The sequence below is a fragment of the Lysinibacillus halotolerans genome (assembly GCF_003711845.1).
GTDB lineage: Bacteria > Bacillota > Bacilli > Bacillales_A > Planococcaceae > Ureibacillus > Ureibacillus halotolerans.
Genome location: NZ_RHLQ01000006.1, coordinates 1 through 92,074, shown reverse-complemented (window position 1 = coordinate 92,074; position 92,074 = coordinate 1). Strand labels below are relative to the sequence as shown.

At 34.6% G+C, this 92,074-nt stretch carries 83 protein-coding genes and 1 other annotated feature; of the genes, 69 read left to right on the top strand and 14 right to left on the bottom strand.

Going from position 1 to position 92,074, the window contains the following annotated elements; all coding sequences use genetic code 11:
* The first annotated feature begins 523 nt into the window (after positions 1-523).
* The 29 genes from EC501_RS04355 (at position 524) to hpf (ending at position 27,732) form a co-directional block, all read left to right on the top strand.
* Entirely contained in the window at positions 524-1,645 is a 1,122-nt protein-coding gene (locus EC501_RS04355) for an ATP-dependent helicase ComFA (RefSeq protein ID WP_338322885.1), read from the top strand.
* Complete coding sequence (locus tag EC501_RS04350; RefSeq protein WP_122971072.1) at positions 1,642-2,247, top strand: ComF family protein; 606 nt, start codon at positions 1,642-1,644, stop codon at positions 2,245-2,247. Before EC501_RS04355 ends, EC501_RS04350 begins: the two co-directional genes overlap by 4 nt.
* 97 nt (positions 2,248-2,344) lie before the next feature.
* A complete protein-coding gene (locus EC501_RS04345; RefSeq protein ID WP_122971071.1) occupies positions 2,345-2,758 on the top strand; it encodes a TIGR03826 family flagellar region protein in 414 nt (137 codons plus the stop codon).
* Between the two features lie 126 nt (positions 2,759-2,884).
* Positions 2,885-3,145, top strand: a complete 261-nt coding sequence (flgM, locus tag EC501_RS04340) for a flagellar biosynthesis anti-sigma factor FlgM (RefSeq protein WP_122971070.1) — start codon at positions 2,885-2,887, stop codon at positions 3,143-3,145.
* A gap of 20 nt (positions 3,146-3,165) precedes the next feature.
* Positions 3,166-3,666 carry a flagellar protein FlgN gene (locus tag EC501_RS04335; protein WP_122971069.1) on the top strand — a complete coding sequence of 167 codons (501 nt, stop codon included), beginning with the start codon at positions 3,166-3,168 and terminating at the stop codon, positions 3,664-3,666.
* A gap of 70 nt (positions 3,667-3,736) precedes the next feature.
* Positions 3,737-5,422 (top strand): flagellar hook-associated protein FlgK, encoded by a 1,686-nt coding sequence (gene flgK / locus EC501_RS04330; protein ID WP_122971068.1) that lies wholly within the window; start codon positions 3,737-3,739, stop codon positions 5,420-5,422.
* Between the two features lie 39 nt (positions 5,423-5,461).
* Positions 5,462-6,388 (top strand): flagellar hook-associated protein FlgL, encoded by a 927-nt coding sequence (gene flgL, locus EC501_RS04325; RefSeq protein ID WP_122971067.1) that lies wholly within the window; start codon positions 5,462-5,464, stop codon positions 6,386-6,388.
* Between the two features lie 60 nt (positions 6,389-6,448).
* Positions 6,449-7,012, top strand: a complete 564-nt coding sequence (locus EC501_RS04320) for a DUF6470 family protein (RefSeq protein WP_122971066.1) — start codon at positions 6,449-6,451, stop codon at positions 7,010-7,012.
* A gap of 14 nt (positions 7,013-7,026) precedes the next feature.
* The gene (gene fliW, locus EC501_RS04315; protein WP_122971065.1) at positions 7,027-7,470 is read left to right on the top strand and encodes a flagellar assembly protein FliW; all 444 of its coding nucleotides are present in this window, start codon (positions 7,027-7,029) and stop codon (positions 7,468-7,470) included.
* Positions 7,470-7,688 carry a carbon storage regulator CsrA gene (csrA, locus tag EC501_RS04310; protein WP_122971064.1) on the top strand — a complete coding sequence of 73 codons (219 nt, stop codon included), beginning with the start codon at positions 7,470-7,472 and terminating at the stop codon, positions 7,686-7,688. The genes fliW and csrA overlap by 1 nt, the downstream gene beginning before the upstream one ends.
* A gap of 194 nt (positions 7,689-7,882) precedes the next feature.
* Entirely contained in the window at positions 7,883-8,782 is a 900-nt protein-coding gene (hag, locus tag EC501_RS04305) for a flagellin Hag (protein ID WP_122971063.1), read from the top strand.
* A 95-nt stretch (positions 8,783-8,877) separates the two neighbouring features.
* Positions 8,878-10,587 (top strand): motility associated factor glycosyltransferase family protein, encoded by a 1,710-nt coding sequence (locus tag EC501_RS04300; protein WP_158599665.1) that lies wholly within the window; start codon positions 8,878-8,880, stop codon positions 10,585-10,587.
* A gap of 11 nt (positions 10,588-10,598) precedes the next feature.
* Complete coding sequence (locus tag EC501_RS04295) at positions 10,599-10,943, top strand: DUF8042 domain-containing protein (protein ID WP_122971061.1); 345 nt, start codon at positions 10,599-10,601, stop codon at positions 10,941-10,943.
* Entirely contained in the window at positions 10,943-12,160 is a 1,218-nt protein-coding gene (locus EC501_RS04290) for a motility associated factor glycosyltransferase family protein (protein WP_206613371.1), read from the top strand. Before EC501_RS04295 ends, EC501_RS04290 begins: the two co-directional genes overlap by 1 nt.
* Before the next feature lie 205 nt (positions 12,161-12,365).
* Positions 12,366-13,508: a polysaccharide pyruvyl transferase family protein gene (locus EC501_RS04285; protein WP_122971059.1), complete on the top strand. Its 1,143-nt coding sequence runs from the start codon at positions 12,366-12,368 to the stop codon at positions 13,506-13,508.
* Between the two features lie 3 nt (positions 13,509-13,511).
* Positions 13,512-15,155, top strand: coding sequence for a Coenzyme F420 hydrogenase/dehydrogenase, beta subunit C-terminal domain (locus EC501_RS04280; protein WP_122971058.1), 1,644 nt, complete (start codon positions 13,512-13,514; stop codon positions 15,153-15,155).
* Positions 15,156-15,369: 214 nt separating this feature from the next.
* Positions 15,370-16,347 carry a UDP-N-acetylglucosamine 4,6-dehydratase (inverting) gene (pseB, locus tag EC501_RS04275; RefSeq protein WP_174232645.1) on the top strand — a complete coding sequence of 326 codons (978 nt, stop codon included), beginning with the start codon at positions 15,370-15,372 and terminating at the stop codon, positions 16,345-16,347.
* 38 nt (positions 16,348-16,385) lie between these two features.
* On the top strand, positions 16,386-17,522 hold the full coding sequence (locus tag EC501_RS04270; protein ID WP_122971057.1) for a glycosyltransferase family 2 protein: 1,137 nt from the start codon (positions 16,386-16,388) through the stop codon (positions 17,520-17,522).
* 92 nt (positions 17,523-17,614) lie between these two features.
* On the top strand, positions 17,615-18,538 hold the full coding sequence (locus EC501_RS04265; protein WP_122971056.1) for an ATP-grasp domain-containing protein: 924 nt from the start codon (positions 17,615-17,617) through the stop codon (positions 18,536-18,538).
* Positions 18,535-19,221: an HAD family hydrolase gene (locus EC501_RS04260; protein ID WP_122971055.1), complete on the top strand. Its 687-nt coding sequence runs from the start codon at positions 18,535-18,537 to the stop codon at positions 19,219-19,221. Before EC501_RS04265 ends, EC501_RS04260 begins: the two co-directional genes overlap by 4 nt.
* A 3-nt stretch (positions 19,222-19,224) precedes the next feature.
* Positions 19,225-19,947, top strand: a complete 723-nt coding sequence (locus EC501_RS04255) for a cytidylyltransferase domain-containing protein (RefSeq protein ID WP_122971054.1) — start codon at positions 19,225-19,227, stop codon at positions 19,945-19,947.
* Positions 19,948-19,957: 10 nt separating this feature from the next.
* Positions 19,958-20,932, top strand: a complete 975-nt coding sequence (gene pseG / locus EC501_RS04250; RefSeq protein ID WP_241559271.1) for a UDP-2,4-diacetamido-2,4,6-trideoxy-beta-L-altropyranose hydrolase — start codon at positions 19,958-19,960, stop codon at positions 20,930-20,932.
* Positions 20,929-21,975 carry a pseudaminic acid synthase gene (pseI, locus tag EC501_RS04245; protein ID WP_122971052.1) on the top strand — a complete coding sequence of 349 codons (1,047 nt, stop codon included), beginning with the start codon at positions 20,929-20,931 and terminating at the stop codon, positions 21,973-21,975. The genes pseG and pseI overlap by 4 nt, the downstream gene beginning before the upstream one ends.
* Positions 21,976-22,100: 125 nt before the next feature.
* A complete protein-coding gene (gene pseC, locus EC501_RS04240) occupies positions 22,101-23,228 on the top strand; it encodes a UDP-4-amino-4,6-dideoxy-N-acetyl-beta-L-altrosamine transaminase (protein ID WP_122971051.1) in 1,128 nt (375 codons plus the stop codon).
* A gap of 209 nt (positions 23,229-23,437) precedes the next feature.
* Positions 23,438-23,812, top strand: a complete 375-nt coding sequence (locus EC501_RS04235) for a flagellar protein FlaG (RefSeq protein WP_122971050.1) — start codon at positions 23,438-23,440, stop codon at positions 23,810-23,812.
* A 19-nt stretch (positions 23,813-23,831) separates the two neighbouring features.
* Positions 23,832-26,060 carry a flagellar filament capping protein FliD gene (gene fliD / locus EC501_RS04230; protein WP_122971049.1) on the top strand — a complete coding sequence of 743 codons (2,229 nt, stop codon included), beginning with the start codon at positions 23,832-23,834 and terminating at the stop codon, positions 26,058-26,060.
* 28 nt (positions 26,061-26,088) lie between these two features.
* Positions 26,089-26,448: a flagellar protein FliT gene (fliT, locus tag EC501_RS04225; RefSeq protein WP_122971048.1), complete on the top strand. Its 360-nt coding sequence runs from the start codon at positions 26,089-26,091 to the stop codon at positions 26,446-26,448.
* A 91-nt stretch (positions 26,449-26,539) separates the two neighbouring features.
* Positions 26,540-26,944 (top strand): flagellar export chaperone FliS, encoded by a 405-nt coding sequence (gene fliS, locus EC501_RS04220; RefSeq protein WP_122971047.1) that lies wholly within the window; start codon positions 26,540-26,542, stop codon positions 26,942-26,944.
* Positions 26,945-27,174: 230 nt separating this feature from the next.
* Positions 27,175-27,732 carry a ribosome hibernation-promoting factor, HPF/YfiA family gene (hpf, locus tag EC501_RS04215; protein ID WP_122971046.1) on the top strand — a complete coding sequence of 186 codons (558 nt, stop codon included), beginning with the start codon at positions 27,175-27,177 and terminating at the stop codon, positions 27,730-27,732.
* Between the two features lie 122 nt (positions 27,733-27,854).
* On the opposite strand, the gene EC501_RS04210 is transcribed toward hpf, so the two are convergent.
* On the bottom strand, positions 27,855-28,742 hold the full coding sequence (locus EC501_RS04210; protein ID WP_122971045.1) for a DMT family transporter: 888 nt from the start codon (positions 28,740-28,742) through the stop codon (positions 27,855-27,857).
* A 178-nt stretch (positions 28,743-28,920) separates the two neighbouring features.
* A complete protein-coding gene (locus EC501_RS04205) occupies positions 28,921-29,349 on the bottom strand; it encodes a VOC family protein (protein ID WP_421930384.1) in 429 nt (142 codons plus the stop codon).
* Positions 29,350-29,558: 209 nt separating this feature from the next.
* On the opposite strand from EC501_RS04205, the gene secA reads away from it, so the two are divergent.
* From secA to EC501_RS04190, 3 genes are all read left to right on the top strand, one after another.
* Positions 29,559-32,063, top strand: a complete 2,505-nt coding sequence (secA, locus tag EC501_RS04200) for a preprotein translocase subunit SecA (protein WP_122971043.1) — start codon at positions 29,559-29,561, stop codon at positions 32,061-32,063.
* Positions 32,064-32,157: 94 nt separating this feature from the next.
* Positions 32,158-33,262, top strand: a protein-coding gene (prfB, locus tag EC501_RS04195) for a peptide chain release factor 2 (protein ID WP_122971076.1) whose coding sequence is annotated in 2 segments (ribosomal slippage) — positions 32,158-32,229 and positions 32,231-33,262 — 1,104 coding nt in all. Because the reading frame shifts where the segments join, the coding sequence is not laid out codon by codon here.
* Positions 33,263-33,572: 310 nt separating this feature from the next.
* Positions 33,573-33,956 (top strand): YhjD family protein, encoded by a 384-nt coding sequence (locus tag EC501_RS04190; RefSeq protein ID WP_122971042.1) that lies wholly within the window; start codon positions 33,573-33,575, stop codon positions 33,954-33,956.
* Here EC501_RS04190 and EC501_RS04185 read toward each other — a convergent pair.
* Positions 33,935-34,441: a competence protein ComK gene (locus EC501_RS04185; RefSeq protein ID WP_122971041.1), complete on the bottom strand. Its 507-nt coding sequence runs from the start codon at positions 34,439-34,441 to the stop codon at positions 33,935-33,937. The two genes, EC501_RS04190 and EC501_RS04185, sit on opposite strands and share 22 nt — an antisense overlap.
* A gap of 336 nt (positions 34,442-34,777) precedes the next feature.
* Between EC501_RS04185 and EC501_RS04180 the strand changes: the two genes are divergently transcribed.
* The 10 genes from EC501_RS04180 to EC501_RS04135 all read left to right on the top strand — a co-directional run bounded on the left by EC501_RS04180 (position 34,778) and on the right by EC501_RS04135 (position 48,469).
* Positions 34,778-35,044: an IDEAL domain-containing protein gene (locus tag EC501_RS04180; protein WP_122971040.1), complete on the top strand. Its 267-nt coding sequence runs from the start codon at positions 34,778-34,780 to the stop codon at positions 35,042-35,044.
* 370 nt (positions 35,045-35,414) lie between these two features.
* Entirely contained in the window at positions 35,415-37,397 is a 1,983-nt protein-coding gene (gene uvrB / locus EC501_RS04175; protein WP_122971039.1) for an excinuclease ABC subunit UvrB, read from the top strand.
* A 6-nt stretch (positions 37,398-37,403) separates the two neighbouring features.
* Entirely contained in the window at positions 37,404-40,271 is a 2,868-nt protein-coding gene (gene uvrA / locus EC501_RS04170) for an excinuclease ABC subunit UvrA (protein ID WP_122971038.1), read from the top strand.
* 92 nt (positions 40,272-40,363) lie between these two features.
* On the top strand, positions 40,364-41,569 hold the full coding sequence (locus EC501_RS04165; RefSeq protein ID WP_122971037.1) for an SHOCT-like domain-containing protein: 1,206 nt from the start codon (positions 40,364-40,366) through the stop codon (positions 41,567-41,569).
* Positions 41,570-41,892: 323 nt separating this feature from the next.
* Positions 41,893-42,579 carry a cell division ATP-binding protein FtsE gene (gene ftsE / locus EC501_RS04160; protein WP_122971036.1) on the top strand — a complete coding sequence of 229 codons (687 nt, stop codon included), beginning with the start codon at positions 41,893-41,895 and terminating at the stop codon, positions 42,577-42,579.
* Positions 42,569-43,465, top strand: coding sequence for a permease-like cell division protein FtsX (gene ftsX / locus EC501_RS04155; protein WP_122971035.1), 897 nt, complete (start codon positions 42,569-42,571; stop codon positions 43,463-43,465). The genes ftsE and ftsX overlap by 11 nt, the downstream gene beginning before the upstream one ends.
* 70 nt (positions 43,466-43,535) lie before the next feature.
* A complete protein-coding gene (locus tag EC501_RS04150; protein WP_122971075.1) occupies positions 43,536-44,867 on the top strand; it encodes a murein hydrolase activator EnvC family protein in 1,332 nt (443 codons plus the stop codon).
* A 183-nt stretch (positions 44,868-45,050) separates the two neighbouring features.
* On the top strand, positions 45,051-45,620 hold the full coding sequence (locus tag EC501_RS04145; protein ID WP_122971034.1) for a peroxiredoxin family protein: 570 nt from the start codon (positions 45,051-45,053) through the stop codon (positions 45,618-45,620).
* A gap of 104 nt (positions 45,621-45,724) precedes the next feature.
* Entirely contained in the window at positions 45,725-47,164 is a 1,440-nt protein-coding gene (locus tag EC501_RS04140; protein ID WP_122971033.1) for a S41 family peptidase, read from the top strand.
* A 135-nt stretch (positions 47,165-47,299) separates the two neighbouring features.
* Entirely contained in the window at positions 47,300-48,469 is a 1,170-nt protein-coding gene (locus EC501_RS04135) for a PDZ domain-containing protein (protein ID WP_122971032.1), read from the top strand.
* An 85-nt stretch (positions 48,470-48,554) separates the two neighbouring features.
* Here the strand turns inward: EC501_RS04135 and EC501_RS04130 are convergent, their stop codons facing one another.
* Complete coding sequence (locus EC501_RS04130) at positions 48,555-48,878, bottom strand: AzlD domain-containing protein (RefSeq protein ID WP_122971031.1); 324 nt, start codon at positions 48,876-48,878, stop codon at positions 48,555-48,557.
* Entirely contained in the window at positions 48,875-49,585 is a 711-nt protein-coding gene (locus EC501_RS04125; protein ID WP_122971074.1) for an AzlC family ABC transporter permease, read from the bottom strand. Before EC501_RS04125 ends, EC501_RS04130 begins: the two co-directional genes overlap by 4 nt.
* A gap of 496 nt (positions 49,586-50,081) precedes the next feature.
* Between EC501_RS04125 and EC501_RS04120 the strand changes: the two genes are divergently transcribed.
* The 12 genes from EC501_RS04120 to EC501_RS04065 all read left to right on the top strand — a co-directional run bounded on the left by EC501_RS04120 (position 50,082) and on the right by EC501_RS04065 (position 68,817).
* Positions 50,082-50,735 (top strand): TVP38/TMEM64 family protein, encoded by a 654-nt coding sequence (locus EC501_RS04120; RefSeq protein ID WP_122971073.1) that lies wholly within the window; start codon positions 50,082-50,084, stop codon positions 50,733-50,735.
* 167 nt (positions 50,736-50,902) lie between these two features.
* Positions 50,903-54,424 (top strand): helicase-exonuclease AddAB subunit AddB, encoded by a 3,522-nt coding sequence (addB, locus tag EC501_RS04115; RefSeq protein ID WP_122971030.1) that lies wholly within the window; start codon positions 50,903-50,905, stop codon positions 54,422-54,424.
* Positions 54,405-58,124, top strand: coding sequence for a helicase-exonuclease AddAB subunit AddA (gene addA / locus EC501_RS04110; protein ID WP_122971029.1), 3,720 nt, complete (start codon positions 54,405-54,407; stop codon positions 58,122-58,124). Before addB ends, addA begins: the two co-directional genes overlap by 20 nt.
* A 127-nt stretch (positions 58,125-58,251) precedes the next feature.
* Entirely contained in the window at positions 58,252-59,424 is a 1,173-nt protein-coding gene (locus EC501_RS04105; RefSeq protein ID WP_122971028.1) for a DUF418 domain-containing protein, read from the top strand.
* A 118-nt stretch (positions 59,425-59,542) separates the two neighbouring features.
* Positions 59,543-60,445 carry a fumarylacetoacetate hydrolase family protein gene (locus tag EC501_RS04100; RefSeq protein ID WP_122971027.1) on the top strand — a complete coding sequence of 301 codons (903 nt, stop codon included), beginning with the start codon at positions 59,543-59,545 and terminating at the stop codon, positions 60,443-60,445.
* Between the two features lie 152 nt (positions 60,446-60,597).
* Positions 60,598-60,963: a YisL family protein gene (locus tag EC501_RS04095; RefSeq protein WP_122971026.1), complete on the top strand. Its 366-nt coding sequence runs from the start codon at positions 60,598-60,600 to the stop codon at positions 60,961-60,963.
* 255 nt (positions 60,964-61,218) lie between these two features.
* The gene (locus EC501_RS04090; protein WP_122971025.1) at positions 61,219-62,679 is read left to right on the top strand and encodes an alpha-amylase family glycosyl hydrolase; all 1,461 of its coding nucleotides are present in this window, start codon (positions 61,219-61,221) and stop codon (positions 62,677-62,679) included.
* A 306-nt stretch (positions 62,680-62,985) separates the two neighbouring features.
* Positions 62,986-64,014, top strand: a complete 1,029-nt coding sequence (locus tag EC501_RS04085) for an ABC transporter ATP-binding protein (protein ID WP_122971024.1) — start codon at positions 62,986-62,988, stop codon at positions 64,012-64,014.
* Positions 63,992-64,939: an ATP-binding cassette domain-containing protein gene (locus EC501_RS04080; protein ID WP_122971023.1), complete on the top strand. Its 948-nt coding sequence runs from the start codon at positions 63,992-63,994 to the stop codon at positions 64,937-64,939. Before EC501_RS04085 ends, EC501_RS04080 begins: the two co-directional genes overlap by 23 nt.
* A gap of 2 nt (positions 64,940-64,941) precedes the next feature.
* Positions 64,942-65,904, top strand: a complete 963-nt coding sequence (gene opp4B, locus EC501_RS04075; protein ID WP_122971022.1) for an oligopeptide ABC transporter permease — start codon at positions 64,942-64,944, stop codon at positions 65,902-65,904.
* A gap of 30 nt (positions 65,905-65,934) precedes the next feature.
* A complete protein-coding gene (locus tag EC501_RS04070) occupies positions 65,935-66,840 on the top strand; it encodes an ABC transporter permease (RefSeq protein ID WP_122971021.1) in 906 nt (301 codons plus the stop codon).
* A 153-nt stretch (positions 66,841-66,993) separates the two neighbouring features.
* Complete coding sequence (locus EC501_RS04065) at positions 66,994-68,817, top strand: oligopeptide ABC transporter substrate-binding protein (protein WP_122971020.1); 1,824 nt, start codon at positions 66,994-66,996, stop codon at positions 68,815-68,817.
* A gap of 97 nt (positions 68,818-68,914) precedes the next feature.
* On the opposite strand, the gene EC501_RS04060 is transcribed toward EC501_RS04065, so the two are convergent.
* Both EC501_RS04060 and EC501_RS04055 read right to left on the bottom strand, forming a co-directional pair.
* On the bottom strand, positions 68,915-69,769 hold the full coding sequence (locus tag EC501_RS04060; RefSeq protein WP_122971019.1) for a DegV family protein: 855 nt from the start codon (positions 69,767-69,769) through the stop codon (positions 68,915-68,917).
* A gap of 94 nt (positions 69,770-69,863) precedes the next feature.
* On the bottom strand, positions 69,864-70,670 hold the full coding sequence (locus tag EC501_RS04055; RefSeq protein ID WP_122971018.1) for a Cof-type HAD-IIB family hydrolase: 807 nt from the start codon (positions 70,668-70,670) through the stop codon (positions 69,864-69,866).
* A 211-nt stretch (positions 70,671-70,881) separates the two neighbouring features.
* Here EC501_RS04055 and EC501_RS04050 point away from each other — a divergent pair, with 211 nt between their 5' ends.
* The 3 genes from EC501_RS04050 to EC501_RS04040 all read left to right on the top strand — a co-directional run bounded on the left by EC501_RS04050 (position 70,882) and on the right by EC501_RS04040 (position 74,365).
* Positions 70,882-71,646 (top strand): prolyl oligopeptidase family serine peptidase, encoded by a 765-nt coding sequence (locus EC501_RS04050; RefSeq protein WP_122971017.1) that lies wholly within the window; start codon positions 70,882-70,884, stop codon positions 71,644-71,646.
* 54 nt (positions 71,647-71,700) lie between these two features.
* Positions 71,701-72,015 carry a metal-sulfur cluster assembly factor gene (locus tag EC501_RS04045; RefSeq protein WP_122971016.1) on the top strand — a complete coding sequence of 105 codons (315 nt, stop codon included), beginning with the start codon at positions 71,701-71,703 and terminating at the stop codon, positions 72,013-72,015.
* A 217-nt stretch (positions 72,016-72,232) separates the two neighbouring features.
* Complete coding sequence (locus EC501_RS04040) at positions 72,233-74,365, top strand: ATP-dependent Clp protease ATP-binding subunit (RefSeq protein ID WP_122971015.1); 2,133 nt, start codon at positions 72,233-72,235, stop codon at positions 74,363-74,365.
* Between the two features lie 111 nt (positions 74,366-74,476).
* On the opposite strand, the gene EC501_RS04035 is transcribed toward EC501_RS04040, so the two are convergent.
* Positions 74,477-74,668: a YjzD family protein gene (locus tag EC501_RS04035; protein ID WP_122971014.1), complete on the bottom strand. Its 192-nt coding sequence runs from the start codon at positions 74,666-74,668 to the stop codon at positions 74,477-74,479.
* A 190-nt stretch (positions 74,669-74,858) separates the two neighbouring features.
* On the opposite strand from EC501_RS04035, the gene EC501_RS04030 reads away from it, so the two are divergent.
* A complete protein-coding gene (locus EC501_RS04030; RefSeq protein WP_122971013.1) occupies positions 74,859-75,797 on the top strand; it encodes a beta-ketoacyl-ACP synthase III in 939 nt (312 codons plus the stop codon).
* 68 nt (positions 75,798-75,865) lie between these two features.
* Positions 75,866-77,101: a beta-ketoacyl-ACP synthase II gene (gene fabF / locus EC501_RS04025; protein ID WP_122971012.1), complete on the top strand. Its 1,236-nt coding sequence runs from the start codon at positions 75,866-75,868 to the stop codon at positions 77,099-77,101.
* Between the two features lie 275 nt (positions 77,102-77,376).
* On the opposite strand, the gene trpS is transcribed toward fabF, so the two are convergent.
* On the bottom strand, positions 77,377-78,366 hold the full coding sequence (gene trpS, locus EC501_RS04015; RefSeq protein ID WP_122971010.1) for a tryptophan--tRNA ligase: 990 nt from the start codon (positions 78,364-78,366) through the stop codon (positions 77,377-77,379).
* Between the two features lie 84 nt (positions 78,367-78,450).
* Positions 78,451-78,668 (bottom strand) — a binding site (T-box leader).
* Between the two features lie 474 nt (positions 78,669-79,142).
* Here trpS and spxA point away from each other — a divergent pair.
* The 4 genes from spxA (at position 79,143) to pepF (ending at position 83,753) form a co-directional block, all read left to right on the top strand.
* On the top strand, positions 79,143-79,538 hold the full coding sequence (gene spxA / locus EC501_RS04010) for a transcriptional regulator SpxA (RefSeq protein WP_174232646.1): 396 nt from the start codon (positions 79,143-79,145) through the stop codon (positions 79,536-79,538).
* A gap of 414 nt (positions 79,539-79,952) precedes the next feature.
* Positions 79,953-80,606 carry an adaptor protein MecA gene (mecA, locus tag EC501_RS04005; protein ID WP_122971008.1) on the top strand — a complete coding sequence of 218 codons (654 nt, stop codon included), beginning with the start codon at positions 79,953-79,955 and terminating at the stop codon, positions 80,604-80,606.
* Positions 80,607-80,757: 151 nt separating this feature from the next.
* A complete protein-coding gene (locus EC501_RS04000; protein WP_122971007.1) occupies positions 80,758-81,891 on the top strand; it encodes a competence protein CoiA in 1,134 nt (377 codons plus the stop codon).
* 53 nt (positions 81,892-81,944) lie between these two features.
* Positions 81,945-83,753: an oligoendopeptidase F gene (gene pepF, locus EC501_RS03995; protein ID WP_122971006.1), complete on the top strand. Its 1,809-nt coding sequence runs from the start codon at positions 81,945-81,947 to the stop codon at positions 83,751-83,753.
* Between the two features lie 415 nt (positions 83,754-84,168).
* On the opposite strand, the gene EC501_RS03990 is transcribed toward pepF, so the two are convergent.
* From EC501_RS03990 to EC501_RS03975, 4 genes are all read right to left on the bottom strand, one after another.
* Positions 84,169-84,981, bottom strand: a complete 813-nt coding sequence (locus tag EC501_RS03990) for a DsbA family protein (RefSeq protein ID WP_122971005.1) — start codon at positions 84,979-84,981, stop codon at positions 84,169-84,171.
* On the bottom strand, positions 84,978-85,379 hold the full coding sequence (locus EC501_RS03985) for a globin domain-containing protein (RefSeq protein WP_122971004.1): 402 nt from the start codon (positions 85,377-85,379) through the stop codon (positions 84,978-84,980). Before EC501_RS03985 ends, EC501_RS03990 begins: the two co-directional genes overlap by 4 nt.
* A gap of 219 nt (positions 85,380-85,598) precedes the next feature.
* The gene (locus EC501_RS03980) at positions 85,599-86,348 is read right to left on the bottom strand and encodes a lytic transglycosylase domain-containing protein (protein ID WP_277749708.1); all 750 of its coding nucleotides are present in this window, start codon (positions 86,346-86,348) and stop codon (positions 85,599-85,601) included.
* 6 nt (positions 86,349-86,354) lie between these two features.
* Positions 86,355-86,945, bottom strand: a complete 591-nt coding sequence (locus tag EC501_RS03975) for a CYTH domain-containing protein (RefSeq protein ID WP_338322884.1) — start codon at positions 86,943-86,945, stop codon at positions 86,355-86,357.
* Between the two features lie 100 nt (positions 86,946-87,045).
* Here EC501_RS03975 and EC501_RS03970 point away from each other — a divergent pair, with 100 nt between their 5' ends.
* From EC501_RS03970 to EC501_RS03945, 6 genes are all read left to right on the top strand, one after another.
* Positions 87,046-87,432, top strand: coding sequence for a UPF0738 family protein (locus EC501_RS03970; protein ID WP_122971001.1), 387 nt, complete (start codon positions 87,046-87,048; stop codon positions 87,430-87,432).
* Positions 87,433-87,516: 84 nt separating this feature from the next.
* Positions 87,517-88,191 carry a GTP diphosphokinase gene (gene yjbM / locus EC501_RS03965; RefSeq protein WP_122971000.1) on the top strand — a complete coding sequence of 225 codons (675 nt, stop codon included), beginning with the start codon at positions 87,517-87,519 and terminating at the stop codon, positions 88,189-88,191.
* A 1-nt stretch (position 88,192) separates the two neighbouring features.
* Positions 88,193-88,987 (top strand): NAD kinase, encoded by a 795-nt coding sequence (locus EC501_RS03960; RefSeq protein ID WP_241559269.1) that lies wholly within the window; start codon positions 88,193-88,195, stop codon positions 88,985-88,987.
* Positions 88,988-88,999: 12 nt separating this feature from the next.
* Entirely contained in the window at positions 89,000-89,908 is a 909-nt protein-coding gene (locus tag EC501_RS03955; RefSeq protein WP_122970998.1) for an RluA family pseudouridine synthase, read from the top strand.
* A gap of 128 nt (positions 89,909-90,036) precedes the next feature.
* Positions 90,037-91,413, top strand: coding sequence for a magnesium transporter (gene mgtE / locus EC501_RS03950; RefSeq protein ID WP_122970997.1), 1,377 nt, complete (start codon positions 90,037-90,039; stop codon positions 91,411-91,413).
* Between the two features lie 74 nt (positions 91,414-91,487).
* The gene (locus EC501_RS03945; RefSeq protein ID WP_122970996.1) at positions 91,488-91,820 is read left to right on the top strand and encodes a 4-diphosphocytidyl-2C-methyl-D-erythritol kinase; all 333 of its coding nucleotides are present in this window, start codon (positions 91,488-91,490) and stop codon (positions 91,818-91,820) included.
* Between the two features lie 102 nt (positions 91,821-91,922).
* On the opposite strand, the gene EC501_RS03940 is transcribed toward EC501_RS03945, so the two are convergent.
* A partial coding sequence (locus EC501_RS03940; protein ID WP_148037794.1) for a transposase occupies positions 91,923-92,074 on the bottom strand: 152 nt, incomplete at its 5' end.

Sequence of the window (92,074 nt, the reverse complement as noted above, 5' to 3'; positions counted from 1 at the left end):
ATTTTATCAGAAGTGGTCCTTATTTTTTATTTAAAATAATCAAAGCCGGTGAAATTTTACTTATCGTAAAATTTCACCGGCTTTTCATTTCAGAGGTGGGTTTTGTCCCAGCCTCTTTTATTTACTTGAAATTTTACGAAAGATATTTTCAATACAATACAAAAATAATTTTCATAATAACCTTTAACGAAACGAAGGAGTGATTCTATTGAAATATCAATTGTGTAAAGTAAATAAAAGATTCATTTATAGAGGAATCGTAGTTGAATCAAAGATCCGAGATTTTTTCATAGGACGAATATGGACAAGGAATTATACCCCTTTTCCACAAGACAAAATCGAAAAATATATAGAACAAGAATTTTTCAATATAAAACCTGGTATTTCTTTTATTCGCAAAGGTTTATTCCAACGACCATATTATATTTGTCATCGATGTCAAAATACAAATCAGTATGAATTTGTTCACTATAATTGTGCAAGATGTGAAAAGGTATGTGTATACTGCCGGCACTGTATAAATATGGGGAGAGTAACCAGTTGCACGGATTTACTGACATGGAATGGACCAGAACCACATCATCGTCTATCTCATGAACTTCAGTGGGAAGGGACGTATACAGAACTACAATTGGAAGCATCCCAACAATTAAAAGAAAGTATAAAAACAGGTAGGAATCATTTAATCTTTGCAGTTTGTGGAGCGGGAAAAACAGAAATTCTTTTTCCTGCCGTTCAATTTGCCCTGAAACAAGGAAAACGGGTTTGTATTGCAACCCCTCGAACGGATGTCGTTTTAGAATTGTATCCCCGTTTTCAAAAGGTTTTTCCGAAAACAAACTTACATGCATTGTACGGAAATGCACCTATACAACAAGGTTTTTCCCAACTTGTCATAGCTACAACCCATCAACTTTATCGTTTTGAAAATGCGTTTGATGTCGTTATTGTGGATGAAGCGGATGCCTTTCCTTATACGTATGACCGTGCTCTTCAACAAGCGGTGATAAAAGTGAAAAGGAAAGATGCTCCGATAGTGTTAGTTACAGCAACCCCTTCTGCCCAAATTGTATCTCAAGCGAAGCGGGAAAAATGGGGAGTATCTTTTATTCCAAGAAGATATCATGGCTACCCGTTACCAGTACCTAGGTTTGAGTCATTATGGTCTTACGATAAAAAAATGCAAAAGGGGAAAATTCCATCAAAATTGGAGGAATGGACGAAAGCAAGGCTACGAAATAAAGAACCTTTTTTAATTTTCTTTCCTACTATTCAATTAATGCAAAAGGCAACCCCCCTCTTTCAACTTTTAGATAATCGAATCGAAAGTGTCCATGCAGAAGATGTAGAAAGAAAATCAAAAGTGTTACAACTTCGACAGGAAGAGGTACCTGGTTTGCTAACAACTACTATTTTAGAGAGAGGAATTACAATTAAAAATATTCAAGTTGCCGTAGTTGGTGCTGAGTCCAAAATTTTTACATCCAGCGCTCTCATTCAAATAAGTGGTCGTGTTGGACGGAATGCTCAATTTCCAAAAGGAGATATTGTATTTTTTCATCACGGAATTACGGCGGAAATGGATGAAGCGCGAAATGAAATTATACGTCTAAATAAAGAAGGGTTCGGAGAGGAATCAAAATGAAACGTTTTGAAGTGAGAAATTGTCTTTTATGTAACACACCGCTAAACGAACCTGTTACTTGGAAGTTACTATTAACAAATCATTTTCCGAAAACAATTTGCTTTGATTGTGAAAAAAAGTTTGAGCCTTATGAAAACAAAGATAAAACAGTTATCTCTCTCTTCCGATATAATAATCCAATGAAAGACTACCTCCATCGTTATAAGTTTTTGCATGATGTGATTTTAGCTAAAATTTTTAGAGAACAAATTCACATGTATTTATCAAAACAAAAAGCCGTCATCGTTCCTATACCAATGCATCCCCTGAAACTAAAGGAAAGAACCTTTTCCCATGTCGATGAATTGTTAAAGGAAGCGAATGTCCCTTTTACTCATTATCTTGAAAAAATTACGACGGAAACCCAAGGGGGAAAATCTCGGCAACAAAGATTGAAAGCACCCCCTATTTTCCGATTAAAGAACGGTATGGATGTTAAAGGGAAGGATTTTATTTTAGTTGATGATATTTATACAACTGGAACTACGATTCAACATGGTAAAAAAGTTTTATTAGACAACGGGGCAAATTGCGTAACGGCATTTACATTAATTCGAGGATGAAATATAAAAAAATACGAATTGAGTTTAATAAAAATGAAATATAGACGATGATTTATATGGAATAGTATATAAATTATTAGTAACGGAGGAAACGATGATGGCTGAAATTAAAAATTGTCCTAATTGCGGTGAATTTTTCAACTATACGGGTATTCGAGATGTTTGTCATAAATGTGCACAAAAAGAAGAGGAGATGTACGAAATCGTTTACCGCTTTTTACGTAAACGAGAAAACCGTGCAGCAACAGTAGAACGAATTGTGGAAGCAACGGGTGTTGAGCAAGAATTATTATATAGATGGGTTCGGAAAAATCGTCTTCATCCTGCCCTTTTCCCCAATTTAGGTTATCCTTGTGATAATTGTGGTCACCTGACGACAAAAGGGAAATTGTGCGAGTCGTGTCAAAATGAACTGAAATCTGATTTACGTACATTTGAAGCAGCTAAAGAATTTAGAGAAAATGTGGCAAACAATGAAAAGGGAACATACTTCGTAAATAAAGGTAAATAATTGGCACGTTAATCGTTCTAGATTTTAGTTGTGTTAAAGTATAAGCTTTTTCTATGAGAAACGTTAACATTTTGTTAATTTAACCGAAATATAAAATATACAAGAATGATGAGAGGAGGGGTAGTTGTGAAAATTACATCATTGGGTGTAAATGGAATTAATCCTTACAACAAACAACCAGTAAATGTTAAACCAAAAGAAGCAAAAACGAGCGTTACTGATAAAATTGAAATTTCAACTACCGCAAAAGCATTGTCAACTTCTTTAAATTACAGTACAGATCGTGCTCAAAAAGTTCAAAAGCTAAAAGAAGAAATTCAATCGGGTGAATATAAAGTTGATGCTCATAAAGTAGCTGAAGATTTATTGAATTATTATCGTAAATAGTTGAAAAGGAGTTTTTCACCATGTCGCTTCAATCAATCATATCGGTTTTAGAAAAACTTGAAAAAATGCATAAAAGTTTGTTTGAGCTAGCAATTCAGAAGACAGAAATTGTGAAAAAAGGCGATATGGACGAACTAGATACGATGTTAAAAAATGAGCAATCCCATATAGCGGCTATTGAACAGCTCGAGCAACAGCGTCAGCAACTAGTAATGGATTACTTGGACGCAAAAGGAATTGTATATGCTGACACTCCAACTGTTCTCGATGTGATCGAAGCGGCTGATTTAGAACAAGAGCGAGAGCAATTAAAATCGGTACGGCAGCGGTTAATGGCAGTTATCGATGATTTACGAAAGCAAAATGATTTAAATCAAAAACTCGTATTCCAATCTTTACAATTCGTCCATATGACTTTAGATATGATGCGCCCTAACCAAGAGCAAATGAACTATTCGGGAAAGGCATCGAACACGAATAATCCTTTGTCTAAAAAATCATTATTTGATTCACAAGCATAATTAAATCAATATGCACGGTATCGAGAGCCGTGCTCCATATACATAAAACAATTTAAAGGAGGAGTTAGTTTTGCGCTCCACATTCATGGGATTAGAAGCAAGTAAGAGAGGACTTTTTACACAACAAAGTGCACTCTACACGACTGGTCATAATATTTCCAATGCCAATACAATAGGCTACACGCGTCAACGGGTGAATATGGCTTCCACATTAGGTTATCCAGGCGCAGGTTTGAACTCTCCAATGACAGCAGGACATATTGGGACAGGCGTGGAAGCGACATCGGTCCAACGTATTCGAGATGAATTTATCGATCGCCAATATCGTCAAGAAACAAATAAATTAGGATATTGGGAATCGAAAGCAAATGCAATTTCACAAATGGAAGATGTTATGTCTGAACCGTCGGAATATGGTTTAAACGAAGCCTTCAATTTATTCTGGAGTTCCTTACAAGATGTTAGTACTAACCCGGAAGATTCAGCTGCACGGAAAGTTGCCATTCAAAGGGCAGAACATTTGGCTGATACGTTTAACTACCTTGATACACAATTAAAACAAATTCAAGGAAATATCGGAAATGAAATTGATGTATCCACTACTCAAATCAATTCAATTTTGAAACAAATTGCTGAAATTAATAAACAAATTCAAGCTGTAGAGCCAAATGGTTATATGCCGAATGATTTATACGATGCACGAGATACTTTGCTTGATGAGTTAAACGAATACATACCAGTTTCAGTTGAACGAGTAAAATCTGGTGGGAACGCTTTAGAAATTGCAGAAGGTAGTTATAAAATTACTTATAAAACTGCTGATGGTACAACGATGACTTTAGTTGATGGAAAAGACTATGCAGAACTGAAGGCATTAGATACTGCAGGAAATAAAGTAGATGGAAATGTGGATGACGCAGCAACGAAAGGGTATAATCCATTTGCCCAAATTGTTGTTTCTAATATTGGAAATCCACCCGATAGTACAACGACTCAAGGGAGTTTTGAAGAAGCAGATTTTGAGAATTCTAAAGGTAAACTGCTATCATTAATTAATTCGTACGGTTTCAAAAATACAGATAGTCCGACAACTGAAGGGTACTATCCTGAAATGTTAGCGAATTTAGATAAATTAGCCCAAGTATTTGTGGAAGCATTTAATACAGTACATCAAGCAGGTTATACATTGAATTCTACAAATGATTCGACAGCTCCAGACGGGGGACTATTCTTCGTAGGAGAAGGTGCAACAGCAACTTCTGCTGGAACTATAACGGCAGGTACAATTAAAGTAAGCGCTGAAATTAAAAATGATCCTAAAAAAATTGCTGCATCTTCCGCTCCAGGTGAAGAAGGAAATGGGAAATGGGCAACTGAATTAGCGAACTTACAAAGTAAGGCAGTAGGAGCTAATGGATTTACAATTGATTTAGATCGTACGAACCCTAACGATGCAAATGTTACTTACACGCCGACAACGGATCTAGATGGTGCTACTTTCCAATCCTTCTATGAAAGTTTAATCGGACAATTGGGAGTAGATGGACAAGAAGCAGCCCGTCTACAATATAATTCAGAAACGATTCGTTTAACTGTTGCAAATAACCGTGCTTCCATGAGTTCTGTCTCATTAGATGAAGAAATGACGAATATGATTACATTCCAGCAAGCGTATAATGCCAATGCGCGAATGATTACAGTCATTGATGAAACACTAGATAAAATTATTAACGGCATGGGCCGTGTTGGATTATAAAATAGAATTCCAATTTAGATGTAAAGAAAGGAGATTGTTATGCGCGTAACCCAATCTATGTTATCTAATAACATGCTAAGAAATTTAAGTACTAGCTATTCGAAAATGTCTGAGTTACAAAATCAAATTAATACAGGCTCTAAAATTACTCGCCCTTCCGATGACCCGGTCATTGCTATTAAAGGTATGAGTTATCGAACAGATTTAAATAAAGTTAGCCAATTTGAACGAAATATGAACGAAGTTAATTCCTGGTTAGATTCATCCGATGATGCATTAGGACAAGTAGGGGACGCTTTAAACCGAGTAAAGGAATTGGTTGTCCAAGCTGCTAATGATACGAATACTGCAGATGATCGTCAAAAAATTAAACTTGAAATCGATCAAATTCGAAGTCAAATTCAAGATGTCGCCAATACAAAAATTGCTGATAAATATATTTTTAATGGAACGAAAACCCAATCTCCATTGTTCGTCAATGGTGAATTAAATCCAGAAACCTATGACAGCTCGACAGGTGAATTTATTTCTGCAACATCAGGAGAAGTAAATATGGAAGTATTTGATGGAATTCAAATACAGGTAAATACGTCTAATGGTGCAGAACTATTTAAAAATGTAGATGATTTAATGGCGAATATTTCTTCGGCACTGGATGCATCTGACGGTGAGGAAATTGGAAATCTATTAGGCGGTCTTGCTGACGGAACAGACGATACTTTATCTGAACTTCAAAATAAAGTGTTAGAGGCTCGCGCAGATGTTGGAGCTCGACAAAACCGAGTGGAAATGATGACGAATCGCCTCTCTTTACAGGAAATTAATGTGACAAAACAAATGTCGCAAAACGAAGATGTTGATTATGCTGAAGCAATCACACAAATGATTACATATGAATCGATTCATCAAGCATCCCTTTCTGTAGGAGCAAAAATCATTCAACAAACTTTAGTCAATTTTTTATAATTTTCACATGGCGTTTGGACATACTTGTTCAAACGCTTTTATTAAAAGAAGGTGAATAAGTTGAATTTCCCTAAGCTTCATATAACGAAAACTGAGATAAAACTGAATATGCATATTCAAGATCCTGTTCAAATCATTCGACAACCAAAGGCCAATCAAACGATAAAGCAGCCTAATGGAAAATTAAATATTGAAACAACAAAAGGAAAGCTTGAAATTGATCAGTCGCAAGCTTGGCAAGATTTAGGACTGTTAACACCGAAAGAATCGGTCCAAAAATATGTGGCTGATGGCAGACAGGCAGTATTAAAGGGGATAGCGAAGGCAGTACAAGAAGGGCGACAAATTTTGGAGAATAGTGGAAAGGGCCAGGGGAGAGCGATTATAGCTAATGTTGCTAAGCAAAATCATGGTCCCCATCGAGTACCAATGAACATTAAATTCATTCCATCCGTCGGTTCTGTTAAAATTGATTATACGCCAGGTAAGGTAGAAACAAATTATACACCGCAGAAACCTGAAATAGACGTTCAAATTAATCGACCTATATATGATTATAAACAAGGAAAAGTAACCCACGAAGTAGTACAACGTCCATCAATAGATATTGATTTCATTGGATAAAAGGAGCAATTAATATGAATATAAAAACAAAATTTTTAGGAGAAGTAGAAATAAACGATGGAGATATTATTACGTTTGAATACGGACTTCCAGGTTTTCCTGATTTAAAAAAGTTTGTCCTTCTTCCTATAGATGGTGACCTTCCGTTGGCGGTACTTCAATCAACGGAAATAGCAGAAATTGGGTTTGTCGTTGCTTATCCTTTCGCTTTTAAAAAGGACTATGAATTTGATATAAGTGATGAAGATAAAGAAGATTTGAAAATTGAGAAGGAAGAAGATGTGATCGTCTATTCCATAGTGACGTTAAAAGAATCTTTCATAGAATCAACTTTAAATCTATTAGCACCTATTGTCATTAATGTGAATAAAAAACTTGGAAAACAAATTGTATTACAAGATAGTGCTGCTTACCCATTAAGATTTCCAATTAGTACATTGGAAGGAAGTGCAAAATAATGCTTGTCCTATCCCGTAAAAAGAATGAATCAATTATGATTGGTGACCATATCGAAGTGAAAATTTTATCTGTTGATGGTGATCAAGTAAAACTAGGAATCGTTGCACCGAGAAATGTAAAAGTCCATCGTTCTGAAGTTTTTCAAGCGATTCAAGAACAAAATAAAGAAGCACTAAATACGAATGTAAATATACTTGAACAATTGAAAAAAAAGTAGATTTCATCCACTCGGTTATGCTGGGTGGATTTTTTTATGTAGCTTGAAAAAAAATAGAAAAAATTTTTTTAAAATCTATTAAACTAATTTCAAATGGGACGATATTAGTAATGTAAGGCGATGGTACTATTCCAAAGCCAAGCAATTCCACACGGATGTGGATTATCTAATAAAAATTCAAGGAGGAATTCTAAATGAGAATTCAACACAACATTTCAGCTTTAAACACTCACCGTAACCTAGCTTTCAACAACACTCAAGCTTCTAAAAACCTTGAGAAATTATCTTCAGGTTACAAAATTAACCGTGCTGGCGACGACGCTGCTGGTCTTGCAATTTCTGAAAAAATGCGCGGACAAATCCGTGGTCTTGACATGGCGTCTAAAAACGCTCAAGACTCAATCTCTTTAATCCAAACTGCTGAGGGTGCTCTTAACGAAACTCACTCTATTCTACAACGTATGCGTGAATTAGCAGTACAATCTGCTAACGACACAAACGTTACAGCTGACCGTGAAGCATTACAATTAGAAATCCAATCATTATCTGATGAGATTACACGTATTGCTGAAAACACTGAGTTCAACACTCAAAAATTATTAGACGGTACTTTCAAAGGTTCTCGTACAACTGCAGTTTCTGGTGGGAATGCTACTGATGATGGTGGTAAACAATTCCATATCGGTGCAAACTCTGGTCAAAGCATTAACTTATCAATTGGTACTATGACTGCAGGTGCTTTAGGTGTAGCGGTTACTAGTGCAGCTGGTGTAACTGAGGGTGGTACTGCTGGTATTAACATCACAACTCAAACTGCTGCTGATAATACAATTACAATCGTTGACACAGCTATTAACACAGTATCTAAAACTCGTGCATCTTTAGGTGCGGTTCAAAACCGTTTAGAACACACAATCAACAACTTAGGTACAACTTCTGAAAACTTAACAGCTGCAGAATCACGTATCCGTGATACTGACATGGCTGCTGAAATGATGAGCTTCACGAAAAACAACATCTTAATGCAAGCAGCTCAATCTATGTTAGCTCAAGCTAACCAACAACCACAAGGTGTACTTCAATTATTAGGTTAATTTTAACCGTAAGAAACAGAAGAGGGTTTCCTCTTCTGTTTTTTTTATCTTCATTTATATATGAAATGGACGATAATGAATATGAGGTGGAGATTTTGACTGAATACATTTTAAACATAGAAGTTGCCAAATCAGGCGATGAAACGTTAAAAATAAATGAATATCATGTACATAGCAAATATAATCCGATCATAGAATCCGAGCGAATTGCAGAAAAAGAATATAGTATGAACTGTACCCATATTATTTTTGGATATGGGAAAGGGTATGTCGTTGATAGTTTACTTAGAAAAATGAAAAATGAGTCAATCATCATTGTTGACCCTTTAATTGAAATGGGGAAAATTCAAATTGATGAACGCCATAAAAACAGTGAAAAAGTGTTCTATTGGGGAGAAAGTACAGTAAATACTTTAGGTTATTTGATTTCAACTATTTCAGAGGGGAAAGCATTAAAGATAAAGGTTATTTTAACCCCAAATTATGATAAGTTATTTGTAAAAAACTATCGGGATCTGTTAGTTTACTTGCGGGATTTTCAAAATAAAACACAAATTAATTATAATACGGAAGTGTTTTTTGCAAACCAATGGCAACGGAACTTTTCCATTAATGTCCCGATGATTGCTAAAGATGAATCTTTATCTGTTTTACATAATCAGTTTGATTTACCGGTAGTGTTAGCAGCGGGAGGACCATCTTTAACGAAACAACTCCCTTTGCTCAAAAAAATTCAAGAACATGTGATTATTATTGCTTCCGGTTCTACTGTCAATTCCCTATTAGCGGTAGACTTGGAACCAGATTTTGTCCTTTCAATTGACGGAGGGGAACCAAATTATAAACATTTTAAAGATCTCCAATTTGATAAAGCAAGATTAATATATTCGCCTTATAATCATTCCGGTGTTCGAAAATCCTTCCGAAAAAGAGGCTACGTATTTACACAAGTGAATCAAGAGGAAATAGGTAAGTACTTATTAGATAATATAGGAATTAATTTACCTGTTTTAGCTGGCGGAGGAACTGTTGCCCATTATGGTGTAACGGTTGCAAGGTTGTTAAATTCCGGTCCTATTGCAATGATCGGGCAAGATTTAGCCTATACAAATAATCAAACCCATGCAAAAGGAAACAAATTTGCAAAAGAAGTTGAAGATATTACGAAATTAAATAAAGAACTAATACCAGTTGAAGGATACTATGGAGAAGAAGTTATCACATCTCGTGATTTTTTATCTATGAAAATGGTATTTGAAGAAATTATTCGTTTTTATAAACCACTTGTACCTATATTCAACTGTACAGAGGGTGGAGTGAAACTAAAAGGGTATGAACAACTTCCATTCCAAGATTTTGTTGACACTTATGTTGATACAAATAAAGTGAAAAATTTAGATCATCTAGATAACAATAATGCAATTTATAAAACAGACAAAGAAGTTGTAGACATTTATAAAAAGGAGTTGAAATTAATAGGGGATCTAGAAAATCTGTTAATTAAAGGAATCCATGTTTTACATAAAGTAAAAAACAATACATTCTTTGATCAACATACACTTAATTTGTTCGATAAAATTGAAAAGGAAATAAATCAAAAGTCGAAAAAAATCCAAGTTCATTTTCTTATTGGTCCAATTACAATTGAAGTTTCGAATTGTTATTTGGAGAAACCGAATGAAACGCAAAAGGAAGCTTTTGATCGAGTATGGAATCAGACTTATACTTTATACAAACGTTTATTAGAAGCTTTCGATAAGGTAAAAGTCAATTTAAGGGATGTTATTACTGAAATTGAAAATTAGGAGTGGGAAAGTTGCAAAACGTCGTACTAGAAGTAATTGAAAGTTATAATGAATATTTAAATAAATTACCGAGCGGTTGTATAGCAATTGCAAATAAATTACGAGACGACCAAATTCAATCAGCATTATCAAGTGTAAAGGATTTTTCAGAAGGGGTAATTTGGCTGACGGAAGCAGCTGAATTATTAAAGAAAAATGAAGTAAATGTTACATCGAATATAGATAAAATCCATGAGTTTTTGACGGAAATAAACAATGCATTAGAAATTCAAGATTTTCATTTAGTTGCTGATTTATTTGAATATGAGATTGCCGAATTTTTCGAGCAATATAGTAGAATCGTGATTGAACAATGATGTTTGAAATTGGTTTAGCTAGAGATGGTCATCAAACACTTACTGTTGACGGTATTCACATTTATAGCAAATATAAGCCAATAGACCATGCAGAGGCATTTATAGAAAAAGAACTGGATTTAAATGCTGAAGGCTATTTTTTATTAGGCCTAGGATTGGGGTATCATTTAAAAGCGATTATAAATAAAGTGAAATGTAAAAAAATCTTTGTTTTATGTGTAGATGAACAAGAACATAAAATATTTTCGAATTCTACTATTTCTAGGCAGATTTTAAATCTTTCAAATGTTCATATTGTCTACAATCCAAAAGATATTAAACTGAATAATAACTATCAAATGATTATTCCAAATGCATGGATACAAGTATTAAATAAATCGAATCCTCTATACAACTTTTTAGCGGATATAAAAATTAAACAAGAAAGCTACAGCAATCAAAAAAAACTTTTGGACGAAAATTTTTCGAATAATATAAGATTAAATGATAAAAACTTAAAACATTATCTATCTGAAACGAAACGGGATAATAAAATAGCTTGTTTAGTTTCGAGTGGTCCATCACTCAATGAAACAAAAACCTGGATAAAAAATGTAAGAGAACAACTCTATATTTTATGTGTAGGTTCGGCATTAAAAGTTTTGTTGAAGGAAGGTATTAAACCAGACGCTGTAATCATCTCTGATCCTAAGAAAAATATTATACAGCAGTTAGAAGGTATTAATTTTGATGGGGTACTATTTTACTTAAGTACAGCGAATTATGAAGCAACTTCAAATTATTCATATACGAGATATATATTATTTCAATCTGGTTATAAGAAAGCGGAAGAAATTGCAAAACAAAATAATATTCCTTTAGTGGAAACAGGTGGTTCTGTTGCAACAACTGGGTTTAGTACTCTAAAATTTTTAGGCTTCGATACAATTGTTCTTTTCGGACAAGATTTAGGCTTCAAAGAAAATAAAACCCATGCAACTTTTTCGACATCTGGAAGAACGGTTTCTAAAATGGAAAACTTAATTAAAGTTATTTCGAACAAAGGGGAAGAAATATATACAACCCCCAATTTGCATTCTTATCTTATGTGGTTTAATTCGATAATGAAATATTCAACCGGTATGAGGGTTTATAATACGGCATTAGATGGAGCGGAAATTCATAATGTAGAAGTCATCAATGAAAAACAGTTTTATAAATTAGTTCATTCAAAATAGTAACTAATAATGTATAATGATGGGAATAATTTAAACCTATGGAAACATAGGTTTTTTCTTTATTTTTAACGAAAATAACCGATAGTAGTAATAGAAATTTCGATACAATTCTACATAAAGAAGTTGACGATATATGAAATTAAAAGTTTATCTTCATTAAATGCTAGATTAAAAGCCAAAAAAATGATACGTATTGGAGAAAATTATGAAGCAAATTGGAATTATAACATTAAGTGGCTATGATAATTACGGTAACCGACTACAAAATTTCGCAATGGAAAATTTATTTAAAGAATATGGACAAGTTGAAACACTTTTTCAAAGAAGTGGTTCAAACTATTCTCCTTTAAATAAAAATTCATTTTTCTATAATTATAATTTGTATAAAGAAGATTATTCGGATGAAGAGTTAATCAACAAAATTGTTGATAGTACCCCTGATCTAAATTATAAAAATTTAAGGATTAAAAGGTTTATAAAATTCAAGAAATTTAGTGAAACAAATTTAAATGAAATTGATAATGGAATACTAGGTAATGAATATATCTCAGAGGAGATTTGTAATCAATTTGATTTATTAGTTGTAGGTAGTGATCAAGTATGGAACCCTCAATGGCTCGAACATAATATTAATTGTTTAATTCCAGTAGAAACTAAAGCGGTAAAAGTGTCTTATGCAGCTAGTTTCGGAATCTCACCAGAGAGTGAAATGGATTTGTCAGAAATAAAATTACATCTAAAAGACTTTAAAGAAATAAGTGTCAGAGAATTTGCAGGATTAGATATACTCTCAAATATAGGTGTAGAAAAGGGACAATTAGTATTAGATCCTACGATGTTGTTAGCTAGACATGAATGGGAAAGTTATTTATATCCTCATAGAGAAAAACCAACTGCCCCTTATATTTTTGTATATATTTTAGGTGAAACTACTGAGGAAATGAAAAACTTCATTGAAACTGTTAAAAGGGAGTCAAAATTAGAAGTTGTTACAGTCAATTCATATGAGGAAGAAAAATATTATGATGCAGATCCATTTGAATTTTTAGATTATATTAGTAGTGCTCAATTAGTGATTACGGACTCATTCCACGGAATCGTTTTTTCTAATATTTTCAACACCCCTTATGTCATTTTTGAAAGAAAGAGTAATTTACCAAGTATGAATTCTAGAATAGAAACTTTAGATAAGTTGTTTAAAGTTCAAGCTAGAAATGCAACTTTAATAAATAATAAAAAGATTGATGAAATTTTAGAACAAGATTTCAGTTACTATAATTCCAACATTCAAAAATACAAAGATAGATCTTTTAATTTTATAAAGAAAATTTTTGAAGGGATTAACTAAGATATGCTTAAAGAACTTAAAAATATTTTAGATGGAGATTATTGTATCGGTTGTGGTTCTTGTACTCTGTTTAATGAGAATTTACAGATCAAATTAACTTCCGATGGAAAATATAAATTAAATGTAACAAATCCCATTGAAAAAGAAGTAGAAAATGAAATATTGTCAGTTTGTCCTTTTTCAAATGCTTCTAAAAACGAAACAGAAATAGGGGAATTGTTATTTTCTAAAAACAATCATTACAATGAACTTACTGGCTATTATTTAAATCTTTATGCAGGTAGTGTTTTAAAAGGAGATTTTCGGAAAAATGGCAGTTCGGGTGGAATGGTTTCTTGGATTATTTCAAAATTACTTGAAGAAAATGAAATTGATAGAGTTATACATGTAAAAGAAAGTAACGATAATGGAAATGTAATGTTTGAATATAATATTTCTAGTACCATTGATGAAATTAAGCGTGGGGCAAAATCAAAATATTATCCAATAGAAATGTCAAAAGTTCTATCCTTTGTTGAAAATAATCCAGGTAGATATGCAATCGTTGGAGTACCTTGTTTCATTAAATCTTTAAGGAATTTATCCTTAAAGAAAACAAATATACAAAAAAGATTAAAATATATGATTGGGTTAGTTTGTGGACATTTAAAAAGTACTTATTATACTGAAATGATTAAACTGCAAACTCCGATAGAAGAATTAGAAAAGATCAATTTTCGATATAAATTACCAAATAAAAATGCTAATGATTATGCAGTAAAATTAGAAGGTAAAACGAATTCCGAAAGTATAGAGTCTGTCATTCCAGTAAATGAATTATACGGTACAAACTGGGGAACGGGTTTTTTTAAATATAATGCATGTGACTTCTGCGATGATGTCTTTGGTGAAACAGCTGATATTGTAGTTGGAGATGCATGGCTACCTGAATTTATAAATGATGATAAAGGTACAAATATAGTCATTGTTCGCAATGAATTAATAAATAACATGATAAAAAAAGGGATAAACGATCAAAGTTTAGATTTAAAAGTGATGTCTCCTAATGAAATAATCAAATCACAAACTGGTGGAATAAGACATAAGAGAGAAGGATTATCTCAAAGATTATATAATAAAATTTCAAATCGGCAATGGGTCCCTAAAAAAAGAGTAGAACCAAAAGAAACAAGTAGGGCTGAGGTATATAATTTAAGGGAAAAAATTAATAATGAGTGTACCCCTGTTTTAAAAGATGCGATTGAAAAAAATGATTTTTCCATCTTTACCGAAACCTTTAAAAGTCTAGAATATCAGTTAAACTTAATATCTTCCCCGGTAAATCAAATGTTTAATGCTAGTAAAGTAATAGAATTTGTCCAAGACAATCAAAATATTTTTATATGGGGATCGGGGATTTCGGGACAAGTTATTTTATACAATTTACATAAAGCAGGATTAAAAGTATCAGGTTTTATTGACAGCAATGCGAAACTTGTAGGAAAAAAAGTTAATGGATTAAATGTTTACTCGATTGAGGAGGCTTTAACAATGAATAATTTGAAAGTGTTGATTTCTCCGATAGATTACTACAAGCAAATTTCGATGACATTAAATGAAAATGGTTATAAAGAGGATATTGACTATATTGATCCATATTTTCGATAAATAGAATTGATAAAAGCTTTTTCCTTTAAAATACTAACTAGTTTATTTGGCGAAGTGCAACATAAATTATGGATATTAAAAATTGTAAGTATCTGAGAAATTTTTCAAACCTATGATTTCATAGGTTTTTCTTTATTTCTAGTAAAAATATCCGATAATAATAATATAATTTTCGATAAAATTTGACAAAGTGAAATTGATTGGAGTAGTTTTGATGAATATTTTAGATGATAAAACAGTATTAGTAACTGGTGGGACAGGATCTTTCGGTAAAAAGTTTGTCCGAAAAGCATTAGATTCAAATGTGAAAAAAATTATTATTTTTAGTCGTGACGAATTAAAGCAATATGAAATGAAACAAGAATTTGACGATAGCCGACTACGTTTTTTCATAGGGGATGTTCGCGATAAAGAAAGATTATATCGTGCATTTGATGGAGTCGATATTGTAATCCATGCCGCTGCGATGAAACATGTGGATGCTTGTGAGTATAATCCTTTTGAAGCAATTAAAACAAATATTCATGGTGCACAAAATATAGTGGAAGCAGCAATCGATCGTGGTGTCGAAAAGGTGATTGCCCTTTCAACGGATAAAGCGTGTAGTCCAGTTAATTTATATGGTGCTACTAAATTAGCATCAGATAAATTATTTGTTGCTGCCAATGCTTACGTTGGTGATAAAAAAACACGCTTTTCTGTAGTACGTTATGGAAATGTTGTTGGTAGTAGGGGAAGTGTTGTACCTTTCTTTAAAAAAATTCGCCACACAGGTGTACTTCCAGTAACAGATGAACGGATGACCCGTTTTTGGATTACTTTAGATCAAGGGGTTCAATTTGTTCTCGATAATTTAGAACGTATGCATGGTGGCGAGATTTTTGTACCAAAAATTCCGAGTATGAAAGTTGTCGATTTAGCTAAAGCAATCGCGCCAGAATGCGAAATTAAAATTATCGGTATACGTCCAGGTGAAAAGCTACATGAAGCGATGATAATGGAAGATGATGCGCGTCATACCATCGAATTTGAAGATTATTATGTTATTCAACCAGAGTTTCCATGGTGGTCAAAATCAAATACAAACAATGGAAAAGAATTACCTGACGGATTTGCTTATACAAGTGATTCAAATAATGAATGGTTAACTGTAGAAGAATTAGAGAATTTAGCAAATAATCTTAATGATTAAATAAAGCTATCTTTCCTAAAAACAGGGGAGGTAATTTGTTGAGAAAAGTCAGTGTAATCATGCCTGTTTATAACGGAGAAAAGTATATAAAACTAGCGATAAATAGTGTATTAAATCAATCATATAAAGATATAGAGTTAATTGTTGTAGACGATGGTTCAACAGATTCAACAGCGGTTATTGTAAAAAAAATAATAGAAGACAATAAACTTTTTGATTTAAAGTATCTTTATCAAGAAAATAAAGGACCTTCAGTCGCTAGAAATGTTGGAATAGAGAATGCTAAAGGAGAGTACATCGCTTTATTAGATTCTGATGATTACTATCACCGTGATAAAATTTATGAACACATCAATTATTTACTTAAAAATCCTAATATTGATATTGCTTATGGCGATTTGACAATTGTTAACAGTGAAAGTGAAATTCAAAATACATTAAAAGCAGAGATGCCATCAGAAAATCAAAATTTATTTTTAGCGTCGATGTTGTTTAGACAATTTATTCCTGGACCTGCAACTTTAGTTGGGAAAAGAGAATGCTTTATAAATAATCCATACAATCCTGACATTATCTACGCCGAAGATTATGATTTGACGATTAGATTAGCAATGAAATACAAATTTGCTTATGTACCTGAGGGAATCTATTATTGTCGTAGACATGATAGGAATCTTTCTAATAATCATGAGGCTCAATTACAATCTGAAATTAGAATTGTAAGAAAGATTGGTAAAGCGTTTATTTGGAAGATTATTGAAGACACTCCACTTGAAGAAGCTAATAAAAAATTATTATTTGCTAAAATTATGATTAAAATAGGGAATTATCAAGAAGCTTTTGAGAGATTAATTCATTTAAAAAGTAAAAATGATATTATCAATTTTTATTTAGGTAATTTATTATATTATGAATGTAAATATAAGGACGCAATTGATTTTTATAAATTAGCAATTGCACAAAATAATACAATGGCAGAAGCTTTTAATAACATGGGAGTTTGTTATGCAACGTATGATGTTACGAAAGCGAAGAAATCTTTTTCAACTGCATTAAATTTAAGGCCCAATTATTTAGATGCTCAATATAATTTGAAGGCTATAGAAAGTAAATTAGATAATTTTAGATTTACAAAAAGAGAATTGAGGAAAGAGCTAATAAGCTATACTTTGTAAATAATAGGCACTAATTTACAACGTAAATTTTTAAATAAAAGCGATAACCAATTAAAGGTTATCGCTTTATTTAAAGAAGGGGGGTTTTCAGTTTGAAGATTTTAGTTACAAGTATTGGTAATAAGATTCCTCTTATTGAATGTATAAAAAAAACGTCAGGCTTATTTGTCATTGGAGCGGATATCAATGCTAATGTTATGAGTAAATATTTCGTCGATGAATTTTGGCAAATGCCTCGATTAAATGAACTACATATTTCAGATTTTATTAAAAAAATGCAACAAATCGAATGTTTTTATGTCCTACCAACAAGGGAAGAAGACTTAAAATACTTTTCAAAGTATCAGGAAGAATTAAAAAATGTAGGAATTAACGTACTCGTTTCATCTTTAGATGCTATTAATATAGTTACAGATAAATATTTATTCAGTACATATTTAAACAAATTACAACTAAATGCCATTCCTACTACCCTTTGTTTAAAAGATATCAACTCAAATGATTTATATGTCATAAAAGAAAGATACGGTGCTGGGTCAAAAAATTTATACTTAAATTTAACGAAAGATGAGTTGCAAAGTGTTTTGCCAAATTTATATTCACCTATAATCCAGCCGATGATTGATGGTACTGAGTATAGTATTGATTTATATATAACGAAAACGAAGAAAGTGAAGGCAGTTATTGTTAGAAAGCGGACATTAGTAATAGACGGTGAGTCACAAATTACAGAAATTATAGATCATCCTAAACTAGAAAAATTAATCTGTAGAGCTGCAATAGCTTTAAATTTAGAAGGACATGTGATGTTCCAAGCAATTGAAGATAAAAATGGTGAACTATGGATTATCGAATGTAATGCTAGAATCGGTGGTGCATCGACATTAAGCATTTATGCAGGTCTTGATACATTTAACTGGTGGATTGCAGAATGTAACGGAGAAACTATTGATGATTGGTCAGTTCAACTTAAAAAATTGAAGCAAATTCGATATAAAAAGGATTTAATAATATGAAGAAAATAATTGTTTTTGATATGGATGATACATTGTATGATGAGTATGATTTTGTGAAAAGTGGATTTCGGGCAGTTAGTGAGTTTTTAGAAGAAGAGTTTCATGTCAAAAAAAATGAGGTTTATGATTGGATGTGGAACCGACTGCAACAACAAGGGCGTGGCGCTATTTTCGACGACGTACTTAAAGAATATGGTTTTTATAAGAAAAAACTAGCTCAAAAATGTGTATCTATTTATCGATTACATAAACCAAATATACAATTACCCCAAAACACTATAAATACATTAGAAAATTTAAGAAGTTTCCCTCTGTATCTAGTTACCGATGGGCATAAATTAGTTCAATATAATAAGGTTTTAGCGCTTAAATTAGAAAATTACATGGAGAAATGTTACATCACATACAGATATGGGAGGAAACATAGTAAGCCGTCTCCTTATTGTTTTCAATTAATTGCGAAACGGGAGAAAGTTGAACCGGAAAATATTGTTTATATTGGTGATAACCCGTCTAAAGACTTTGTAGGTATCAAAAATTTAGGATTTCGAACGATAAGAATAATGACAGGGCAACACGCACATAAACAATTGACTTCTGAATATGAGGCAGAGTTACAAATTCAAAATATTACAGAACTCCCTATTGCTCTGAAAAAAATATGGCCAGAAGTAGAGGTTTAAACTATGAAAACAATCGTAATAATTCAAGCTCGAATGGGATCGTCACGTTTGCCAGGAAAGGTGTTAAAGCCTCTTGGAAATGTAGATGTTCTAACTTATGATATTGAACGATGTCGAGCAATACAAGGTGTTGATGAAGTGATAATTGCTACGTCACATTTACAGCAAGATGATGCAATCGCTAAATGGTGTGAAGAGCATCGTGTTCCATACTTCCGAGGTTCTGAAGACGATGTGTTGGATCGCTATGTTCAATGTGCAAGGGCATATGAACCTGATTATATCATGCGTGTAACATCCGATTGTCCGTTTGTAGACTATGAAATGGCAAGTGATATTGTTGCACTAATGGAAAAAGAACGAAAAGACATCGTGATTGTTGAAGGCGAGCTACCTCGTGGATTAGTTGTCGAATTAATTTCTTACGATGCATTACTTCATATCCACAAAGTTGGAAATGAAGGACGCCATCGTGAACATGTGACGTACTACGCATATGAGTTCCCAGAGCAATTTGAGGCAGTTCGTTATCAAGCTCCTTCTAATCGTACCGCACCTGAACTACGCATTACCCTTGATACGGAGGAAGATTATGAACTTATAAAAGCTGTTGCTGAACATTTTCAACATCCATTAGTATCGAGCGCAGATGTCATCCAATATTTAAATGCAAATCCTGAAGTGGCAAAATTAAATGCCCATATTGAGCAAAAGCCGGTGATTTGATTTGAAAAAAGTGATTATTCGTACCGATGCTTCCATACAAATAGGCAGTGGTCATGTCATGAGATGCCTTACTATTGCAGAAAATTTAAAAAGGCAAGGTTGCTTAGTTAGTTTTTGGATGGAACCACTACAAGGAAATTTAATCGATTATGTAAAAGAACAAGGATTTGAGCATATTCTTGAAGCTGAACATGCTGACTTATACATAGTAGACCACTATGGTATTGATGAGAAATGGGAAAACATCCATAGGAAATATACAAATAAAATAATGGTCATCGATGACTTAGCTAATCGCAGCCACGATTGTGACCTATTACTAGATCAAAATGTTGTACCAAACTTTGAAAAACGTTATAAAACATTGATTCCTCAAAATTGTAAAACTTTACTTGGACCAAAATATTTAATCTTAAGAGATGAATTTATTAAAGCTCGTCAACTTTTCAATGGTGAAAAAAGAAATGTGGAACGTTTACTCATCTTTATGGGAGGAACAGATCCGACCAACGAAACGATGAAAGTGTTACAAGCATTAACTGAAACATCTCCTATTTTTCACCATGTAGATGTTGTCGTTGGAAACGGTAATATCCAAAAAGATAAAATTAAAAAGATTTGCCAAGAAAGAGGTTATTATTATCACTGTCAAATCCCATATATTGCGAGTCTTATGCAACAAGCGGATTTTTCAATTGGTGCTGGTGGCTCGACAACTTGGGAACGTTGTTATGTAGGGCTTCCTTCATCAAGTACAATTGTTGCAGAGAATCAAAGGGAAGCAACGAAATATGCTGCTGAATTAGGGGCGGTATTAAATTTAGGATGGCATAACGAAGTAACTGTAGAGATGTATAGCAATCTACTAAATACTTTAAAAATTGAAAAGCAACCATTGGATAAAATAAGAAAAATGGGCTTATCTTTAACAGAAAATGAAGTTCCAAATCCTTGGATAAATGAAATAATGGAGTTGTTAGCATGATTAAAATAGGGAACAAAGAAATTGGCCGTCATACAAAGCCGTTTATCATTGCAGAAATGTCTGGTAATCATAATCATTCTTTAGAACGAGCATTACATCTAGTTGATTTAGCTGCAGAGGCAGGTGTAGATGCATTAAAACTCCAGACTTATACACCTGACACGATAACGCTGGATGTACATACTGGAGAATTTTTTATTTCTCATGACTCGAACCTTTGGAAAGGTCAATCTCTTTATAACTTATATAAAGAAGCATATACGCCGTGGGAGTGGCATGAAGCGATTTTTAATCGTGCAAAGGAACACGGCCTCCTTGCATTTAGCTCACCATTTGATGAAACGGCGGTTGATTTTTTAGAGACGTTGAACGTACCTGCTTATAAAATTGCGTCATTCGAAAACGTATCAATACCACTTATTCGAAAAGTAGCTCGAACTGGTAAACCACTCATTATTTCAACTGGGATGGCAACAGCTGCAGAATTAGATGAAGCAGTTCGTGCTGCACGTGATGAAGGAAATGAGCAAATTATTTTACTAAAATGTACAAGTACTTACCCAGCGACTCCTGCTAATTCAAACTTAGCAACAATACCCCATATGCGTGAGTTATTCGGAACCGAAATGGGATTATCAGATCATACAATGGGTGTTGGCGTAGCAGTTGCAGCTGTTACATTAGGTGCTACAGTAATTGAAAAGCACTTTACAACATCCCGTGAAGAAGGTGGGGTTGACTCAGCGTTTTCCATGGAACCCCATGAGTTAAAAATGTTAGTCGAAGAGACAGAACGAGCATGGCAAAGTATCGGAAGGATAAAATATGGACCGACCGAAGCGGAAATAGCATCTTTAGAACATCGTCGTTCGTTATATATCGCTCAAGATTTAAAAGAGGGAGATATTTTAACAAAAGAAAATGTTCGAGATGTTCGCCCAGGTTTAGGATTACCGACGAAATATTACGATTTAGTTATTGGAAAAGCAATAAAAAAAGATGCACAAAAAGGTACACCATTAAGTTGGGATTTATTGCTATAAATTTATTTTGTAGAAGACTAAAAATAAACAATATACATTTTTGAAAATTGATTAAAAGAATTAATAGATTTAAAGTTTTCTTAAATTTTCATTAAATGTTAACTCAATTAGAGGGGAATTTGGCAATGAAAGTATCCGAATTTATTTCATATGGCCGACAATCCATAGATGAAGACGATATTAATGCTGTGATTGACACGTTACGTTCATCATTTTTAACACAAGGTCCTAAAATAGAAGAATTTGAAAGGGCTGTAGCTGAATATGTTGGTGTTAAATATGCGGTTTCCTTTAGCAATGGTACTGCTGCATTACATGGAGCTTGTTACGCAGCAGGTATTGGAGAGGGAGATGAAGTAATTACAACACCCATTACGTTTGCGGCAAGTGCAAATTGTGTTCGCTATGTTGGAGGAACCGTTGTATTTGCCGATATCGATTCAAAAACATATAACATCGATCCAATAGATATTGAAAAGAAAATTACGGCAAAAACAAAAGCAATTATCCCTGTTGATTTTACAGGGCAACCTGCAGATATTGATGCTATCAATCACATTGCTAAAAAACATAATTTAATTGTAATAGAAGATGGTGCCCATTCTTTAGGGGCAAACTATAAAGGTAGTAAAGTTGGAGCGAGAGCAGATATGACAATGTTTAGCTTTCATCCAGTAAAGCCTATTACTACAGGTGAAGGTGGCATCATTGTTACAAGCAATGAAACCTATTATAAAAAATTGATAAAGTTCAGAAGTCATGGGATTGAGCGTACAACTTATGGCGATTCACAAGGCGGCTGGTATTATGAGATGACTGATTTAGGTTATAATTACCGTATGACGGATATACAGGCAGCATTAGGACTGTCACAAATAAAAAAATTAAATTCACTTTTAGATAGACGTCGGGAAATTGCATCTATTTATACAGAAGCATTAAAAAAAATACCGGGTATTATAATACCTGAACAGCTTCCAGATACTGAGTCGGGTTGGCATTTATATATGATTCAACTAAAGGATGCAAACCGTAAACTAGTGTTTGAAAAGATGCGTGATGCGAATATTGGTGTACATGTACATTATATTCCTGTTTATTGGCACCCATATTATCAAAATTTAGGTTATAAAAGAGGAATATGTCCAGTTGCTGAAGAATGGTATGAGAGGGCTCTAACATTACCAATTCATCCATCTTTAACAAATGATCAAATTGCTTATATTATCGATACGCTTAAAAATTTAATATAAATAGGAAAGCTTGGGAACTTTGTAGTTTAAACTGTTCTCCAAGCTTTTTCTTATTGTTTCATACAGTACAAACAGTAGAAACGTATTCTTAATTTCAAATTTTCTCGAATTTTTTATGGAAATATAACTTTGAAAGCCGATATTAACTATACGAAACAATATAGATTGAACCATATACGTGCACTCAATTAATCAAGGAGGATGATAGTATGCGTATTTCGTCACAACATGCTGTAGAAAGTGCAACGGTAATGAAGACGGTTCAAAGTGCATCGATAGAACAAGTAGAGAAGCAAGGAAGCTCAAATACGACAACTATGACAAATCAACAAAATGCCACTTTGGAAAATAGTGAAGTAACGGAAGGAAAATTAAAACAAGCGGTTGATTCATTAAATGAATTTCTAGAAATTAACCATAATTCGGCAAAGTTTGTTTACCATGAAGGTTTAGAACGTTACTTCGTTCAAGTTGTAAATAAAGATACAGAAGAAGTAGTAAAAGAAATTCCACCCAAAAAACTGCTAGATGCATTTTATGAAATGCAAAAGCTAGTCGGAATGATCGTAGACGAAAAAATATAATTCATTGGAGGGTATATAAATGGTAACACGTGTAGGTGGGTTAGCATCTGGTATGGACATTGACTCGATTGTTGAAAAGTTAATGTCTGCTGAAAAAGCGCCTTTAAACAAGCTTTATCAACAACAACAAAAATACGAATGGCAACGGGATGCCTATCGAGAAATTAATACAGCTTTAAGTTCTTTTGATGATTTTTTATTCGATAATTATCGTCTATCAAGTAACTTTTATAAAAAAACAGTAACATCTTCCAATTCATCCTATGTAACTGCAACGGCTAGTTCCTCTGCTACAGGTACTATTTCGATTGATGGTGTAAGTCAATTAGCGAAATCAGCACAAGGAGTAGGGTCAACGATTGTAGCTACAGGTTCAAGTAAAATTACCGATTTAACCGGTTTAGCAAGTGGTTCCAAATTTACTTTAAGTGCGATTAATAGTAGTGGTACATTAAGTTCAAAAGAATTTACAATTGATGCAAATGAAACAGTTGATTCATTAGTTAAAAAAATTAATAGTAGCGATATTGGCGTTACTGCCCTTTTCGAGAACGGCAAACTTTCCATTACTGCAAAAAATATGGGGGATATCGAAAATGGAGCCGAGGTAACTGTATCGGCTGGAACGGGTGCTACTTTATTTAATAAGCTTGGTTTTGGTGATCAAACTGGCAACTTTGATAGTAGTACTTCTCTTGATTTAGCTTCTGGTGGTCAAAATGCGATCTTTTCTATAAATGGAATTGCGACTGAAAGAAGTTCCAATACATTTACTATAAATGGTTATACAGTAACCCTTAGCTCGACTTTTAATAATCAGTCTATAACAGCAGATTACACAAAAAATATGTACAATAATTACATTATTGCTTCTTCTGAGTATAATGATGCAATGAATAATTTGGATGCTGCTCAAAATGATGTATCGGCAAAAAAATCAGCTTTAAGTTCGAACATTCGTTCAGCGATTGACTCAGTTGAAACAGATGATGCATTAAATGCTTATTTAATGAATTTAGGAGAAAACGGAGCAGAAAAATTAAAGAAACTTTCTTCTTTGAATTTTGAGGATCCGGCTGTGTTAAAAACAGAACTGGAAGGCTTATATTCTGCCGATAGTGAAACAAATTTATTTACTGAATCTGAAGTGGAACAGTTAAAAAAGATGTTCATTTCTGAGACAGAAGCAACAGGAGATGCAGAAGCTTCTATTTCATTCACTTCATCAGCTTCGATTTTCAAAGGTTTGGCAGATAATTTAAATGGTGAAACAGATCAAACTTTTACAGATGTTAAAGCTTATTTCGATGCAAACAAACAATTAGAAACAAGTATCGTTAATGCTGAAACAGCTACAAATAATTTGAATTCAGCAAAGTCTACTTTAAGTGATGCTTTAACGAAAAACTATGGAATTACATACGATTTTAATACGAATAAAGCTTACGATTCTTCTAATAATGAAGTTGATTTAAATTCGTTCTTAAATAATGAAATAAGTAATGCAACAACTATTAACCCTGTTACACTTACTTCATCAACAGACGTTGATGATATGGTGGACAAAATTAAAAAGTTTGTTGAAACTTATAATGGGCTTGTAACGACAATTAATAGCAAATTAAAAGAGAGCTATGATCGTAATTATCCACCGTTAACAGACGAGCAAAAAGAAGAAATGTCTGAAGACGAAATTGAAAAATGGGAAGCAAAAGCTAAATCAGGTTTGCTAAGAAATGATTCCATTTTAACGAACGGTTTATATGGTATGCGTAGCTCATTTATGAATTCTGTAGCAGGTTTAGGTGATGCTACAATGGATTCTTTAGCAGAAATAGGAATTACGACATCTTCCACTTACTCGGATGGTGGTAAACTAGTTATTGATGAAGATAAATTGCGTAGTGCTATCGAAAAAAATCCAGACCAAGTGGCATCTATGTTTACACAAACAGGTTCTGTTACAAAGGATGAAAATGGAAAAACTGTTGACTCGCGCGGAATAGCCCAACGATTACGTGACGAACTAAAAGAGTTTACAACAGACATTGAGAAAAAAGCAGGGAAATCAACTTCAACAAATGATACGTTTACTTTAGGAAAACGTTTGAATGAAGTAGATAGCAGTATCAAGAGATGGTTAGATAAGTTAGAAAACATTGAAGAGCGTTACTGGAGACAGTTCACGGCAATGGAATCGGCCATTAACAAAGCAAATAGCCAAGCAAGTCTTTTCCAAACAGCATAAATTAATTCCTTTTGATTGGAGTAGACCAATGGATAATACACAGCAACTTTTACAAATATCCGCGAAACTATTGAAACATTTAACGAACATTCCTAAAGGGGAAGAGCGTTCCGAATTTATTGATGAAATCAACGACATGTTGGATGAGCGCGGTACGATTGTTGAAAAGCTTCGACAAGAAGGCTTTCAAATGGATCCAACAAATAAACTTCATACCACTTTAGTAGAGTTGGATAGTGGGATTCGAGCACGCCTAGACGATACGATGAAACTTGTGAAGCAAGATATGAAAGATTTGCAACAATCAAAGAAACATGAAAAACAATATATGAATCCGTATGCATCCGTTCAAGTAATGGACGGCATGTATTACGATAAGAAAAAATAAAGTATTTGTTAGCCAATTCAATAAAAATGAATAGGTAGATAATTACTTGGTATGAAAACTATAATGTATCTCTCTAAAGGAGTGTCCCATATTGGCAGTACAAAATTCCGCACTTAATGCTTACAAACAAAACAGTGTGACAACTGCTTCGCCTGGAGAACTGACGTTAATGTTATATAACGGCTGTTTGAAGTTTTTAACGAAGGCAAAAAAAGCAATAGAAGAACAAAACATCCAAGAAAAAAATACAAACCTTCAAAAGGCTCAAGCTATTATTCAAGAGTTGATGTCCACTTTAAATATGGACTATGACATTTCGAAACAAATGCTTCCGTTATATGAATATATGAATCGCCGTCTAATGGAGGCAAATGTGAAAAATGATACTGTGATTATCGATGAAGTCATTGGGTTAACAACTGAGTTTCGTGATACTTGGAAACAAGTAATTCAAATTACTCGTCAACAACAATATAGTAATACACAACAAGTTTAATCGTTGTGCAGGAAACAAGTCTTACATTTGTAAGGCTTTTTCTTTTACTTTAGTTTTGTTACTTAGAAATTTTAACGTTACATTTACATGTTATATAAGTATTTTCTCGGTATGTTAATTTTTTGTGAATAAAAATGTCGAAAGATGAAAAATATTCTTTTAAACTGGTAGGATTTTTTGAACCGATGGCGAATATATATTTACATAGGTGTAACAAAGGAGGAGTTTACATGATTAACTTTAACATTCGTGGTGAAAACATTGAGGTAACTCCAGCGATTCGCGACTACGTTGAAAATAAAATCGAGAAAATCGAACGTTATTTCAGCGAAGGTGTTAATGCAAACGCTAATGTCAATTTAAAAGTGTACAATGACAAGCAAACAAAGGTCGAAGTAACAATTCCTATGAAAAATGTCACACTTCGTGCAGAAGAACGTCATGATGATATGTATGCAGCAATCGATTTAATCGTTGACAAACTTGAGCGCCAAATTCGTAAACATAAAACAAAGGTTAACCGTAAATTCCGTGAACGTGAAGGGGCAGGTGTTTACTTTGCCCATGAAGTAGGGAACGGCATCGCAGCAACAACGACAGATGATGAGGAATTTACAGTAGTTCGAACAAAGCAATTTGACTTAAAACCGATGGATCAGGAAGAAGCTATTCTTCAAATGAATTTACTTGGTCATGATTTCTTCGTATATACAGACGCAGAATCGAACCATACGAACATCGTTTATAAACGCCGTGATGGAAAATATGGATTAATCGAAACAAACTAAAATAAATAGATAAGGACAAGAGTTCATTGTCTGCATTAAGAACCCTTATTATAATAAGGGTTCTTTTGTCTTTATGAAGAGGAAATACTCCTAAAGAATGACCCTTCCGGAGTATTTTCATTTTAAGCTGAAAGTTTTTTTCGTTGATAATTCACTAAATAAATACTCGTTCCTACGAGAATCATGCCAAAAAATAAGTTGATCGTAATCGTTTCATCTAAAAAAATGGCACTAATAATGACTGAAATAATCGGGACGATAAAAGTAAAAGCTCCTACTTTGCTCGCTTCTCCTTCATTTATTAATTTATAATAAAGGAATTGTGCAATGGCCATTCCTGCTGTTGATCCCCAAATAATGCTTGAAATAAGCTCACCGTTCCAACTAATGAGTTGCACATCTTCTACAATAAATCCAGCCGTTAATAAAAAGGCCCCACCGATAACTAGTTGCATAACGACCATCCAGTAAGGATCTACCTTCTCTTTATTTTTCTTTACATAAACAACGCCACTTGCCCATACTAGAGCGGTTGCAAGGGCTAGGGATACTCCTATAATGGAAAGGTGGATGGTCAGTCCTTCAATGCTCACAAGTAATATCCCAATAAATCCAATGATTAAGCCGATTATTTTCGTAATCGTCATCCCCTCTCCTAAAAACAACCATGCGAGGATGCCTAACAGTACAGGTTGAAAATAGACAAGAACGGAGAACAATCCACCCGGTAAATAAATAAGCCCAACTGTTTGGATTCCTAAATAAAGGACAATGTTCAATGTGGCAGAAATAGCATAGTAATGCCAGTTCTTCCGAAATTGGAGGATATAACGACTTTTCCATGCAATGAAAAATAAAAGAATGCCTCCAATAAAAGCTCTTATTCCTGCAAAAAGAAGGGGTGGCATAAAACTTACCCCATTTTTATAAATTGGCCAACTAACTCCCCAAATAACGATTAATAAAATTAACAATACATACGAAGTAAGCTTGGAACTCTCCTTCCCCACCCTTAAACCCTCTTTCTAGTTTGTTCATTCGGTAGTAACTTCTCTCTAATATATGTTAAGAATTTGAATTGGGTAGAATGGAAGAAACAATGGGAGCAAACAGTCGTACGAATATGTAGTTAGGAAAAATAAAAGACTTTATTCCAATGATATGCGGGAATAAAGTCCGTTTTTTGATTTATTGTTCTTTACTTTCTAGACTTAGTTGCCATTCGATGCCAAATTTGTCCACTACTTGGCCATAACATTTGCTCCAGAAAGTTTCTTGTAGTTCCATGTTCACTTTCCCACCTTCTTTTAAACCATCAAAGGCAGAACGAATCAACTCTTCATCTTCACTTACAACGGCTATTGTAATATTGTTTCCTACAGTAAAAGGAGAGCCAGGCCATGTATCTGAAAACATCACTTTGCTGCCAGCAATTTCCAAGTTTGCATGCATGACTAAATGTTTCGCTTCCTCTGGAATCGTATGATTTGGATCCGGTGGAGCATCACCGAAAGACATAATGTTCGGTTCCTCTGTTTTAAAAACTTTTGCATAAAATTCTACTGCTTCTCGACAATTTCCATTGAAAACGAAATATAATTGAATTGCCACTTCCATCTCTCCTTACAATATAATTATGGTTCTAATTGTATTTCTATAAGATTCATCTTTTATCCTTCTTCACGAAATGTTTAATTTTTATACTTCTTTCAAAGAAAACTTTCTGGAGGTTAGTTACATTCGTCGAAAATAGGAAGGGTATTTGCACCTACTATATAGGTAGTGATAAAATATGTATTAAGACTATATGGGAAGTGAAAAATTTCATGGCTAACATTTTAAATAAAATATTTGATCTTAACAAAAAAGAAATTAAAAAATTAAACAAAATTGCTGATCAAGTCGAAGCTCTAGCTTCTCAGATGGAACAGTTAAGTGACGAAGACTTAAAAGAAAAAACGACTGAATTCAAAGAGCGTTATCAAAATGGGGAGACATTGGAGCAGTTACTTCCAGAAGCCTTCGCCGTATGTCGGGAAGCATCTCGTCGTGTACTAGGGATGTATCCATTCCGCGTTCAAATTATGGGTGCTGCTACATTAAATGAAGGTAATATTGCCGAGATGAAAACCGGGGAAGGGAAAACATTAACTTCTACAATGGCGGTCTATTTAAACGCTATAACTGGGAAAGGTGTACATGTTGTAACAGTCAATGAATATCTTGCTAGCCGTGACGCTAATGAAATGGGTCAATTATATAATTTCCTAGGTTTAACGGTAGGGTTAAATTTAAATAGCCTATCGAAAGAAGAAAAACGTGAAGCCTATGCTGCTGATATTACATATAGTACGAACAATGAACTTGGTTTTGACTATTTACGTGATAACATGGTGCTTTATAAAGAAGAGCGAGTACAACGACCTCTTTATTACGCTGTAATTGACGAAGTTGACTCCATCTTAATTGATGAAGCACGTACGCCTTTAATTATTTCAGGTCAAGCAGGGAAAACTGCCCAGCTTTATGTTCAATCGAATATGTTTGTTCGCTTGTTAAAAGCAGAAGAAGATTACACTTATGATGAAACAACAAAAGGGGTTACATTAACGGAAACTGGTATTGCTAAAGCAGAAAAGGCTTTTAATATTGATAACCTATTTGATTTATCCCATGTAAGATTACTCCATGCTATCAACCAATCATTAAAAGCCCATGTTTCTATGCATCGCGATGTTGATTATGTCGTTCAAGATGGAGAAATTGTCATTGTCGATGGATTTACAGGACGTTTAATGAAAGGACGCCGTTATTCTGACGGTCTACACCAAGCAATTGAAGCAAAAGAAGGTGTAGATATTCAAAATGAATCAATGACGATGGCAACGATTACGTTCCAAAACTACTTCCGTATGTATGAGAAACTGGCTGGTATGACCGGAACAGCAAAAACGGAAGAAGAAGAGTTCCGTAATATTTACAATATGCAAGTAGTTGTCATTCCTACAAACAAACCAATTGCCCGTGAAGATAGACCGGATTTAATTTTTGCTACGATGAATGGGAAATTTAATGCGGTTGCCGCTGAAATTGCGGAACGTCATAAAAAAGGGCAACCAGTTTTAGTTGGGACAGTGGCGATTGAAACGTCTGAAATCATTTCGAAATTACTAGATAAACATAAAATTCCTCACAATGTTTTGAACGCGAAAAATCATGAGCGGGAAGCTGAAATTATTGCTAATGCGGGGAATAAAGGTGCTGTAACGATTGCAACGAACATGGCTGGTCGTGGTACTGACATTAAATTAGGAGATGGCGTTTTAGAGCTTGGAGGCTTGGCTGTCATTGGTACGGAACGTCACGAATCCCGTCGTATTGATAATCAGCTGCGCGGTCGTTCTGGACGTCAAGGGGATCCTGGTGTTACCCAATTCTACTTATCTTTAGAAGATGATTTAATGCGTCGCTTCGGCTCAGATAAAATGAAAGCGATGATGACGAGACTTGGTATGGATGATACTCAACCTATCCAATCAGGAATGGTATCAAAAGCGGTTGAATCTGCACAAAAACGAGTTGAAGGTAATAACTTCGATGCTCGTAAACGTTTATTACAATATGATGATGTACTTCGTCAACAACGGGAAGTTATTTACAAAGAGCGCCGTGATGTTCTTGAAACGGAAAATATGCGTTCTTTAGTTGAGGCGATGATTCAAGAGTCTATTGAAAACATCGTCGCTGTTCATACACAAGGCGAACAAAAAGATTGGAATTTAAAAGCCCTCGAAGATTACATTCAAGCAAATTTATTAGAAGAGGGAGCTATTAAAGCGAGCGATCTTGAAGGAAAATCACCTGAAGAGATGATTCAATATATTTATGCAGAAGTTCAAAAACGTTATGATGAAAAAGAACAACAGTTATCTCCTGAACGTATGCGTGAATTTGAAAAGGTTATTTTACTTCGTTCAATTGATACGAAATGGATTGATCATATTGATGCGATGGATCAATTACGTCAAGGTATCCATTTACGTGCTTATGGTCAAAATGATCCGTTACGCGAATATGAACAAGAAGGATTTGCAATGTTTGAAGATATGATTGCTTCTATTCGTGAAGATGTAACGAAATATGCACTGAAAGCCCAAATTCGCAACAATTTAGAACGGGAAGAGGTTGCAAAAGGACAGGCAGTTAATCCGAAAGAAGAAGCTGCACCGAAGAAAAAACAACCGATTCGTAAATCCGATACAATTGGCCGTAACGATCCATGCCCATGCGGTAGCGGCAAAAAATACAAAAACTGCCATGGTGTAGAGTAAATCGAAGACCCTTTATTTATGAACTTGAACCGTAGTCATCTTATGATGGTACGGTTCTCTCAATTTAATTATATAGTACGGAGGATTTTTAATGATTGAATTATCAGATGTAAGAAACACGTTGGAAACTACAGCCTCAAAATTGGCGGACTTCAGGGGGTCTCTTTGACTTAGAAAACAAAGAGGCGCGTATTCAAGAATTGGATGAAATGATGCTGATGCCGGATTTTTGGAATGACCAAAACGCGGCACAAACAGTCATCAATGAAGCAAACGGTTTAAAAGCAATCGTTAATGAATTTAATGACTTGATTATGACCCATGAAAATTTAGAAATGACGTTAGAACTTTTAAAAGAAGAGCCGGATGAAGATTTACAATCCGAACTAGGTAATGAATTAGAAGAGTTTCAACGGAAAATGGATCAGTTTGAGCTTCAAATGCTTTTAAGTGAACCATACGATAAAAATAATGCAATTTTAGAACTTCACCCAGGTGCTGGTGGAACCGAATCTCAAGATTGGGGTTCGATGTTATTACGTATGTACACTCGTTGGGCTGAAAAACGTGGCTTTAAAGTAGAAACAATGGATTACTTGCCAGGTGATGAAGCCGGTATAAAATCTGTTACTTTATTAATTCAGGGACATAACGCATATGGCTATTTAAAGGCGGAAAAGGGCGTACATCGTTTAGTACGTATTTCACCCTTTGACTCAGCTGGACGTCGTCATACTTCCTTTGTTTCCTGTGATGTAATGCCAGAGTTTAATAATGAAATTGAAATCGAAGTTCGAACGGAAGATTTAAAAATTGATACGTATCGTGCAACTGGTGCTGGTGGTCAGCACATTAATACGACGGACTCAGCTGTTCGTATTACGCACATTCCTACAGGCGTAGTTGTTTCTTGCCAAGCAGAGCGGTCTCAAATTAAAAACCGTGAAAAAGCGATGAGTATGTTAAAAGCAAAGTTATACCAACTTGAAATTGAGAAACAACAAGCTGAATTGGCTGCTATTCGTGGAGAACAGAAAGAAATTGGTTGGGGTTCTCAAATTCGTTCTTATGTATTCCACCCTTATTCAATGGTAAAAGACCACCGTACAAATTTTGAAACAGGTAATGTTCAAGGGGTAATGGACGGAGATTTAGATGATTTCATCAACGCCTTCTTACGTTCACGTATTGGACAGTAATAATTACTTCAAAACCTTTTCGATAAGGATGAAATTCCTTGATCGAAAAGGTTTTTATTATTTTATATTTATTTGTCTAATAATAAGAGATAGATCGTATTTTCTGAATGACTCTTAGATGTATTTTATTCATCGGTTATTAGCAAATAGAGTTAATTCATATTTTTAACTATAAAGTATTGCTTTTCTCTCGAAAGATCATCCTCTTTAGACATACTATTATTTTCCTGTATTCAGTAATTGCATTTTTTAAAATTTGTTGTAATATAATAATAAGAACAAGTGTTCTACTGTTTAGGAGGGTTTTTTAATGGCACATATTCCCATTGAAACTGTCCCATATCTAGAAGCGGCCATCTATTTACCAATGTTATTAATCGTTTTAGAAAAAGACCATGCACAAATAGAAAATGGACAGTTTAAGTTAAAGCGTCCCTATATTTATTTAATTGATGAAGCAAGAAGATACGCAGAAGATGATTTAAAAAAAACAAAGGATTATTTGAAAAATCATCAGCTTAGAGTTGTTCAAGGAAACCGCGATGAATTATTTACTGAGTACCACTTCCATTATATGAAAATAATGGAAGTTAGAAGGTATTCAAATATACGACTTCGAAATCAAGTTGAAGATTTGCTTAAATTATATTTAAATAAAGCTTCAACAATTACTCAAAAGGGTAATTCATTTTGAATGATCAGTCGCTGGTTAGCAGCATATTTTTGCAGCATTGTTGCGCATACGTATTGGGAACAGAAGGATGAGTAATTAATTTGTAGAACGAGTTCTTTTCCATTTTTTAAAGTAATTTCGGTAAAGTCTTTTAAACGGCGTATATTAATAATCGCATGAAGTCCAATCCAAACATTACTAGGCGACGCAGGAGATAGAAGCGGGAAGAAGACACAAGGTATCCCATAATCATGAGAAATAATGATAGGCAATTTATGTTTCTCTTTACCAAAGAAACGTTTCGCAACCATACGTGCTGCATTATAATTACTGCCCATTGCATAACAGGATTTTCTTACTATGTAAAGAGGTTTTCTTTCGACAATAATTTCTCCGTTTTTATCGTAAACGCGAGAGTATAGTTTTTCTCCATGTTCCATAGGTTCGATTAAATAAGTATTAAATGAGATATGATAAGAATTAACAACATTTACATCTTCCAACATAAACATCCTCCTTTTCAATATCTAATTAATGCTATATAACCGATTTAAGAAAATCATAATATGATATTAGAACTATTTCAATGGGAAATTTTGAAAAATTCTTAAATTTAAATTTCTCCGTTTTTAATTAAATTAAAATAAAATTTTAAATAATAAATGGAAGGAATAATTTATTCAAAAGTCCTCAATCTATTAATTCTGTTGGCTAATATGTAAGGAAATCATATAAATTGTTACTAACACCAATTTAAGAAAAAATCACATATTTTTCAGAATATATTGCAAATTGATAACCGATTTTTTATAATAGAAAAAAGGGAATCGGGGTGATTATCGATGGATAAATATTATTCATACACAGATTTTCTTAAGGCAGTTGGACACTATCAACATGCAAACGAATCTGAAAAATTATTGAATGACATTTATTTGGACTTGTTTTTAAACCGCATGCAAAGATTGCAAAGAATTGAACAGTTGAAAGATCTCATCGATAGTGCATTAGATGAAAGAAATGAAGACGCGTTTTATACTTATACAAAAGAGCTTAATGAGTTACAAGAATCTCAAGAGTTGGACGAATCGCAAGAGACATTAATGTAACATAATGCCAAGTTTTATAAGCCACCTAAAGAGTTGTTGTCTAAATCCGAATGTAACATTTGGGTAGACAATTAACTTAAAGGTGGTTTATTTGTTTTCCTATATATTTTTATATAAAAAGCAGTCTTCGTTGATGAAATAGTAGAAAAATTTATAAGCAGATTATAGCGTCGATCCTTGCAGTAAATGTTTACATGGATCGTCGTTTTTCTTTTATAAGTTTTAATAATCCAATCTATGGTAAAAATTAGTATTAGATATATGATCAATAATCTTTTTAAGAATGTACGTTCGCTTATTAATCGTATTTTTCGATTGGTTATGCTAAAATTTATTCATAGAACATTTGGGTGGAAAGGACGAACGATAAATGACCGAAACTTTTGAATTGCATTCTGCCTATAAACCGAGTGGGGATCAGCCTAATGCTATTGTAGAACTTGTTAAAGGAATAAAAGAGGGCAAAAGACATCAGACATTACTCGGGGCTACTGGTACAGGGAAAACATTTACAATTTCTAACGTTATTAAAGAAGTGAAGAAGCCAACCCTCGTCATTGCCCATAATAAAACATTGGCAGGTCAGCTTTATAGTGAATTTAAACAATTTTTCCCAAATAATGCGGTAGAATATTTTGTTAGTTACTACGATTATTATCAACCAGAAGCGTATGTACCACAAACCGATACATACATTGAAAAAGATTCAAGCATTAATGATGAAATTGACAAATTAAGACACTCGGCAACATCCTCATTATTTGAGAGAGAGGATGTTATCATTATTGCTTCTGTTTCCTGTATTTATGGTTTAGGGAATCCAGAGGAATATCGTGAAATGGTTGTTTCACTGCGAACTGGAATGGAAATAGAACGTAATCAATTACTACGAAAATTAGTAGATATTCAATATGAAAGAAACGATGTGAACTTTACCCGTGGGACGTTCCGTGTTCGTGGGGACGTGGTCGAAATATTCCCAGCATCACGGGATGAGAAATGTATTCGAGTTGAATTGTTCGGTGATGAGATTGAGCGAATCCGAGAAGTGGATGCTTTAACAGGAGAAATTATAGGCGACCGGGAACATGTAGCGATTTTCCCAGCTTCCCACTTCGTTACCCGGGAAGAAAAGATGCGGAAGGCGATTGAAAATATTGAAAAGGAACTTGAACAACAGTTAGCCAAATTCCGAGCAGAAGATAAATTGCTTGAAGCGCAACGTCTTGAACAACGAACAAATTACGATTTAGAAATGATGCGGGAAATGGGTTTTTGTTCGGGAGTTGAAAATTACTCCCGTCACTTAACGTTGAGAGAAGCAGGGGCAACACCATATACGTTGCTTGATTACTTCCCAAAAGATTTTTTATTAGTAGTTGATGAAAGTCATGTTACATTGCCACAAATACGAGGAATGTATAATGGAGACCAAGCTCGTAAAAACGTATTAGTAGAGCATGGATTCCGTTTACCTTCTGCATTGGATAATAGACCGTTAAAATTTGAAGAATTTGAACAACATATTCATCAAGCAATCTATGTATCCGCCACACCTGGACCATATGAGATAGAGCATACACCAGAAATGGTAGAACAAATTATACGACCAACTGGATTATTAGATCCAACAATCGATGTACGTCCAATAGAAGGACAAATCGATGACTTAATCGATGAAATTAACGAACGAACAAAAAGACAAGAACGAGTACTTGTTACGACATTAACAAAGAAAATGGCCGAAGATTTGACAGATTACTTTAAAGAAATGGGGATTAAAGTAGAATATCTTCATTCAGAAGTAAAAACGCTAGACCGAATCGAAATAATAAGAGAACTTCGAAAAGGAACATATGACGTATTAGTTGGAATCAACCTATTGCGGGAAGGACTAGATATTCCTGAAGTATCCCTTGTAGCTATATTGGATGCAGATAAGGAAGGTTTTTTACGTTCTGAACGATCATTAATTCAAACAATTGGTCGTGCAGCTCGAAATGCTAACGGTCATGTCATTATGTATGCAGATCATATAACAGATTCGATGAAAAAAGCGATTGATGAAACAAAACGCCGTCGAACTATTCAAGAAGCATATAACAAAGAGCATGGCATTACACCAAAAACAATTCAGAAGAAAATACCAGAATTAATTCGAGCTACACAAGCGGCAGAAGAGGAAGAAACTTACGTTACTAAAGTAACGAAAGGTAAGAAAATGACGAAATCTGAAATCGAAAAACTGATTGCATCTTTAGAATTAGAAATGAAGGAAGCTGCGAAAGCCCTTGATTTTGAACGTGCAGCAGAATTGAGAGATACGATATTTGAGTTGAAGGTGGAAGGGTGATCAATAGTGAAAAATACTGAAATTGTTGTACAAGGTGCACGTTCAAATAATTTGAAAAATGTTAATGTAACGATACCACGAGATAAGCTAGTTGTAATAACTGGGTTATCTGGTTCTGGTAAATCGTCCCTTGCATTCGATACGATTTATGCTGAAGGGCAACGCCGGTACGTAGAATCCCTTTCGGCCTATGCCCGTCAATTTTTAGGTCAAATGGACAAGCCGGACGTTGACTTAATTGAAGGGTTATCACCTGCTATTTCCATCGACCAAAAGACAACTAGTCGAAATCCACGTTCAACAGTAGGGACGGTTACGGAAATTTACGATTATTTACGATTACTATTTGCTCGAATTGGAAAACCAATTTGTCCAAATCACGGAACTGAAATTGCTTCCCAAACAATCGAACAAATGGTAGATCGCTTATTGGAATATCCAGAACGTACGAAAATGCAGCTATTCGCACCAATCGTATCGGGTCGAAAGGGAACCCATGTTAAACTAATTGAAGATTTGAAAAAACAAGGGTTTGTTCGTGTTCGAATAGATGGAGAAATGCGGGATTTAGACGACTCGATTGAACTAGATAAAAATAAAAAACATAATATTGAAGTAGTAGTCGATCGAATCGTTATTAAAGAAGGGATTTCGTCCCGTTTAAGTGACTCTTTAGAAACAGCATGTAAACTAGCTGATGGAAAAGTGATAGTGGATGTGATGGAACATGAAGAGTTATTATTTAGTGAACATCATGCTTGTCCGTTGTGTGGTTTTTCCATCGGTGAACTAGAGCCTCGTATGTTTTCATTTAACAGTCCCTTTGGCGCTTGCCCATCTTGTGACGGATTAGGAACAAAACAAGAGGTAGATCTTGATTTATTAATTCCTGATTGGGAAAAGACTTTGGAAGAACATGCGATTGCTGCTTGGGAGCCAACAAGTTCCCAATATTACCCACAACTTTTAAAAGCCGTTTGTGATCACTATGGTATCCCAATGGATGTACCGGTGTCACAAATACCGAAAAGCCAAATGGATAAAATTTTATATGGTTCTGGGAAGGAAAAAATCCATTTCCATTATGAAAGTGAATACGGCAGTGTCCATGATAAGGAAATAGAATTTGAAGGAGTTATTCGTAATATTGAACGACGTTACCGTGATTCTACTTCCGATTACGTAAAGGAACAAATGGAAAAATATATGACCCAACAACCATGTCCAACGTGTAAAGGGTATCGATTAAAGCCGGAAACATTAGCTGTAAAAGTAGAAGGGTTACACATTGCTGAAGCAACCGAGCATTCGATTGGGGATATGTATGAATTTTTCTCTACATTAAACCTTTCGGAAAAGGAAATGCAAATTGCCCGATTAATCATCCGTGAAATTACTGAGCGATTGAGCTTCCTTATAAATGTTGGGTTAGATTATTTAACGCTATCAAGGGCAGCTGGCACACTATCTGGTGGAGAAGCGCAACGAATTCGACTTGCTACACAAATCGGTTCACGTTTAACAGGGGTATTATACATTTTGGACGAACCTTCAATCGGACTCCATCAACGAGATAATGACCGACTTATCGCAACAATGAAAGAAATGAGGGATTTAGGTAATACATTAATTGTCGTTGAACATGATGAGGATACGATGTTAGCCGCTGATTACCTAATCGATGTTGGTCCTGGTGCTGGTGTTCACGGCGGAGAAATTGTAGCTTCTGGAACACCTTTGGAAGTGATGAAAAACGCTTCATCGATTACAGGACAATATTTAAGCGGAAGCAAATTTATTCCCCTTCCGATTGAACGAAGAAAATTGGATGGACGTAAACTAACGATTAAAGGGGCAACAGAAAATAATTTAAAAAATGTAAGTGTTGATATTCCTCTAGGACAATTCATTGCCGTTACGGGTGTATCAGGTTCTGGAAAATCTACATTAATTAATGAAATTTTATATAAAGCCCTTGCTCAAAAATTGAATCGTGCCCGCTCAAAACCAGGTGCCCATAAAGACATATCAGGAATCGAACATTTAGACAAAGTAATAGATATTGACCAATCGCCAATCGGTCGTACGCCTCGTTCTAATCCCGCAACGTATACAGGTGTATTTGATGATATTCGCGATTTATTCGCTTCAACGAATGAAGCTAAGGTTCGCGGTTATAAAAAGGGACGTTTCAGTTTTAATGTAAAAGGTGGCCGCTGTGAAGCATGTCGTGGTGATGGCATTATTAAAATTGAAATGCATTTTTTACCTGACGTCTATGTTCCATGTGAAGTTTGTCATGGGAAACGATATAATCGTGAAACTTTAGAAGTTCGTTATAAAGAAAAAAATATTGCTGAACTACTAGATATGACAATTGAAGATGCGGTTGTATTTTTCGAAAATGTCCCTAAAATTCAAAGAAAACTACAAACGATCGTTGATGTAGGATTAGGTTATATGAAACTCGGACAACCTGCCACTACATTATCAGGCGGGGAGGCACAACGGGTTAAATTGGCATCAGAATTACATCGACGATCCACTGGAAAATCGTTTTATATTTTAGATGAACCAACAACGGGTTTACATGCCCATGATATAGCCCGTCTTTTAAAAGTATTACAAAGACTTGTAGATAATGGTGATACCGTTCTTGTCATTGAACATAATTTAGATGTTATTAAAACAGCAGATTATATTATCGACCTTGGACCAGAAGGGGGAGAAAATGGCGGTACGATTATCGCTACAGGCACTCCAGAGGAAATAGCGAATCATGAAAAATCCTATACTGGTCAATATTTAAAACCTATATTAGAGAGAGACAGAAAACGGATGGAAACTCTTTTAGCCGAAGCTTCTAACAAATAATCGTCGACAATTGTCTATCATAAAAGAGAAATGAAACTTTTTAGCCACCCTCTTCGTATATTAAGTATACAAAGTAGAGGGAGGCTTTTTTTATGGAAAATGAACGTAAACGCATTTTAAAATTAGTTGAAAATGGAACAATCTCCGCTGAAGAAGCGATTGTTTTACTTGAGGCGTTAACAAAAGAAAAGGATTCCACACAAGTAACGAATGTACCTCTAACGACAAATACGGAAAAGACAAATGATTCAGAGCAAAAGGAAACTTCCCAACATACAGAAGAAGAATCGAAAAAAACAGGATTTGAAGATATATTTGGCAAAGCATTTCACAATAAAGAAACAAATAAGAAAATGGATGAATTTATGAATGATTTAAAACAAGATTTATCCCAATTTAGTAATCGGGTAGTTGGGCTGATGAATTCTACGTTTTCGAAAATAAAAGACTTTGATTTCGAATTTCCTTTTGGAGAAAAGGTACAATTCATGAAAACCTATGCTTATGAATCCGATGAAATAAAAGGTGTTGAAATAGACATACCGAATGGGAAAGTCGATATCATCAAATCGGAAGATAATCAATTTTTAGTAGAAGCCCAAGTAAAAACATCTGTGAATGATCATAATGAAGAAAAAACAAAAGAACAATTTGAACAACAATTAGTTCAACTAGTAAACGGGAAATTAACGATCTCAGTTTCGACAAAAATGTCTCAAGTTTCTCTACGTTTAGTTGTACCTGAGAAACTATATGACGTAGTTTTAGTACGTTTATTAAATGGTTCTGTTACAGTTCAAAGCCTCGATGCAAAATTAATAAAGTTAAAAACGTATAATGGGACAATTAAAGTAAATCATACATCCTTTGAACATGCGTCAATTGAGACAGGGAATGGATCCATTGAACTCCGTGATGTCATAGGAGAAGATTTAGAAACGGAAACAGTAAACGGACGTATTTATATCGATGGAGAACTTAAAGAAGTTGAAGCAGAGTCGGTTAACGGTACACTAGTTATAACGACAAATGCAAAAGATGCACGTAAAGTAAAAGCACAAACAGTAGCTGGAGCTGTTGAGCTATATGTACCAAAAACAATATCTGTTGATGGGCAAGTAACAACTAACTTTGGAAAAGCAGATGTTGGCCTTTCTGATGTAGTCATTCGATCAGAAGAAGATCAATTTTTACTTAAAACATTGTATTTTGAGAAATTAATCGAAGATGCCAATATTTTAAAACTATCTGGCGAATCTCGTACAGGAAGCATAATCGTTCGATATATTGCTGAGTAAATCTATATTAATAAAAATTTCCATTTCAACCTAAAAGTGTTAGACAATAATCTAACATTTTTAGGTTTTTTTACTCTACTAAAGAACTATAAAAATTTTGTCAATTTTTAAGATGATAGGTTAGAAAATAATATGAAGAAATTGTAAAAGATAGAAAAAGTAATTCGGAAATACTAAAAAAATGTAATATATTGACTAAAATAGGTAGATGGACTCTAAATATGAAACGAAAATGTAATAAAAATAAAGAAAAGGAATGCTATAATAGATAATGTGTGAATGAATAGATAATGAATTTAATATGAATATAGGTGGTTTAATTAATGATACAGATGAATAACGTCGTGAAGAAATATCCGAATGGTGTTGTCGCAGCTAACGGAATTTCAGTTGATATAAAACAAGGTGAATTTGTCTATGTGGTTGGACCAAGCGGTGCGGGAAAATCTACTTTCATTAAATTGATGTATCGTGAAGAAAAACCAACATCCGGTGAAGTAATTATCGCTGGTACAAATTTAACAACTTTAAAAAATCGACAAGTACCATATTTAAGACGGCAGCTTGGTGTTGTATTCCAAGACTTTAAATTGTTACCAAGATTAAATGTTTATGAGAATGTGGCGTTTGCCCTTGAAGTAATCGAAGAACATCCAAAGACCATTCGTAAACAAGTAATGGATGTATTAGATTTAGTTGGTCTAAAACATAAAGTTCGCATGTTCCCAAACGAACTTTCCGGCGGTGAACAACAACGTGTCTCAATTGCACGATCTATTGTAAACATGCCGAAAGTTGTTATTGCGGACGAGCCTACAGGAAACTTAGACCCTGAAACTTCATGGGAAATTATGAACATTTTTGAAGAAATTAATGCCCGTGGAACAACAGTTGTGATGGCTACTCACAACAGAGAAATTGTAAATGCAATTCGTAAACGAGTAATTGCAATAGAAGGCGGCTTAATCGTCCGTGACGTAGACGGAGGTGATTACGGTTATGAAGGGTAGAACGATTAAACGGCACTTCCGAGAAAGTTTTAAAACACTTAGTCGTAATGGTTGGATGACATTTGCTTCCATTAGTGCTGTAACCGTAACATTACTTTTAGTTGGTGTTTTTACAATCATCATGATGAACTTAAACAAAGTAGCGGATGATATTGAAAACGATGTAGAAATAAAAGTATTAATTGACATAATTGATGATCCAAATCAAGCAAAACAAGCTGAAGATAAATTAATTAGTGAAATAAAAAATTTACCAGATGTGAAAGAAGTGCAGTATTCCTCAAAAGAAAATGAATTGAATCTATTAATAGAGGACTTCGGTGATGATTTAAGCTTATTCGAACAAAGTAATCCATTACGAAACGTTCTATATGTAAAAGCTACAGATCCACAACAAACTGCCAAAGTTGCAAAGAAAATTGATGATTTGGAAAATACATATGAAGTTGTGTATGGTGAGGGCAAAGTAGAGAAACTATTTAGCTTCTTAAATACAAGTAGAAATGTTGGCCTAGTATTAATTGTAGGCTTACTATTTACAGCTATTTTCTTAATTTCAAATACAATTCGTATTACGATTATTGCCCGCAAGGACGAAATTGAAATTATGAAACTAGTAGGTGCGACAAATTCATTTGTAAGAATTCCATTTGTTTTAGAAGGAATGTGGCTTGGAGTATTAGGTTCAATACTTCCAATCGCTGTTGTATCAATTGTTTATTATAACGTATTTAACGTATTACAACCTAGATTGCACGGTGAGTTAGTACAACTGTTAGATGTAACACCGTTACTATATCAAGTAAATGCATTAATTTTAGTGCTTGGTATTTTCATAGGAATTTGGGGAAGTTTCATGTCCGTTAGAAAGTTCTTAAAGATCTAACGGTCAATTACATAGGCGAAAAAAGTTGAATAATGTGCATTTAAGTTGAAAGGAGTCATCTTTTGTGAAAATGAGAAAAAAGACGTTTCCAGTATTTGCTTCAGCAGTGGCATTAGTATTTGCTATTCAAATGCCAGCTACATATGCTGAAAGTTTATCAGAGTTAAAAAATGAAAAATCAGAAATTGAAAGCCAAAAAAATGAGTTAAAAAGCCAAATTAATGAAAAATCTTCTGAAATTAATGTTTTAGAGGACAAGCAAAATCAATTGATTGCTCAAATTTCCAATTTAAACAATGAAATCTCAAAAACGGATAATGAAATTGCTGCTGTTGAAACTGAAATTACAGAAGCAACAGAGAAAATTGAAACGTTAAAAAAGGAAATAAAAGCCCTTGAAGAAAAAATCGAACAACGGGACAAGCTACTTGAAGAACGTGCACGCGCACTTCAAGCAAATGGTTCTGTTAGTTACATCGATGTTTTATTAGGTGCTAATAGTTTCGTAGATTTCATTGACCGTTTCTCTGCAGTTAATACGTTAATGGATGCAGACCGTCAAATTATTAAAGAGCAAAAAGAAGATCAGGAAAAGCTAGATCAACAAAAGGTAACCGTTGAAAAAACGAAAGATGAATTAGAATCAAATAAATCAAGGCTAGAAAGTTTAAAGTCTTCCCTTGATTCTCAAAAAGCTGAGAAAGATAGACTAGTAAAAGAACTTGAGCAAGAACAAACGCAAATTTCCAGTGAGAAGCAACAATTAGAAGAGCATTATGAAGAAGCGGTTGAAATTAGTGATGAGATCAATGCTCAAATCGCTGCTGAACAAAAAAGACTACTAGAGATTGCTCGTCAACAAGAGCTACAAAAGAAAAAAGAAGCTGAAAATGCTAAAAAGAATAATAGTAGCAACGGCGGAAGCAGTAATAGCGGAAGTAGCAACAGTGGAAGTAGTAACAGTGGTTCAGCACCAGCTGTATCATCCGGAAATTGGACAAAACCTGCAAATGGTCGATACAGTAGCCCATATGGCGTTCGAATTCACCCAATTACAGGGGAACGTAAAATGCATTACGGAATCGATTTATCCAATAGTACAGGGACTCCAATCGTAGCAGCAGCAGATGGTGTTGTAAGTTATGCAGCACCTTTATCCACTTATGGTAATGTTGTTATGATTACGCATTCCATTGATGGACAAATTTTCACTTCTCTTTATGCACATTTAAGTTCAATTCATGTAAGTGTTGGTACTCAAGTATCAAAAGGTCAACATATCGCTGCCATGGGTAGTACTGGGGCATCAACAGGTCCACACTTACACTTTGAAATTCATATTGGAACTTGGGTAAGACAAAGTGTTGGCAGTGTAAACCCATTAAACTACATTCCTTTATAAAAAGTTAAACAAGCAGACGATGTTGTGTGTTCACAACAAGTCTGCTTTTCTTTTCGGTCGATACTTCAAATTTTTGGTCTTTTTCAGTTCTGTGTTATTCTAATGAAGGATAAATGAAGAATGAATCGTAAACTTCTACATCATTTACAAACATATCGTTAATAATATTTTGGAGAGTAGATTATGAAGAAAATAATTGGTCTAATCATCATTATGACACTCGTTGTTATCATGCTTAGTACGTATATAAAAAATCAAGTTGATAAAAGTAAAGCAATTGATGAAAATGCCATCGGTTATGAAATAGACTTAGAAGAAGAAGGGTTAGAAAAGGGACAATTGGCACCTGATTTCACATTAAAGACTTTATCTGGTGATACGTTTAAATTGTCTGATTTAAAAGGGAAAAAGGTTGTCTTAAATTTTTGGGCGACATGGTGTCCACCTTGTAAAATTGAAATGCCCCATTTACAAGAGTATTATGACCAATATGCAAAACAAGAAAACGTTGAAATCGTCGGCATCAATATAACGTATAATAAGGATTCTGTAAAAAGAGTCCAACAATTCGTTAACAGTTATGAACTAACATTTCCCATTCTATTAATGGAAGAGAAGGGGGTAGATGACCTATATCAAATTTTAACAATCCCTTCCACCTTTATGATTGATACAGAAGGGCGAATTCAGCACCATATTGTTGGTCCCCTTGATCAAAAAAAATTAGAGGAATATGTCACAAATTTAAATTAAAACGATGTTGGAACAACGATATAAATATTAAAATAGAAAATTCGGCTTTTCCGATGTGTTATCTCCTTTTGTTTTTTCATAGATTGAACGAGAGGAGGTAAATAATGCGGAAAAGTCGAATTTTTTTAATACTTGCTTTACTTTGTATCATTGTCACTGGGGGTGTAACTTGGAACAATTTAAATAGTGGGAATGATAAATCGAAGGTCAGCGATGTATCTGTTATTGACCAAGCCTACTCCCTTATTACTCAAAAATCTGTATACGGTACAAAGGAAGAAGAGCTGATAGAAGGAGCAATAAGGGGGATGGCAAATGCCATACAAGACCCTTATAGTACGTACTATACAGAAAAGGAGGCTGCTTTACACAAACAATCATTGGCTGGACAAAGGGTAGGAATTGGAATTGAAATAACAGAAAAAAATGGGAAATTTATTGTTGTAGCACCTGTAAAATCTTCTCCTGCTGAAAAAGCCGGTATCCGACCATTCGATGAAATCGTCCAAGTGGATGATCAACGTTTGGAAGGGAAAACAATTGGCGAACTAATGCAAATGATACAAGGAAAAGCTGGGGAAAAAGTTACTCTCGTTTTATATCGTCCTAGTACGGAACGTCATATTAAAGTGAGCGTCGAAAGGGCAGAGATGAATAATGAAACCGTCACATCAAAAGTACTAGAATTAGATGAAGCGAATATTGGATACATCTCGATTTCAATGTTTGGTGAACGAACAGCCGAAGAGTGGGTGAATGCGACTCAAAAACTAGTGAGTGAAGATGTGGAAGGATTGATAGTTGATTTACGTGATAATCCAGGTGGATATTTACATAGCGTAGCTGCTGTCGTAAGTAGTATTGAAAAGGCAAATACAACATTTGCCTACATGCAAAACGGTGCCGGTGAGATGGAACCATTAAAAACATCAAACATTGAAGCGGAAGAATTTTATTTGAATACAATGAAAAAACTCCCAATTGTCGTTCTTCAAAATGAAGGAAGTGCTTCTGCAAGTGAAGTAATGGCAGGAGCCGTTCAAAGTTGGGAACGGGCAATTATTGTAGGATCAAAAAGTTTCGGTAAAGGAACCGTGCAAGAAACTTGGGGACTCGAAAATGGTGGCGAATTGAAACTTTCCACGAATAAATGGCTAACACCAGAAAGAGAGTGGATTCATGGGAAAGGTATTCAGGCCGATGTAGAAGTAGAGCAGCATCCACTATTTTTATTAGAACTAATTCCTTTAAGTGGAGAGTTTGGTAAAGGTGACTTTAGTGAAGAAATTGCCTACACTCAAAAAGTATTAAGTGGTCTTGGTTATAGTATTACTAGGACGGATGGTTTCTTCGATGAAGATACAGCAGAGTCAGTCGTACAATATCGAAAGAAAAATAAATTAAAAAACGGTCGTCAAATGGATGATGAATTTTTTGCTAGTATTAGAGAGCAAGTTACATCATATAAACAAAATATGGAAAATGATGTACAGTTAAATATGGGGATTAGTGTTATGATGAATCGATTAAAAGGAGATATTTAATCAAAAAAAAGAAGTTAAATCTTATATAATAGACTTCATAAACTATTTTTTCACCGCGAAATAGTTAGTTTATATCTACGCATTTGGTAATTCCTTTGATACAATGACAATAGTTAGTAATTAGGCGGTGGAAAAATGGTTACAGAAATATTATTAGAAATTGCTATAGCAATTGGACGTATGTTTATCAACCCACTATTTTATTTAGCAATTTTAATGGCAGTTTATTTAGGCTATCGTCGTGTAAAAAGGGAAAGGAAGTTTTTCCATACCCGTATTTTATGGGGATGGTCTGAAACAAAAGGCTTGTTAAGTGAAGGTCTACTAGTTTCATTATGCATCTCCATACTTTCAATCGCTTTTGGGTTAACTGTATCAGCTGAGCTTTTATATTTTGTGACAATTGCTAGTATGATAGCACTTATCCTTTATGTTTTCCATTTCCTTTCTCCTATCTTAATCTTTACTTTAAGTTTAGTAGCATTAATGGTCATGGATTATTTCGACTGGACCTTCTCATTATTAGGATTTAAGTTTAATGGTGTGAACTTAACAGAAGGTACAGCCGTTACGACAACATTACTTGTCGGATTGTTACTTGTTGCAGAAGGGCTGTTAATACGAAAAAATGGTGCATCTTATGCATCGCCCATTGTTGAAAATACAAAACGGGGATTGAAATCAGTAGCCTTTTTAAGTAAAAAAATTTGGATACTACCAATATTTTTTGTTATTCCTGGCAATGCAATTGATGCCTATATGCCTTGGTGGCCACAATTCTCGTTAGGTGCGACCCAATTTTCATTAGTCTTATTTCCAATTGTTTTAGGATTTCAGCAAATGGCCCGCCGTTCCTTACCGGTACAGTTGTATCCTAAAATGGGACGTAAAATTGTTTTACTAGGAGTGCTAGTTGTAATGGGAGGGCTTGTTGCTTACTTTGAGCCAATCGTTGGAATCATTTGTTTAGTTGTTGGTGCAGTTGCTCGAATCGTTCTAGCGATTGCTTACAAAGTCAGTGAGAAAAGGGACATTTATGCGGTATCTCCACAATCAATGGGTGTTATGATTGCGGGAGTATTACCCAATTCACCGGCCGACAAAATGGGGTTAGATGTAGGTGAAGTGATTCGAAAGGTAAATGGGGTTGAAGTTCATACAGAGCGTCAATTATATGAAGCGTTACAAATTAATGCTGCCCATTGCCGCTTAGAAGTGTTGAATCATCAAAAGGAAGTACGCTTAACGCAACATGTTGTATATAGTGATGATCACCATCGTATTGGACTTTTAATAGCCGAATAATCAATATAATGATCCGGTAAAATAATATTTTATAAAGTATGAATTGAAAAAAGTGCGAGAGTCTCAAAAAGACTTTCGCACTTTTTTATAGGAAAAATTTTAAAATAGCCATCGTTAAAACTCCTACAATTACCGTTTTAAATAGACTTTTTGTAAAAATAGCAACAATTAATGTAGGTATAAATGCTATAACATTTAACCAATTTAAAGTAACAATAGTTCCTTCGGAGTTAAATAATGACTCTAACACTAGGGCACTTAAAATACAAATAGGGATATAGGATAACCATCTAAGAACTACATCCGGTAATTTTACATTACGTACTAACATAAAGGGGATTACCCTTGGGAGCCAAGTGACAATGGCACAACCAATCATTAATAATATCATGGATAAGGAAGTCGTCATTTTTCCGTCACCACCCCAATTGTAGCAACGATAATTGTCGTAATCAGCACCGCAATATGTCCAGGAAGAAAATATAAAAGAACATACATAATAAGGGCCATTAGGGCAATTAATTTTAAGTAATGCATTAACTTCGTTTTTCCTACATCGACTAAGTTGATAATAAGCAAAGCAGCAAACATTGCTACTAAGGCAAAATCTAATCCCCAACTTTCAGCATTAGGAAGCCATTTGCCTACTACACCACCAAGGGTACAGGAGGCAATCCATGTGAAATAAGCAGTTAGATTTAGCCCGTCCATCCAATTACCACCAATGGTTTTCTCCTTCGCAAGTTTTGTAACAGCTACTCCAAAGGTTTCATCTGTTAATAATGTCCCAAACCCTATATTTCGCAATGCAGAGTATTGGGTTAGATGGGGGGCAACGGTTAAAGACATTAAAAAATGTCGGAGGTTTACAATAAATGTAGTAATAATTATGACTGAAAAGGGAGCACCAGCTAAATACAATCCACAGAAAATAAACTGGGCAGACCCGGCGTATACAAGCACCGATAATAGAAATATTTCTAGAACTGATAAATTGGATGTAATCCCAATAACACCAAATGCTATTCCAATACTAATATACCCGAGTAGAGTCGGGATACAGTCTTTAACACCTTGTGAAAATGTATCAAGGGGAAGTGCTTCATTTACATTCATTTGTGTATTCAATTTTTTACAATCCTTTCGTTTCATCAAAAAGTATTGATTGCTATAATTCTAGTAATATATAACTTTAATGGATAGATTCTAGTAAAGCAATGTTCAATTATAAAAATAATATGAAACAAAATAACCTTATTTTTCGTTAATTACTAAAAGGAAATTATGTATAAGGTCATAAAAAGTATGGATATCGGGCAATAGTATTTCATAGATTTGTCATACAAAAGATGTCTAATGAATAATAATTTCTACTATAATGATATCAAGAAAAAATTAGAAAATTCCTTAAAAAATTATTTTTATAAGTGGTTAAATATTGTCGATGTTGCAAATGCTATCATTATGAAAAATGCATACAATTAGGTGGCAGTAACAATTACATCTACATAGACAGCTTAGTTTCTAATTTAGACAAAGGTTAAATTTATTAAGGTTATTAGAAGGAGATCTTATCTCTATTTTATATTTGATTTATATTGGGGTGGAACATGTGAACGATTGGTTTACAGTAGAAAATATTGAAAATTTAGCAGGACATTATCGGACACTTGGACCGCTAATCGGAATTTTACTTCCGTTTATTGAAGCCTTTTTACCTTTCCTCCCACTAGTTGTAATCGTAGTTGCAAATGCAAGTTCTTATGGCTTATGGATTGGCTTCTTATTATCTTGGGTTGGAACGGTACTTGGATCGTATGTTGTATTTCTAATCGTTCGAAAGTTTGGAAAACATCCTCGATTACAAGTTTTTATAGGGAAAGAAAAGGTGCAAAAACTTATAAGATGGGTGGATATGAGGGGAATAAGTCCACTTTTAATTTTACTTTGTTTTCCGTTTACCCCATCTGTATTAGTTAATATTGTTGCCGGGCTTTCAAACATAAAGAAAAAATATTATTTATTTGTCATTATGGCGGGGAAATTTATTATGATTGCAAGTATGAGTGTTCTCGGCTATGACTTAAAAGCACTATTAACAGATCCGATAAAATTAATTATCGCAGGGGTTGCGATTTTCTTGCTTTGGTTCATTGGGAAAGCAATAGAAAAACATTTGAATAAAAAAGTTGATCGAGATTTAAGTGAACAATCCGATAAGAAAAAAAAAGTGAAAATGTCTGTAAAAAAAGAGCGGTTGTTATAAACTGCTCTTTTTAATTCGATATTTTTTCTATCATGATAAAAAAATATTATAATAGAGAAATATCAATGAAAGTTATCTGGTTAATATGTATTAAAATATAAAAAATTTAAAGAATCGAACATATATTCTTATATAATAGAAGTTAGTAATCAAAGAGGGGGAGCATTATGTCGTTAAGAGTTATTAGTGGACGAGCCGGTACAGGAAAGACTACTTTCATTCATGAAGAAATCGTACAAGAATTGAAAGAAAAACCACTCGGTTCACCTATTTATTTAATTGTACCAGACCAAATGTCCTATCAAGCGGAGCATATGCTTACCAATTTATATGATATTAAAGGAATTATACGAGCTCAAGTTGTAACGTTTAAACGTTTAGCATGGTATATCTTACAAGAAACCGGTGGGATTGCAAAAGAACAAATCGATAAAATTGGTTATCGAATGTTAATCCGTCGATTGCTTACAGAAAACAAAGATCAATTTTCATTATTCCGCCAAGCTGCAGATAAACGTGGTTTTACCCAGGAAGTAGAAATGTTAATTAAGGAGTTTAACCAATATAATATCGACAGTTTGGCTTTAAAAGGGGTCATTGAAAAATTAGAGGATACAGGTGCTCCTAATACATTAATAGCAAAATCAAAGGATTTACAGTTAATTTTAACGAAATTGGAAGAAGTATTAGGGGATAGTTATGTAGACGGTGACAGTTATTATCCCGTTTTATTAGAACAACTGCAAAACTCTGAAAAAATAAAAGACGCCCATATATACATTGATGGTTTTACAGCCTTTACTGTTCGTGAGTTTGAAATTGTAAAACAATTGCTCACATTAGCTAAAAGAGTCACGATCGTATTACCTTTTGAAGATGAAAAGGATAAATATAATGACCAAGCTGTTTTTTATCGACCAGCAGTGATGTACGATAAATTACTTCAAGAAGCTTATAAAATTCAATTGGAAATTGAACCAAGAATTCATTTGGATAATTGCTATCGTTTCCATAATCATGATTTACAACACGTAGAAGAACAATTTCACGAACCAGTAGTGGAACCAATCCAATCCGACGGTTATGTTCAAATTTTAGAAGGGGCAAATCGCAGAGCGGAAGTTCACGGAATTGCCCGGGAAATATGTCGAATTGTCCAAGAAGAAGGCATGCGTTATAAAGATATTGGGATTATGTATCGGCAAGCAGATATATATGATCCATTAATTGAAACGATATTTGCCCAATATGATATACCTGTTTTTACAAATGAAAAGAAATCAATGCTTCACCATCCTTTAATTGAATTTAGTCGTTCTATTCTTGAAGTCATCGTATCCAACTGGCAATATGAACCGATATTTAGAAGTGTGAAAACGGATTTGTTTTTCCCGTTGAAAAGCAATTTAAAAGAAATGAGGGAAAAAGGAGATCTATTTGAAAACTTTATTATTGCACAAGGGATTTACGGTCACCGTTGGTTTGAAGATTCCCGCTGGTTTTATAAAAAGTACCGTGGACTAGAATTTTACTCGAAAAGACAAACGGATGAAGAGTTGGAAATGCAATCCTTGATTGATGAAATGAAGGAAATCATTCGGACGCCCCTAAAAAAATTACAAGATGACTTGAAAACGGCAAGGACGGGGCGAGAAATTGCAATGGCCCTTTATCGTTGCATTGATGAACTGCAAATATACGATAAACTTCAAGCGTTAAAAGATGCTGAATTAGAGGAACATCAACTTGATGGAGCAAGTGAACATGACCAAGCATGGAATAGATGGATTAATGTATTAGACCAATTTGTGAATATGTTCGGCGATCAACCACTATCTATTGAAGAAGCAGCACAAATTTTGGATGAAGGGTACGATACTCTCCAATTTTCTAAAATTCCTCCTTCCGTTGATGAGGTAACGGTTGCGACCGTTGAATTCTCCCGTTTTGACAATAAAAAAGTTGTATTTGTTATTGGGGTTAATGATGGTGTATATCCGATGCGGATGGATTACGAAGGACTAATAACGGATGTGGAACGTGGATGGTTTGCTGAAATAGATACGGAACTTTCACCTACATCAAAACACAGATTACTACAAGAAGCGTTTTTAATATATCGTGCTTTTTCTTCACCTACTGATCGACTTTATGTAACGTTCGCAAGTAGCGATGAAGAAAGCAAAGCATTACTCCCATCCCTTTATGTGAATCGTTTACATAAATTGTTTGAAGTAAATGGTGTAAAAACTTTACCCCATCATCGCGTATTCATTGATCCAAGCGAAGAATTGGAAAACAGTAATGTTCTTCGATATTTACGTCATCCTAGAACGTCTCTTGCCTTTTTAATGATGCAATTACGCCAAGTAGAACATACTGCACAACTTGCAACTGAATGGCAAGCATTAAAAACGTTTTATGAACAAGACCCATATTGGAAAGGTGTATTACATGGAGTAATGCGTCCTATTGAAAAGAAAAATGTAGCGGAAAGATTAACACCTGAAATAACGGAAGCTCTATACGGAACAGAATTAACATCAAGTGTTTCCCGTATTGAAAAATATTACCGCTGTCCATTTTCCCACTTTACAACTTATGGATTGCGTTTAGAAGAGCGAGCCGTTTATCGATTGGAAAATTTTGCAATGGGTGACCTATTCCATGAAGCATTAAAATGGATTACATTAGAAACAGAGCGTCAAAACCTGCAGTGGAATCGATTAACACGGGCTCAATGTAGTCAATTAGCGCGACAAGCTGTGGAGCAAATCGTTCCTGTGTTTTCTCATCAAATATTATTGAGTAGTGCCCGATATCGATATATACAACGTAAATTAATACGAATTGTAGAAAGAACGATGATGGCCCTTTCCCAACATGCGAAGGTATCTTTCTTTAAACCCGTTGCGATAGAAGCAGCCTTTGGACCAAATGAACAACTTCCACCTTTAGAAATTGATTTAAAGGGTGGACGCAAAATGCATATTCGCGGTCGAATCGATCGTATTGACAGTGCTAAAGTTGGAGGCAAATCTTATTTACGAGTAATCGACTATAAATCTTCAAGTCGCGACTTAGATTTGAATGAAGTGTATCATGGAATTTCTTTACAGTTATTAACGTATTTAGACGTTGCAGTTGAAAATGCGAATATTTGGTTAGATGATGATGTAGAGGCAGCTGGAGTTTTATATGTTCACGTTCATAATCCAATTTTAAAAGTAGAAGAAGAGCTAGATGACTCTACATTAGAAATGGAAAGAATGAAGAAATACAAAATGAAAGGCCTTCTTACTGAAAATGCGGAATCATTAATTGCGATGGATGAAGATTTGGAACTTGGTGGTAGTTCGAAAATTGTACCAGTTTATTTAAAGAAGGATGGAACAGCGTCCCCATCATTATCACGGGTCGTACATCCTGCTGATATGAATCAAATTAAACAATATGTTAGAAAAAAACATAAAGCTGCTGGTGATGGAATATTGAGCGGTGAAACAGGCATTTATCCATACCGATTAAAGGGAAAAACAGCCTGTGATTTTTGTAGTTTTAAATCGGTCTGTCAATTTGATCCAACTGATCATGAGCAATTATATCATTCCCTTCAAGCAGATAAACCGAACAATGTTGTCAATAAAATACGGGAGGAGTTGAACAATAATGGGTCTATCGATTCCTGAAAAACAACCAGATGTAACTTGGACAGATGAACAATGGAAGGCGATTTGGGCCACAGGTCAAGATACATTAGTTTCAGCAGCTGCCGGTTCAGGTAAAACAGCTGTACTAATTAATCGAATGATAGAAAAAGTAATTTCGAAAGAAAATCCAATTGATGTGGATGAACTATTAGTTGTTACTTTTACTAATGCCTCCGCTGCTGAAATGCGCCACCGAATGGCAGAAGCCCTTGAAAAGGAAATTGCGAAAGATCCTCGTAATCAGCATTTACGACGTCAATTAAGCTTAGTGAATAAAGCACAAATTTCTACGCTTCACTCCTTTTGTTTAGCGATTGTGCGCCAATATGCGTACTTAATAGACATTGACCCTGGTTTTCGTATAGCAAATGAAGGGGAGTCAGCCTTACTTCGTGATGATGTTTTAGCGGAAGTGTTGGAAGAGGCTTACGATAGTGAAGACGAAGAAAAAGTAAATGCAGTCTATCGATTAGTTGATAGTTTTACATCGGACCGTGATGATCAAGCAATCGAAACGTTAATCGATAAATTATATGAAACATCCCGTGTACATCCTGAACCGACAAAATGGTTACGCTCTTTACCGAAACAATATGATTTACCTGAGCATGTAACAATCGATGAACTTGATTTTATAGAGCCATTAAAAAAATCGATTAAATTTAGTTTAGAAGAAGCGCGGGAGCATATTGAAGAAGTTCGACAACTTGCCTTAAAGCCAGATGGACCTTATGCCTATGGAGAAACGGCAGAACTAGATTTTGCTTTAATAGAAGAAGCTATTCGTATTATGGAACACAGTACTTGGCAAGTAGCCTATGAATTTTTCAATCGTTTAAAATGGTCGACATTAGCAAGAATGAAAAAGGATAGTTGTGATCCAGTTCTTCAGGAAAGGGCAAAGAAAAAGCGGGATCAAGCAAAAAAAATCCTATCTCAAATAAAGGAATCTTTCTTTCTACGAAAGCCGGAACGCCTTTTACAAGAAATTCGTTTAATGGCACCAATCATTAAAACATTGGTGGAATTAACAGAAGCTTATAGTTATAAGTTCAAAGAAGCTAAACTACAACGAGGATTAGTCGATTTTTCCGATTTAGAGCATTACGCTCTAGATATTTTAACGGTAAAGGAAGATGGTAAACTGCAACCATCACCTGTTGCATTAGATTTTAAACAAAAATTTAAAGAAGTATTAGTAGATGAATATCAAGATACGAATATGTTACAGGAAACGATTTTGCAGCTCGTTAAAAGTGGTAGTGAAATGGATGGGAATTTATTTATGGTAGGAGACGTTAAACAATCCATTTACCGTTTCCGTTTAGCAGAACCAATGCTCTTTTTAAATAAATATTTACACTTTGAAGAAGAACCTGTTTCCAATGGATTAAAAATTGACTTAAATGCGAACTTCCGAAGCAGGCAAGAAGTATTACATGGAACGAATTTTGTCTTTGAACAAATTATGGGAGAGACGGTCGGTGAAATCATATATGATGAAAAGGCTGGCCTAAAGCCTGGAGCCCCTTATGATTCTGTTGAAATGCCAATTGAACTTGCCATCATATATGAAGAGCAGGAAGATGATGGAGAAGAAATCGATGAAGACGCTGAAATGGATTTCATCATCGAAGAAGAGATAAAAAAATCTCAACAAGAGGCCCGTTTTATTATTAAACGAATTCGTGAATTAATGGACGGTGGGACAACGGTCTATGATACGAAGCAGAAAGATCCTGCTAAACGTATTCGACCAATGAAATATAGCGATATCGTGATTTTAATGCGTTCCATGACTTGGTCGAATGATTTAGTTGAAGAATTTAAAGCAGCTGGTATTCCGTTATTTGCGGAATCTTCAAAAGGGTATTTTGAAGCACTGGAAGTGATGGTGATGTTGAACGTATTGAAAGTCGTTGATAATCCATATCAAGATATCCCGTTAGCTTCCGTCCTAAGAGCTCCATTTATTGGCTGTACAGAAAATGAATTAGCTAAAATTCGTCTTGCTAATCGAAAAGCACCTTTCTATGAAGCAGTAAAACAATTTGTAGAAGAAGAACAATCTGGTATTCATTCTGAGACTAGCGAAAAGCTTCAAAGGTTTTTACAACAGCTTGACACATGGAGAAATTTAGCTCGCCGTGGTTCCCTATCCGATTTAATTTGGCGCATTTATTTAGATACAAATTATTACGAAATGGTCGGTGCTATGGCGAATGGCAAACAACGTCAAGCGAATTTAAGAACTCTCCATGATCGGGCATTGATGTATGAAAAGACATCCTTTAGAGGACTGTTCCGATTTTTACGATTTATTGATCGAATGCGTTCAAGGGGCGATGATTTAGGTGTCGCCAAATCAATCGGAGAAAAGGACGACGTTGTTAGACTTGTAACGATTCACTCTTCAAAGGGATTAGAATACCCAGTCGTATTTGTTGCAGGATTAGGTCGGAGTTTTAACCAAATGGATTTTAGTAATGCTTATTTATTTGACCAACAGTTTGGACTAGCGGTGAAAGCTATTGATCCAGATGACCGCATTATGTATACGTCACTGCCGTTTTTAGCCATGAAAGAGAAAAAAATTCTCGAAATGAAAGCGGAAGAGATGCGAATTTTATATGTAGCTATGACCCGCGCAAAGGAAAGATTGATTTTAGTTGGTTCAGTAAAGGATTGGGAAAAGGTTCGTTCAAAATGGTGTGAAGTACAACAACTACCTACCGATTTGATGTTACCTGAATATTTACGTGCTAGAGCAAAAAGCTATTTAGATTGGATTGGACCAGTTGTTGCTAGACATGCTTCCTTTGAGCCTTTTAGCGATGAAGAGTATCGTCCAATTGATCACCCATCAAAGTGGAGAATTACACCAATTTCCAACACCTTCTTTATGAATAGCATTACTTCAGAACAGCAAGAAGAAGCAGGAGAACAGGCAGATACCCATCTAGATGAGAAGGTTTATAACGAGTTAAGAAACCGTTTTACAACAGGTTATCCGTTTAAAAATGCCATTTTGAAAAAATCAAAGACGAGTGTTTCAGAGATTAAACGGATTGAAAATTTACAACGGGAAGAAGAGGAGACATACCCTATTCAATCGACATCCTCTTCTGCTATGAAAAGACCGATGTTTTTACAAGAAAAAGGATTATCTGCGACAGAGATAGGTACCGTTATTCATACGGTTATGCAACATATTCCACAAAGAGGTTTCGACCGTGTGGAAGAAGTGCAAGCTTACCTACAATCATTAGTAGATCGTAAGCTCTTAACTTCGGAAGAATTGGCAGTAGTTGAACTTGAAAAGGTTTTACAGTTTTTTGCTTCCGATATCGGCCAACGTTTTAGTCGAGCAGTACAATTGTATAGAGAAATTCCTTTTACTTTAAGCATTGAAGACGAGGAAGGGGATTCACAAATTGTACAAGGGATTTTAGACTGTTTATTTCAAGATGAACAAGGCCGTTGGGTGCTCCTTGATTATAAAACTGATAAAATATTGCCGTCTTTTAAAGAGGAACCTTTTTTAACAAATGAAATGAAAAAACGATATGAAGTACAGCTTCGAATTTATAGTGAAGCGATTGAATCGATTTTACAAGTAAAAGTGGATGAAAAAGTCTTATATTTATATAATGCTCAAAAGGAGATTCATTTCAATTAGCTTTAAAGATAACAGTCTATTAATTTGATTCAAATTAATAGGCTGTTTTTTCGAAGGTTTTTTCTTAATATAGTAAAATGAAAGATAAACTTTACGTTTTGACGTTACAAGAAAAGGAGAACCTATTGTGAATTTTCAACCGACTACTTTGAATGAAAGAGTTCATTCGATTGATATTTTACGCGGATTTAGTTTACTTGGTATTTTACTGGTAAATATGTTTGCCTTTTATTTACCTATGCCCCATATTGATTTAGGCAGTTGGTTTACAGAGGCGCCCGATATTATTTGGCATCAAACTTTGGATATTTATGTGCAAAGTAGTTTTTATCCCCTTTTCTCTATGCTTTTCGGATATGGGTTAGCGATGCAATTTATGAAAGCAGAAACCATTGGAAGTAACTTTTATCAATTTGGACCAAAGAGGCTAATTATATTACTTATTATTGGATTACTCCACGCCTTTTTCATTTGGTGGGGCGACATATTAACGATGTATGCCTTTTGCGGATTTTTCCTATTGCTATTTTTACGCTTTAGCGGTGGATGGTTATTAACGTTTGGGTTAATTATTAATGGGTTCATGCATTTATTTTTCATTGCTATTTTTGCGCTAACAGGAATGAGCAATATGGAAGTAGAAGCACCGGCAGTCGATATTGTAATGATTAACGATGCCATTACCGCTTATGGAGTGGGGAATTGGCTGGATGCCTTTTTCCAACGTTTAAAAGATTTATCCCTTCAGATGGGGGTGAGTATGTGGATATCAGCTTTAACGACTATCCTGCCATATATGCTTATAGGAGCTGCAGCTGCCAAATGGCGTTTAATTGAAAGGGCAAAAGAGCTAAAGGGTCTTTGGATTACTTTAGCCATCGTATTTCTCGTACTCGGTATATTGATAAAAAGTGCTCCATATACCTTTACTCGCACTTATTTACTTGATTATTTAAAAGTGTACGTAGGGGGACCTATCCTTTCCGTTGGTTATATTGGAATTATGATTTGTTTATGTATGATTCCGTTTATCGTTAAAATACTCGCACCATTAGCGAGGGCTGGGCGAATGTCCCTTTCTTTATATATTATGCAATCTATTATTTGCACATTATTGTTCTATCATTTTGGTTTTAGTTTGTATGGTGAAATTGATGTCCAGACGGGTACATTAATTGCGATTGGTATTTTTATTGTTCAAGTTATATTTGCTGAGCTTTGGTTTATTAAATTTAAACAAGGACCATTAGAATGGCTCGTAAAAAAATTAATTTATAAAACAACATTGTCGGAAAAATGAGCAATTTCGAAAAATTTGATGTATGATGGAATAAAATATACATTCAATTAATAGATTTTGAGAATTACTCAAGTTGAATGTATATCAACAAAGGATAAAAGAAGGAGCGCCTTTATTTATGAAGATTTTATCGTTTAATTTAAATGGAGAAGTAAAATTCGGTCCAAAAGTAAAAAAAGAGGAAGCGGTATGGGATGTACTAGCCATTCAAAAAGAGCTGAATATCCTCCCTTCTTTTCCAACAGAAATTATTGATGGGATTGCATTAGGCTTTGACTTTGTTGAACAAATTCGCAAATTAGTTGACGCTGCAAGTAAATCTGAACAAGTGGAACAATTTAAGCGTCCATTTACTGAAATAGAATGGCTTTCTCCAATACCTAGAACGCCAAAAAATATTATTTGTATTGGTAAAAACTATAATGATCATGCAAAGGAAATGGGCTTACAGCAAGCACCGGAAGATTTAGTCGTATTTACAAAATCACCAACTTCCATAGCAGCTGATGAACAAGTATTACCGATTCATGAAGGTAAAACGAATTCCTTAGATTACGAAGGTGAGTTAGCAGTAGTTATAGGCAAAAAAGGAAAGGATATTCCGAAAAATCTTGCCTTTGATTATATTTTTGGCTATACGATTGCAAATGATATAACAGCTCGTGATTTACAAGATAAACATAAACAATATTTTTTAGGGAAAAGTTTAGAGGCTTCTTGTCCACTAGGTCCTTATATTGTATCGAAGGATGAAATTGTAGATCCTCAAAAATTGACAATCGTAACAAAAGTAAATGGTGAAGTACGCCAAAATGGTTCAACAAAAGATATGATGTTTACAGTAGAGGAGTTAGTATCTATTTTATCTCAACATATTACATTGGAGCCTGGAGATATTATTTTAACAGGTACTCCTGCAGGTGTCGGCAAGGGAATGAACCCACCAACATTTTTAAAAGCAGGAGATGAAGTGAAAATTTCGATTGAAGGAATAGGCACTCTTTCCAATCGTTTTGCTTAACAAATGATGTAAACAATGACTTGTTTGAAAGTATTCTCTATGAAACCTAAACTATTTTTGTATTGTAAAGCTCTACAGAACTATTATATTTGAATCTCCAAACTTAACTATGGTAGGATAATGCTGACAATGAAAATTAAGGTGGGAATAAAATGGACTTTTTAACAAGCTCAACGCATTTACACATTGCAACTTGGGTAATAGCATTAGTATTATTTTTTGTAGCAGCTTTAGCATCTAAGTCTAAAGGAATTCACATGGCATTACGTCTATTCTATATTTTAGTCATTATTACAGGTGGAGCTTTATTTATCGAAGGAATGGATTACAATATGGGAATGCAATATGGCATTAAATTCCTTTTAGGTATTTTAGTCATTGGTATGATGGAAATGGTATTAGTACGTCAAGCTAAAAATAAACCAACTACTCTATTTTGGGTTTTATTCGCTATTTTCTTATTTGCAGTATTATTTATGGGCTTCAAATTACCAATGGGTGAAAATTTCTTAGCATAATAGAAAAATCGTAAAGTGCATGTGTGCTTTACGATTTTTTTATTTCATCCGCCAATTAAATCTGAATAATATAATAGAAAATAACAATAAAATCATTTCCTTTTGGACAGATTAAAAGAGAAATCTTTCAGAATTACAGTTGTTCACTGTTTTGTCTTATTTCATAGTAGGATTTGTTATTTTCCTTTTAAAAGATGGCAGTTCATCTTTTTTTTTTGGTAAAATGGCGTTGGTATGGTTTGAAGGAGAGGGATTATGTTGAAATTTAAAAAGTGGATTAGTGGCGTAGCGGCGTCACTTTTATTAATTGCTTCATTGACAACTTCTTCTGTAGCGAAAGCAGAAGAGACAAAATCAATAGAAGATGAAAGTATATATGATTTGTTAGTTGATCGAATATTAAATGGAACATTAGAGAACGATTACAATGCCAATGCGGAAGATCCGTCCCAATTTGCTGGTGGTGACTTTAAAGGTTTACTTGAAAAACGATCCTTGATCACCAAAATGGGTTTCACAATCGCTTCAATCGGTTCTGTGTTTACAACTGAAACGTATGACGGTTCAATGGTCACAAGCTATAGTCAAATTGAGCCGCAGTTTGGAACGCCAGAAGAACTGACAAACTTAATTGACACTTTTCATGATGATCATGTAAAAATCATGATTGATTTCCCTTTATCGAATGTTAGTGAAAATCATGAATGGGCACAAGATCCTGAAAAAGCAGATTGGATTGTCGATACTGCCAACGGGAAAGTTCGTTGGGATTTAAATAACGAAGAAGTTCAGCAAGCGCTTATTAATTCAGTAGTTGAATTTATTACTACATATAACGTAGATGGCGTACGATTAACGAATTTAGATACGGCTAGCACTCCATTTTTAAATGAAATGATTGAAGCCATTAAATCAGTAAATAACGATATTTATGTCATTTCAAATGAAGATAGCGACGCTAATTTTGATGCGAAATACTTTGAAGAAACAAACGACGCATTTCGCAATGCATACAAAAACGTGGATCAGAATTCAGCGGCATTGTTAACTAATGTAACTCCATTTGTTGAAGGAAAACAAGCTCCTGCCCAATTGATGATTGATTCCTTATTAACAGATCGTTTTACGTTATCTGCCGAAGCCTATCCTCCAACAAGAGTAAGACTTGCCATTGCTGCAACGCTTTTACTACCAGGCGTACCAGTAATGCAATATGGGACAGAAATTATTATGAACGGGGAGGCAGGTCCGAATGCGCATCAGCTATATAATTTCCGGACAGATGAGGATATGGTGGAATTTATAGGAGACGTTCAAACATTACGTAATCAGTCTGAAACGTTACGTAATGGGGAATTTAAACTAATTAAAAATGAAAATGGTTTCTTAGTATTTGAACGTTATTCTGATGAAGAAAGATGGATTATAGTCATTAATAACACGGGAAAAACAACAAAGGTTGATATTTCTGCTGATGAAATCGGTGAGAATAAGGAACTTCGTGCTATGTTAGATAGTGATACAATACGTGTAAATGACGAAGGAAATTTCCCTATCGTATTAGATCGTGAAATTGTAGAAATTTATCAAGTTACAGAGGAAAAAGGTATTAACGTTTCTTACTTAATAGCGTTAGGATTAGTTTATCTACTATTTATTGGCTTTATTATCGCTTTAATTAAACGAGGTAAACGTAGAAGAGCAAATCAAAATTAAAAAAATTGACGTCTCAACGGTAGTTTGTACCGATGGGACGTCTTTTTCTTATGGACAGCATAATATTGGGATGTCTAAGAGAAGTATTTTATTCATAAAATGTAAGGTACATTTTAAATATTTAGTTATTTCTGAAAAATAAATTCGAAATTTGTTGACTTCATTTATTACACAAATATATAATTTATTGCAACAATACATAAATTGTTAAAAGATTAATAGTTTTCGGAAAAGATTGTGTAACAAGAATATTTGTAATCTTCAAATTAATAAAAGCGAACATGATTGCTAGAAAGGAGCGTTAATTTGAAAACAGATGAATTATTAACAATTAAAGACTTACATACCGGTTTTCGAATTAAAGATACATTTTATGATGCAGTAGATGGAGTTTCCCTTACATTAAAGAAAAACGAAATTCTTGCAATCGTTGGTGAATCAGGGTGTGGGAAAAGTACCCTTGCAACTTCCATTATTGGACTTTATGATCAAAACAAAACACGTGTTCAAGGAGAAATTTTATTTGAACAAAAAAATCTGGCTGCTCTTTCTGAGGAAGAGATGAATGACATTAGAGGTCTTCAAATTAGTATGATTTTCCAAGATCCTCTTTCAGCATTAAATCCGTTAATGCGCATTGGGGAACAAATTGAAGAGGGCTTAATTTATCATACTAATTTAACAGCTGAACAAAGACAAGCGAGAGTACTAGAATTATTGAGTCAAGTTGGAATTAAAAATCCTGAAAGGGTAGCTAGACAATTCCCACACCAATTATCGGGTGGGATGAGACAAAGGGTTATTATTGCCATTGCTATTTCGTGTAAACCGCAAATTATTATTGCGGATGAACCTACAACAGCGTTGGACGTAACAATTCAAGCTCAAATTTTAGATTTATTAATTGATTTACAAGCTGAAACTGAGGCGGGAATAATTCTAATTACCCATGACTTAGGTGTTGTAGCAGAGGTAGCAGATCGAGTTGCCGTCATGTATGCGGGAGAAATTATTGAAGAGGCTCCAGTAAATGAGTTGTTTACAAATCCGAAACATCCCTATACTCGTTCGCTATTTAATTCCATTCCTCAGATGAATTCTGAGTCAGAACGTTTAAATGTCATCGAAGGTATTGTTCCATCATTAATGAACTTACCTCGAACTGGTTGTAGATTTTCTCAACGAATTCCTTGGATTCCGGAAGAAGCTCACGAGGAAAATCCAGCACTTCATGAAATTTCACCTGGTCATTTTGTACGTTGTACATGTTGGAAAGAGTTTCACTTTAAAACGGATAAAGGGGGCGGGACATATGAGCTTCATGCAAATAAATGATTTAAAAGTCCACTATCCTATTCGCGGAGGATTTTTTAACCGGGTGATTGATCAAGTTCACGCAGTTGATGGAATAACGATGGAATTTGAAAGAGGAAAAGCCTATGGATTAGTTGGTGAATCAGGATGTGGAAAATCGACTACAGGTAAGGCAATTATTGGGCTAGAAAAAATTTCAGGCGGATCCATTATTTATGAAGGTGAAAATGTTACAAATAAACGCAGAAGTCGAAAATCTGCCTTTAGTCGTGATGTTCAAATGATTTTCCAAGATGCCCATTCTAGTTTGAACCCTCGAAAACGGGTAAAAGACATTATTGCCGAACCGATTCGCAATTTTTTAAAGCTATCTCCGCAAGAAGAGGAAAGAAAAATAAGTGAACTATTAGATATAGTGGGGATGCCTGAAGATGCAAAGTTTAAATACCCCCATGAATTCTCTGGAGGTCAAAAACAACGTTTAGGAATTGCTCGGGCTATTGCAACAAATCCAAAATTAATCATTGCAGATGAACCTGTATCTGCATTAGACTTATCTGTCCAAGCCCAAGTGCTTAATTTCATGAAAGATATTCAAAATGAGTTCGGTATTAGTTATTTATTTATTTCCCACGATTTAGGCGTTGTAAAACATATGTGTGATCATATTTCGATTATGTATAAAGGTCGCTTTGTTGAATCGGGGACAAAAAGTGATATATACAATAACCCGCAACATATATATACAAAACGATTACTTTCTGCTATTCCAGAAGTGACTCCGGTAGGAAGGGAACAACGGAAGCGAGAAAGAATAAAAGTCGAACAACATTATCAAGTAGAACATAAAAATTACTTTGATGAAAATGAACGGGTATTTGATTTAGTACCTGTATCAAGCACCCACTTTGTGGCAGCTACTTCACAGGTGAAGGGGGACATGTAGTTATGTGGAAAACGATTGTCAGACGATTTTTAATAATGATTCCACAGTTATTTGTTCTGAGTGTTATTATATTTATTTTGGCGAAGTTTATGCCTGGGGATCCTTTTACAGGACTGATTACACCACAAACAGATCCTGCCCGAATTGAGGAACTACAAGAAAAAGCAGGGTTGAACGATCCTTGGCATATACAATATATTCGATGGGTTGGCAACGCAATCCAAGGCGATTTAGGACTTAGTTATACGTATAAAAGGGACGTTGCTGCTTTAATTGGTGAGCGTGCGTTAAATACGTTTTGGCTGTCATTATTAAGTGTGATTATACTTTATTTAATTGCCATTCCTTTAGGTATATTAGCGGGTAGATATCAAAATTCGTTTTTAGATAAATCAATTGTATTTTATAGCTTTGTTACATATGCCATTCCGACATTTGTTTTATCTCTCGTATTTCTATTTATTTTTGGTTACCAATTACATTGGTTCCCGACGAACGGCAGTGTAAATATTGAACATGAGCCAGGTACGTTAAGTTATTATTGGGACAAATTCTATCATATTATATTACCATCAATTACTTATGCGATTTTAGGTACGACGGGGATTATTCAATATTTACGTTCAGAAATTATCGATGCAAAAGCAATGGACTTCGTTCGAACTGCCCGGAGTAAAGGTATTCCGATGAGAAAAGTGTATTCTAAACATATTTTCCGTAACTCTTTATTACCTATTGCAGCATTTTTAGGATTTACTATTACAGGGTTACTTGGAGGTTCAATTTTTATTGAAACAATCTTTGGTTATCCTGGAATGGGACAATTGTTTGTAAGTTCAATTTCATCTAGAGATTATAGTGTAATAACAGCACTCGTTATGTTATTTGGCTTCTTAGCCCTTTTAGGTAGTCTCTTATCCGATATTATTATGAGTATTGTTGACCCTCGCATTAGGATTGAATAGGTGACACTAAAAAGTTAAGGAGGATCCAAAATGGCAAAGAAAAAATATAAAAAAAATAAAACTTATGTAAATTCTCCTCCTACTGGCATTCAAGTAGTATTTAGAGAATTTATGAAAGATAAATTGGCTTTATTTTCATTAGTTGGATTAATCGTTGTTATAGTAGGAGTCTTTATATGGGCTTTCTTCTTTATCGACCAAGAGCAATTAATGCGTGTAAGTTTAAGGGATAAATTTGCAGAACCTGGCGATAAGTTTTTATTAGGAGCCGATGAAGGCGGTAAAGATATTATCGGTCAAATTATTGTCGGTGCGAAAAATTCTCTTCTCATAGCAATTTCTATTACGATTATTACGGGTATATTTGGTGTAGTTGTTGGATTAGTTTGTGGATACTTTGGCGGATGGATTGATAATATGTTCATGCGTATTATTGACTTCTTCATTACTGTTCCATCTTTAATGTTAATTATCGTTTTTGTAACAGTTGTTCCGAAGTATAGTGTTATGGCTTTTGTATTAATTATGAGTTTATTTTTATGGACAGGAACGGCACGGCTTATTCGCTCCAAAGCATTGTCTGAAAGTAAACGGGACTATATACAAGCATCGAAAACCCTTGGAACAAATGACTTTGTCATCATTGTACGAGAGTTGTTACCGAATTTAAGCTCGATTATTATCGTAGAACTTACGTTAAACTTTGCAGGAAATGTAGGAATTGAAACTGGCTTATCTTATTTAGGATTCGGATTACCAATGTCAACTCCATCCCTCGGAACACTCGTTAGTAATGCAAACAACCCGCTCGTATTACAACAATATTGGTGGGTTTGGTTACCGGCATCACTATTCATCTTAATCATGATGCTCGGTATCAATTACGTCGGACAGGCGCTTCGAAGATCAGCCGATGCTCGTCAGCGTTTAGGTTAAGCAAAAAAATTGCGTTTTAAAATAACTGAAAATTTGTTGTATTAAAACTTTTTAGAAATCATTTTGGTACCGCCATATTTACAATTTAAAAGTAAATATGTTTGACTATATATAAATTTTAAACAGGTACAAAAAGAAAAGGGAGGAAAAGGAATGAAAAAAACAAAGTGGTCGTTATTGGCGCTATTATTTTCTGTCTTACTAGTTTTAACTGCTTGTAATGGCGGAGATGATAAGCCAGCTGAAGACACAAAAGGTACGGAAGATACAGGTACGGAGAAAGATGCAAAAAATCCTGATGAGTTATTTACACTTGCAGTAGAAAATGAGGAAGAAGCGATTGAAGGTGGAACGCTTCGTGTTGCCATGGTGAAAGATGAGCCTTTCCAAGGGATTTTTAACTGGGAACTTTATGAAGACGCTTATGATTCATATCTTATGGACTGGGCTACAAATGTCATTTTTGAAACAGATGAAAACTTTATGATTACAGATACAGGTCTTGCTACAATAGATGTAGACCAAGATAATAATAAAGTAACAGTGAAAATTCGTGAAGGTGTGAAATGGTCTGATGGTGAACCATTTACGATTGAGGATGTCATTTTACCATATTTAATTATCGGACACCCAGATTACACTGGAGTTCGTTATGATACTCAATTCCAAAATATTGTTGGTGCGGAAGAGTATAATGCTGGAAAAGCTGATACGATTTCAGGTCTTAAGAAAATCGATGATCATACTCTAGAAATTAGCTTTAAACAATTATCGCCTGCCATTTATTATTCTGGTGATGGTTTATGGTCCTATGCAGCACCAAGTCACCAAATTAAAGATATTCCAGTTGCAGAATTAGTAGAGTCTGATGCAGTTCGTAAAAATCCTGTAACGTTAGGTGCATTCAAAATTGACAAAATTGTACCTGGTGAATCGGTGCAATACTCTCGAAACGAGCATTACTGGAAAGGTGTACCAAAACTTGATGGTGTTGTAGTTGAAGTAGTTCCGAGCAGCTCTATTTCAGTTGCAATCAAATCTGGAGAATATGATGTTATTCAAAGCTTTAACGCAACAAAAATGCCAGAAATTGAAAACTACGACAATATTACAGTGTTAGGTCGCCAAGAGCTTTACTATTCTTATTTAGGATTTAAAGTAGGTAAATACGACTTTGAAAACAATACAGTTGTAACAGATTTAGAAGGTTCAAAAATGGGTGATGTCAAATTACGCCAAGCAATGGGCTATGCTTTAGATATCGAACAAGTTTCGGAAGTGTTCTATAATAACCTTCGTGAACGTGCAAATTCTTTAATTCCACCAGTATTTAAAGCATTCTATGACGATTCTTTAGAAGGATACACTTATGATCCAGAAAAAGCGAAAGCACTATTAGATGAAGCTGGATATAAAGATGTAGATAATGATGGAATCCGTGAAGATAAAAACGGTGAAAAATTAGAAATTAAATTAGCTGCAATGTCAGGGGATGCTACACAAGAAGAAATTATCGCATTCTACCTTCAAAACTGGAAAGATGTTGGATTAAATGTAACTTTATCAACTGGTCGTCTAATTGAGTTCAACTCATTCTACGATAAAGTTGAAGCAGATGATCCGGAAATTGATATGTTCATGGGTGCTTGGGGAACAGGTACAAACCCATCTCCAGCAGGACTATACGGCAAAGCGGACCAATTTAACTACAGTCGTTATACTTCTGAAGAGTTAGAAACAGCAGTTAAAAATATTGACTCACCAAAGGCGTTCGATACAAACTACCGTGCACAGGAATTTAAAAAATTCCAACAACATATCGAGGAAGTAGCAACAACTATTCCAATGCAATTCCGATATGAAATTTTCCCAGTTAATAAGCGTGTGAAAAACTTCAGTATCGAATATGGAAATGAATACAAAGATCATTTACATGAAATCGAATTAACTGCTGAAGAACCAGTTGCTTCTAACTAATGATAAATGAAAGGATGAATCGAAGAGTTCCACTCTTTGATTCATCCTTTTAATTTGGAAAATAGAAAAAAGTTGTCCCATAGGAACAACTTTTCCGTTATGAATAGTCTTTATCTGTAAAGAAAATAGCAATTGTGCCAGGTCCAGAATGGGCGCCAATAACAGCTCCAACCATTGTCATCTCAAATGCTTTTGGTTTTAACTTTTCTTCGATTAATGCTTGTATTTCTTGAGCAAACTCTAAATCATCGCCATGGCTTATTCCGACGATTTTATTCGAGAAGTCGCCACCTCGTTCAACCATTAAATCGATCATACGATTAATCGCCTTTTTACGACCCCGAATTTTCTCAAGGGGAATCAATTTCCCATCTTCTACATGTAAAATCGGTTTTATACTTAATAGGCCACCGATAAAGGCGCTGGATTTGGAAAGTCTTCCTCCAGCTGCTAAATAATCTAAATTTTCCACTGTGAAAAGGTGGGTCATATGTTCAGCTAAATGGGCAATCCGAGACGTCATTTCATCTAAAGATAAACCTTCCTTACGCAACTTAACAGCTTCTTTTACAAGTAAGCCACAGCCTAGAGAAGCACATTTCGAATCGATAATTTTCAATTTGAAATTTGGATAATTTTCGCGTACCTGTGCAGCAATCATGACCGCGGTGCTATATGTACCCGATAAGTTGGATGAAAAGGCAATATAAAGCCCTTCTTCATCATTTTTCGCGAGTTTTTCAAATTCATTTAAAAATACTTCAGGTGACACTTGAGACGTTTTTGGCGTAACTCCCTGTCTCATCGCATCATATACCGTTTTAGGATCAATATCTATGATGTCATTGTACTCTGTATGATTTAAATCAACTCGTAATGCAAATAATTCGACGTCTTCCTCTGTGAAAAATTGCTTTGGTAAATCACAGCCACTATCTGCAAAAATTTTCATAAATCTACCTCCTTGAATGATGAATGGTATTTTTCAGTCATTCTCATGTTGAGGATAAAGAGGAAATAAAAAGGATTTCCACCGATATCTATACTTACAATTTTAGTCTTTCTATTAGGACTTTGGCAATCCCATCTTCATTATTACTTAATGTAATTTCATTGGCGATATTTTTTAAATCATCTATTCCGTTGGACATTGCAACACCGATTCCTGCATAGTCGATCATTTCTAGATCGTTATCTTCGTCACCGAAGGCAATGATTCTTTCGCGGGGAATATTCAAATCCTTTGCGACGAGGGATATGCCTACCGCTTTATTTAAACCTTTTCGGACGATTTCAACTATATGGAAAGGTGCCCCCCATCGGCGATGTTCAATAAGTTCTGCATGGACGCTTTCTAAATGATCTCGAATACCTGGTACATTTACTTCTTCTGCGTGGATTAGTAAACTCGTTGGGTCTTCATTTAAGTTTCCTCTTAAATTTCCAATTGTGACGCGAGGATCGCCCATTTTGAAAATATCCATCATCGTTTTGTCCTCTACATGAATAAACACGTCGTCCATTACTTCCGCTATTAAATTTTCATATTGATACTTATCAACGGAGTCAACGACATCATATACGACATTCAGATCGATAGGTGAGTGAACAGTTTTCCATGCATTATTTTTCGGATGATGGATGAGAGCACCATTAAAGTTTACAATCGGTGTATTTAACATTAACTCATTATAATACAATTGGCTTGCTCTAAATGGACGTCCAGTCGCAATCATCACTTGATGACCTGCTTCTTTTGCTTTCATTAAAGTTGCTTTTGTTTTTTCAGAAATTTGTTGTTTGTCGGTTAATAACGTTCCGTCTAAATCTAATACGATTAAATGTTGTTTCATAAGGAATTCTCCTTTCTCTATCTTACTGATTTTATCCCTTATGGATATATTTAGTCAAAATTTTGTATTTTATATTCCTTTCATTCAGAAAAAAATTTCCAACAGTGATATGATGTTCTTAGAGTAGTTTTTTCTACTACAAATAAAACTATAAGAGAAAACGACTCAGGAAATGATGTATTGTTCAATATATTAAAGGAGTGACAAGAAGATGCTTGTTCAAGAGGATATGTGGAATGGGATTCCTTTATTACACGTTTATAATAATTCGATGACGCCACAATCACCGGTCGTAATCTTTTTACACGGTTTTGGAAGCGCAAAAGAACATAACTTACACTATGCTTATCAATTCGTAAAAAAGGGTATTCGTGTCATCTTACCGGATGCTCATTTACATGGTGATCGTTCTGAAAATCTTTCTGAAATGAAAATGAATGTTCACTTTTGGGAGATTGTATTAAAGTCCATTAAAGAAGTGGACATATTATATAATGAGCTACAAAAAAGAGAACTTTTAACTTCCGGAAAAGTAGGAATCGCTGGAACATCTATGGGAGGAATTGTCACTTGCGGTTGCCTAAATACTTATGACTGGGTTTATGCGGCTGGTATATGTATGGGAGCTCCTGGATATGTTGAACTTTCTAACTATCAATTAGACCAATTTGAATCATTAGGTGTTAAGTTACCAATGGATGATCATCAGAAGGAACAGTTACAAGCGCTTTTAGCAGAAAATGATATAACAAAGGATCCTACTCGTTTCAATCAAAGACCAGTTATTTTCTGGCATGGTCATAAAGATGAGACTGTACCATTTAAAAATACATATCATTTTTATACTCAATTGCGTTCATACTATGAACAAACACCTGAACGATTAAAATTTGTAGAGTCACCTAATTATGGACATAAAGTTCCTCGATCTGGTGTACTTGCTGTAACGGAGTTTCTTTCACATCATTTGGCATAACGAATTTGGTTTGCTATGATATAAGTCAATAGGAAATGAAAGGAGAAACGGAAAATGGCTATTAGTGAAGAAATGAAAGAAAGTATTTTAGGTGCTTTAGAAAATGTCATTGATCCTGAGTTAGGTATTGATATCGTTAACTTAGGTTTAGTATATGAAGTTGATTTAAATGAAGAAGGGGTAGCCAAAATTACGATGACCCTAACATCTATGGGATGCCCATTAGGTCCAGTTATTGTAGACCAAATTAAAACAGCATTAAGTGATTTACCTGAAGTAAAAGACGTAGATGTCAACATCGTTTGGCAACCAGCATGGTCAAAAGATAATATGTCACGTTATGCAAAAATGGCTTTAGGTATTCGATAAAATCGCTCGTTAAGTTCTGAGTGAAAAAGAAAAGTGTAGTATAAGTCACGTTGACTTACACTGCACTTTTTTATTTTTTATTGAAACTTGAATGGGAATAAACGTTATGTCTAAAACTTTTTAGTGTCAATTTTTGCATTGCTCCCTTAAACAACATATAATTGAAATAGTCAAAAAAGGTCAAATTAATTTCATCTTTTGAAAGGGTGTTAATTGAATGCAATTTCAACAACAAGACAATCGCAGTCCATTAGAACAATTTGGTCGCAATTTAATTGAAGAAGTAAAAAGTGGGAAAATGGATCCCGTTATTGGTCGAGATGAAGAGATTAGAAATGTCATTCGTATCCTATCAAGAAAAACGAAAAATAACCCTGTCTTAATTGGTGAGCCGGGTGTAGGTAAAACGGCGATAATAGAAGGATTAGCTCAAAGAATTGTTAGAAAAGATGTGCCAGAAGGTTTAAAGGATTGTATTTTATACGAGCTTGATATGAGTTCATTAATTGCGGGGGCAAGTTACCGTGGACAATTTGAGGAACGATTAAAAGGCGTTTTAACGGAAGTGAAAAATTCAGACGGAAAAATTATTATATTTATCGACGAAATTCATACGATTGTTGGAGCCGGCAAAACAGATGGTGCAATGGATGCTGGTAATATGTTAAAGCCGATGTTAGCCCGTGGAGAACTCCATTGTATCGGTGCAACGACATTAGATGAATACCGGATGTATATAGAAAAGGATCCGGCATTAGAACGTAGATTCCAACAAGTAATGGTTCGGGAACCTTCCATTGAAGATACGGTTTCCATTTTACGTGGACTAAAAGAACGTTTCGAATTACATCATGGGGTACGGATTCATGATAGAGCGATAATCGCGGCAGCCCAATTATCAAATCGCTATATTACGGATCGTTTTTTACCGGATAAAGCAATTGATTTAATTGATGAAGCATGTGCTATGATTCGTACGGAAATTGATTCGATGCCTCAAGAACTAGATTCGGTAACAAGACGTGTCATGCAATTGGAAATTGAGGAGCAAGCATTGACGAAAGAAAACGATGAAGGAAGTAAAAAACGTCTCGAATCATTAAATAGCGAATTGGCCACATTAAAAGAAAATTCTGAAAAGATGCGGAAACAATGGGAAGAAGAAAAGGAAAGTTTACAAAAAATCCAACAGAAACGGGAACAATTAGATCAATATCGTCGCGATTTAGAAGAGGCGGAAAGTAAATATGATTTAAATAAAGCAGCAGAACTACGCCATGGTAAAATTCCAGCTTTGGAAAAAGAATTAGCGAGTCTCGAAGAACAATTGAAAGTTGGTTCTGAAAATAGAATTTTACGTGAAGAAGTAACGGCAGAAGAAATTGCATCCATCATTTCTAGATGGACAGGAATTCCTGTAACAAAGTTAGTGGAGGGGGAACGGGATAAGTTATTACGCTTAAAGGATACGTTACATGAACGAGTAGTTGGACAAGATACGGCTGTTAATCTAGTTACAGAAGCCGTTTGGCGTGCCCGTTCAGGAATTAAAGATCCGAACAGACCAATTGGTTCCTTTATTTTCTTAGGCCCTACCGGAGTAGGGAAAACGGAACTTGCGAAAGCGTTAGCAGCTCAACTATTTGATTCAGAAGAGCATTTTATTCGAATCGATATGAGTGAGTATATGGAAAAACATAGTGTTTCACGACTGGTTGGAGCACCTCCTGGATATGTTGGATATGAAGAAGGTGGCCAATTAACAGAAGCGGTCCGTAGAAACCCATATTCAGTCGTTCTATTGGATGAAATTGAAAAAGCCCATTCAGATGTGGCAAATATATTATTACAAATATTAGACGATGGTAGAATTACAGATAGTCAAGGTCGACTAGTCAACTTTACAAATACAGTAGTCATTATGACATCTAATATAGGTTCCCATTATTTACTGGAATCAAAACTAGAACAACAAGAAGCAGTAGAAGATTTAGTAATGAATGAACTTCGGTTACACTTTAAACCAGAATTATTAAACCGAATAGATGATATTATTCTTTTCCATGCACTATCTTCAAAACATTTTAGTGATATTACTTGGAAATATATTGAACAATTACGTAAACGAATAGCAGAACAAGAAATCAATCTAGTAGTGGATGAACGCGTAGTGGATTGGATTGTTGAGCAAGGAAGCGATCCCCAATTTGGGGCAAGACCACTAAAACGTTTTATCCAGCGTCATGTTGAAACAGCTGTGGCTAGAGAATTATTAAAAGGGGAAGTACTACCAGGCGATACATTACATGTAACGATGGAAAATGACCAACTAACTGTGTGGAAAGAATAGAAAAGTTCAACTGACATAAAAAAGCGGGTAACTCTTCATTGGAGTTACCCGTTCTCTATTAAATTCTCTATAAAATAAGAAAAGCACTTCTATATGGAAGTGCTTTTCTTATTAGTGATGATCCGCTTCAGGAGTCGGCTCGTTCGGAATGATTGCACTAATAATAAAGATTAAAACAGTAAAAATAACTGCAAGGATTGCACTAGTTGTTAAGCTGAATTCTACGGCTAAAATGGAACTTACAACATAGTTTAACATCGTAACTAAAAGGAAAGACCATACTAAAGTCATTAAATATCGCATTCATTTCACCTCTAAAAACTTTTTAAGTTAGTATACCTATATTCATCTTATTTATCATAACATAGGTCTGTAAAAAAGAACAATAAAGTTTTAGAACAATTCGTGAATTAAAAGGTTGAGGAAAAAATCTTTATGAGCTATAATTAAGACCAAGTACTAATTGTTAGTCGTAAAAACAGGGGGTTAAAAAATGAATGCTGGGATAATTGGAGTAGGCAAATATGTTCCCGAAAAAGTAGTGACAAATTTTGATTTAGAGAAAATTTTAGATACAAATGATGAATGGATTCGTACTCGAACTGGAATTCAAGAAAGAAGAATTGCGAGTGAAAACGAAGATACATCAGATTTAGCCTATGCAGCAGCTGCATCTGCTATAAAAAATGCTGAAATTTCAGCGGATCAAATCGGTTTAATTTTAGTGGCAACGGTAACACCTGACCGTGGATTCCCGAGCGTTGCTTGTCAATTACAGGAAAAACTAGGTGCTGTCAATGCCGCAGCAATGGATGTTTCCGCGGCATGTGCAGGGTTTATGTACGGACTTTCTACAGCAAAACAATTTGTTGAAAGCGGAAGTTATCAATATGTGTTAGTAGTAGGTGCTGAAAAATTATCCAAGATTACGGATTGGACAGACAGAAACACGGCAGTATTATTCGGTGATGGTGCTTGTGCAGCAGTGATTGGGCAAGTGAGTGAAGGTAGAGGTATTCTATCTTTCGAGTTAGGTGCAGATGGAACTGGCGGTAAACATTTATTTTTAAATGATCAAAAAGCGATTGCTATGAATGGCCGTGAAGTATTTAAATTTGCTGTGAGACAGATGGGAGAATCAGCGATTTCAGTTTTAGAAAAAGCAGGTCTATCAAAAGAAGATGTAGACTTTTTAATCCCTCACCAAGCAAATATTCGAATTATGGAAGCGTCTAGAGAACGATTGAATTTGCCAGAAGAAAAATTATCCAAACGTATTCATAAGTATGGAAATACTTCTTCAGCATCTATCGGACTTGCGTTAGTAGATGAATTAGAAGCTGGAAAAATTAAAGATGATGATATTATCGTTTTAGTTGGATTTGGCGGAGGACTTACATGGGGCGCTGTAGTGCTCAAATGGGGAAAATAATAGAAATCATAGCGTTTTTATAGTAACCTAATAAATAGTTTAGAACCTAAGGGGGATAAAGAGAAACCATGAAAAGAAGAGTCGTGATTACAGGTGTCGGAGCTGTTACACCGCTTGGTAACACAATTGAAGAGACATGGGAAAATTTAATTGCTGGAAAATCAGGTGTTGGACCTTTAACGAGAGTGGATGCTGAAAAGTTTCCTGTTAAAGTAGCAGCTGAAGTAAAGGATTTTGATATTGAACAATATATAGATAGAAAAGAAGCACGAAAAATGGACCGTTTTACTCATTATGCGTTAGCTTCTTCTATCATGGCAGTAAAAGATGCTGAGCTTGAGATTACGGAAGAATTGGCACCACGAGTAGGTGTTTGGATCGGTTCAGGTATAGGTGGTATGGAAACTTTTGAAAATCAATTCGAAACGTTCCAACAACGTGGGGTACGTCGGGTAAGCCCATTCTTTGTACCGATGATGATTCCAAACATGGCTTCTGGTCAAGTGTCCATTCACTTAGGAGCAAAAGGTATCAATTCATGTTCTGTAACGGCATGTGCATCTGGGACTAACTCAATCGGGGATGCTTTTAAAGTAATCCAACGTGGCGATGCAGATGTGATGATTACTGGTGGTGCTGAGGCGCCAATCGTAAATATGGCAGTAGCAGGATTTTGCTCAAGTACTGCATTGTCATTAAATCCGGATGCCCAAACTGCTTCCCGTCCATTTGATGCGAATCGTGATGGATTTGTTATTGCAGAAGGTGCTGGTATTTTAGTATTAGAAGAATATGAACTTGCTAAAAAACGTGGTGCAAAAATTTATGCAGAAATAGTAGGATATGGTGCAACAGGTGATGCTTATCATATTACTGCTCCAGCTCCAGAAGGTGAAGGAGCTGCCCGTGCTATTCAACAAGCATTAGATGATGGTGAAGTAAGTCCATCATTAGTAGGTTATATTAATGCCCACGGAACAAGTACTCAATATAACGATTTATTTGAAACAAAAGCCGTAAAAACAGTATTTGGCGATCATGCATACAAATTGGCAATGAGTTCAACGAAATCGATGACAGGTCATTTACTAGGTGCTGCTGGTGGGGTAGAAACAATCTTTACTGCTTTAGCGTTAAAAGAAGGTGTTTTACCGCCTACAATTAATTTAGAAAATCCTGATCCAGAATGTGATTTAGATTATGTACCAAACACTGCACGTAGAGAATTTGTAGAATATGCAATGAGTAATTCCCTTGGCTTTGGTGGTCATAATGCAAGTTTATTGTTGAAAAAAGTCGATTAATTTTAATTCTGACATTATGTCGAAATAAAAGATGCCTTTAGCGAAAAGCTAAAGGCATTTTTGTTTATGAAAATGAATATTTAGTTATTAAAGGATGGTGGACATGTTTCGATTTATGCTCTTTTTATTTAGCTATGGAATTTGTGTCATGTCAGTAGGGAACTTACTACTTTATTTAAATTATCGAACACTAGGTTATTCATGGTCAGCAGTTTGGTCATTTATTGTTGGAACCCATGAATTATACATAGCGATCGTGTCACTGATTATTTTATTTATTTTGATTTTCGACCTAATCCCATCGCGTTTTCCATTTTCTTAATCGTTTTAGATGCAATGGCATTGGCTTTCTCTGCCCCTTCATCTAAAATGCGATCTAACTCTTCAGAATGAATTAACTCGTTAAAGCGTTCTTGGACAGGCGTCAAATGTTCAATTAAACTTGTTGCGACCCCTTCTTTGAAAGCACCGTAGCCTAAGCCATCATATTTTTTTACTAATGTGGCAATATCTAGCCCTGTAACAGCTGATTCAATTGTTAATAAATTTGAAACACCTGGCTTATTCGTTTCATCAAATGCTACAAAGCCATCTGAATCCGTAACGGCAGATTTAATTTTCTTTTCAATTTGTTTTGGCGTATCGAGTAAACGAATCGTTGCCTTCGTATTTGGGTCAGATTTGCTCATTTTTTTCGTTGGTTCTTGAAGGGATTTAATACGAGCCCCTGCCTTCGGTAATTGAATTTCAGGAATGACAAAGACATCGCCGAATCGCTTATTAAAGCGTTCTGCTAAATCGCGAGTTAACTCGATATGTTGTTTTTGGTCTTCTCCAACTGGTACGATGTTTGTATTGTATAAAAGAATATCACCAGCCATTAATGGTGGGTAAGTTAAAAGACCAGCATTCACCGATTCTTTTCCATCGGATTTATCTTTAAATTGGGTCATACGTTCAAGTTCCCCAATCGTTGCTACACATTGTAACATCCAGCCAGCTTGAGCATGGGCGGGTACTTCCGATTGGATAAATAATGTTGCCTTGTTTGGATCAATTCCAACTGCTAAATAAGTTGCAGCTAATGTACGAATGTTTGATTGTAATTCTTTAGGATCTTGTGGAACGGTAATTGCATGCTGGTCTACTATACAATAAATGGCGTTTCCTTCATCTTGAAGGGCTGGAAACTGCATAAGTGCTCCTATGTAATTTCCTAATGTAATAACTCCTGTTGGTTGAACACCTGAAAAAATCGTTTTCATGTAAAAACCTCCTAATGTTCTTTAAAGATTTAATCTTTTTAAAAGTAAGCATAAAAAAACATCATACGTCCATACGTTTTCACGTAATGGGACGAATGATGTTGAATCCGCGGTACCACCCAGTTTGTCATTAATGACCACTTTGACTTCGTAACGAGAAGTAAACGGGCTTTACTACTAAAAGTGTAAGTTCATAAAGCCAACTCGAAAGTCCATTCCTATTGCTCCGTCTTCTGTTTACACCAACCACAGATTCTCTATGCACGGTAGGCAAAAGTACTACTCTTTTTCATCGTTTTTTCAATTTGTTTAAAAATTATATAAAAAATTAGAACTAAAAGCAAATATTAATTTATTTCTATTGTTGGAATGAAAATGAAAAAGTTTGGGTAGGATTGTATCGAAGAACGCAATAAATCGTTTTCCAGTTACGCTTTTCTTGAAAAAAACGTACTATTTAACAGAAAGTTGCGATATCTTCTCGATTAATGTCGGCTAATTGAGAATATTGAAATTGATGAATGGAAATAGTTTAATTTTTTATCTATAAGGGAAATAAATAGAGTAACTAACAATAAATTAAGAAATTCCGTTTTAAAAGAGAAAAAAATGACATAATTAATGTGACATGTTAATTCTTTTTTAATGGTAAGCTATATCCAAATGAAAAAGATTGTTGTATAATGAAAACATGTTTTTAAATTAAATTAATTCTAAACTAATAAAAGCTTGAGAATATACACACCGATACCACTTAGGAAGGAAGTGTAATAATGATTGTAACATTATTTACATCACCAAGTTGTACATCTTGTCGAAAAGCAAAGGCATGGTTAGAAGAACATGAGATTCCATATAGAGAGCGTAACATATTTTCTGAGCCATTAACAATCAGTGAAATTAAAGAAATTTTACGAATGACTGAAGATGGAACAGATGAAATTATTTCGACACGTTCAAAAATTTTCCAAAAATTAAATGTTGATGTGGAAAGTTTACCATTACAACAATTATATGAATTAATTCAAGAATATCCTGGATTATTACGTCGACCTATCATTTTAGATGAGAAACGTTTACAAGTTGGATATAATGAAGATGAAATCCGACGATTTTTACCAAGGAAAGTTCGTGCTTTTCAATTGTTAGAAGCACAAAAAATGGTGAATTAATTATTTTTAGGAATATTTAGATTCGTTAATCGATAAAATCCATTAATCTTGGATTTTATCGTTTTTTATTTATATATCTAATTCTATTTTATAAAGTAGAAAAAAAGGAAAATTTTAATTCATTTTTCAAATCGTTATACTTGATTTCATCTGTATAGTCAACTACAATTTCAATATTCAAATTATTTTATTTGAACAGTGTTTTTTTCTTTTCATTTTAAATAGGTAATCATACAATAGAGTTATAGAATAAAGCATAGATATAAATAAAAACCGTTTTGTTCTGTAGCAAAAATTGCATTGTATTACTGGTCGTAAGTTTTTGAATTGTCAGGTTAAAACTGTACAATACAAAACATACTAAGAACGCTTTCTTTGTTTTTCAACGAATGACTGTGAAGGGAGTTGAGTCTAATGGACATCGAACGCGTAAACGAAAACACAATTAAACTCTTCATTACTTATCGTGATATTGAAGATCGTGGTTATAGTCGTGAGGAGATTTGGTATAACAGAGCAAAAGGGGAAGAACTTTTCTGGGATATGATTGGAGAGATCAATACAGAAGATTACTTTGATCTTGATGGACCAATTTGGATACATGTGAATGCTTCTGAACATGGTCTTGAAGTGATTGTAACTCGTGCTAATATAAATTCAGATGGTGAATCCAATTCATTATTATCAAGTTTTGAGGAACATCGAGATGCTGCCCATAACAAAAATTTAGATGAATCCATTTTTGATTCCTTTGAAGAAGAAGAAGTAAATCATCAAGGAACAAATCATATCTCTATTTACAAATTTAAAGATATTGATGAAATTATTCCTGTAGCAAATCGTTTGCTTCCATTCGGATTACAATCTTCTTTATTCAAATTTGAAAAATACTATTATGTAGCGATTGATTTTTCAAATATCACTGAAAAAGTTGAACGCCAAAATATTCGTTCCATTATTAATGAATATTTAGGTAGCTCGAAAATTTCGATTTATCGATTACAAGAATATGGTGAAGCAATCATGCCAGAAGATTGTTTTGAAACTGTAATTCAATATTTTGGATAAAATAAAACGAGGTGTCTTTTTCAAGGCATCTCTTTTTTTGCTTCTTACAAAAGAAGTAGCATTGGAAATTTTTATTTTGAAGACTTTACTAGTGGAATTGTTGAAAACATCTTTGCTCCTTTTTTAAAATAATAAAAAAGGGAGGTAAACAATGCTTGTAGCTTACACTGAACAAAATAAACGATTTGTACTGAATTCAAGCATACCGAAAACAACATTAAAGCAACTCAGACAAATGGAAAGATTTTATTGTCCCCAATGTAAAGAGCCCCTTCTATTGAAAATTGGTACTTTTAAAATTCCCCATTTTGCCCATTATTCCAAAAAAGAATGTGAGCATCGCTTTTCTGAAAGAGAGTCAGAACAGCATTTGTTAGGAAAAGAACAGTTATATCAATTATTCCATTATCTTGGATTACAGGTTGAAATAGAACCTTACCTATCCGAATTAAAACAACGACCAGATTTACTAATAGAAAAAGAAAATAGACGCTTTGCCATTGAATTTCAATGCAGTCCAATAACTTTACAACGATTGAAGGAGCGAAATTTCGGCTATAAAAGTAACGGGATTGTACCTTTTTGGATTCCGAAAACACCTAATAAAAGTTATCAAAAAGGAATACAAATAATATCTTTAAATAAACAACTCCAACTATTTAAGATGACTGTTGACCGACATTCTTATATTATGGAGTACAATCCAATAGTGCGACAATTTCTTTATATGACTAATCTCATGCATCTATATGGCAATCGTTTTATTTCCAAAGTACAAGTGATTCCCCGAATGAAACAGCAGTTTCCCTTTTATATACCTAAACAATTAACCGAACAGGAGTTTAAACAATATTTCATTTTATTTAATCGTGTGAAGCATAATTATTTACAATCAGTTTTATTCGTTAATAAAAAGGGGGTACATCATTTACTTTTAAGAAGCCTTTATGAACTTCGTTTAAATGGACAAACTCTCCCTAACTACATCGGCATACCGATTCATGGAAGTGAACATTTAAAAGTATCTCCATTAGAATGGCAAGCAGCCCTTTTTTATTTTTTGCACGTCACAAAAAAATCATTAGCCCAAATTAATCAAACCGTCATTCTACAATTTATAAAATGGGCAAAGTTACCTGAAACGAATTTTGCCATATCGGTTGTCCGTGATTATTGTAAAATACTCGAGTCTCTATCAATTGAGCATTATCGGCAATCAATTCATTACGAAGAATTATTTTATCAGTTATACAGCCATTTCCTTGCAATAAAAACTAAATATTGAGAAAATGGATTTGTAATTCGATTTACGAAATAAATGGTATGGGAGGTCATTACATGGCAAAAAAAGTGTTAACACGAGAAGAAGTACCTGTTGAATTAACATGGGATTTAGAAGGGATTTTTCCTTCAGACGAGGCATGGGAACAGGAATTTAAGGAAATTGAAAAAATACTACCAGAGGCGGATCAATATAAAGGAAAAGTAGCAGAAAGTGCAAAAAATTTATATGACACTTTACAATTTAGCGATAAATTATCCGAACGCTTTGGAAGACTTTATGTTTATAGCCATTTAAAACATGACCAAGATACGACGAATGGAAAGTATCAAGCGATGGATAGTCGAGTTCGTTCTTTAGGTGCGAAGTTATCTGCTGCATGGTCCTTCGTAACGCCAGAAATATTATCGATGGAAGAAGAAACGATACAACAATATATTCGTGAGTATGAGCCGTTAACTTTATATAATCAAATGTTAACGGAACTCAATTTACAACGTCCACATATTCTTACAGCAGATAAGGAAGAGCTCCTTGCCCAACTTGGAGAGGTGACAGGTTCCTCAAGAAATACATTTAGTGCATTAAATAATGCAGATTTAGAATTTCCTACTGTAAAAAATGATGATGGGGAAGAAATTCAGTTAACCCATGGCAATTATATAACGTTTCTAGAAAGTGATAACCGTGAAGTGCGAAAAAATGCTTTTAAAGCAATGTATGATACTTACGGTAGGTTTAAAAATACTTTTGCTTCTACTTTAGCTGGGAATGTAAAAAACCATAACGTTAGTGCTAGAGTACGACAATATAATTCTGCTAGACATGCGGCAATGAGCAATAATTATATTCCTGAGAAAGTGTACGATCAATTAATTTCGACCATTCATGAATTTTTACCTGTTCTTCATCGTTACGTGTCACTACGGAAACAAGTTTTAGGTGTTGAAGAGTTGCATATGTATGATCTATTTACACCGCTTGTAAAAGAAGTAAAAATTGAAATGCCTTATGAAAAAGCAAAAGACATTATGGTGAAAAGTTTTGAGCCACTAGGTGAAGAATATCAATCGAATGTTCAAAAAGGATTGGAAAGCCGTTGGGTAGATGTACTTGAAAATAAAGGAAAACGTAGCGGGGCATACTCTTCTGGTACTTATGGAACAAATCCATTTATTTTAATGAATTGGCAAAATAACTTAGATAATTTATTTACGTTAGCCCATGAATTTGGCCATAGTATGCACAGTTTCTATACTCGTCAAAATCAACCATATCCTTATGCTTCTTACTCTATTTTCGTTGCAGAGGTAGCATCAACATGTAATGAAGAATTATTATTTGATTATTTATTAAAAAATACAGAAGATCCGCAGCATAAAATTTATTTATTAAATCATTGGTTAGATGGATTCCGCAGTACCGTTTTCCGTCAAACGATGTTTGCTGAATTTGAGCATATCGTTCATGAATTGGATCGTAACGGGGAAGCCATTACAGCTGAACGACTAAATGAAATTTATTATGACTTAAATAAACAATATTTCGGCGATGACATGACAGTCGATGAAGAAATTGCATTGGAATGGGCAAGAATTCCTCATTTCTACATGAACTATTATGTTTACCAATATGCAACTGGACAAAGTGCTGCCACTGCCTTAAGCAAACAAATTTTAGAAGAAGGGAAACCTGCTGTAGATCGTTATATTAACAATTTCTTAAAAGCTGGTTGTTCCAACTTCCCAATAGAAGTATTAAAAGCAGCAGGTGTGGATATGGAGTCTCCAAAGCCTATTCAAGATGCATGTAAAGTATTTGAAGAAAAATTAAATGAATTAGAAAGCCTTTTATTAAAAAAGTAAATAAAACGAATCTTGTTGGTGCTACACATTAAAGTGTGGCACCATTTTTTTGTAAAAAATCTATGAAAATATACTTTTCCATTAATATATTTTTCATTTAAAACTGCCTTCGGAGAGGATGGAAACCATTGAAAACGTTTACTATTTGACGATTTTGTGAAACAACTGTAGTTTCGTTGCATCCCTTATCTTTCCGTGATAAAGTAAATACGTGAAATAAATCACATAACAAACATACACCCCTTTGTTTGAACGTGAACATTTCTCCCATCCCCTTTGTGAAAAGAGGCGTCATTATTCTTGTAGAAGGATAATGACGCCTCTTTTATTTTGTTCATATATTTCCAATAAAAAAAGACAAAGACAATGAAAGTCTCTGTCTATTAATAGAATAATAGATGAAATAATAAGTGCTCTATTGAATACATTTTTTGCGCCATAACGTTACATCATCGTTTGCTAGGCGTTCAATTTTTTGCTGAAGCATTCGTTTTTTTAATTCTCGTTCTGCTTCTTGATGAGAAATTGAATAAATTTCTGCCACATCACTAGTCGTTAGTATATGGAAGCGATTAAACAATTCATCAAAGGTAGGAAGGGGATTACAAGTGATTTCTTCATTGATCATCTCTTGTAAAATTTGAACATAAACTTCATAGGCATACATTCCACTAACTTTTAATCCCTCATCTTCAATACATTCATTAAAGAAAACAATTGTTGGAATTTCGTCAACTTCCATCTCATGGGTTATATGCAAATCACATTGAAAGGCTCTTGCTGCTTCCTTCGAACCGAAATCGGAAATGAATTCATCAAAATCGATATTTGATTCTTTTGCAATTTCAATTAACGCAGAATAGGAAGTTACATTTTTCGTTTTTAATAACGCATGTTCTTGTAGCTTTAATAAATAGCGAGTCGCAGCTTTTTTACCTTGAAGTTCCGCTGCTTTAATCGCAATAGATGGGAGTGCCGGATGGGTAATGTCCAATTCGGCACCAGTCATGCATCCCTTTGTACGACGACTTAGCGTATTTAAAGAGGCTAGCTTTGTACTTAAAATATAACGCCAAGTAAAATAATGTTCATACTCTACAGTTAACTTTCGTAGCATCGTTTGCATTGTTAATGCCTTTTTACAAAGTGGATCGAGAAAAATATATAATTCTATTGGTTTTGTAATAGAAGGTGCGGCAGGTTTCGATAATAATTGGACATTATTCATTCAAACTCCTCCTCATCTTCATTTGGCGAATTAATCATATGATTAGCCGTTAAGACAAGTCGTTGATAATAGACTTCACGGAATTTGCCTTCCAATCCGACTTCATCCATCGCCTCTTTCATACATTCCAACCAAGCTTGTGCACGATCTGGTGTAATTTTAAAAGGTATATGACGAGCTCTTAACATCGGATGACCGTGTTCTTCTGTATATAGATTTGGCCCACCTAAGTACTGGGTCTGAAATTGAATTTGTTTTCTAATAGTTTCAGTTAAATCTTCTGGGAAGATCGGTTTTAACTGTGGATGCTTCGCAACACGTTTATAAAAAGCGTGAAGGAGGTCAGAAAGTTTTTCAGCACCAATTTCCTCGTAAGGAATCGTATATTTTCGATTCATAGGTGTACTCCTTTACTTCTTTTATAAGTATACGTAATGAAATATCTGCGTATTGCATACCGTATAATCAATTGACAACAAAAGTAATTAAGCCAAAATAGCTATCGTTAGTAACCTTTATCAAAAGGTGTTAGTTATATTCTAACAACGTAATCCCTTTTTCACAAACAAATCGCATATATGAGGGGAAAATAGATTGAAAGAATGACTGTAAACCTATTACGCCTTGTAATATCCTAATACGTTATTAACATAATGTATAGTTTCTTTAAATGGTGGAATGCCGTCATATTTCGTTACATTCCCTGGTCCCGCATTGTATGCTGCTAAAGCAAGTTCAACGTTCTGATCAAATTTATTTAACATTTGACTTAAATATTTTGTTCCACCCATAATATTTTGGACAGGGTCAGTTGGATCTTCTACACCGAGGTATCTAGCTGTGCCTGGCATTAGTTGCATTAAGCCTGTAGCGCCAGCGGAACTAACCGCCTTTTCATTAAAGTTTGATTCTTGCTTAATAACTGATGCAATTAGTTTTTCAGGCACTCCATATAATTCAGATGCCTGTGCAATAATATCAGCATATGCTTCAGCACCAGCTAATACATTTTTGTAACCTGTCGAATTAACATAATCTTTATTTATATGGTTTGTAAATAGATTGTTATCAACGTCTTGAATTAATTCGTTGTAATAAGGAGATAAATATTGGGCATCACTGTTATAGGCAAAATTTGATAAGTAATTATTATCTATTAAATTCGTTGTAGGTTCATTTTGTATGCTTGCATAATAGCCAAGTAAATTTTCTGAGCTATTTATGGAAGTGGATGAAGTCAGCATCATTTCTTCCAATAATTGTGTAAAGATGGAATTGCCATCCGATAACGATTGAACGTTTGATATGTTACCAAATGATTGAATTGCTTGAAGTTCAAGTAACTTCTTCATTGATGATATTTCCAATCCGCTTCAACCCTTCCTATCATTTAAAGCTTTCATAAAGCGGGCGATTTTTTTATCTGCCGCTTGAATAGCGATTTGATTTTCTTCTAAAAAGTTCTGGAAAATTTCTTTTCCTTCGATTTCATTATCTGTTTCATATTCTACCTCATAATCATCACACTGCAAATAGAAAGAGTGGTCAAATACAAGAGTTCCACCTTTGTAATTAATTTCCACACGGTCTGTCGTTAATGAACCGAATAATTTTAATTCTTCAATGGGAATGTTCAATCGATTTAATTGTTCCTTTACTTTGTCGGCAACAAATCCATTTCCTTGAAGCATATTACGAGCTTGCTCCTCAGTAATTTCTTCCGTTGTTTCTAGGTGAATGTTTTCTGCTGTTTTTTCTTTTAATGTGACAACAGTTTTATTTTTTGTTTGGCGAATCCGCAATCCAGAAGATAATGCTTTTAAATGAAATTGGGGAGTATCAAAGTAATGATTCGTTTGACGGACAATCATTTTTTCTTCTACTTGGAATTTTTTTAATAAGTTTTCATATTGTTCTTTTGTTAGTACATTTTTAAATTCAATTTCAAATTGTTGATTCATCATTTTTTCCTTTCTAAATATGTAATTTTCCACATTCTTTTTCTCGAAATGGAGGGGGCTATGTTAAAATATGAAAAGATAAGTGGTGAAGGGAAGTTACATAATGCGAAACCTTTATAAAATAGAGAAATGTCAATACTTACATAACGATTTACACTTTAGTTTAAACGAAAGTCTAAATAGAATACAAATTGAACCTGCTGGACAAGTTCTTGCAGATTCGGATAACCTCGCTTTTATTTATTTAGTTGAAGAGGGGGATGGGTATAGCTACGTACAAATTCCTCAAAAATTTTGGTCAGAACTTGTTCAATTAGTGAAGCTAAACCGTGATCCTTATTTAATGGTGAAAGATGAAAAAATTAAATTAACCAACTTTACGGAAGAATTGCATTCCCTTCTTTTCAATATTGAAGGAAATGATAATTACGGAAATGAGTTTGTTGGTACTGTAGAAAAAATTTTTAAAGAAATTTTAATTGGTGAATAGTAGGTAAACAAAATCATTTGCAAAGCCTAAAAAATGAATCATAAGCCAGAAATAATGCTGTCTTTGCGTTGGGGGGAGTCTTCTATGGTACCATGGGGTACATTTCTAAGTCCGTACAAACAGGCTGTAGATGAATTGAAAATTAAATTAAAAGGGATGCGTTCACAATTTGGAATTACGGGATCAACTTCTCCAATTGAATTTGTGACAGGTCGGGTAAAGCCATTAGCTAGTATATACGATAAAACCCTGGAAAAAGGAATAGCCTTTGAACCTTCTCAACAATTGGCTACCGAATTACAAGATATCGCAGGGCTACGAATTATGTGCCAGTTTGTTGATGATATTTCAACGGTAGTAAATTTAATTCGTCAACGGGATGATTTGAAAGTAATTGAAGAAAAAGACTATATTACACATAGTAAACCGAGCGGCTATCGATCTTATCATATGATTGTGGAGTATCCGGTAGAGACGATAACTGGCAAAGTGGAAGTATTAGCAGAAATTCAAATTCGTACCCTTGCTATGAATTTTTGGGCTTCCATTGAACATTCATTAAACTATAAATATAAGGGAATATTCCCAGAAGAAATTAAATATCGATTACAAAACGCGGCGGAAGCAGCTTTTAAATTAGATGAAGAAATGTCTTCGATTCGTAGTGAAATTCAGGAAGCTCAAGTTTACTTCAGTGAGATTAAAGAAGCAATCAATCCAAAAATACGATCAACTAATGAGGGAAAGGAGCGTGAGTAAATTGAAATTTTCTATTCAATCACGCAGAGATTCTCAATCGAATGAATTAATGGAACTTGCCAAAACGTATTTACAAGATTTTGGACTTGTCTTAGATGATGAAGAGCCGGAAATTGTTATTTCCATTGGTGGAGATGGGACGCTATTGCATGCCTTCCATCGCCATTCCCATCGTCTAAATGAAGTTGCCTTTGTTGGGATTCATACAGGTCATCTTGGTTTTTATGCTGACTGGAAACCGTCAGAGTTAGAGAAATTAGTATTATCAATAGCGAAAAATGAGTTCAATGTTGTGGAATATCCTTTGTTGGAAGTGCAAGTCCATACCCATCACGCCGAAACTGCAAATTATTTAGCTTTAAATGAGGCAACAATCAAATCTCCGGATGTTACGTTAGTAATGGATATTGAACTTAATGGGAATCAATTTGAGCGATTCCGTGGAGATGGCCTTTGTGTTTCAACTCCTTCAGGAAGTACGGCATACAATAAAGCGTTAGGTGGAGCAATTATTCACCCGACTTTGCAAGCATTTCAAATAACGGAAATGGCTTCGATTAATAATCGCGTTTTCCGTACCGTTGGATCTTCCCTTGTGTTACCTGCCCATCATAGTTGCACGTTAAAGCCGGTAAAAGACCAACAATTTACGATGACAATTGATCATATCCATCTCATCCAGGATGATTTAAAATGCGTTACTTTCAAAGTAGCAAACGAAAAAGTACGATTTGCCCGATTCCGTCCATTTCCATTTTGGGAGAGGGTACATGATTCATTCGTGTCGAATGAATAATGAGGAGAACATATGGGAAAAAGATTTCAATTACAATTCCAAGCGGAAGTAGATGGCCAACTTTTGCGGGATGCCATTAGTCGCCAAGGTATTTCTAGAAAAGCTTTAACATCGATTAAATTTAATGGTGGTACGATCCATGTTAACGGTGTGGAGCAAACTGTTCGTTATGTTTTAAAAAAGGGCGATCAAATTACAATTATTTTTCCAGAAGAAAAAGTAAGTAGTGGATTAATTGTAGAATACGGAAAATTGAATATTGTCTATGAAGATGAGGCATTGCTTATTTTAAATAAGCCTCCCTTTATGAATACAATCCCATCTCGGGAACAACCAACAGGTAGTATTGCCAATATGGTGAGTGGTTACTTTGAAGGGCAAGGTATTCCTTCTACTGTACATATTGTTACAAGACTTGACCGAGACACTTCCGGGTTACTGTGCATTGCAAAACATCGCCATATTCATCATTTGATGGGGCTACAACAAAGGAATAAGATGATCAATAAACAATACGAAGCGATGGTCCACGGTCATGTCGTATTAGATGAGCAAATTGTTGAAGCCCCAATCGGACGAAAAGAGACAAGTATTATAGAAAGGGAAGTTCGACATGATGGTCAATATTCCCGAACCGATGTTAAAGTCTTAAAAAGAGGGTATATGAAAAATGGAGAGCCGATTACCCATGTAAGGTTAAAGCTTCATACCGGAAGAACCCATCAAATACGTGTCCATATGGCTTATCTTGGTCATCCTTTAGTTGGAGATGAGCTATATGGAGGAAGTCGAGAGCTGTATAATAGACAAGCCCTTCATTGTGTTTTACTTGAAATGAACCATCCATTAACAGGAGAGAATTTACATTTTTCCAGTGAAATACTTGAATCGATGGCACGGTTATTGAATCATGAAAGTTGAAGATGTTCGAGTACTCGAACATCTTTTATTTTTCTGATGGAATTATAAAAATATTATGATGTTTTAAAAATAGGTTTACGTAGAAGCAAAATCCACCTATTATAATAACTTGAGAGGAGGGGACATGTATGGTAGAGCAACAACAAAATAAAAATGAAGAACTATATAATGTAGAAGAGTTACGTCAATATTTACTGGAAGGTAATATTGAAAGTTTCCGTGAAAGCTTTTTAGAACTTCATCCATATGATCAGGCACAATTTTATGAGAAGGTTGGACCTGACATACGTAAAACAATCTATCAATTCTTGTCTCCTCAAGAAATGGCTTTAATCTTTGAAGCAATTGAATTAGAAGATGAAGAATATGAACAATTTTTAAAAGAAATGGACACTGTATATGGGGCAGAAATGCTTTCTTATATGTATACCGATGATGCGGTGGACGTTTTAAATGAATTAGATGATGAACACCGTGAAAGCTATTTAGAAATTATGGATAGTGAAACGGTTGAAGAAATTAATGAGCTCCTAGCATATGAGGAATATACTGCTGGTGCCATTATGACGAAGGAATACGTTTCGATACTTGAAAATTCCACTGTACGTTCAGCCATGACGGTTCTTCGTAATGAAGCACCGAATGCGGAGACGATTTATTATGTATTTGTTGTGGATGAAAATCATTGTTTAACAGGCGTTATTTCGTTACGTGATTTAATTATTTCCGACGAAGATACGTTAATTAAAGATATTATGAACGAACGTGTTGTCTATGTAAAAGTTTCTGATGACCAAGAAGACATCGCGCAAATTATGAAAGACTATAACTTCCTTGCCATTCCGGTTGTAAATGAGTCAAATAAATTAATAGGGATTATTACAGTCGATGATATTATCGACGTTATCGATGAAGAGGCTTCCGACGATTATTCAAAGCTAGCTGGTGTAACGGATATTGACGATATTGAAGCAAGTCCCTTTAAAGCGGCAACAAAACGATTGCCTTGGCTCATTATGCTACTGTTTTTAGGAATGATAACGGCAACTTTAATGGGTCAGTTTGAAGAAACGTTAGATAAAGTTGCTTTACTCGCTTTATTTATTCCGCTCATTTCCGGTACTTCAGGGAATAGTGGGACACAAGCATTAGCTGTAGCCGTGCGCGGTATAGCAACAGGCGAAATTGATGAAAAAAGTAAAATGAAGATGTTGCTTCGGGAAGTGCTAACAGGATTAATAACAGGAATTGTTTGTGGGTTAATTGTCGTCGGGATTATTTTCGTATGGAAACATACGTTAGTTGTTGGGTTATTAGTAGGGGCGGCTATCAGTTGTTCAATATTAGTTGCTACGATTGCCGGTTCCTTTATTCCATTATTAATTCATAAGCTTGGAGTAGACCCTGCTGTCGCTTCAGGTCCTTTTATCACAACCCTTAATGACGTAACGAGTATATTAATCTACCTAGGATTAGCTACAACATTTTTAGGACAGTTGAGTTAACTTTAACAATGGAGGTGGCGTGATTCACGAAAAATTTCATTTTGCATATTTATAAGTAAAAAAGGATGTGTAAAATGGAAGAACCTTTATTGTTTATTCCAACTCCGCCGTTTTATTATATCGAGTTGGATAAGGAAGAAACGCAACAGTTTTTTGAAGAAAGTACTTCTGTCTATGAAATTTCTCGATCAGAGAAAACAAATTCGGTCATTGCAAAACAGCTTTATTATTTTTGTCAGCCAGTTAGAAAGAAAAGTGGACGTGTTCTCGTATTAAATTTACGAAATAACGAAAAAGTAATTGGTGTGATTGAAGAATTTGATGGCTATCAAGTGAAGATGAAAGTTAATGAAAATGTGGAAGTCATTAATGGAACAGATATTGTATCGATTTCTACAAAATATTAATAAAGAGGCTGGGACATAACTAGCTTCAAATAGTGGGAAAGGTGAATTTGAGGAAACTCAAATTCACCTTTCTCTATTTTTGTATGTAAATTCTTTTTTTCTTTAGTTAATGGCCATGAATTTTCTTAAATTCACAGCCATTAATGCGAGGCCCATTTCGTTTTCTACCTTCGATTTTCCTCGTACAGAAAATCGAGTGAAACGCAAATTAGCCTTCAAGAATCCAAAAACTGGTTCCACATCGATTTTGCGTC

What these genes read in the sequence shown, in the direction of transcription:
- EC501_RS04355 (WP_338322885.1), top strand. Translation starts at nt 524, where the DNA reads ATGGGGAGAGTAACCAGTTGCACGGATTTACTGACATGGAATGGACCA.
- EC501_RS04350 (WP_122971072.1), top strand. Translation starts at nt 1,642, where the DNA reads ATGAAACGTTTTGAAGTGAGAAATTGTCTTTTATGTAACACACCGCTA.
- EC501_RS04345 (WP_122971071.1), top strand. Translation starts at nt 2,345, where the DNA reads ATGGCTGAAATTAAAAATTGTCCTAATTGCGGTGAATTTTTCAACTAT.
- EC501_RS04335 (WP_122971069.1), top strand. Translation starts at nt 3,166, where the DNA reads ATGTCGCTTCAATCAATCATATCGGTTTTAGAAAAACTTGAAAAAATG.
- flgL (WP_122971067.1), top strand. Translation starts at nt 5,462, where the DNA reads ATGCGCGTAACCCAATCTATGTTATCTAATAACATGCTAAGAAATTTA.
- fliW (WP_122971065.1), top strand. Translation starts at nt 7,027, where the DNA reads ATGAATATAAAAACAAAATTTTTAGGAGAAGTAGAAATAAACGATGGA.
- csrA (WP_122971064.1), top strand. Translation starts at nt 7,470, where the DNA reads ATGCTTGTCCTATCCCGTAAAAAGAATGAATCAATTATGATTGGTGAC.
- hag (WP_122971063.1), top strand. Translation starts at nt 7,883, where the DNA reads ATGAGAATTCAACACAACATTTCAGCTTTAAACACTCACCGTAACCTA.
- EC501_RS04290 (WP_206613371.1), top strand. Translation starts at nt 10,943, where the DNA reads ATGTTTGAAATTGGTTTAGCTAGAGATGGTCATCAAACACTTACTGTT.
- EC501_RS04285 (WP_122971059.1), top strand. Translation starts at nt 12,366, where the DNA reads ATGAAGCAAATTGGAATTATAACATTAAGTGGCTATGATAATTACGGT.
- EC501_RS04280 (WP_122971058.1), top strand. Translation starts at nt 13,512, where the DNA reads ATGCTTAAAGAACTTAAAAATATTTTAGATGGAGATTATTGTATCGGT.
- pseB (WP_174232645.1), top strand. Translation starts at nt 15,370, where the DNA reads ATGAATATTTTAGATGATAAAACAGTATTAGTAACTGGTGGGACAGGA.
- EC501_RS04260 (WP_122971055.1), top strand. Translation starts at nt 18,535, where the DNA reads ATGAAGAAAATAATTGTTTTTGATATGGATGATACATTGTATGATGAG.
- EC501_RS04255 (WP_122971054.1), top strand. Translation starts at nt 19,225, where the DNA reads ATGAAAACAATCGTAATAATTCAAGCTCGAATGGGATCGTCACGTTTG.
- pseI (WP_122971052.1), top strand. Translation starts at nt 20,929, where the DNA reads ATGATTAAAATAGGGAACAAAGAAATTGGCCGTCATACAAAGCCGTTT.
- pseC (WP_122971051.1), top strand. Translation starts at nt 22,101, where the DNA reads ATGAAAGTATCCGAATTTATTTCATATGGCCGACAATCCATAGATGAA.
- EC501_RS04235 (WP_122971050.1), top strand. Translation starts at nt 23,438, where the DNA reads ATGCGTATTTCGTCACAACATGCTGTAGAAAGTGCAACGGTAATGAAG.
- fliD (WP_122971049.1), top strand. Translation starts at nt 23,832, where the DNA reads ATGGTAACACGTGTAGGTGGGTTAGCATCTGGTATGGACATTGACTCG.
- fliT (WP_122971048.1), top strand. Translation starts at nt 26,089, where the DNA reads ATGGATAATACACAGCAACTTTTACAAATATCCGCGAAACTATTGAAA.
- hpf (WP_122971046.1), top strand. Translation starts at nt 27,175, where the DNA reads ATGATTAACTTTAACATTCGTGGTGAAAACATTGAGGTAACTCCAGCG.
- EC501_RS04205 (WP_421930384.1), bottom strand. Translation starts at nt 29,349, where the DNA reads ATGGAAGTGGCAATTCAATTATATTTCGTTTTCAATGGAAATTGTCGA.
- secA (WP_122971043.1), top strand. Translation starts at nt 29,559, where the DNA reads ATGGCTAACATTTTAAATAAAATATTTGATCTTAACAAAAAAGAAATT.
- EC501_RS04190 (WP_122971042.1), top strand. Translation starts at nt 33,573, where the DNA reads ATGGCACATATTCCCATTGAAACTGTCCCATATCTAGAAGCGGCCATC.
- EC501_RS04185 (WP_122971041.1), bottom strand. Translation starts at nt 34,441, where the DNA reads ATGTTGGAAGATGTAAATGTTGTTAATTCTTATCATATCTCATTTAAT.
- EC501_RS04180 (WP_122971040.1), top strand. Translation starts at nt 34,778, where the DNA reads ATGGATAAATATTATTCATACACAGATTTTCTTAAGGCAGTTGGACAC.
- uvrB (WP_122971039.1), top strand. Translation starts at nt 35,415, where the DNA reads ATGACCGAAACTTTTGAATTGCATTCTGCCTATAAACCGAGTGGGGAT.
- EC501_RS04165 (WP_122971037.1), top strand. Translation starts at nt 40,364, where the DNA reads ATGGAAAATGAACGTAAACGCATTTTAAAATTAGTTGAAAATGGAACA.
- ftsE (WP_122971036.1), top strand. Translation starts at nt 41,893, where the DNA reads ATGATACAGATGAATAACGTCGTGAAGAAATATCCGAATGGTGTTGTC.
- ftsX (WP_122971035.1), top strand. Translation starts at nt 42,569, where the DNA reads ATGAAGGGTAGAACGATTAAACGGCACTTCCGAGAAAGTTTTAAAACA.
- EC501_RS04150 (WP_122971075.1), top strand. Translation starts at nt 43,536, where the DNA reads ATGAGAAAAAAGACGTTTCCAGTATTTGCTTCAGCAGTGGCATTAGTA.
- EC501_RS04145 (WP_122971034.1), top strand. Translation starts at nt 45,051, where the DNA reads ATGAAGAAAATAATTGGTCTAATCATCATTATGACACTCGTTGTTATC.
- EC501_RS04140 (WP_122971033.1), top strand. Translation starts at nt 45,725, where the DNA reads ATGCGGAAAAGTCGAATTTTTTTAATACTTGCTTTACTTTGTATCATT.
- EC501_RS04135 (WP_122971032.1), top strand. Translation starts at nt 47,300, where the DNA reads ATGGTTACAGAAATATTATTAGAAATTGCTATAGCAATTGGACGTATG.
- EC501_RS04130 (WP_122971031.1), bottom strand. Translation starts at nt 48,878, where the DNA reads ATGACGACTTCCTTATCCATGATATTATTAATGATTGGTTGTGCCATT.
- EC501_RS04125 (WP_122971074.1), bottom strand. Translation starts at nt 49,585, where the DNA reads ATGAATGTAAATGAAGCACTTCCCCTTGATACATTTTCACAAGGTGTT.
- addB (WP_122971030.1), top strand. Translation starts at nt 50,903, where the DNA reads ATGTCGTTAAGAGTTATTAGTGGACGAGCCGGTACAGGAAAGACTACT.
- addA (WP_122971029.1), top strand. Translation starts at nt 54,405, where the DNA reads ATGGGTCTATCGATTCCTGAAAAACAACCAGATGTAACTTGGACAGAT.
- EC501_RS04100 (WP_122971027.1), top strand. Translation starts at nt 59,543, where the DNA reads ATGAAGATTTTATCGTTTAATTTAAATGGAGAAGTAAAATTCGGTCCA.
- EC501_RS04095 (WP_122971026.1), top strand. Translation starts at nt 60,598, where the DNA reads ATGGACTTTTTAACAAGCTCAACGCATTTACACATTGCAACTTGGGTA.
- EC501_RS04090 (WP_122971025.1), top strand. Translation starts at nt 61,219, where the DNA reads ATGTTGAAATTTAAAAAGTGGATTAGTGGCGTAGCGGCGTCACTTTTA.
- EC501_RS04080 (WP_122971023.1), top strand. Translation starts at nt 63,992, where the DNA reads ATGAGCTTCATGCAAATAAATGATTTAAAAGTCCACTATCCTATTCGC.
- opp4B (WP_122971022.1), top strand. Translation starts at nt 64,942, where the DNA reads ATGTGGAAAACGATTGTCAGACGATTTTTAATAATGATTCCACAGTTA.
- EC501_RS04070 (WP_122971021.1), top strand. Translation starts at nt 65,935, where the DNA reads ATGGCAAAGAAAAAATATAAAAAAAATAAAACTTATGTAAATTCTCCT.
- EC501_RS04065 (WP_122971020.1), top strand. Translation starts at nt 66,994, where the DNA reads ATGAAAAAAACAAAGTGGTCGTTATTGGCGCTATTATTTTCTGTCTTA.
- EC501_RS04060 (WP_122971019.1), bottom strand. Translation starts at nt 69,769, where the DNA reads ATGAAAATTTTTGCAGATAGTGGCTGTGATTTACCAAAGCAATTTTTC.
- EC501_RS04055 (WP_122971018.1), bottom strand. Translation starts at nt 70,670, where the DNA reads ATGAAACAACATTTAATCGTATTAGATTTAGACGGAACGTTATTAACC.
- EC501_RS04050 (WP_122971017.1), top strand. Translation starts at nt 70,882, where the DNA reads ATGCTTGTTCAAGAGGATATGTGGAATGGGATTCCTTTATTACACGTT.
- EC501_RS04045 (WP_122971016.1), top strand. Translation starts at nt 71,701, where the DNA reads ATGGCTATTAGTGAAGAAATGAAAGAAAGTATTTTAGGTGCTTTAGAA.
- EC501_RS04040 (WP_122971015.1), top strand. Translation starts at nt 72,233, where the DNA reads ATGCAATTTCAACAACAAGACAATCGCAGTCCATTAGAACAATTTGGT.
- EC501_RS04035 (WP_122971014.1), bottom strand. Translation starts at nt 74,668, where the DNA reads ATGCGATATTTAATGACTTTAGTATGGTCTTTCCTTTTAGTTACGATG.
- EC501_RS04030 (WP_122971013.1), top strand. Translation starts at nt 74,859, where the DNA reads ATGAATGCTGGGATAATTGGAGTAGGCAAATATGTTCCCGAAAAAGTA.
- fabF (WP_122971012.1), top strand. Translation starts at nt 75,866, where the DNA reads ATGAAAAGAAGAGTCGTGATTACAGGTGTCGGAGCTGTTACACCGCTT.
- trpS (WP_122971010.1), bottom strand. Translation starts at nt 78,366, where the DNA reads ATGAAAACGATTTTTTCAGGTGTTCAACCAACAGGAGTTATTACATTA.
- mecA (WP_122971008.1), top strand. Translation starts at nt 79,953, where the DNA reads ATGGACATCGAACGCGTAAACGAAAACACAATTAAACTCTTCATTACT.
- EC501_RS04000 (WP_122971007.1), top strand. Translation starts at nt 80,758, where the DNA reads ATGCTTGTAGCTTACACTGAACAAAATAAACGATTTGTACTGAATTCA.
- pepF (WP_122971006.1), top strand. Translation starts at nt 81,945, where the DNA reads ATGGCAAAAAAAGTGTTAACACGAGAAGAAGTACCTGTTGAATTAACA.
- EC501_RS03990 (WP_122971005.1), bottom strand. Translation starts at nt 84,981, where the DNA reads ATGAATAATGTCCAATTATTATCGAAACCTGCCGCACCTTCTATTACA.
- EC501_RS03985 (WP_122971004.1), bottom strand. Translation starts at nt 85,379, where the DNA reads ATGAATCGAAAATATACGATTCCTTACGAGGAAATTGGTGCTGAAAAA.
- EC501_RS03975 (WP_338322884.1), bottom strand. Translation starts at nt 86,945, where the DNA reads ATGATGAATCAACAATTTGAAATTGAATTTAAAAATGTACTAACAAAA.
- EC501_RS03970 (WP_122971001.1), top strand. Translation starts at nt 87,046, where the DNA reads ATGCGAAACCTTTATAAAATAGAGAAATGTCAATACTTACATAACGAT.
- yjbM (WP_122971000.1), top strand. Translation starts at nt 87,517, where the DNA reads ATGGTACCATGGGGTACATTTCTAAGTCCGTACAAACAGGCTGTAGAT.
- EC501_RS03955 (WP_122970998.1), top strand. Translation starts at nt 89,000, where the DNA reads ATGGGAAAAAGATTTCAATTACAATTCCAAGCGGAAGTAGATGGCCAA.
- mgtE (WP_122970997.1), top strand. Translation starts at nt 90,037, where the DNA reads ATGGTAGAGCAACAACAAAATAAAAATGAAGAACTATATAATGTAGAA.
- EC501_RS03945 (WP_122970996.1), top strand. Translation starts at nt 91,488, where the DNA reads ATGGAAGAACCTTTATTGTTTATTCCAACTCCGCCGTTTTATTATATC.